This is a genomic window from Janthinobacterium sp. (assembly GCF_031995485.1).
Lineage (GTDB): Bacteria > Pseudomonadota > Gammaproteobacteria > Burkholderiales > Burkholderiaceae_D > Janthinobacterium.
Genome location: NZ_DAMAGB010000011.1, coordinates 1 through 83,088 on the forward strand (window position 1 = coordinate 1; position 83,088 = coordinate 83,088).

The 83,088-nt window shown below is 63.6% G+C and carries 80 protein-coding genes; 39 read left to right on the forward strand and 41 right to left on the reverse strand.

Going from position 1 to position 83,088, the window contains the following annotated elements; translation table 11 throughout:
* Positions 1 to 45 precede the first annotated feature (45 nt).
* Positions 46 to 2,133 carry a 3-hydroxyacyl-CoA dehydrogenase NAD-binding domain-containing protein gene (locus tag RTQ46_RS09410; RefSeq protein ID WP_312436109.1) on the reverse strand — a complete coding sequence of 696 codons (2,088 nt, stop codon included), beginning with the start codon at positions 2,131 to 2,133 and terminating at the stop codon, positions 46 to 48.
* A gap of 565 nt (positions 2,134 to 2,698) precedes the next feature.
* On the opposite strand from RTQ46_RS09410, the gene RTQ46_RS09415 reads away from it, so the two are divergent.
* Genes RTQ46_RS09415 through RTQ46_RS09430 form a run of 4 tightly spaced genes read left to right on the forward strand, consistent with a single transcriptional unit; the run spans position 2,699 to position 7,284 of the window.
* A complete protein-coding gene (locus RTQ46_RS09415) occupies positions 2,699 to 4,396 on the forward strand; it encodes a PAS domain-containing methyl-accepting chemotaxis protein (RefSeq protein ID WP_312436111.1) in 1,698 nt (565 codons plus the stop codon).
* Positions 4,397 to 4,409: 13 nt separating this feature from the next.
* Complete coding sequence (locus RTQ46_RS09420; protein WP_312436246.1) at positions 4,410 to 5,234, forward strand: protein-glutamate O-methyltransferase CheR; 825 nt, start codon at positions 4,410 to 4,412, stop codon at positions 5,232 to 5,234.
* The gene (locus RTQ46_RS09425) at positions 5,235 to 5,795 is read left to right on the forward strand and encodes a chemotaxis protein CheD (protein ID WP_312436112.1); all 561 of its coding nucleotides are present in this window, start codon (positions 5,235 to 5,237) and stop codon (positions 5,793 to 5,795) included.
* On the forward strand, positions 5,782 to 7,284 hold the full coding sequence (locus tag RTQ46_RS09430) for a chemotaxis protein CheW (RefSeq protein WP_312436114.1): 1,503 nt from the start codon (positions 5,782 to 5,784) through the stop codon (positions 7,282 to 7,284). The genes RTQ46_RS09425 and RTQ46_RS09430 overlap by 14 nt, the downstream gene beginning before the upstream one ends.
* Positions 7,285 to 7,410: 126 nt before the next feature.
* Here the strand turns inward: RTQ46_RS09430 and RTQ46_RS09435 are convergent, their stop codons facing one another.
* On the reverse strand, positions 7,411 to 9,057 hold the full coding sequence (locus RTQ46_RS09435) for a 3-(methylthio)propionyl-CoA ligase (RefSeq protein WP_312436116.1): 1,647 nt from the start codon (positions 9,055 to 9,057) through the stop codon (positions 7,411 to 7,413).
* A gap of 228 nt (positions 9,058 to 9,285) precedes the next feature.
* Between RTQ46_RS09435 and RTQ46_RS09440 the strand changes: the two genes are divergently transcribed.
* From RTQ46_RS09440 to RTQ46_RS09465, 6 genes are all read left to right on the forward strand, one after another.
* Positions 9,286 to 10,734, forward strand: coding sequence for a protein adenylyltransferase SelO family protein (locus RTQ46_RS09440; RefSeq protein ID WP_312436247.1), 1,449 nt, complete (start codon positions 9,286 to 9,288; stop codon positions 10,732 to 10,734).
* Positions 10,735 to 10,743: 9 nt separating this feature from the next.
* The gene (msrB, locus tag RTQ46_RS09445; RefSeq protein WP_312436117.1) at positions 10,744 to 11,145 is read left to right on the forward strand and encodes a peptide-methionine (R)-S-oxide reductase MsrB; all 402 of its coding nucleotides are present in this window, start codon (positions 10,744 to 10,746) and stop codon (positions 11,143 to 11,145) included.
* Between the two features lie 69 nt (positions 11,146 to 11,214).
* Positions 11,215 to 11,844, forward strand: coding sequence for a septation protein A (locus RTQ46_RS09450; protein WP_312436119.1), 630 nt, complete (start codon positions 11,215 to 11,217; stop codon positions 11,842 to 11,844).
* 44 nt (positions 11,845 to 11,888) lie between these two features.
* A complete protein-coding gene (locus RTQ46_RS09455) occupies positions 11,889 to 12,146 on the forward strand; it encodes a BolA family protein (protein ID WP_312436248.1) in 258 nt (85 codons plus the stop codon).
* 110 nt (positions 12,147 to 12,256) lie between these two features.
* Complete coding sequence (locus RTQ46_RS09460; RefSeq protein ID WP_312436121.1) at positions 12,257 to 13,036, forward strand: peptidyl-prolyl cis-trans isomerase; 780 nt, start codon at positions 12,257 to 12,259, stop codon at positions 13,034 to 13,036.
* Positions 13,037 to 13,125: 89 nt separating this feature from the next.
* The gene (locus RTQ46_RS09465) at positions 13,126 to 13,902 is read left to right on the forward strand and encodes a peptidyl-prolyl cis-trans isomerase (protein ID WP_312436122.1); all 777 of its coding nucleotides are present in this window, start codon (positions 13,126 to 13,128) and stop codon (positions 13,900 to 13,902) included.
* A gap of 278 nt (positions 13,903 to 14,180) precedes the next feature.
* Here the strand turns inward: RTQ46_RS09465 and RTQ46_RS09470 are convergent, their stop codons facing one another.
* The gene (locus RTQ46_RS09470) at positions 14,181 to 14,528 is read right to left on the reverse strand and encodes a nuclear transport factor 2 family protein (RefSeq protein ID WP_312436123.1); all 348 of its coding nucleotides are present in this window, start codon (positions 14,526 to 14,528) and stop codon (positions 14,181 to 14,183) included.
* Between the two features lie 101 nt (positions 14,529 to 14,629).
* Between RTQ46_RS09470 and RTQ46_RS09475 the strand changes: the two genes are divergently transcribed.
* Together RTQ46_RS09475 and RTQ46_RS09480 are read left to right on the forward strand one after the other, a co-directional pair.
* Complete coding sequence (locus RTQ46_RS09475; protein WP_312436124.1) at positions 14,630 to 17,152, forward strand: excinuclease ABC subunit UvrA; 2,523 nt, start codon at positions 14,630 to 14,632, stop codon at positions 17,150 to 17,152.
* Between the two features lie 112 nt (positions 17,153 to 17,264).
* The gene (locus RTQ46_RS09480; protein WP_312436125.1) at positions 17,265 to 18,155 is read left to right on the forward strand and encodes a neutral zinc metallopeptidase; all 891 of its coding nucleotides are present in this window, start codon (positions 17,265 to 17,267) and stop codon (positions 18,153 to 18,155) included.
* 12 nt (positions 18,156 to 18,167) lie between these two features.
* Here RTQ46_RS09480 and RTQ46_RS09485 read toward each other — a convergent pair whose 3' ends face one another.
* The 4 genes from RTQ46_RS09485 to RTQ46_RS09500 all read right to left on the reverse strand — a co-directional run bounded on the left by RTQ46_RS09485 (position 18,168) and on the right by RTQ46_RS09500 (position 22,682).
* Positions 18,168 to 18,944: a transporter substrate-binding domain-containing protein gene (locus tag RTQ46_RS09485; RefSeq protein WP_312436127.1), complete on the reverse strand. Its 777-nt coding sequence runs from the start codon at positions 18,942 to 18,944 to the stop codon at positions 18,168 to 18,170.
* Positions 18,944 to 19,810, reverse strand: coding sequence for a carboxylating nicotinate-nucleotide diphosphorylase (gene nadC, locus RTQ46_RS09490; RefSeq protein ID WP_312436128.1), 867 nt, complete (start codon positions 19,808 to 19,810; stop codon positions 18,944 to 18,946). Before nadC ends, RTQ46_RS09485 begins: the two co-directional genes overlap by 1 nt.
* A complete protein-coding gene (gene nadA / locus RTQ46_RS09495; protein ID WP_312436130.1) occupies positions 19,807 to 20,940 on the reverse strand; it encodes a quinolinate synthase NadA in 1,134 nt (377 codons plus the stop codon). Before nadA ends, nadC begins: the two co-directional genes overlap by 4 nt.
* Before the next feature lie 143 nt (positions 20,941 to 21,083).
* Positions 21,084 to 22,682 carry an ABC-F family ATPase gene (locus RTQ46_RS09500; RefSeq protein ID WP_312436132.1) on the reverse strand — a complete coding sequence of 533 codons (1,599 nt, stop codon included), beginning with the start codon at positions 22,680 to 22,682 and terminating at the stop codon, positions 21,084 to 21,086.
* A gap of 235 nt (positions 22,683 to 22,917) precedes the next feature.
* On the opposite strand from RTQ46_RS09500, the gene RTQ46_RS09505 reads away from it, so the two are divergent.
* Positions 22,918 to 23,481 (forward strand): DUF2939 domain-containing protein, encoded by a 564-nt coding sequence (locus tag RTQ46_RS09505; protein ID WP_312436133.1) that lies wholly within the window; start codon positions 22,918 to 22,920, stop codon positions 23,479 to 23,481.
* Between the two features lie 31 nt (positions 23,482 to 23,512).
* Here RTQ46_RS09505 and RTQ46_RS09510 read toward each other — a convergent pair whose 3' ends face one another.
* Complete coding sequence (locus tag RTQ46_RS09510) at positions 23,513 to 24,205, reverse strand: DUF3334 family protein (protein ID WP_312436135.1); 693 nt, start codon at positions 24,203 to 24,205, stop codon at positions 23,513 to 23,515.
* Between the two features lie 255 nt (positions 24,206 to 24,460).
* Here RTQ46_RS09510 and RTQ46_RS09515 point away from each other — a divergent pair, with 255 nt between their 5' ends.
* Positions 24,461 to 26,116, forward strand: a complete 1,656-nt coding sequence (locus tag RTQ46_RS09515; RefSeq protein WP_312436136.1) for a DUF6138 family protein — start codon at positions 24,461 to 24,463, stop codon at positions 26,114 to 26,116.
* Positions 26,117 to 26,125: 9 nt separating this feature from the next.
* Here the strand turns inward: RTQ46_RS09515 and RTQ46_RS09520 are convergent, their stop codons facing one another.
* Positions 26,126 to 26,500, reverse strand: a complete 375-nt coding sequence (locus RTQ46_RS09520; protein ID WP_312436138.1) for a response regulator — start codon at positions 26,498 to 26,500, stop codon at positions 26,126 to 26,128.
* A gap of 285 nt (positions 26,501 to 26,785) precedes the next feature.
* Complete coding sequence (locus tag RTQ46_RS09525; RefSeq protein WP_312436139.1) at positions 26,786 to 28,405, reverse strand: methyl-accepting chemotaxis protein; 1,620 nt, start codon at positions 28,403 to 28,405, stop codon at positions 26,786 to 26,788.
* A 139-nt stretch (positions 28,406 to 28,544) separates the two neighbouring features.
* Here RTQ46_RS09525 and RTQ46_RS09530 point away from each other — a divergent pair, with 139 nt between their 5' ends.
* Positions 28,545 to 29,372, forward strand: coding sequence for an AraC family transcriptional regulator (locus tag RTQ46_RS09530; protein WP_312436141.1), 828 nt, complete (start codon positions 28,545 to 28,547; stop codon positions 29,370 to 29,372).
* Here the strand turns inward: RTQ46_RS09530 and RTQ46_RS09535 are convergent.
* Positions 29,369 to 29,638 (reverse strand): DUF1488 family protein, encoded by a 270-nt coding sequence (locus RTQ46_RS09535; protein ID WP_312436143.1) that lies wholly within the window; start codon positions 29,636 to 29,638, stop codon positions 29,369 to 29,371. The two genes, RTQ46_RS09530 and RTQ46_RS09535, sit on opposite strands and share 4 nt — an antisense overlap.
* Before the next feature lie 243 nt (positions 29,639 to 29,881).
* On the opposite strand from RTQ46_RS09535, the gene RTQ46_RS09540 reads away from it, so the two are divergent.
* The 8 genes from RTQ46_RS09540 (at position 29,882) to RTQ46_RS09575 (ending at position 33,917) form a co-directional block, all read left to right on the forward strand.
* Positions 29,882 to 30,199 (forward strand): hypothetical protein, encoded by a 318-nt coding sequence (locus tag RTQ46_RS09540; RefSeq protein WP_312436144.1) that lies wholly within the window; start codon positions 29,882 to 29,884, stop codon positions 30,197 to 30,199.
* A gap of 6 nt (positions 30,200 to 30,205) precedes the next feature.
* Positions 30,206 to 30,523: a hypothetical protein gene (locus tag RTQ46_RS09545; protein ID WP_312436145.1), complete on the forward strand. Its 318-nt coding sequence runs from the start codon at positions 30,206 to 30,208 to the stop codon at positions 30,521 to 30,523.
* Positions 30,524 to 30,588: 65 nt separating this feature from the next.
* Positions 30,589 to 31,437, forward strand: coding sequence for an alpha/beta hydrolase-fold protein (locus tag RTQ46_RS09550; protein ID WP_312436146.1), 849 nt, complete (start codon positions 30,589 to 30,591; stop codon positions 31,435 to 31,437).
* A 67-nt stretch (positions 31,438 to 31,504) separates the two neighbouring features.
* Positions 31,505 to 32,350, forward strand: coding sequence for an undecaprenyl-diphosphate phosphatase (locus RTQ46_RS09555; protein ID WP_312436147.1), 846 nt, complete (start codon positions 31,505 to 31,507; stop codon positions 32,348 to 32,350).
* A 56-nt stretch (positions 32,351 to 32,406) separates the two neighbouring features.
* On the forward strand, positions 32,407 to 32,985 hold the full coding sequence (mntP, locus tag RTQ46_RS09560; protein ID WP_312436149.1) for a manganese efflux pump MntP: 579 nt from the start codon (positions 32,407 to 32,409) through the stop codon (positions 32,983 to 32,985).
* Positions 32,986 to 33,078: 93 nt separating this feature from the next.
* Positions 33,079 to 33,297, forward strand: a complete 219-nt coding sequence (locus RTQ46_RS09565) for a DUF2158 domain-containing protein (RefSeq protein WP_312436150.1) — start codon at positions 33,079 to 33,081, stop codon at positions 33,295 to 33,297.
* A gap of 106 nt (positions 33,298 to 33,403) precedes the next feature.
* Positions 33,404 to 33,610 carry a hypothetical protein gene (locus RTQ46_RS09570; protein WP_312436151.1) on the forward strand — a complete coding sequence of 69 codons (207 nt, stop codon included), beginning with the start codon at positions 33,404 to 33,406 and terminating at the stop codon, positions 33,608 to 33,610.
* A 55-nt stretch (positions 33,611 to 33,665) separates the two neighbouring features.
* On the forward strand, positions 33,666 to 33,917 hold the full coding sequence (locus tag RTQ46_RS09575; RefSeq protein ID WP_312436152.1) for a hypothetical protein: 252 nt from the start codon (positions 33,666 to 33,668) through the stop codon (positions 33,915 to 33,917).
* A gap of 12 nt (positions 33,918 to 33,929) precedes the next feature.
* On the opposite strand, the gene RTQ46_RS09580 is transcribed toward RTQ46_RS09575, so the two are convergent.
* Positions 33,930 to 34,154, reverse strand: coding sequence for a hypothetical protein (locus tag RTQ46_RS09580; protein ID WP_312436153.1), 225 nt, complete (start codon positions 34,152 to 34,154; stop codon positions 33,930 to 33,932).
* Between the two features lie 167 nt (positions 34,155 to 34,321).
* Between RTQ46_RS09580 and RTQ46_RS09585 the strand changes: the two genes are divergently transcribed.
* On the forward strand, positions 34,322 to 35,041 hold the full coding sequence (locus RTQ46_RS09585) for an SOS response-associated peptidase family protein (protein ID WP_312436155.1): 720 nt from the start codon (positions 34,322 to 34,324) through the stop codon (positions 35,039 to 35,041).
* A gap of 4 nt (positions 35,042 to 35,045) precedes the next feature.
* Here RTQ46_RS09585 and RTQ46_RS09590 read toward each other — a convergent pair whose 3' ends face one another.
* The 8 genes from RTQ46_RS09590 to queE form a co-directional block, all read right to left on the reverse strand.
* Positions 35,046 to 36,218: a DUF418 domain-containing protein gene (locus tag RTQ46_RS09590; protein WP_312436156.1), complete on the reverse strand. Its 1,173-nt coding sequence runs from the start codon at positions 36,216 to 36,218 to the stop codon at positions 35,046 to 35,048.
* Positions 36,219 to 36,221: 3 nt separating this feature from the next.
* On the reverse strand, positions 36,222 to 37,136 hold the full coding sequence (gene ldcA / locus RTQ46_RS09595; protein WP_312436158.1) for a muramoyltetrapeptide carboxypeptidase: 915 nt from the start codon (positions 37,134 to 37,136) through the stop codon (positions 36,222 to 36,224).
* Positions 37,137 to 37,273: 137 nt separating this feature from the next.
* Positions 37,274 to 38,191, reverse strand: coding sequence for an alpha/beta hydrolase (locus tag RTQ46_RS09600; RefSeq protein WP_312436159.1), 918 nt, complete (start codon positions 38,189 to 38,191; stop codon positions 37,274 to 37,276).
* 80 nt (positions 38,192 to 38,271) lie between these two features.
* A complete protein-coding gene (locus RTQ46_RS09605) occupies positions 38,272 to 39,447 on the reverse strand; it encodes a ChuX/HutX family heme-like substrate-binding protein (RefSeq protein ID WP_312436160.1) in 1,176 nt (391 codons plus the stop codon).
* Between the two features lie 66 nt (positions 39,448 to 39,513).
* A complete protein-coding gene (locus tag RTQ46_RS09610) occupies positions 39,514 to 41,892 on the reverse strand; it encodes a TonB-dependent receptor domain-containing protein (protein WP_312436161.1) in 2,379 nt (792 codons plus the stop codon).
* Positions 41,893 to 42,093: 201 nt separating this feature from the next.
* Positions 42,094 to 42,606 carry a tRNA adenosine(34) deaminase TadA gene (gene tadA, locus RTQ46_RS09615; RefSeq protein ID WP_312436162.1) on the reverse strand — a complete coding sequence of 171 codons (513 nt, stop codon included), beginning with the start codon at positions 42,604 to 42,606 and terminating at the stop codon, positions 42,094 to 42,096.
* Complete coding sequence (gene queD, locus RTQ46_RS09620) at positions 42,599 to 43,045, reverse strand: 6-carboxytetrahydropterin synthase QueD (protein ID WP_035819191.1); 447 nt, start codon at positions 43,043 to 43,045, stop codon at positions 42,599 to 42,601. Before queD ends, tadA begins: the two co-directional genes overlap by 8 nt.
* 10 nt (positions 43,046 to 43,055) lie before the next feature.
* Entirely contained in the window at positions 43,056 to 43,691 is a 636-nt protein-coding gene (queE, locus tag RTQ46_RS09625) for a 7-carboxy-7-deazaguanine synthase (protein WP_312436176.1), read from the reverse strand.
* Positions 43,692 to 44,009: 318 nt separating this feature from the next.
* On the opposite strand from queE, the gene RTQ46_RS09630 reads away from it, so the two are divergent.
* The 3 genes from RTQ46_RS09630 to RTQ46_RS09640 all read left to right on the forward strand — a co-directional run bounded on the left by RTQ46_RS09630 (position 44,010) and on the right by RTQ46_RS09640 (position 49,045).
* Positions 44,010 to 44,828, forward strand: a complete 819-nt coding sequence (locus RTQ46_RS09630; RefSeq protein ID WP_312436178.1) for a sensor histidine kinase — start codon at positions 44,010 to 44,012, stop codon at positions 44,826 to 44,828.
* A 104-nt stretch (positions 44,829 to 44,932) separates the two neighbouring features.
* On the forward strand, positions 44,933 to 45,937 hold the full coding sequence (locus RTQ46_RS09635) for a diguanylate cyclase (protein ID WP_312436179.1): 1,005 nt from the start codon (positions 44,933 to 44,935) through the stop codon (positions 45,935 to 45,937).
* Positions 45,938 to 46,210: 273 nt separating this feature from the next.
* Positions 46,211 to 49,045 (forward strand): M16 family metallopeptidase, encoded by a 2,835-nt coding sequence (locus RTQ46_RS09640; RefSeq protein WP_312436181.1) that lies wholly within the window; start codon positions 46,211 to 46,213, stop codon positions 49,043 to 49,045.
* A gap of 188 nt (positions 49,046 to 49,233) precedes the next feature.
* Here RTQ46_RS09640 and RTQ46_RS09645 read toward each other — a convergent pair whose 3' ends face one another.
* From RTQ46_RS09645 to RTQ46_RS09655, 3 genes are all read right to left on the reverse strand, one after another.
* Positions 49,234 to 51,438 carry an OsmC domain/YcaO domain-containing protein gene (locus RTQ46_RS09645; protein ID WP_312436183.1) on the reverse strand — a complete coding sequence of 735 codons (2,205 nt, stop codon included), beginning with the start codon at positions 51,436 to 51,438 and terminating at the stop codon, positions 49,234 to 49,236.
* 29 nt (positions 51,439 to 51,467) lie between these two features.
* Positions 51,468 to 52,694 carry an MFS transporter gene (locus tag RTQ46_RS09650; protein ID WP_312436184.1) on the reverse strand — a complete coding sequence of 409 codons (1,227 nt, stop codon included), beginning with the start codon at positions 52,692 to 52,694 and terminating at the stop codon, positions 51,468 to 51,470.
* 228 nt (positions 52,695 to 52,922) lie between these two features.
* Positions 52,923 to 53,597: a TetR/AcrR family transcriptional regulator gene (locus RTQ46_RS09655; RefSeq protein WP_312436186.1), complete on the reverse strand. Its 675-nt coding sequence runs from the start codon at positions 53,595 to 53,597 to the stop codon at positions 52,923 to 52,925.
* 80 nt (positions 53,598 to 53,677) lie between these two features.
* Here RTQ46_RS09655 and RTQ46_RS09660 point away from each other — a divergent pair, with 80 nt between their 5' ends.
* Complete coding sequence (locus RTQ46_RS09660; RefSeq protein ID WP_312436187.1) at positions 53,678 to 54,802, forward strand: NAD(P)/FAD-dependent oxidoreductase; 1,125 nt, start codon at positions 53,678 to 53,680, stop codon at positions 54,800 to 54,802.
* 18 nt (positions 54,803 to 54,820) lie between these two features.
* Positions 54,821 to 55,213, forward strand: coding sequence for a hypothetical protein (locus RTQ46_RS09665; protein ID WP_312436188.1), 393 nt, complete (start codon positions 54,821 to 54,823; stop codon positions 55,211 to 55,213).
* On the opposite strand, the gene RTQ46_RS09670 is transcribed toward RTQ46_RS09665, so the two are convergent.
* The 3 genes from RTQ46_RS09670 to RTQ46_RS09680 form a co-directional block, all read right to left on the reverse strand.
* On the reverse strand, positions 55,210 to 55,458 hold the full coding sequence (locus RTQ46_RS09670) for a hypothetical protein (protein ID WP_312436189.1): 249 nt from the start codon (positions 55,456 to 55,458) through the stop codon (positions 55,210 to 55,212). The genes RTQ46_RS09665 and RTQ46_RS09670 overlap by 4 nt on opposite strands.
* A gap of 95 nt (positions 55,459 to 55,553) precedes the next feature.
* Positions 55,554 to 55,808, reverse strand: a complete 255-nt coding sequence (locus RTQ46_RS09675; RefSeq protein WP_312436191.1) for a hypothetical protein — start codon at positions 55,806 to 55,808, stop codon at positions 55,554 to 55,556.
* A gap of 18 nt (positions 55,809 to 55,826) precedes the next feature.
* Positions 55,827 to 56,612 carry a DNA/RNA non-specific endonuclease gene (locus RTQ46_RS09680; RefSeq protein WP_312436193.1) on the reverse strand — a complete coding sequence of 262 codons (786 nt, stop codon included), beginning with the start codon at positions 56,610 to 56,612 and terminating at the stop codon, positions 55,827 to 55,829.
* A 139-nt stretch (positions 56,613 to 56,751) separates the two neighbouring features.
* Between RTQ46_RS09680 and RTQ46_RS09685 the strand changes: the two genes are divergently transcribed.
* Complete coding sequence (locus RTQ46_RS09685; protein WP_312436194.1) at positions 56,752 to 57,279, forward strand: SRPBCC family protein; 528 nt, start codon at positions 56,752 to 56,754, stop codon at positions 57,277 to 57,279.
* A gap of 72 nt (positions 57,280 to 57,351) precedes the next feature.
* Here the strand turns inward: RTQ46_RS09685 and RTQ46_RS09690 are convergent, their stop codons facing one another.
* From RTQ46_RS09690 to RTQ46_RS09715, 6 genes are all read right to left on the reverse strand, one after another.
* Positions 57,352 to 58,365 carry a response regulator gene (locus RTQ46_RS09690; RefSeq protein ID WP_312436196.1) on the reverse strand — a complete coding sequence of 338 codons (1,014 nt, stop codon included), beginning with the start codon at positions 58,363 to 58,365 and terminating at the stop codon, positions 57,352 to 57,354.
* On the reverse strand, positions 58,358 to 59,470 hold the full coding sequence (locus tag RTQ46_RS09695; protein WP_312436197.1) for a response regulator: 1,113 nt from the start codon (positions 59,468 to 59,470) through the stop codon (positions 58,358 to 58,360). The genes RTQ46_RS09690 and RTQ46_RS09695 overlap by 8 nt, the downstream gene beginning before the upstream one ends.
* A complete protein-coding gene (locus RTQ46_RS09700; protein ID WP_312436199.1) occupies positions 59,470 to 60,813 on the reverse strand; it encodes a HAMP domain-containing sensor histidine kinase in 1,344 nt (447 codons plus the stop codon). The genes RTQ46_RS09695 and RTQ46_RS09700 overlap by 1 nt, the downstream gene beginning before the upstream one ends.
* Positions 60,814 to 60,826: 13 nt before the next feature.
* Complete coding sequence (locus tag RTQ46_RS09705) at positions 60,827 to 62,221, reverse strand: class I SAM-dependent methyltransferase (RefSeq protein ID WP_312436201.1); 1,395 nt, start codon at positions 62,219 to 62,221, stop codon at positions 60,827 to 60,829.
* Between the two features lie 154 nt (positions 62,222 to 62,375).
* Entirely contained in the window at positions 62,376 to 63,401 is a 1,026-nt protein-coding gene (locus RTQ46_RS09710; RefSeq protein ID WP_312436202.1) for an AraC family transcriptional regulator ligand-binding domain-containing protein, read from the reverse strand.
* 8 nt (positions 63,402 to 63,409) lie between these two features.
* A complete protein-coding gene (locus RTQ46_RS09715; protein ID WP_312436203.1) occupies positions 63,410 to 64,297 on the reverse strand; it encodes a GGDEF domain-containing protein in 888 nt (295 codons plus the stop codon).
* Positions 64,298 to 64,578: 281 nt separating this feature from the next.
* Here RTQ46_RS09715 and RTQ46_RS09720 point away from each other — a divergent pair, with 281 nt between their 5' ends.
* Positions 64,579 to 67,110: a TonB-dependent receptor gene (locus RTQ46_RS09720; RefSeq protein WP_312436205.1), complete on the forward strand. Its 2,532-nt coding sequence runs from the start codon at positions 64,579 to 64,581 to the stop codon at positions 67,108 to 67,110.
* 8 nt (positions 67,111 to 67,118) lie between these two features.
* Positions 67,119 to 68,966: a phytase gene (locus tag RTQ46_RS09725; RefSeq protein ID WP_312436206.1), complete on the forward strand. Its 1,848-nt coding sequence runs from the start codon at positions 67,119 to 67,121 to the stop codon at positions 68,964 to 68,966.
* 33 nt (positions 68,967 to 68,999) lie between these two features.
* Here RTQ46_RS09725 and RTQ46_RS09730 read toward each other — a convergent pair whose 3' ends face one another.
* The 3 genes from RTQ46_RS09730 to RTQ46_RS09740 form a co-directional block, all read right to left on the reverse strand.
* Positions 69,000 to 69,791 (reverse strand): hypothetical protein, encoded by a 792-nt coding sequence (locus RTQ46_RS09730; RefSeq protein WP_312436208.1) that lies wholly within the window; start codon positions 69,789 to 69,791, stop codon positions 69,000 to 69,002.
* Between the two features lie 313 nt (positions 69,792 to 70,104).
* Positions 70,105 to 71,226, reverse strand: a complete 1,122-nt coding sequence (locus tag RTQ46_RS09735) for a Gfo/Idh/MocA family oxidoreductase (RefSeq protein ID WP_312436209.1) — start codon at positions 71,224 to 71,226, stop codon at positions 70,105 to 70,107.
* Between the two features lie 29 nt (positions 71,227 to 71,255).
* Positions 71,256 to 72,449 (reverse strand): phytanoyl-CoA dioxygenase family protein, encoded by a 1,194-nt coding sequence (locus RTQ46_RS09740; RefSeq protein WP_312436210.1) that lies wholly within the window; start codon positions 72,447 to 72,449, stop codon positions 71,256 to 71,258.
* A 90-nt stretch (positions 72,450 to 72,539) separates the two neighbouring features.
* Here RTQ46_RS09740 and RTQ46_RS09745 point away from each other — a divergent pair, with 90 nt between their 5' ends.
* The gene (locus RTQ46_RS09745) at positions 72,540 to 73,580 is read left to right on the forward strand and encodes a LacI family DNA-binding transcriptional regulator (RefSeq protein ID WP_312436212.1); all 1,041 of its coding nucleotides are present in this window, start codon (positions 72,540 to 72,542) and stop codon (positions 73,578 to 73,580) included.
* Positions 73,581 to 73,658: 78 nt separating this feature from the next.
* Here RTQ46_RS09745 and RTQ46_RS09750 read toward each other — a convergent pair whose 3' ends face one another.
* Complete coding sequence (locus RTQ46_RS09750; RefSeq protein ID WP_312436213.1) at positions 73,659 to 74,030, reverse strand: VOC family protein; 372 nt, start codon at positions 74,028 to 74,030, stop codon at positions 73,659 to 73,661.
* A 119-nt stretch (positions 74,031 to 74,149) separates the two neighbouring features.
* Between RTQ46_RS09750 and RTQ46_RS09755 the strand changes: the two genes are divergently transcribed.
* Positions 74,150 to 75,025, forward strand: coding sequence for an EamA family transporter (locus RTQ46_RS09755; RefSeq protein WP_312436215.1), 876 nt, complete (start codon positions 74,150 to 74,152; stop codon positions 75,023 to 75,025).
* 182 nt (positions 75,026 to 75,207) lie between these two features.
* The gene (locus RTQ46_RS09760) at positions 75,208 to 75,612 is read left to right on the forward strand and encodes a cytochrome c family protein (protein ID WP_312436217.1); all 405 of its coding nucleotides are present in this window, start codon (positions 75,208 to 75,210) and stop codon (positions 75,610 to 75,612) included.
* Here RTQ46_RS09760 and RTQ46_RS09765 read toward each other — a convergent pair whose 3' ends face one another.
* Positions 75,613 to 76,146, reverse strand: a complete 534-nt coding sequence (locus tag RTQ46_RS09765; protein ID WP_312436218.1) for a GNAT family N-acetyltransferase — start codon at positions 76,144 to 76,146, stop codon at positions 75,613 to 75,615. It abuts the gene before it with no gap.
* A gap of 7 nt (positions 76,147 to 76,153) precedes the next feature.
* The gene (locus RTQ46_RS09770; RefSeq protein WP_312436220.1) at positions 76,154 to 76,726 is read right to left on the reverse strand and encodes a helix-turn-helix domain-containing protein; all 573 of its coding nucleotides are present in this window, start codon (positions 76,724 to 76,726) and stop codon (positions 76,154 to 76,156) included.
* A 121-nt stretch (positions 76,727 to 76,847) separates the two neighbouring features.
* On the opposite strand from RTQ46_RS09770, the gene RTQ46_RS09775 reads away from it, so the two are divergent.
* The 3 genes from RTQ46_RS09775 to RTQ46_RS09785 all read left to right on the forward strand — a co-directional run bounded on the left by RTQ46_RS09775 (position 76,848) and on the right by RTQ46_RS09785 (position 79,563).
* Entirely contained in the window at positions 76,848 to 77,936 is a 1,089-nt protein-coding gene (locus tag RTQ46_RS09775) for a flavodoxin family protein (protein ID WP_312436221.1), read from the forward strand.
* Between the two features lie 72 nt (positions 77,937 to 78,008).
* Entirely contained in the window at positions 78,009 to 78,842 is an 834-nt protein-coding gene (locus tag RTQ46_RS09780) for a MerR family transcriptional regulator (RefSeq protein ID WP_312436223.1), read from the forward strand.
* A 73-nt stretch (positions 78,843 to 78,915) separates the two neighbouring features.
* The gene (locus tag RTQ46_RS09785; RefSeq protein WP_312436224.1) at positions 78,916 to 79,563 is read left to right on the forward strand and encodes a LysE family transporter; all 648 of its coding nucleotides are present in this window, start codon (positions 78,916 to 78,918) and stop codon (positions 79,561 to 79,563) included.
* Here the strand turns inward: RTQ46_RS09785 and RTQ46_RS09790 are convergent.
* Complete coding sequence (locus tag RTQ46_RS09790; RefSeq protein WP_312436225.1) at positions 79,560 to 80,321, reverse strand: alpha/beta hydrolase; 762 nt, start codon at positions 80,319 to 80,321, stop codon at positions 79,560 to 79,562. The genes RTQ46_RS09785 and RTQ46_RS09790 overlap by 4 nt on opposite strands.
* A 91-nt stretch (positions 80,322 to 80,412) precedes the next feature.
* Here RTQ46_RS09790 and RTQ46_RS09795 point away from each other — a divergent pair, with 91 nt between their 5' ends.
* Positions 80,413 to 81,171, forward strand: a complete 759-nt coding sequence (locus tag RTQ46_RS09795; protein ID WP_312436226.1) for a helix-turn-helix transcriptional regulator — start codon at positions 80,413 to 80,415, stop codon at positions 81,169 to 81,171.
* Here the strand turns inward: RTQ46_RS09795 and RTQ46_RS09800 are convergent.
* Complete coding sequence (locus RTQ46_RS09800) at positions 81,162 to 81,806, reverse strand: CatA-like O-acetyltransferase (protein WP_312436227.1); 645 nt, start codon at positions 81,804 to 81,806, stop codon at positions 81,162 to 81,164. The two genes, RTQ46_RS09795 and RTQ46_RS09800, sit on opposite strands and share 10 nt — an antisense overlap.
* Positions 81,807 to 81,851: 45 nt before the next feature.
* Positions 81,852 to 83,066, reverse strand: coding sequence for an MFS transporter (locus RTQ46_RS09805; protein ID WP_409518313.1), 1,215 nt, complete (start codon positions 83,064 to 83,066; stop codon positions 81,852 to 81,854).
* Positions 83,067 to 83,088 lie beyond the last annotated feature (22 nt).

Here is an 83,088-nt window from a genome sequence, read left to right on the forward strand (position 1 = left end):
GTCGGACCCTGAGGGTCCGACCCCAGTTTCTGCCGTTGGGTTTTATCAGCTATTGAAGCCCTTGCCTTCGCCCGCCAATTTCACCAGCAGCGGCGCCGGCGTCCATGCCTCGCCATGGCGCGCCCTGGCATAGCCTTCGATCGCCTCGAGCACGTTCGGCAGGCCCACCGTATCGGCGTAGAACATCGGTCCGCCCCGGAACAGCGGGAAGCCATAGCCGGTCAAATACACCATGTCGATATCGGAGGCGCGCAGCGCGATGCCCTCTGCCAGGATGCGCGCGCCTTCGTTGACCAGCGCATACACCAGGCGCTCGACGATTTCCTGGTCGCTGATCTTGCGCCGCTCGACGCCGATAGCCTGTGAATGCTCGATGATCATGGCATTGACCTGCTCGGACGGATAAGCCTTGCGGTCGCCCGCCTTGTAGTCATACCAGCCGGCGCCCGTCTTCTGGCCATAGCGTCCCAGCTCGCACAGCAGGTCGGCCGTTTTCGAATACGTCACGTCCGGCTTCTGCACGTAGCGGCGCTTGCGGATGGCCCAGCCGATATCGTTGCCGGCCAGGTCGCCCATGCGGAACGGCCCCATGGCAAAGCCGAATTTTTCCACCGCCTTGTCGACCTGCTCCGGCAGGCAGCCTTCTTCCAGCAGGAAACCGGCCTGGCGGCTGTACTGCTCGATCATGCGGTTGCCGATAAAACCGTCGCACACGCCCGAGACGACGCCGGTCTTTTTCAATTTTTTCGACAGCGCCAGCGCGCTGGCCAGCACGTCCTTGCCGGTTTCCTTGCCGCGCACGATTTCCAGCAGCTTCATCACGTTGGCCGGGCTGAAGAAGTGCGTGCCGATCACGTCCTGCGGGCGCCCGGTGAAACTGGCGATCTGGTCCAGGTCCAGGGTCGAGGTGTTCGACGCCAGGATGGCGCCCGGTTTCATCACCGCATCGAGCTGCCTGAACACCGCTTCCTTGACACCCATCTCCTCGAACACGGCCTCGACCACGATATCGGCCTGCGCCACGTCTTCGTATCGGAGCGTGCCGGTGACCAGCGCAATGCGCTGTTCGGCTTTTTCCTGCGTCAGCTTGCCGTTCTTGACGGTGTTCTCGTAGTTCTTGCGGATGGTGGCCAGGCCCTTGTCCAGCGCTTCCTGCTTCGTTTCCAGCAGGATCACGGGGATGCCGGCGTTGGCAAAATTCATGGCGATGCCGCCGCCCATGGTGCCGGCGCCCACAATTGCGGCCGAGGCGATCGCGCGCACCGGCGTGTCGGCCGGCACGTCCGGCACCTTGCTGGCCACGCGCTCGGCGAAAAAGGCGTGGCGCAAGGCTTTCGATTCAGGCGACTGCACCAGCTGCATGAACAGCTCGCGCTCGAATTTCAATCCGTCGTCGAATTTCATCGTCACGGCAGCGGCGACTGCTTCCACGCATTTCAGTGGCGCCGGGAACGGGCCGGACATGGCTTTCACGGTATTGCGTGAAAACTGCAGGAACGCTTCATGGTTCGGATAATCGACCTTGCGGTCGCGCACTTTCGGCAGCGGACGCGCATCGCCGATTCTTTCGGCAAATGCCACGGCGGCGGCCAGCAGGTCGGCGCCGGGCTGTGTGACTTCATCGAACAGCGCCGTGCCGGCCAGTTTTTCGGACGCCACCGGCGTGCCCGAGACGATCATGTTCAACGCCATTTCCAGGCCCAGCACGCGCGGCAGGCGCTGCGTGCCGCCGGCGCCGGGCAGGATGCCCAGTTTGACTTCCGGCAAGGCCATCTGCGCGCCAGGCGCGGCGACGCGGTAATTGCAGCCCAGCGCCAGCTCCAGCCCGCCGCCCATGCACACGCTATGGATGGCGGCAATCACCGGCTTGGTCGAGCTTTCCACCACATTGATCAGGGTGTGCAAAGTCGGCTCCGTGAGGGCCTTGGGGGAATTGAATTCCTTGATGTCGGCGCCGCCTGAAAAGGCCTTGCCGGCGCCCGTGATGACGATGGCCTTGATGGCGTCGTCCGCCAGCGCCTGGCGGATGCCGGCCACGGCGGCGGTACGGGTGGCCAGGCCCAGTCCGTTGACGGGTGGATTGGCGAGGGTAATCACAGCTACGGAACCGTTGACTTGATAGTCGGCGCTCATTGTCTCTTCCTTGTTGGTTTGGTGAATTCAGTTGGCGTATCTTCAGTTGGCATATCAACTTGCCAGTGCTGAAGCTTGACTATACCGCACAAAAGAACGCTCGTATTATTTTTGTCCGCCCCCTGCGCGCGGTACTGCCCGGCGTCATGGTACCCGATCGCCGCGGATGGCGGCTGCCAAGCGCCACAAAAGCAATCGGCGACTATCGAACGGATATTCATAATATTGCACGAAATACAAATATTAATACATGAGTCTGTTATTCGAAAGTATTTATCTTTGAATGAAAAATACGGGAATAGCGCCACTTTTTCCATTATTTATTGACCTTTTCTGTTTTTCTGCAGGCAACAAGGAATCATAAATTTAGTGATGAAAATCAATACACTACCGGCCATCTCATATATGGCACACTGGCTGTCATGTAATGCGGCATGCGTTTCGACATTCTCACCAATTATCACGCCATATAAGACGCGGCATATTCTCACGCTTTGTCACAATTAATGCATTAATGATGCTTTTTGATTTTCAATTAACGCCGACTCATATTGAAGGAAATATTATGGACGCAGCCAGCCATGTCAGCCATTCCCAGGATCTGGACTTACAAGCGATCAATACTGCCATCAACCGGGTGCAGGCGGTGATCGAATTCGAGCTCGACGGTACCATCCTGCACGCGAATGACAATTTTCTCCGTGTTGTCGGCTATACGCTGGACGAGGTGCAAGGCCACCATCACGCCATGTTCTGCGACCCCGACTATGTGAAGTCGCCGCAATACCGCGAATTCTGGGCCAGGCTGGCGCGCGGCGAATTCGACCAGGGCGAGTACAAGCGCATCGCCAAGGATGGCCACGAGGTATGGATCAGTGCCTCGTACAACCCGATCTTCGACGCCGACGGCAAGCCCTATAAGGTCATCAAGTTCGCCACCGATGTGACCTCCAGCAAGATGCGCAATGCCGAATACGAAGGCAAGGTCAGCGCGATCGGCAAGGCGCAGGCGGTGGTGGAATTCGACGTCAACGGCAATGTGCTCGACGCCAATCCGAATTTCCTCGAAGTGATGGGTTATGAACTGGCCGATATCAAGGGCGAACATCACCGCATCTTCTGCGAGGCGGACTATGCCAACAGTCTCGACTATAAAAAATTCTGGCAAAAGCTCAATCGCGGCGAATTCGACAGCGGCCGCTACAAACGCATCGGCAACGATGGCAAGGTGGTGTGGATACAGGCAACCTACAATCCCATCCTCGACCTGAATGGCAAGCCGTACAAGGTGGTCAAGTTTGCCATCGACATTACCGACCAGGTGAAACTGGAAGCGAGCATCCACGACAAATCGCGGGACGAAAGCCGCAAGGTCAAGACCCTGCTCGAATCGGTGGCGCGCGCGGCGCAGGGTGACCTGACCTGCACCATCGTGCAGGAAGGCGACGAGCCGATCGACCTGCTGGCGGGCGGCATCGGCAAGATGATCGTCGACCTGCGCGGCGTGATCGCCAATGTGGTCACCGCCGCCGGCGGCTTTGCCGATTCCTCGCACGCGATCGCCGAACGGGCTACCGGCGTGGCGGTCGGCACGCAGGCGCTGGGCGCCACCGTCGAGCAGATGAACGCCTCGATCGACGGCCTGACGTATTCCATCAATTCGATCGCCGAAAACGTGTCCAGCGCCGACTACCTGGCGCGCACCACGCAGCAGGAAGCCGAAGCGGGCGCGCGCGCGGTGGCGAAATCGATCGAGGCGATGGACCTGATCAACCGCTCGTCGGAAGATATCGGCGAGATCGTCAAGGTCATCAGCGAGATCGCCAACCAGACCAATATGCTGGCCTTTAACGCGGCCATCGAGGCGGCGCGCGCCGGCGAACATGGACTGGGCTTCTCGGTGGTGGCCGACGAAGTGCGCAAACTGGCCGAGCGCTCGTCGCAGGCCACCAAGGAAATCTCCAAGCTGATCAACGAGTCGGTCAAGCGCGTGACCACCGGCAGCGAGATTTCGCGCCAGGCCAGCGATGCCTTCGACAAGATTGTCTCGGGCGTAGGCAAGACCACCCTGGCCATCTCGGACATCTCGAAGGCGGCCAACGAACAGCTGCTGACGGCGCGCGAAGTGTCGACCGCGATCCAGTACATTGCCGAGGAAACGGAAAAGTCGGCGGCCAATGTCGACAGCATCGCCCGTTCGACCGACGCGCTGAACGACCGCGCCGGCAACCTGAACCAGACCGTCTCCGGTTTCGTGGTCTAGGAGCAGCTTGACGATGAGCCATGCCGCCACCCTGACGCCCGAAGTCCTTGCCAGCCTGATCGCCATGGTGCGCGAGCATACGGGCATCGCCATGACGCCGCGCAAGAGCATCCTGCTCGAACGGCGTCTGCAGCCGCGCCTGCAGGCACTGTCGCTGCACAGCTACCAGGCCTACCTGGACCGCGTCAGCAGCGACCGCTCGGAAGTGGCGCATTTCATCGACCTGGTGACTACCAACGACACGCTGTTCTTCCGCACGCCACAGGTGTGGGCGTATTTCCGCGAGCGCTACCTGCCCGGCTGGGCGCGCCAGCATCCGGGCGCCTGCCTGAAAGTCTGGTCGGCGGCGGCGGCCAGCGGCGAGGAGCTGTATTCGATCGCCATGGTGTGCGAGGAATTCAGGGTGCTGCAGCCGTCCTTCCGCTACCAGATCTTTGCCAGCGATATTTCGCAGCAGATCTTGAACGCGGCGCGCGCCGGCCAGTACAGCGGCCGTTCGGTCGAACGCATCGGCCTGTCGCACCCGGAATTGCTGCGCAAGTATTTTTCGCCGTCGCCGCAGGGCGTGCAGGTCAATGACATCCTGCGGCAGAACGTCAGCTTCGCGCTGCACAACCTGCTCGAACCGCTGCGCCCGGCCCAGCAGTTCGATCTGGTGTTCCTGCGCAATGTGCTGATTTATTTCGATGCCGAGCACCAGGAAACGGTACTGCGCCAGGCGCGCCACAGCCTCAAGGACGAAGGCCGGCTGATCCTGGGCGAATCGGAAACGATTGCCCGCCTCGGTACCGGCTATCAATTCGAGTTCCCCATGATTTACAAGACAGGCGAGGCGTAAATGAATGCAACGATGGCTGCAACGCTGCACACGGAATTGTGGGACACGCCCCTGAAACAGGTAGGCATGGGCCAGCTGCGCGTGGGTGCGCATGACGACCAGCTGCAGGCCCTGCTCGGCTCGTGCATCGGCATCGGCTTTATCTGGAAAAAGGGCGACCGCTGCGGCCTCGCGCATTGCCTGCTGCCGGAGGCGCCGGGACCGGACGCCAGCATGGGAGCGCGCTATGTGAGCCAGGCCGTGCCGGCGCTGCTGCGGCTGATGGGCGCGCGCGTGGCCGACTATCCCGACATCGACGTGGTGCTGGCGGGCGGCGCCAGCATGTTTGGCGGGCGCAGCACCCGCCTGCAGGTGGGCCGGCAGAATGTCGAGGCGGCACGCAAATACCTGGAGCGCTGCGGCCTGCATGTGAGCTTTTGCGCGCTGGGCGGCAGCAACGGCCGCCAGTTGTTGATCGATTGCGCCGACCACAGCTTTGCCATCACCGACGTGGCCGCCTCCGGCAACCGGCCGGGCCGGGCCGTCAATCCCTATGCCGGAGTCCAGCATGCACATGCATGAAGCCAGTGCCGTGGCCAGTGAGCCGGCAAGTGCACCTGAACTGTTCGGCTCGTTCTATCTGGGCGGCGACGAGTTCGCCCTGCCCGCCAGCTGCATCCGCGAGGTGGTCAACTATCCGGCGAAGATGACGGTATTGCCGCTGTCGCCCGCCTATCTGGAAGGCATGTTTACCTTGCGCGGCAGCGTGATTCCGGTGGTCAACCTGGGCCGGCTGTTCCGCCCCGGGGCGCCCGCCGCCGCTGCCACCGACAAGGTCGCCATTCTCGACTTCCAGCAGGTGCTGGTCGGCATCGTGTTCCAGGACACGGGCGAGATCATGCGCGTGCAGCCGTCGCAGCGTTCGAGCCTGCAATACGCGGCCGGCGACGCGCATGCCGTGATTGCCGGCACCATCTTGCAGGACGACGGCGCGCGCCTGCTGCAGATCCTCGATCCGCACGCCCTGGTCCGCATCGAAAACGTACCGCACGTGCTGGCGCGCCAGGCCGCCACCGGCAAGCACAGCGCGCGGCTGCTGGCGCAGGGCGAGCGGCGCCAGTGCGTGAGCTTTCACGCGGCCGGTTCCGCGTTTGCGTTCGACATGGCCGCGATCCAGGAAATCATCCGCGTGCCCGAGCTGCACAGCTCGATCCTGAATAGCGAACTGTGCCTGGGCCGCATGCATTTTCGCGGCAGCCAGGTGGCGGTGGTCGATTTTGCCGCCCTGCTGCAGGCGCCGGGCCGTGCTGCGGGCAGCTCGCCGGACCAGCGCGTGATCGTGGTGCGCCTCGACGACGCCACCGTGGGCTTCCTGGTCGACTCGGTCGACAGCATCGTCCATTATTTTGCCGACGAAGTGCTGCCGATCCCGCTGTTGAGCCGTGCGCGCGCGGCCATGTTTGCAGGCTGCATCACGAAGGACGGCGTGGGCGACGTGATCGTGCTCGACCACCGCGAAATCCTGTCGAACGCGGAAATCGTCGAGATGCAGCAGGGCCATGCCCGCTTGTATCCGGCCGAGGAAGCGGCCAAGGCAGCGGTGCGCAAGGCGCAGCGCCAGGTGTATATCACGTTTACGGTGGAAAACCCGTTTGCGGTCGAAATCAAACAGGTGCGCGAAATCATCGACATGGGCGGCGCGATCACCAGGCCGCCGGGCATGCCAAGCTACCTGCGCGGCATACTGAATCTGCGCCAGCAGATGATCAGCATCGTCGACCTGCGCCAGCTGTACGCGATGCCGCCGCTGGCGGACGAAAGCAATGCCAGGATCCTGATCATCGAGCGGGGCGAGGAGCGCTACGGCTTCCTGGTCGATGCGGTCAACAATATCATGACGATTTCCGACAGCCAGCGCTTTTCCGCGCCGCAGCTGATCCGCACCGGCAGCCACAACGACCTGCGCAGCGAGATGGAAGAGATGATCGATATCGGCACCAGCGAAAAACGGCAGACGCTGAGCGTGTTCCGCTGCGACCGGTTGCTGGATAAATTGGGGCAGGCGGCTTGATGGCATGGCCAACAATGTTGTCGGATTACGGGCGTTCGCGCCTCGGCGGCCCGCTAATCCGACCTGCCCGGCACGTCGGCGACACGCAGGTCGGGTTAGCCCGCAGGGCGTAACCCGACACCGCCACTACCCAAGCGTGTGCCCCTTGAACTGCTCCCGCAGCTTGTTCTTCTGGATCTTGCCGGTCGCCCCCATCGGCAGCGCATCGACAAACAGGACGTCGTCCGGCGTCCACCATTTGGCGATCTTGCCGTCAAAGAACTGCAGCAACTCGGCGCGCGTCACCGTCATGCCGGGCCGCTGCACCACCACCAGCACCGGGCGCTCGTCCCATTTCGGGTGGAACAGGCCGATGCAGGCCGCCTGCAACACGGCCGGGTGCGCCATGGCCAGGTTTTCCAGGTCAATGGTGCCGATCCACTCGCCGCCCGACTTGATCACGTCCTTGCTGCGGTCGGTGATCTGCATGTAGCCGTCCGCGTCGATGGTGGCCACGTCGCCGGTCGGAAACCAGCCGTCCTGCAAGATATCGCCGCCCTCGTTCTTGTAATACGAGGCAATGATCCACGGCCCCTTGACCAGCAGGTGGCCGTAGCTGCTGCCATCCCATGGCAGCTCCTTGCCGTCGTCGTCGACGATCTTCATGTCCACGCCGTAGATCGCATGGCCCTGCTTTTGCAGGATCTTGCGCTGCGCCTCCTTCGGCAAGTCGAGGTGTCTGGCCTGCAGGCCGCCGGTAGTGCCCAACGGCGACATTTCCGTCATGCCCCAGGCATGGATCACTTCCACGCCGAACCGGTCGATCAGGGTATCCATCATGGCCGGCGGGCAGGCCGCGCCGCCGATCACCGTGCGGCGGAAGGTGGAAAATAGCAGATTATTCTGCAGTACATGGTTGAGCAGTCCCAGCCAGACGGTCGGCACGCCGGCCGAAAACGTCACTTTTTCCGCCTCGAACAGCTCGTACAGCGACTTGCCGTCGAGCGCCGCGCCAGGAAACACCATCTTCGCGCCCGACAGCGGCACGGAATACGGCAGGCCCCAGGCATTCACATGGAACATCGGCACGACCGGCAGCACCGTGTCCGAGGCACGCACGTTCAGCCCGCTCGGCATGGCAGAGGCATACGCATGCAGCACGGTCGAGCGGTGCGAATACAGCGCGCCCTTCGGGTTGCCGGTGGTGCCCGAGGTGTAGCACAGGGTGGCGGCCGCGTTTTCGTCGAACAGCGGCCACTCATACTGGTCGGAATGGCTGTCGATCAGGTCTTCGTAGCACAGCAGGCCGGGAATCGTGCTGCACGCCGGCATGCGGTCGCGGTCGCACATCAGCACGAAATGGCGCACGAAGGTGCAGGCGGCGGCGATTTTCTCCACCACCGGCAAGAACGTCAGGTCGAACAGCAGCACCTGGTCTTGCGCATGGTTCGAGATATACGCGATCTGGTCGGGGAACAGGCGCGGATTGATGGTATGCAGCACGGCGCCCGAGCCGGACACGGCGTAATACGCTTCCAGGTGGCGGTAGCCGTTCCACGCCAGCGTGGCCACGCGGTCGCCCATGCCCACTCCCAGGCCGTGCAGCGCATTGGCCAGCCGGCGCGCGCGCTGGTGGCAGTCGCGGTAGGTGTAGCGGTGCATGTCGCCTTCCACGCGCCGCGAGACGATCTCGCTGGCCGCAAAATGACGCGCCGCAAATTCGATAATGGTGGAAATAAGCAGGGGCTGATTCATCATCTGGCCCATTACCGGACTGACCTGGAATACCGACATCGTCTCTCCTTGTTGTTGAATTTGCCATGAATTTTCACTAACTCGGCTTAGTTTCGACCGACCGTGCTATTCCGGTCAACGCATTTCGATATTGCGCTGCAGCATGGAACCGGCGGTTCCGTTTTCTGCCCGGACGCACGCAAGCGCGCCCTGCGGTAAAATCGCGGTTCCCGACCTACTAAAGGCCGGCCAGCAAACCTGGCCGGAACTGCCATCAGCGCCTCTACCCTGCCCCTAGCCAATACTTTTGCGGCGCTGCCGCCCGCGTTTTATACCCGCCTGATGCCGACCCCGCTGCCGGCACCGTATTTTGTCGCCGCCAGCGCGCCGGCGGCCAGGCTGATCGGCCTCGATCCTGCGCTGCTGGCGCAGCCCGACTATGTAGAACTGCTGAGCGGAAACAGCGTCGCCGAGCGCTCCCTGCCACTGGCCGCCGTGTATTCCGGCCACCAGTTCGGCGTCTGGGCCGGCCAGCTCGGCGACGGCCGCGCCATTTTGCTGGGCGATATCGCCACGGCCAGCGGTCCGATGGAGCTGCAACTGAAAGGCGCCGGCGCCACGCCGTATTCGCGCATGGGCGACGGGCGCGCCGTGCTGCGCTCGTCGATCCGCGAATTTTTGTGTTCGGAAGCGATGGCGGCGCTCGGCATTCCCACCTCGCGCGCGCTGGCCATCATGGGCTCGAACCAGGGCATCGTGCGCGAAACGGTCGAGACGGCCGCTGTCGTCACGCGCATGGCGCCCAGCTTCGTGCGCTTCGGCTCGTTCGAGCACTGGTATGCGCGCAAGAAACCGGCGGAACTGAAAATCCTCGCCGACTATGTGATCGACAGCTTTTATCCGCAGCTGCGCGACAGCGCCAATCCGTACGCGTCGCTGCTGCAGGAAGTGTGCACGCGCACGGCGCACATGATCGCGCACTGGCAGGCGGTCGGCTTCATGCATGGCGTGATGAATACCGATAATATGTCGATCCTGGGCCTGACGCTCGACTACGGCCCGTTCGGCTTCATGGAAGCGTTCGACGCCGAACATATCTGCAACCATACCGACAGCCAAGGCCGCTATTCGTATGCGAACCAGCCGCAGGTCGGCCACAGGAACTGCCATGCGCTGGGCCAGGCACTGCTGCCGCTGATCGGCGAAGTGCCGCTGGCGCAAGCTGCGCTCGACAGCTATGAACCGGCGTTTGCCGCCAAAATGAACGAATTGCTGCGCGCCAAGCTGGGTTTGCGCACGGAGCAAGGCGACGATACGCGGCTGTTCGACGCCATGTTTGCCGTGATGCAGGCCAATCACGTCGACTTCACGAACTTTTTCCGCGCGCTGGGCAATCTGCAATTGCACGCGCCGGACAGCGATGCGCCGTTGCGCGACATGTTCATCGACCGCCCCGCCTTCGACGCCTGGGCCGTGCAATACCGCGCACGCCTGCTGGCCGAGCACAGCGTGGATGCCGCACGCAAGCTTGCAATGGACCAGGTCAACCCCAAGTATGTGCTTCGCAACTATCTGGCCCAGGTCGCCATCGACAAGGCGCAGCAGCAGGACTACGCGGAAGTGGCGCAATTGCTGGCGGTTTTGCAAAAGCCATTTGACGAACAGCCCGAACACCAGCACTATGCGGCCCTGCCGCCCGACTGGGCCAGCCATCTTGAAGTAAGCTGCTCATCCTAAGGAGTCCACATGACCACCAATAAAGTACAAAAAACCGACGCCGAATGGCGCGCCATGCTCGACACCATGGAATACCAGGTGACGCGCCATGCGGCCACGGAACGGGCCTTCACGGGCAAGTTCTGGGATCACCACGAGCACGGCATCTATACCTGCGTGTGCTGCAATACGCCGCTGTTCGCGTCCGACACCAAGTTCGACTCGGGCTGCGGCTGGCCCAGCTACTTCCAGGCGCTGGACCCGGCCAACGTCAAGGAAATCGTCGACCGCAGCCACGGCATGGTGCGCACCGAGATCATCTGCGCCGTGTGCGACGCCCACCTGGGCCACGTGTTCCCGGACGGCCCGCCGCCGACCGGCCTGCGCTATTGCATCAATTCGGCGTCCCTGCGCTTCGATCCACAGCCGTAAACACAAGGCGCCCGGATGGCCTAAGCCATTCCTAAGGCGCTTTTTAGTTGACCATAGTAAAGTCTCGCCATGAAATTTCTCTTTGACCTCTTTCCGCTGATCGCTTTTTTTGCCGCCTTTAAACTGGGCGGCATCTACGAGACGGCAACTCACGACTTCGTGCAGCAATACCTGTCCGGCATCGTCTCGGGCGGCGTGATCAAGGCCGACCAGGCGCCATGGATCGTGGCCACGCTGGTCGGCATCCTGGCCACCGCCGGCATGGTTACCTATCTGCTGGCGCGCGGACGCAAGGTCGACGGCATGCTGTGGCTGTCGCTGTTCATCTTCGTGGTGTTCGGCGGCGCCAGCATCTATCTGCACGACGACTTCTTCCTGAAATGGAAGCCGACCCTGATCTACTGGCTGTCGGGCCTGGCGCTGCTGATCGCGCATCTGGGCTTCAAGAAAAACCTGATCCGCAAGACCATGGAGGCGCAGATCCAGCTGCCCGATCCGGTCTGGAACCAGCTGCTGGCCGCCTGGATCATTTTCTTCGGTTTCCTCGGCGCGGTGAACCTGTTCGTGGCCTTCGTGCTGTACAAGGGCGACATGGCGTCCTGGGTCAGCTTCAAGGCATTCGGCGCGACCGGCATCTTCTTCGCCTTTATCGTCGTGCAAACCCTGTTCCTGTCCAAACATATCAAGGAAGACGCGTGAGCAACGAACTCCATACCCCGCAAGATACTTCGCCGGCAACGCGCATGGAGCGCATCCGCGCCCGCCTGGAAGCGGCGCTTACTCCTGTGGAATGCGTGCTCGAGGACGACTCGGCAAGCCATCGCGGCCATGCCGGCGCCGCCTCCGGCGGGGGCCATTACAATGTCCGGATCATTTCCAGCAAATTTGAAGGGCTCAGGCTCGTCATGCGCCATCGTCTGGTGTATGATTCCGTGCACGATATGATGCATAATGAGATACATGCATTGGCCATAGTCGCATTGGCGCCGTCCGAAGCATGATATGGATGGCGTTTTTGGCGTAGGCCGGCTCGCCGGCATGACGCTGCAGTAAACGCGATAAATCATCGTTTATGCGTTTTTTACGAAACTTTCCCTAACAGGATTTAATAATGACTTTTAAGCCAGCCCGCTTGCTGATCGCACTACTCGCTGTAGCCGCTGTACCTGTTTTTGCGCAAAATGTTGCTGTTGTGAATGGCAAGGCTATCCCTTCGTCGCGCGTTGAGGCAGTCGTCAAGCAAGTCGTCGCCCAAGGCCAGCAACCGGATTCGCCGCAGCTGCGCGAAGCCATCAAGAAAGATCTGATCGGCCGCGAAGTGCTGATGCAGGAAGCGGAAAACAAAGGTTTCGGTAAAGATGCAGCTGTCAAACAGCAGATCGAAAACGCACGCCAGGCCATCGTCATCAACGCGCTGGTTGGCGACTACCTGAAGAAAAATCCGGTCAGCGACGCTGATATCAAGGCTGAGTACGATCGTTTCGTGGCCCAGACCGGCGACAAGGAATACCACGTACGCCATATCCTGGTCGGCACGGAAGCCGAAGCGAAAGACATCATCGCCAAGCTCAAGGGCGGCGCCAAGTTCGAAGACCTGGCCAAGCAATCGAAAGATGCGGGTTCGGCCGACAATGGCGGCGACCTGGACTGGGCAGCGCCTTCGTCGTTCCCGAAAGTGTTCTCGGACGCCTTCGTGAAACTGCAAAAAGGCCAGGTCACCGACACTCCGGTGCAAACGCCTAACGGTTTCCACGTGATCAAGCTGGACGACACCCGCGCTGCAAAACTGCCGACGCTGGAAGAAGTCAAGCCACAAATCTCCGAAGCATTGCAGCAGAAAAAACTGCAGGCATATCAGGAAGACATGATCAAAAAAGCGAAAGTTCAATAAGAACTGACCTCCCCGGCGCCCCTTTCGGCGCCGGTCGTGTATTCTGCGTTTGAATAAACTATCGTCATTGTATTTTTATAGGAATAAACATGATTTTGAAGCCAGCCCGTCTGATCTTAGCCCTGGTAGCCGTTGCGGCCGCACCTGCTTTTGCGCAAAACGTCGCCACCGTCAATGGCAAGGCCATTCCGGCATCGCGCGTCGACCAGGTCGTCAAGCAAGTGGTTGCTCAAGGTAAGCAAGCTGATTCGCCGCAACTGCGCGAAGCGATCAAGAAAGACCTGATCGGCCGCGAAGTGCTGATCCAGGAAGCCGACAAGCAAGGCTATGGCACCCGTCCTGAAGTCAAGGCGCAGCTCGACAACGCCCGTCAAAGCATCATCATCAACGCCCTGCTGGCCGACTACATCAAGAAAAACCCGGTCAAGGATGCTGAAATCAAGGCCGAGTACGACAAGTTCAAGGCGCAAGCCGGCGACAAGGAATACCACGCACGCCACATCCTGGTCGCCACCGAAGCCGAAGCGAAAGACATCATCGCCAAGCTCAAGGGCGGCGCCAAGTTCGAAGAACTGGCCAAGGTATCGAAAGACGGTTCCGCAGCCAATGGCGGCGACCTGGACTGGGCCAGCCCGACCTCGTACGTGAAGCCGTTCGCCGACGCCATGGTTGCATTGAAACCAGGCCAGGTCACGCAAACGCCGGTGCAGTCGCAATTCGGTTTCCACGTGATCAAACTGGAAGAAACCCGTCCGACCAAGCTGCCGGCACTGGAAGAAGTCAAGGGCCAGGTGGCCGAATCGCTGCAACAGAAGAAACTCGCCGCTTACCGCGACGAACTGATGAAAAAAGCCAAAGTGCAGTAATCTGCCTTTGCCAGCAAAAAAGCGCTCTTCGGAGCGCTTTTTTTTGGCCAACAATGTTGTCGGGTTACGCTGCGCTAACCCGACCTACGGTTGCGACACCCTCACCGCCCACGCTGACCATGTTGTCGGGTTACGCTGCGCTAACCCGACCTACGGTTGCGACGCCCTCACTTCCCACACCGACCATGATGTCGGGTTCCGAAACGCCGTTTCACGCGTAGGTCGGATTAGCCCGCAGGGCGTAATCCGACACCATAGTTGATGCGAGCTATCGCCCATCACGCAAAGGCGAACCACGCCCGCGCGATGCGGCCGTCGACCACTTCATAGGTGGCCACCAGCTCCTGTTCGGTCGTGCCTGCATCCGTTACGCTGGTGACGATCTCATGGTCGATCACCAGTTTGCCGCAGGCAATGCGATTGAGCAGGCGCGCCTGCGGGCGGCTGGCGGCAAAGCGGGCCGTGAAACGCGCGGCGATCTGCGCGCTGCCTTCGGCCAGCAGCACATCGGGATGCTGGAACTGCTGGACGTGGTCGGCATAGATGGCGGCCAGTGCGGACACATCGTGGGCGTTGTAAGCGTCGAGCTGGGCCTGGACGACGTCGGTGGGGGTAGGCATGTGCATGGATCTCCTTTAAAGAATGGCACTCTACAATGTGCGCGGTGCAACGGACAAGCCCGCAGTCCACTGCCAGACTGCTCTTTTACCATGACGAGGCCCGTTTCATGTCGCGAACTCCTGTTACCAATGCTCCCCTGCCCGGCCACGTCAGCGTGCGCGGCGCGCGCGAACACAATCTGAAAAATGTCGACGTCGATATTCCGCGCGATGCGCTGGTGGTATTTACGGGCGTATCGGGCTCCGGCAAGTCCTCGCTGGCCTTTGGCACGCTGTATGCGGAAGCGCAGCGGCGCTACCTGGAATCGGTTTCGCCGTATGCGCGGCGCCTGTTTCACCAGATGGCGGTGCCGGAAGTCGACAGCATCGACGGCCTGCCGCCGGCCGTGGCCCTGCAGCAGCAGCGCGGCGCGCCCACCACGCGTTCGTCGGTGGGCAGCGTCACCACGGTGGCCAACCTGCTGCGCATGCTGTATTCGCGCGCCGGCGACTATCCGCAGGACCAGCCGCTGCTGTACGCGGAATCGTTTTCGCCCAATACCGCAGAAGGCGCCTGCCCCGAATGCCACGGCCTGGGCCGCGTCTACTCCGTCACGGAAGCGTCGATGGTGCCGGACGACAGCCTCACCATCCGCGAGCGCGCGATCGCCGCCTGGCCGACGGCCTGGCATGGCCAGAACCTGCGCGATATCCTGACCACGCTGGGCCACGACGTCGATACGCCGTGGCGAGACCTGCCGAAGAAGGTGCGCGACTGGATACTGTTTACCGACGAGCAGCCGGAGGTTCCCGTGTATGCGGGGCTGGATCCGCAGGAAACAAAGGCGGCGCTGAAGGCGAAGATGCCGCCGAGCTATATGGGCACGTTTACGGGCGCGCGCAAATACGTGCTGCAGACCTTTGCCAACAGCCCCAGCGCGCAGATGAAAAAGCGCGTGGCGCAATACATGCTTGGCGCCGACTGCCCCGTGTGCGAAGGCAAGCGGTTGCGGCGCGAATCGCTGTCGGTGCAGTTTGCCGGCCTCGATATTGCCGAGATGTCGCGCCTGAGCCTGGCGAAACTGGCGGCACTGTTCGCGCCGTATGTGACTGGCAAGGCGAAAATACGTGACAGCCGCGCGCATCCCGAAAAAGCCATCGTCACCCAGCGCATCGCGCAGGACCTGGCAGGCAGGCTCGAAGTGCTGCTGGACCTGGGTCTCGGCTACCTGAGCCTGGACCGCGGCACGCCCACCCTGTCGCCGGGCGAGCTGCAGCGGCTGCGCCTGGCCACGCAGGTGCGCTCGAACCTGTTTGGCGTGGTGTATGTGCTCGACGAGCCGTCGGCCGGCCTGCATCCGGCCGACACCGAAGCGCTGCTGCGCGCGCTCGACCGCCTGAAGGCGTCGGGCAATTCGCTGTTCGTGGTCGAGCATGATCTCGACGTGGTCAGGCAGGCGGACTGGATCGTCGATGTGGGGCCGCACGCGGGCGAGCATGGCGGACAGATCCTCTACAGCGGTCCACCAGACGGGCTGCGCAAGGTCGCACTGTCGCAGACGCGGCGCTATCTGTTCGAGCAGGACAAGGCAGGTCCGCGCAGCCCACGCGAACCATCGGGCTGGCTGACGGTGGCAGGCGTGACGCGCAACAACCTGCATGGCCTCGACGCGCGGTTTCCGCTCGGCGTGCTGTGCAGCGTGTCGGGCGTGTCCGGCTCGGGCAAGTCGACGCTGGTCAGCCAGGCGCTGGTGGAACTGGTGTCCAGCCAGCTGGGCCAGGCGGTGGCGCCGGAGGCCGAGGATGACAGCCCGCTGGCGCCGGCCGCCATGCCGACGGGCGGGCGCATTACCGGTGGCCTGGAACAGCTGCGGCGGCTGGTGACGGTCGACCAGAGGCCGATCGGCCGCACGCCGCGCTCGAACCTGGCCACGTATACGGGACTGTTCGACCATGTGCGCAAGCTGTTTGCGGCCACGCCGGCGGCCAGGAAGCGGCATTTCGATGCGGGCCGCTTTTCGTTCAATGTCAGCAAGGGCCGCTGCGCCACCTGCGAAGGCGAAGGCCAGGTGATGGTCGAATTGCTGTTCCTGCCCAGCGTGTATGCGCCGTGCCCCGTCTGCCATGGCGCGCGCTATAACGCGGAAACATTGAAGGTCGATTACCGCGGCAAGGATATCGCCCAGGTGCTGCGCCTGACGGTCGATGATGCGCTGGCGTTTTTCGAGGGCGAAGCGGCGCTCGAACGGCCGCTGTCGGTACTGAAAGAGGTAGGCCTGGGCTATTTGCGCCTGGGCCAGTCGGCCACCGAACTGTCGGGTGGCGAAGCCCAGCGTGTCAAGCTGGCGACCGAACTGCAGCGTGCGCAGCGCGGCGACACCCTGTACATCCTGGACGAGCCGACCACCGGGTTGCACCCGGCCGATATCGACCGGCTGGTGGCCCAGCTCGACACCCTGGTGGCAGCCGGCAATACCGTGATCGCCGTCGAACACGATATGCGCGTGCTGGCGGCCAGCGACTGGGTGATCGATATCGGCCCCGGCGCGGGCGAAGACGGCGGCGTGGTGGTGGCCAGCGGACCGCCAATGGAGGTGGCAAGAACCAGGGGCAGCCGTACGGCCCCCTACCTGAAAAAGGCACTGGCCTGAGCGGAACACTGCTCACCAGGATTTACGTGGATAATATCAACTTGTAACCATAAATCGTGCCGCTGCATTGTGCGCGGCATCAATAATTATTAACGCAGCAGGAGTAACGATCATGAAATGGGAAGGCAACCGCGAAAGCGATAATGTGGAAGACCGCCGCGGAGAAGGCGGCGGCGGCGGTGGCGGCGGCTTTGGTTTTGGCGGACGCACGATCGGCATCGGCACCATCGTCGTCGCCCTGGTGGGCGGCTGGGTGCTGGGCGTCAATCCGCTGACCATCCTCAGCATGCTCAGCGGTGGTGGTGGCGGCAGCCAGGTCAGCACGCAGCCCCAGTCGCCGGCACAGCAGCCGCCGGCCGATGACGAGATGGCGCGCTTCGTGAAAACCGTGCTGGCCGATACGGAAGACACCTGGACCAATCTGTTCAAGGCCGAAGGCGGCAGCTATGTGAAGCCGAAGCTGGTCTTGTTCGAGGGCAGCACGCCGACCGCCTGCGGCACGGGCCAGAGCGCCACCGGACCGTTCTACTGCCCCGGCGACCAGCAGGTCTACCTGGACCTCGATTTTTTCAACCTGATGCAGCAGCGCTTCAAGGTATCGGGGGAATTTGCCCAGGCCTATGTAATCGCGCATGAGGTGGGCCACCATGTGCAGAACCTGATGGGCCTGTCCGAAAAAGTCGACAATGCGCGCCGCACGGCCAGCGAGCGCCAGGCCAACGCCATGTCGGTACGCCTGGAACTGCAGGCCGACTGCTTTGCCGGCGTATGGGCGTATCACGCGAATGCCGAGCGCAAGATCCTGGAGCAAGGCGATGTGGAAGCGGCATTGAAGGCGGCCACGGCGATTGGCGACGATGCGCTGCAGCGCCAGGCGCAAGGCCATGTGGTGCCCGATTCCTTTACCCACGGCACCTCGGAACAACGCGTGCGCTGGTTTACCAAAGGGATTGAATCAGGCCAGATTGCCCAGTGCAATACGTTTGAAGCGAAACAGCTGTAACAGCCGTGGCGGCTAGGGAGTGGTGACCTCGAAGCGCCTGCCCAGCCGCTTCAGCTCGCCGCTCTCGACCAGGGTATTGAACTCCTGGTCGAACTGCAGCCGCAGGCGGTCGAACTCCGGCGAACGGGGAAACGCAAAATAGCCGTTCTGCACTTCCAGCACGCGTGGCAGGACTTTCACCTGCCGCTGCAGACCCAGCCGCGCCACCACCGGTTCGGTATTGCGGCGGTTGGTAACGAACAGGTCGACGTGGCCATGCACCAGCATCTTCAGACCGTTTTCCACGTTATTGGCCACGCTGACCTGCAGGCTGGAGCGCAGGCGTTCCATGTCCGAACCGTAGGCCCAGCCATTGAGCATCACCAGCCGCCGGTTCTTCAGGTTGGCATAGTCGCCGTCCCAGCTGAAGCCAGGTTCCTGGCGCACATAAAACACGATCTGGTCCTGGTAGAAAGGCTTGTCGGCAAACGCCATGCTGGCAAAGCGCTCGGGCGCCTTGTACGGGCCGATCAGAATATCGGCCTGGCCCTGCGCCAGCATGGCTTGCGCACGCGCCCACGGCACCATGCGAAAGCGCACGGTATTACCCGTGCGTGCCGCCAGGATGCGTACCAGCTCGGCGCCCAGCCCCACATATTCGCCGCTGGGCTGGTAGTCGAAGACGCGTTCGAACTGTGCGCCGACGGCCAGCAGTTCACGCGCCTGCGCCTGCCAGGGCGCGAACAGGACCGGCAACAAGGCCAGTCCAAGCAGGCGCCGGCGCCAGCGGCGCTGCCCTGCCCCGCTCATCAGCCGACGATGCGCAAAGAGTAATCGGTGGCCTTGATATCCTTGGTCAGGCTGCCGATCGAGATGCGGTCCACGCCCGTCTCGGCAATCGCGCGCACGGTGTCGAAGTTGATGCCGCCCGACGCTTCCAGCAAGGCGCGCCCGGCGGTCAGCGCCACCGCCTCGCGCATCATGCCGTTGCTGAAGTTATCGAGCAGTACCGACACGGCGCCCGCGGCCAGCGCTTCCTGCAGTTGCGCCAGCGTTTCCACCTCGATCTGCACCGGCACGCCGGCGTCCAGCGTGCGCGCATTGTCCAGCGCCTGGCGGATGCCGCCGGCGGCCGCGATATGGTTCTCCTTGATCAGGATGCCGTCATACAGCGCCAGGCGCTGGTTCTGGCCGCCGCCCACGCGCACCGCGTACTTCTGCGCCAGGCGCAGGCCGGGCAAGGTCTTGCGCGTGTCGAGGATGGCGGCTTTGGTGCCGGCCACCACATCCACGTACTGGCGCGTGGCGGTGGCCACCGCCGACAGCAGCTGCATGAAGTTCAGCGCGCTGCGCTCGGCCGTCAGCAAGGCGCGCGCCGGCGCCTCGATGGTGCACACCACGCTGTCGGCGGCCATCAGGTCGCCTTCGGCGTAATGCCAGTCGATGATCATGTTGCGGTCCAGGCTGGTCATAATCCCTTGGAACCATGGCGCGCCGCACAGCACGGCCGCTTCGCGCACGATCACGCGCGCCGTGACGATCTCGTCCGGCGGCACCAGCTCGCCAGTCAGGTCGCACTGGCCCACGTCTTCCATCAGCGCGGCCAGCAGGTTCGCTTCAAATGCGCGCGCCAGGGCGGGATCGAACGGGGCGAAAGAATTGACGAGAGTACTCATGCTGGACCGATTCCCTGAAACAGTGTGGCTTCTTGCGCCAGGTCGGGGCCTGGCTGGATGCCCGCCTTTTTGGCGGCGGCAAAGTCGAGCATGCGGTTGATGGAACGCACGGCCAATTGACCGACGGCCGGGTCGACATGGATTTCATTGTGCATGTTTTCCAGTGTCTCGGCCAGGTTGCGCAGGCCGTTCATCGCCATCCACGGGCAATGCGCGCAGCTCTTGCAGGTGGCGCTGTTGCCGGCGGTCGGCGCTTCGATAAAGCGCTTGCCGGGGGCGGCGGCGCGCATCTTGTGCAGGATGCCGTTGTCGGTGGCGACGATAAAGGTGTCGGTATCCATCGTCTGCGCGGCAGCGATCATCTGCGAGGTCGAGCCGACCATGTCGGCCAGCGCCACCACATTGGCCGGCGACTCCGGGTGCACCAGCACCTTGGAGTGCGGATACTCTTCCTTGAGCAGGTCGAGTTCGATGCCCTTGAATTCGTCATGCACCAGGCACGAACCCTGCCACAGCAGCATGTCGGCGCCGGTTTCCTTCTGGATATAGGAGCCCAGGTGCTTGTCCGGCGCCCACAGGATTTTCTTGCCCTGGGCGTGCAGGTGGGCCACGATATCGAGGCCGATCGAGGACGTCACCATCCAGTCGGCGCGCGCTTTCACGGCCGCGCTGGTGTTGGCGTACACGACCACGGTGCGGTCCGGGTGCTGGTCGCAGAAGGCCGTGAACTCGTCGGCCGGGCAGCCGAGATCGAGCGAACAGGTGGCATCGAGGTCGGGCATCAGCACGGTTTTTTCCGGGCTGAGGATTTTCGCCGTCTCGCCCATGAAGCGCACGCCCGCCACCACCAGCGTCCTGGCCGGATGGTCGCGCCCGAAGCGCGCCATTTCCAGCGAATCGGAAACGCAGCCGCCGGTCGCTTCGGCCAGGTCCTGCAGGTCGGCGTCGACATAATAGTGCGCAACGAGCACGGCTTCGCGCTCGACCAGCAGGCGCTTGATGCGTGCGATCAGTTCGGTTTTTTCGGATGGGGACGGCGTCGCCGGCGTACGCGCCCAGGCGTGGGCGGTGCAGCTGGCGCCGTCTTGCGGGTGTTCGTACTCGACGGATTTGATGGCTAGAGTTTGCATGGCTGTGTCAGACAAATCGGGATGGGCGGGAACAATAGCGAGTGGGTGGTGTCGGATTGCGCTGCGCTAATCCGACCTGCGATAAGGCCGACGTAGGTCGGATTAGCGCGCAGCGCGTAATCCGACAACCACCACAAAACCAATTAATCGATACCCTGGCTCTTCAGGTATTCCTCGTAATTGCCGCTGTAATCGACAATGCCGTCTTCCTTGATCTCGATGATGCGGTTCGCCAGCGAGGACACGAATTCGCGGTCGTGCGAAACGAAGATCAGGGTGCCGGCGTATTTTTCCAGCGCGATGTTCAGCGACTCGATCGACTCCATGTCCATGTGGTTGGTTGGCTCGTCGAGCAGCAGCACGTTGTGGCGGCCCAGCATCAGCTTGCCGTACATCATGCGGCCCTTCTCGCCACCGGACAGCACCTTGACGGCCTTTTTCACGTCGTCGCCGCCGAACAGCAGGCGGCCCAGGATCGAGCGCACGGCCTGGTCGTCGTCGCCTTCCTTGGTCCACTGGCCGATCCAGTCGGTCAGGTTGGTGTCCTTGGCGAAGTCTTCGGTCGGGTCCTGCGGCATATAGCCGACGTTGGCGTTCTCGGCCCACTTGACGCGGCCCTGGTCAGGCTGCAGGCCGGCCAGGTCGCCCGCGATACAGCGCAGCATGGTGGTCTTGCCGGCGCCGTTGGCGCCGATAATGGCGATGCGCTCGCCCGCTTCGACCATGATGGAGAAATTCTTGAACAGCTGGCGGTCAAACGCTTTCGAGATGTTCTCGACTTCCACCGCCAGGCGGTGCAGCTTTTTCTCGCCGTCGAAACGCACGAACGGATAGGCGCGCGACGATGGCTTGATGTCGTCGACCTTGATCTTCTCGATCTGCTTGGCGCGCGAGGTGGCCTGGCGCGCTTTCGACTTGTTGGCGGCGAAGCGGCGCACGAATTCCTGCAGCTCGGCGACCTTGTCTTTCGCTTTTGCGTTGTTGGCCAGCTGCTGGTTGCGCGCCTGCGTCGAGGCGAACATGTATTCGTCGTAGTTGCCCGGGTAGATCTTCAGCGTGCCGTAGTCCATGTCGGCCACGTGGGTGCAGACCTGGTTCAGGAAATGGCGATCGTGCGAAATGATGATCATGGTGGAGTTGCGCTCGTTGAGCACGTCTTCCAGCCAGCGAATCGTGTTGATGTCCAGATTGTTGGTCGGCTCGTCGAGCAGCAGGATGTCCGGGTTCGAGAACAGCGCCTGCGCCAGCAACACGCGCAGCTTCCAGCCCGGCGAGACATTGCTCATCGGGCCGTGGTGCAGGTCGATCGCCACGCCGGCGCCCAGCAGCAGTTCGCCGGCGCGCGATTCGGCCGTATAGCCGTCGTACTCCGACACTTTGCCTTCCAGCTCGGCCGCCTTCATGTAGTCTTCGTCGGTCGCTTCGAGGTTCGCATAGATCGCATCGCGTTCCTGCATCGCGGCCCACATCTCGGTATGGCCCATCATCACCACGTCGAGCACGCGCATGTCTTCGAATGCGAACTGGTCCTGGCGCAATTTGCCGAGGCGCTCGTTGGTGTCGAGCATGACGTTGCCGCCCGACGGTTCCAGGTCGCCGCCCAGGATCTTCATGAAGGTCGACTTGCCGCAGCCGTTCGCGCCGATCAGGCCGTAGCGGTTGCCGTCGCCAAACTTGACGGAAATATTCTCAAACAATGGCTTGGCGCCAAATTGCATCGTGATGTTAGCTGTACTGAGCATGTGGTATCGGGTCTTTATCCAGTGAAAACAGGGTGTTGAATACTTTTCCACCATTATACAGCAGCTGCCGGTGGCTGCTGTAAAGGCACATGGAAACAAGGACTTACAGCCGGCAAGTGAGCTTAGTGCAAATGCATGCTTACCAGAACGGCAATCGCATGGGAAAATGCGGGGCGCCACACATGCGGCCCCGCTTTCGCCGCGCCCATTTCAACCTTGCCCTGACGAGTACCTCTTGAAGAAAATTACCATCGCCGCCACCGTCGCCGTCCTCGCCTTGGGTGCCGCCACCTGGGCTTCGCCCTACTATGCCCTGCACCAGATGAAAACCGCCGTGGCCGGGCGCGACGCCGCCGCGCTGGCCGGGCAGGTCGACTTCCCTGCCCTGCGCAGCAATGTCAAGGACCAGCTGGCGGCGACCATGTCGCACAGCATCAGCGCGGTGGCCGGCGCGGACAATCCGTTCGCCGCGATGGGCGCGGCACTGGGCAATGCAATGCTGGGAAAAATGGTGGACGCGATGGTGTCGCCGGCCGGCGTCGAGGCGCTGGTCAGCAAGAGCGCGCTGAACAGCCACCCGCAGACGGATGGGGACGACAGCATGCAGGCGAGCGCGCCAGCCGGCCAGGACAAGGCCGGGCCGAAGTACGCCGCATCGTATGCAGGATGGGACCGCTTCGTGATCCGGCCGGCCCAGCGCCATGACGATGCCGGCGCGCTGGTGCTGCGCCGGCACGGCTTGTGGAGCTGGAAACTGAGCGAAATCGAACTGTCGAAAGCGATGGCGGCCGCCAGGTAATCCTGGCCGCCAGGGCCATCGCTGGCAATTCTTACATGCCCAGAGACTTGAGCAGGTCTTCGTTGTCGTCGTCGGCAGGCGCGGCCGCCGGCGCGGGTTCCGCGTCGCGTGTCTGGTTGGCGTACTCGGTATCCATCAGGGCATCGGTATCGACTTCGCGCGAATCGAAGTCATGCAGCTTGATGAATTCGGTGCGGTCGATCGCCAGTTCCAGGTAGAAAATATTGTTCTTTTCCGTGTAGAAGGTGACGCGGCGCATTTCCGGGCGGTCCAGCGGCGTATCGACGCTCAGCATCACCTGCTTGTTGAGCACCAGCATTTTCGGCTGGCTCTGGGTGATATTGGTCTGCAGTTCGCGCCGCACCTTGCCGGTAAAGTCGCCGACGATCTGGTTCATCAGCTCGCCCATGATGTTCGACACCTCATCGGACGTATAGAAGCTGGCCAGTTCCGACTTCGGCATGCCCATGTGCAGCATGTAGCGCTCGTAGATTTCCATCGCCGTATCGGCCGCGAAATTGAGCACCACCAGGCCCGTGAAGCCGCCGTCGAACATGACGAAGCAGCCGATATCGGGTTTCAGGCCGGTCTTGGTGATGCGCTGCACCATGCCGGAATAATTGACCCTGCTTTGCGTTGCGACGTTCAGCACCCGGACGACCGAGTTGCATAAACTCATCAACAAATCTTCTGTACCGTACACAACATCCTTTTCTGAGCTCATGGCTACCTCTCGTGCTTTTTATATTGATATTTCTGTGTAGAAATATGTATCAGATGGGCAGAATACCGGGGCGCGCCATCTCCGTCCAGCCATACCTGTGTTTACTTGACGATCTGTGACGAAATCGCCATCCACATAGCGCAGGCGCCATGCAAGCTGGCCTGCCGCGCCGTAGAAAGTGGCTGAAAAACAACTTTATGGCATGATGCGGGTCTCCGGTCTCCATGGCCGGCATCAGACCCAAGAAAGCAGAGCATGAGCACATTGCAGCAGCAGATACTGGAAGAAATGCGTACCGAACTCGAGGACTGGTTCGATACGCAAAGCCGGCGCGACGATCTGGCGTCGATCAAGCAGCGCACCACCCTGCAGATGGGCGTGTTCAGCGAGATCACCGTCAAATACCAGCCTGGACGCACCACCATACTCGACCTCGATCTGGACTTTGACGAACCCATCTCGTCGCGGCGCATGGAGCTGCCGAGCCGTGAACAGATTCTCGGCGAGGTGCTGCCTGGCCTGGCCGCAGCTGCGCAGCAACGCCTGGATCAGCTGGCAGACACGCCCCTGATCGATTACCGCTTCCGCTTGCGTGCCAAGATACGCGCCATCGAAGGCATGCTGCAATTCGACGTGCTCGAATACGTGCATGCGAAAAAAAAGGCCCAGTTGCTCGACAATATCCACGCCTTTATCGCCACCAGGCTGCAAGCGGGGGTACAGCCCACCGATCCCCTTGAAACGATGTTCCTGAGCCGCCATCTGCTCGATCCGCATCTCTTTCCGGTGCTCGACGTCGGCTGGACCATTGCCCGCTTCGAGCAGATACAGCTTGTCAACAAGCCGGCGCCGGAATCGCTGGCCGAACATCGCGGCGACATGATCCACGCAGTGAAGGACTGGGCCGAGCGGCAATTTCTGCCCCGCTACTTCGATGTCAGGCATTCATCGTACGGTCCGAACGACTATGCGCTCAAGCCCGGCGCCGCGCTCGACGGGGAAGGCAGCGAACAGATCGACCTGCTGCTGTACGGCGCCGTGATGATACTGCGCCACGAACCGAGCTACAGCAAATCGACCGGCGTGACATTCATCAACCTGGCGAAACAGCTGGGCAGCAGCCGCGCGGCGCGCATGCTGAAAGAAGGCAGCGGCAGCATCGTGCCCGACGCGATTGCACTGGACAATCCCGAGCTGGCCTGCGCCGCCAATGACGTGTTCGCCACCGTGCACATCACCATCCGCCAGGAAGGCGCTGGCGCCTATGGCCAGGCGCTCGCCTTCCTGGTCCGGCTGCTGGGCCTGGGCTTTCCCAAGAGCTATCAGATCAAGCTCAAGTCGGGCGTCAAACAGTATCTGGCGGTCAAAGGCCTGGCGCGATCCGATACCCACCGCTTTTTCGCCAATGCATTGGCCTATCCTGAACTGCAGCCGCCGCTGGAACAGTATGCCCGTGCGGCCATCGAAGAGTTCGAAATGTATGCGGACACCGAAGGCGAAAAAAACTGCATGCCCGGCACCTATGCGACGTTCGGGCTGGCGCTGGCCAATACGCATTATTTCTCGCTGGTGCAGGACTACATGGCGGTGGTCGATGAGGAACACCAGTCGGTGCAGGATGGTTTCACTGCCGCCTTTGCCGCGCAATATGGGCTGACGGCCGCATCGGCGCCGGTACTGGTGGCCTGCCTGCGCCGCTGTACCGACCACCTGAAACTGAAACTGCTGCCGGAACTCGACGATGACGACAAGCTGGCCCTGCTGTGCGATGCCATGCGGGGACTGGACGACCATGAAGTCGAACGCGTTATTTATCCGGTGTGGGGCAAACTGGAAAAGCTGGGCGCCCTGGCGCGCAAGGCAAGCGGACGGCGCAAGCAATTATTGCTCGATATCCTGACCGCCAGCTAGGAATACAGCCTATGCGACCGACACCACGTTAAGGATGTCGTCCAGGGTGGCCGGCTTGACCAGGTGATGGTCAAAGCCGATGCCCTGGGTGCGCTCGCGCGTTTGCGGGTCGCCCCAGGCGGTCAGCGCCACCATGCGCGTATGCTTGAAGCGCGGCGCCTGGCGCAGGGTCGAGATCACGTCGAAGCCGGTAATATCGGGCATGCCGAGATCCAGCAGCACCACGTCGGGCTGGAAGGTATCGGCGGCCTGGATCGCGGCGGCGCCGCCATAGATCGGCAGCGTCTGGTGCCCGCACATTTCCAGGAACTCGGCGATCAGGTCGGCGGCATCGCGATTGTCATCGACGATCATCACGCGCAAGGGAGAAAGTTGGTTTGCCATTGTGTAGCCTGCTATCGGTGAGCACAACCCTGACGGGTCAGTGCCAGTATGCCAGCAGGTTCGAGGCGGCAATATTAAGTTCAGCCAGGAGTGGTGACTGAAAGGATGAGGTTGCTTTTCGGTAATTATACATAGTTTCTCTCCTACAAGTGACGGCACGCGCCAAGATCGTATGCATATTTTAACAATCTTTCTTTTCATCGCTGTAGGAGCAGACGCTGCGTTCGTGTAGCTGGAGCGGCCACCCCCGCTCCGGCCAGCTGGCAATTGCGCGTCAGCCGTGCATCAGCTGTGCGCCAGCAGTGCCTGCCGATGCACGGGCCTGGCCGGCGCCAGGCGCACGGCTGTCGCCGTATCTTGCAGGCGGAACACCTGCACCGAGGCCGACAATTGTGCGGCCTGCTCCTGCATCGCATTGGCGGCAGCGGCCGCTTCCTCGACCAGCGCCGCATTCTGCTGGGTTACCTGGTCCATCTGGTTGATCGCCTCGTTGACCTGCTCGATGCCCACGCGCTGCTCTTCGCTGGCGTCAGTGATCTCGCCGATGATGGTCGACAGGCGCTGTACGCTGTCGACCACCTGCTGCATGGTGGCGCCGGCCTGCTCGACCAGCTTGTTGCCGGCACCCACCTTGTCGACCGAATCATCGATCAGGCCCTTGATCTCCTTGGCCGCGCTGGCCGAACGCTGGGCCAGGTTGCGCACTTCAGTGGCCACCACGGCGAAGCCACGGCCCTGCTCGCCGGCGCGCGCCGCTTCCACGGCCGCATTCAGGGCCAGGATATTGGTCTGGAAGGCAATCCCGTCGATCACGCCAATAATGTCGGCAATCTTGCGCGAGGACTCATTGATCGAGCCCATGGTCTGCACCACGTCGGCCACCACGGCGCCGCCCTGCACCGCCACGCTGGAGGCGGACGCGGCCAGCGAGCGGGCCGCCTGCGCGTTATCGGCATTCTGCTTGACGGCCGAGGTCAGCTCTTCCATCGACGACGCCGTTTCTTCCAGCGAGCTGGCCTGCTGCTCGGTGCGCGAGGACAGGTCCATATTGCCGGCCGCGATCTGCGCCGAGGCGGTGGCTATCGTGTCGGTACCGCCGCGCACGTCGCCGACGATGGCCACCAGCGACGCGTTCATGTCGCGCAGCGCCGCCATCAGTTCGCCCGTCTCGTCTTTCGAACGGACCACGATATTGCTGCTGAGGTCGCCCTTGGCCACGCGCTGCGCCATTTCCACCGCCTCATGCAGCGGCCTGGTGATATTGCGGTTCAGCAGGAAGGCCAGCACGCAGGCCAGCACGGCGGCAATCGCACCGCCGCCGAGCAGCACCCAGGTGGTGCGCGTCTTCAGGGCGGCCGCCTCGCTGGCGCGCTGCACCAGCAAGACCCGTTCGGCCTTGCCGATTTCGCCCAGCAGGGCGCGCATGGCGTCCATGTCGGCCTTGCCCTTGCCTGCCTGCTCGGCCGCCACCACGGCGTCCAGATTGCCGTCGGCCATGGCGGCGCGGCGCAGCGCGATCACCGGCTCGACGGCTGTCGCCAGCCAGCGCTGCTGGGTCGCTTCCAGCGTGGCCAGCCTGGCCTGCTGGCTCGGGTTGTCGGAGGTGAGCGTGCGGATCTGCTGCAGATGTTCGGCAAAAATGCGCTTGCCATACAGCAGCGGCTCCAGCGAGGCGTCCTTGCCCGTCAGCGCAAAGCCGCGCTCGCCGGTTTCGATATCGACCAGGCCTTCGAGCAGGCCGCTGGCCTCGCCCAGCACCTCATAGGTATGCACGTTCCAGCCGTTGGCTTCGCTCAGGCTGGAAAAATTGCTCTGCGCCGAGGCGACCAGGATCGCCAGCAAGGCGATGACGGCGCCGAACGCCAGGTACAGGCGCGTACCGATTTTAAAGTTTGACAGGGTCATCTGTTTCTCCATTGATGATGCAAAATGCAACAAGATGTTGTGCAAGACAACGACAATGGCGCAGATCATAACGATAAAAATTGAAACATTAGTTGCCGTTAGTCTACAATTTATACCTTTTCGTCTCTATCTTCTCCGTATGGATGCCGTCTCCACATTACTGCTGCGCCTGGGCTTTTCGGCCGAGATTTTCTTCCAGGGCGGTTTTTGCGGCAGCAATCATTTTCCTGTCCAGCCCATGCGCGGCCATCTGCACCTGCTGCGCGCCGGCACGCTGACCCTGATCCAGGAAGACGGCACAGAACTGCCGCTGCACGGCCCGGCGGTGGCCTGGTATCCACGTCCGCATGCACACGGGCTGGGGACGGGCGCGGGCCAGGCCGAGCTGCTGTGCGCCAGCGTGCACCTGGCCGGCGACGATGCGATGGTCGACGCCCTGCCCGCCTGCCTGCATGCGAGCCTGGCGCAATTGCCGGCGCTGGCCGGCACGCTGGCCTTGCTGTTTGACGAGGCAGGCACGGCGGACCTGGGCCATGAACTGGTGTTGAACCGGCTGTGCGAGGTACTGATCGTCCAGCTGCTGCGCCATGCGCTGGACCGCAAGCTGATGTCGGCCACGGCCCTGGCGGGATCGTCCGACGCGGCGCTGGGCAAGGCGATGCACGCCATGCAGGCGCGTCCGGGTGGCAAGTGGACGGTGGAAAAGCTGGCGGCCCTGTGCGGCATGTCGCGCAGCCGCTTCGCGCGCCAGTTTCATGTGGTGGTGGGCTGCCCGCCCGCGCAATACCTGAACCAGCAGCGCATCGCCCGGGCGCAGGCGCTGCTGCGGCAAGGCAGGCTGGTGCAGGATGTGGCAATCGAAGTCGGCTACAGCAGCCAGCCGGCCTTTACGCGCGCGTTCCGGGCCGGCGCACGCCTGTCGCCACGCGACTGGCTGGCGCGGGATAATGGCGAACGGCAGCGCTAGAAGTCCAGCGCCCGCAGCACCACGCTGTTGCTCAGCAAATCGCGGCTCAGGTAGGCGAACGCGCGCTGCGCGATCAGCAGACGGTGGGCGTCGAAGATTTGCAAGGGATCATGGCCGTCACCGTCGCCGGGACTGCCTGACAGGCGCAGCAACGCTGTCGACGTCACCCGGCATATCTTGTCCGTGCCAAATGCGGCGAGGTGGAAGGTGATCGCGCCATCGAAGTGGTCGAACACGATGCTGTTGCGGATGATCTCATAAGGCATGGCGGCTCCCTGCCCGCCATGCAGAATGCGAGCCTGGAATACGGAGAGAGAGTTGTTTCATGCTGATACCTGCCTGCGGCGCTGAGTGACCATGGTGACCATGTCTGCAGGTTACTGAAGTTGCCCGCGCTGCACTGTATGTTACCGTACATAAAGACAATTTTTCGTAAAAATACGACAATGACGGCATGCGGAAAGCATGCTTGTGATATTGTCTTCAAACAAATATAGAAGGTGATCGCCATGTCCAATTTTCCCGTCAGCGTTTCGTTCCGCTACATCGATCCCAGGCAAAAAGAGCCTGGACCGACCCGGGAATTCGTCAACCAGCAAATTGCCGTGCCCGCCGGCTCGCACCTGCCGCGCACCGGCGAGGTGATCGAACTGCTGCACTGGGACCTGAACCGCGACCTGAAATCGGGCGTCTACAGCGTGCTGTTCGTGCATACGCGCATCGCCCTGTTCGACAGCAATCAGGTGCCATCGGGCTGGCATACTACCGTCACGGTCGGCCCGCTGGCCGACGACATCGATCCGCGCCTGCTGGCGCCGTCTACCTGAAAGCCAATGACAGACACTGCTCATACACCGGGACAGGCCCTGCTGCGATTGCTGGACCCGGATTACGTTGCCGGCGCCGTTGTGCGGGAGATCCTGGCGCAGGACCTGACGCGGCTGCACGCACGCCAGTTGCTCGCGCAGCTGCGCCGCCTGCGCGCCGCACAATCGAACCAGCTATATTATGCTGGCGCCAGTGCAGCCGAGGCGCTGCAGGAATTTGGTCCGGCAATAACCGCCGTCAAGACGGAACTGGCCAAGCGCCCGCATCTGCCGAACAAGGCCGAAACCAGAGCACGGCGCCAGGCGGCGGCAAAACGGCGCTGACTTCCTCGGCTTTTCACTGCTTTTTCCCTGACTTTTCTCCACGCTGTATTTGATTGCGACCCCATATGCACCGACTTCCCCTTTCCTGCCTGGCGTTCAGCATGCTGCTGTGCATCGCGGCACCAGCGCCTGCCATTGAAACAGTGCCGTTTGCCACCACTCCGCTGGTCATCGGCGAAAGCTTTGCCATCGCCTCGCATATCCTGAACGAAACGCGCCATATCAATGTCTACGCGGCGCGCGCCTGGGATACGCCGCCCGATGCGCGCTTGCCGGTGCTGTACATGCCGGACGGCGGCGTCGCCGAAGATTTCCTGCATGTCGCCGGTCTGCTGCAGGTGTCGGTGGCGAACGGCACCATGCGCCCGTTCATGCTGGTCGGCATCCAGAACACGCAGCGCCGGCGCGACCTGACAGGGTCCACCGACGACCCCAAGGATCGCGCCATTGCGCCGGTGGTCGGTGGCGCGGCCGCCTACCGCAGTTTTATCCGCGACGAGCTGATGCCGCAGGTGCGCCAGCGCTACCGCGTTACGCCGGAGACGGCCATCGTCGGCGAATCGCTGGCCGGACTGTTCGTGGTCGAAACCTTCCTGCTCGAACCGCAGCTGTTCGACCATTATTTTGCCTTCGATCCCAGCCTGTGGTGGAACCGCGGCGCGCTGCCCTCGCAGGCGGCCAGCCTGCTGGCAAAGCACGGCGGCGGACAGCACACGCTGTATCTGGCCAGCAGCAGCGAAGCAGGGATCGCCAGCGAAGTGCAGCGCCTGCAGCAGGTGCTGGCCAGCAGCGCACCGAAAGGCCTGGACTGGCACGTCGAGCGCATGCCGCAGGAAACCCACGGCACCATTTACCACCCGGCCGCCCTGAAAGCGTTTCGCGCCGTGCTGGCGCCGAAGATGGACAAACTGTAATCGTCCGCAGGCCTTGCGGCACGGGGTGCGCTTGTAGAATGCAGGCCCATCCCGAGCGAGGCCCGCCATGACTCTGTTGCAACTGTTTATACTCTCCATCGTCCAGGGCTTCGCCGAATTGCTGCCCGTATCCAGTTCCGCCCACGTGATCATGGCGGAAAAACTGATGGGGCTCGACCCCACTTCGCCGGAGCTGACCATGCTGCTGGTGATGCTGCATACCGGCACCATGTTTGCCGTCATTGTGTACTTCTGGTCTTCCTGGCGCGCCACGTATGTCAGTTCAACCAATGCATTGCGCAGCAACGTGCTGTTGCTGGCGGCCGCCACGCTGGCCACCGGCATCGTCGGCTTCGGCCTCCTGAAGCTGACCACCCATGTGGCAATGGCCAACACGCCTGGCTTTGAAATCGAACATCTGTTCGGCAATGCCAGGCTGATGGCGGCCGCGCTGGCCTGTGCCGGCGTGCTGATCATGGCGTCGTCGCGGCTGACCCCGCGCCAGGACGGCGCCCTGAACCTGCCGCGCGCCGTATTGATCGGCGCGGTACAGGGCCTGTGCCTGCCGTTTCGCGGTTTTTCGCGTTCGGGCGCCACCATTTCCACCGCAATCGCCGCCGGCGTGCCGCAGCGGCGCGCCGAAGAATTCAGCTTTGCGCTGGCGGTGGTGCTGACGCCGGCGGTGCTGGCCAAGGAAGGCTGGCGTTTTTACCAGGCCGTGTCCGCTGGCGCCGTCGGCCACGGCGCTTCCCTGATGCAACTGCTCGCGCCCAGCCTGCTGGGCATGTGCTTGTCGTTCGTGGCCGGGCTGCTGGCGCTGCGCTGGCTGTCGCGCTGGCTGGAACAGGGACGCTGGCATCTGTTTGGCGCTTATTGCCTGGCCGCCTCGGCGGTGGTGCTGTGGGTAGGGTAAAATCGCGGCCTGCCGACCCCAGCCTATATAGCCAGGCGCCACACTGAAAGTCCGCCATGAATTTTGCCGCCACCGCCGCCCTCTCGCTCGCCATGTCCACCGACGCCTTTGCCGCCGCCGTCGGCAAGGGCGCCGCGCTGCACAAGCCGCAATGGCGCGAGGCGCTGCGTACCGGCCTGATCTTCGGCGTGATCGAATCGGTCACGCCATTGATCGGCTGGGCCTTGGGCCGCGTGGCGGCGCCGTATGTGGCTGCCTGGGATCACTGGCTGGCCTTTACCCTGCTGGGCGTGATCGGCGCACTGATGATACGCAATGCCTTCGCCGATGGCGGTGACGAGGAAGACCAGGCACCAGCCCGCAGCCATTCGTTCTGGGTATTGGCCGTCACCGGCTTTGCCACCAGCATCGACGCGATGGTGGTGGGCGCTGGCCTGGCCTTGCTGGGCGCGAATATCATCGTGACAGCCGCCGCCATCGGCTTTTCCACTTTTGTGATGGTGACCATCGGGGTGATGCTGGGCCGCGTGCTGGGCACGGTAGCGGGCCGGCGCGCCGAACTGGTCGGCGGCGTGATCCTGATCGCGATCGGCAGCCTGATCCTGTACGAGCATCTCGGCCATCCGGCGGGCTAGAGCCGGCTCTGTGCGCCAACGCACTGATCAGGTATGATATGAAGCATGCCGCGACCGCTGGCATTACCTGTTCAATATGCCTGGAAAGCAAGCATGCATCAATTCAATGAAGGCGATATCGTGCGGGTCAAGTGTGGCGGCCCCGATATGACGGTGGTCTGCGTGGACGACAATTTTTTTGCGCGGGAAGAAGCCGCACTGGCCGTCTTCTGCGTCTATGAAAAAGACCATTTCCTGTTCGAACAGGCGTATCCCGAATATGCGCTCGATATCGTGCGCTACGAACGGCGGCGCTATACGCGCGAAGACTGACCGCCGGCCTGACCCAGCCTGCTTTTAAGTACGCAAACACACACAAGCATTGTTTCCCGCATGTTAAATTCGTGACATCAGCCTGCCAAGTCACGAGGAGAGCGTCATGGAAACACTGGAACTGCTGTTTGCATCCCTGGTCAGGGAAACCGCCGAATCGATCCGTGATCACCATATACCGTTTGCCGCCAGGCGCGACGAGCAGGTCTATTATGCATGGATTGACGCCCATCCGATTTCAGGCTATGTGCAGGAAGCGTATCGCGAAATCGAGGAAACGGCGCAGCAGATACGGGCCATCCGCGCAGGCTGACGGCACCTTAGCGGCAGGTATAATGTTGCCCCTTGCCGCTAGAAAATCTGAACCCATGGAATATGTGAATTTGCCGCTGGTGTTTCTGATCGGCTGTGCCCTGATTGCCTTGCTGGCCAGGAAGAACGGCCATTCCGGCTATCTGTTCTTTCTAGCGGCCATGTTGCCTACCGTACCGCTGTTACTGCTCCTGCCCCATGTGGTGGGCGCCAGCCAGGCCGCCAACCCGGTTATCAGGTTGCCGCTCGCGTTTCTGGCCCCGGCAATCTGCCTGCTGTGCGCATTGAAGCGCAAGCGCGGGGCCTGAGAACAGCACGTCTTAACGCATCGGTGCGCTGTCGGCCAGGCGCCAGCCGATGGACAAGGCCACTTGCTGTGCCTCTTTTTCGTTGCTGCAATCATCATAATCGCAGGTGTCCTCGTAGGCGCCGCAGGCATGGTTCTGGCTGACGAACGAGCCTACCCAGCGGCCGTCACGGCGTTGTGAAGCAGTTGCACTGATCGTGAATCCTTTGTGGATGGTGGGATTTTCCAACGACATCATAATTTCCTCCGCTTAAAAAGACGTCAGCCACCTGACTTGCTGCCAGTGTGCCGCATCGCAGCATTGTGGTCTGTACGGTCGCCCACATTCGCATGATTACCGTCGAGATACCCACGAGCGGCACGCACTGTGCGTGCGATTGCGCAGGCATCAGGTATGATTTCGCCATGTGTGGACGATTCGATCAAAATGACACGGCGCGGGTACTGGCGTCTTCCTTCGGCTGGACCGACGCGGTATTCGACAGCGAGGCCGAGCCGCACCTGAACGTGCCGCCGGGTACCTATCGTCCGGTGATGCATATCGAAGACGGCGTGCGCCGCGTCGACGATGTGTTCTGGGGCTACCGCCCTGCCTGGGCCGCAGCCGCCGTACCCGCGCCCGGCAAGAAGAAAATCCCTATCGCCATCAATGCGCGCCTGGACAAGCTGGCCGGCGCGTACTGGAAGCCGCTGCTGCGCAAGGGGCGCGGCATCGTCTGCGCCGATGGCTGGTATGAATGGACCGGCGAAAAGGGGTCGAAACAACCCTGGCATATCCACCGCAAGGACAAGGGTCCGCTCTTCCTGCTGGCGCTGGCGCATTTCGGTCCATTCAAGCTCAACCGCGAAGAATCGGGCTTCGTGCTGGTCACGGCCGACAGCCTGGGCGGCATGGTCGACATCCATGACCGGCGGCCAGTGGCCGTCAACCTGGAGGACGCGCACCGCTGGCTGGATCCGGAACTGACGCTTGAGGCCGCGCTGCACCTGGCGCGCACCTGCATGCTCGATGCGGAACTGTTCGAGTGGCATGCGGTGGACAATCCGCTGATCCCGAGCGCGCGCGCCAGAAAAACGCCGCAGCCGGTGCCCGCGCAAGTCGGCTTTGACTGGAACGGCGACTGACTTTTCAGCGCGCCAGCCGGCGCCACAACGCTTCCACCGGCCCTTGCCGGAAGTACGCGAGCCAGCAGCGGCTCAGCACGATCTGCCCCACCACGATCAGGCCGGCCAGGCCCAGCATCTCGATCGGACGCAAGACACCGCCCCAGCCCAGCCCCCAGCCCTGCAGCAGGAAGGTGCCGAGCACGGATTGCAGCAGGTAGTTGGAGAGCGCCATGCGCCCGACCGGCGCCAGCCACCGCGCCAGCGCCGCCATGGTGGACGGGCCCGCCAGCATCAGCGCCGCCACATAACCTGCCGCCAGCAGCGGGCCGCCCGCATACAGCAGCAGTTCCAGCAGCATGGCGTTCAGCTGCGTCTGGTACGGATCGACGGTCTGCCACAGGATCGCCGTGGCGGCCAGCAGGTTGAACGGCAGGCCGATACCGAAGCCGGCCGCGCAGACGCGGCGCCAGACATGACGGTGTCGCGCCGGCTGCGTCAGCCAGCCCAGGCGCACCGAAAGAATACCGAGCAGGAAGAAGATCATGATATGCGGCAGCATCACGATCACGAACAGCATCTGCATGCCGTAGTCGCGCGCGCGCAAAGCCGCAATCGCCAAGGCGCTGCCGTGCGTATAGACGGCATGGCGGCCGGCAAACTCGTGCAGCTCGCGCGCCGTGGCCGCCGGGTCGCTTGCCGGGTTCAGTGGATACAGCAGGCACATGAACAGCAGAAAGCCGCCAGCCAGCAGCCAGGCCAGGTTGCGGATTCGGCCGAGCCGGCTGGACGCCAGCGGCAGGATCAGCATGCCGGCAATCGCATATGAGCTGAGCACGTCGCCGCTCCATACCAGCACACCATGCAGCAGGCCGATCAACAGCAGCCAGCGCAGCCGCCGCGCATAGGCGGTTTGCGCAGCCGGCCAGCTGCCCAGTTGCCGGCGCAGCGAGCGCGTATGCAGCGCAAAGCCGGCGCCAAATAGAAATGCAAAGATGGGATAGAACTTGAATTCGGCCAGTGCCGCCACCGCAAAGATGGCGGCCTGGTCCAGCCACGGTGCGGGCGCCGGCAAGGTGCCGTAGCGCAGCGACAGGGTACCCCAGGCAAAGCCCCAGATATTGACCAGCAGGATGCCGAACACGGCGATGCCGCGCAGCACATCGAGTTGCGCCAGCCTGCCCGGTTTGCCGTGCATCGGTCAGCGCGCCAGGCTCGGGTAATCGCCCATCTGCAGCGTAAAACCGGCATCGTTCGACGTCAGGCGCGCCTGGCCGCCGAACGGCAGGGTGACGCGGCGGCGGATATGGCCGAATTCCAGCCCCGTCAGCACCGGCACCGGCAGGCGCTCGCGCGCATACGCCAGCATGGCGTCGAAATCATAGCCGTTTTCCAGCGGACCCAGTCTGTAGCCGGAAAAATCGCCCAGCACGATCGCCTGCTGGCGCTCGATCACGCCCGCGTGCAGCAATTGCAGCAGCATGCGCTCGACCCGGTACGGGTGTTCGCTGACGTCTTCCAGGAACAGGATGCCGCCATCGATGCGCGGGAAATACGGCGTGCCCAGCAAATGCACGATCATCGCCAGGTTGCCGCCCCACAGCGTGCCGTTGACCTCGACATGCGGATTGCCCTGGGCCACGCCGGTTACCGTATGAGTGGGGCCGGCCAGGCAGGACCACAGCTGGTCCAGCGTAAACTGCTCGGGCTCCTCGCGGATAAAATCATCGCAGACCATGGGGCCGGCAAAGCTGGCACGGCCCGTTTTTGCAAACAGGCCCATGTGGAAGGCCGTGAAGTCGCTGTAGCCGACAAACAATTTGCCGCTGTCGGCCATCGCCTGGAAGTCGATCCCGGGCAGGATGCGGCTGATGCCGTAACTGCCGCGCAAGGCCAGCACCACCTGTACCCCCGGATCGATGGCAGCGGCGTTCAGCTGTGCCAGCCGGCCTGCATCGGTGCCGCCAAAGCGCTGGAACTTGTGCGCCGGATCGTAGTAATTGTGGACAGTGGCGCCCTGCTGCCGCAGGCGGGCAATGCCGCGCGCCAGCACCGCTTCGTCGGGCGCGCAACCGCCGGGCGCCACGATGGCGATGCCGATATCAGGAGTGTTCAACAAAATGGTCCGGAGTAGAAAGATCGGTAAAGGAATTGTGCCATGGCTGCCTTGCCTTCCACCCCAAACGGCAACATGCCCGGGTCGGACTCAAGGGTCCGACCCCCGGTCCTTGCAATTGGGGAAAAGAAAAAACTTCAAGCCGGCTGGGAGCGCATATGAGGCGCCATCTTACCGTGCAGATGCACATCGATCAAGGCAAGCAGGCGTTCGATCAGCTGCGGCGGCAGGTCGTGCCCCATGCCCTCGATCACTTCCAGCCGTGCACCCGGTATCAGCGCCGCCGTATCGATGCCGCAGGCCACCGGTATCAGCGGGTCGGCTGCGCCATGGATGACCAGCGCCGGACAGCTAATCGCGGGCAAGAGCGCCGTGCGCTCGCCCGAAGCGGCGATCGCCACCATCTGGCGCGCCACGCCGTCGGGGCAGCTGGCGCGCGCCAGCGCGGTGGCGATGCGCTGCTGCAGCACTTTTTCGGACACCGGATAGGCAGGACTGCCGAGCACGCGTACGGTGGCCACCATATGCGCCACCAGCTCGGCCTGGCTGGCGCCCGCCTTCGGCCGGCGCATCAGCGCATTGCGGGCGGCCCGTGTGGGGCCGGGCAAGCCGCGCCGGCCACTGCTCGACATGATGGACACCAGGCTCAGCACACGTTCGGGCGCGCGCGCCGCCATCACCTGCGCGATCATGCCGCCCATCGAGGCGCCGATCACATGCGCCTGCGCGATGCCCAGGGCCGTCAGCAGGCCCAGCGCATCGTCGGCCATGTCATCGAGGGTGTAGGAGCTGTTGACACGCCAGCCGAACTTGCTTTTCAGATAGGCCAGCGGCAGGTTCGGCTTGCCGGCATGCGCCATCTTGCTCGACAGGCCCGCGTCGCGGTTGTCGAAGCGCAGCACATGAAAACCCTGCTCGACGATGCCATCGACAAACGCGTCCGGCCAGGCCACCAGCTGCATGCCCAGGCCCATCACCAGCAGCACGCAGGGGTCGCGCGGATCGCCGTGGCTTTCATAAGCGATAGTGAGGCCGTTGGCCTTGATGGTTGCCATGATGCCTTTCCCGTTCACTGGCCGCGAGCATCAGCGCCGCGGCCGTGACATCAGCATACCATTTTGTGGCCGGGACAGCGTTACTGCACGCGCGGCAGGCTGGCGGCCAGGTCGTTCCAGGCCTGCGGCTGCGGCTTGCCGCGTTCGCGCACGCCAAAGAAAGTCAGCACCTGCGTGCCCTCGTTATCGAAAAACTCGATCGAGGTCACGCCGCCCCGCTTGACGACCCAGCCGCTGCGCAGCGCCGTGTCGCGGATATGCAGGTTGAAATCGGGGTCGAGTACATTGTAAAAGCCGCCGGCCGCCATGGTTTTTTCAATCTTGCCGCTGTAGATCTGGGTCAGGCCCCCGTTGCCCAGGAAGACCATGATGGCCACCTTGTCCTTCGCCGCATTGTCGAGCAGCGTGCGCAGCGCCTGCGGCGTCACGCGTTCGACCATGCCGGCCGGCGCCAGGCGCAGCGCCTGTTCGCGCGTGAGGTGGAATTCGCGCAGGATCTGCGCAAACTGGTGTACGTCGGTCATCTCTTTCCAGGCCAGCTGGAATTCCTTGACGTCGATGCTGGCGTCCGGCTTTTCGGCTGCCTTCGGCGCGGCGGCAAGCACTTTCAGCTGCGTGCCTTGCTCGGGCGCACGGAACTTGTTAACCAGCTGGTCGAACACGGCCACGCCGGCGTCGCTGCGCACATACAGCTTGTGCACCGAATCGCCTTGGGCATCAAAAAACTGCAGGCTGCGCGAAAGCTTGCCGTCGCGGCCGGGCTGGGCCACGGCAAACGCATATTTCCAGTTTTCAAAGTGAAACCGCAGGTCGATCGCGCCGCCCAGGTAGCCGCCGGCGATATTGCGCTCGCGCGCTTCTTTCTCGGGATCAGGCCTGGCATCCTGTTTGACCTCGCCCTGCTCCGACTTGTCGCCGGCCTGCTTGAACTTGCTGGCGATGCCGGTGGTTTCGATCACGCCGTTTTCATTGCGCGTAATAGCCTGCACCAGCCCCAGGTCCAGCGCGCCGCGCATGATCTCGCGCGGCTGGTTGCCGTCAGCCTGCAGGCGCGTCACGCCATTGCCGATATCAGTCGCCAGCAATTGCGCTTCCGACACCCCCAGCGCGCGCGCCGCATCGCGGATCTGCAGCTTCGGCTGTTCGGCGCGCAAGGTCGACCAGCGTTGCGCCAGGTTGGCCGGGGCCTGTGCCGTCGCGGCGTTGGCGATCAGCAGGCTGCCCAGCAGGGAAAGAACGAGTTTGGATAAGGTCATGAATAGTCCATGTTGTTGAACAAGAAAAGAGCGGCACGGATAGTGCCGCTCCCGGTGAAAAACTGCCTAGTAATTAACGCTGAGGCTGGCGGCCACATTGCGGCCCGGCTTTGCATAGCGCTGGATCTCGCTCAGGTTGGCCGCCGTGGTGCCGGCCGCCAGGGTCCGCGACGCCGCGTAATCCCAGTATTTGTGGTCGGTCAGGTTGTACACGCCGACGATGATCTTCGCGTTCCTGTGCACGTTCCAGTAAGTGGACAGATCGAAGATGGTATACGCCGGCACCTTGTAGCGCGCCGTGGTGACGCCCGAGATCACGTCGTTCGGCGCCTGCTTGCCGTCCGCATGCAGCGCCGTCAGCGCCAGGCCGAACAGCTGGTTGCTGTGGTCGTAGCCGAAGGTCAAGGCCGTTTTGGCCGGCGCCACCGAAGCCAAGCCATCGCGCAGGCCGGTCTGGCTGTTGGTGGCGCGCCCCTTGGCCACGCCGGTGGCCAGTTCGAACCGGTAGCCTTGCAGGGCTGGCGCAAACGCGCCCAGTTGCGCGCGCAGCGCCAGTTCGCCGCCCCAGGTGCGGGCGTTGCCGATGTTTTCGGGGCGGAACAATCCCTGCACGATGGTCGGGTAGTTGACCGGGTCCGGGTCCTGCGCCACGTATTCGACCATGTCCCGGTAGTCGGTGCGGTAGGCGGACAAGTGCACGGCCAGGCCTTTCACGAGATCGCCTTTCAGGCCCAGTTCATACGCCTTGCTGGTTTCCTTGCGCAGGTTCGGGTTGCCCAGCACGCCATAGCCGGTGCCGGTGCCGGTATAGCTGAACGAGTCATAGGTGCCGGTGCGCTCGGCCGCCGTCGGCAAACGCGTGCCGCGCGTAAAGGTGGCGTAGGCGTCGATCTGCGGCAGCACTTCCACCGACAGGGCCAGGCTCGGCGTGAGCGTGGTATCGCTTTCCTTGCGGATTTCCTTTGCCGCCGCCGGCACCGCGATCACATAGTTCTGCAGGTTTTTCGGGTCCAGCGTGCGGCGCTCGACGCGCAGGCCGGGCGTCAGCACGGCTTGCTTGCCGCCCAGGCTGAAGCTATGGTCGTCGCGCGCATACAGCGCCAGCTTGCCGCTGTCCATGTCGGCCATGCGGTTCTTGCGCGTGATCTGGTGCACGCCGGTGGCCACCACGATGCGGTCTTCCAGCCATGGACGGCGCGCCTCGTTCTGTTCGAGCTGCAGGCCGTACACCAGCGCGTTGTCCGCATCGAGCTGCTTGAACGCTTCCGTGGTGAGGCCTGCCGTGTCGTTCCTGAAGCTGGTATCGATCGCGCGCTGGTACAGCACGCGCTGCGAGATATAGCGCGCGTCGGTATGGTCGTCGATCTTCGCATTCTGCCCATACACTTTCGAGGTCAAGCGGTCGAACAGGGCGAAATCCTTGAGCACCACCTCGTGGCCCAGGCTGATGCGCGTGCGGCGCGTGGTCGAGTCCTGGAAGATGCCGTCCGGATAGCTGGCGGCGGTGATCTTGTTGTTGACGTCGCGCTGGCTCTTGCGCTCGAACATGTCAATCGTCAGGTCCAGCTTCTGCTCGCCCGGCAAGGCCCACACCAGCTTGGACAGCAAGGCGTCCGAATGCCAGTCGTCCGGATTCTCCGGCGTGGTGCCGGCGCTGTCGGTGGCGTCGCCGTCGCGCCGCACGTATACGGCCAGGCCCTGCAGGCTGTCGCCGATTTTCGCCGCGCCGGTCAGCGTGTGGGCATTGCTGCGATTGGCGGTGGTGCGGCCATACTTGTAGCCGATATAGGTGTCCACCCCTGCGCCCAGGTAGTCTTCCGGCGACCTGGTAATAAAGCTGACGCCGCCGCCGAGGCCCGGATTGGCGCCGCTGACGGCCGTGCTGCCGGAATCGATGCGCACTTCGCGGAAGGTTTCCGGGTCAAAATAATCGCGGCCGGTGCCAAACGCGTTCAGGGTCGAGCCGTCCGGTTTCGGCGCCGCATCGGGCAGTGCAATGCCATCGACGTCGAGGCTGACGCGGTTGCCTTCCAGGCCGCGGATGTTGTAGCCCGTATTGCCGGCGCCGTCCCACACATTGCCGCCGCCGGAGGCCGCCACCGGCGCGCTGATCAAGGGCTGGTAGCGCACGATGCCGCCCATCTCCGTCACGTTCTGGCGTTCCAGGTCTTCGCTGCGGATGACGGTTCTGGTGCCGGCGCGGCGTTCGTATTCCTGGCGCGAGTTGACGACGATTTCCGGGAAGGTCGGCAGTTTCGACGGCTCCTGCGCTGCCGTGCCGGCATTCACGGCGACGGGCGTGGCGACTTGCGCATGGGCAGGCAGCAGGGGCGCGCCAAACAGGCCCAGCAAGGCGGCGCGCAGCACCAGGTTCGGGCGGCGCAAAGAATAGATGGTGGTGTATACGGCAGGCGCAGCGCGACGCTGCAGTGGCACGATAGTCATGATGGTCCGGTGTCAGAGTAAAGGCTGGCTCTGGTCCCGGCGCATCAGGGGTGCGCGGACAGTTTGCTGGCAAAAGGGAGCGCCACTGTAACACGAATCATTCGCATTTGAGAATGGCCATCGTGGCCACTCAGATGTTATTTCGCAACAGTTCTCAACGAATATGATTTGCAGAGTGACTACAGGTCACCCTGCCCGGATTCAAGCCAGCCTGGTATTGGCCAGCTTGCGCGCCTCGGCTTGCGCCCGGCGGCGCTCGACAAAGAATGCGCGCAGGAAGTCGCCGCATTCGGCAGCCATGACGCCACCGACGATGGCCGTCTGGTGATTGAGCGCCGGCTGTTCGAACAGATTGACGATGGAGCCGCAGGCGCCCGTTTTCGGATCGGACGCGCCGAACACCACGCGCGACAGCCGGGCGTGCAGCATCGCGCCCGAACACATCACGCACGGCTCCAGGGTCACGTACAGCTCGCAGCCGGGCAGCCGGTAGTTGCCCAGCTTTTCCGACGCGGCGCGCAGCGCCATGATTTCCGCATGCGCGGTGGGATCGTGCTTGCCGATCGGCTGGTTGTAGCCGACCGCAATCACCTCGCCGTCCTTGACGACGACCGCGCCGACCGGCACTTCGCCCAGGTCCCACGCATGCTGCGCCTGTTCCAGGGCCAGCTGCATGTAGTTCGCGTCAGTGCCCCGCACCGGCGTTTCAGTCATCGGTCACTTCTGCCCAGCAATTCGGGGTTTCATGCAGCACCAGTTTGTGCAGGTGCAGGCCGGTGCCGAAATGGTCGGTAAACGCCGCCTTCAGGATCTCGAAGGCGATGCGCGCCAGGTTTTCCACGGTGGGAATGCGGTCGATCACGACGGTTTTATGGTCCGGCAGGCTGGCCAGGAAATCGCGCACGGCCGTGTCTTTCTCATACACCAGGAAGGCGTGGTCCCACACGTCGACCAGGTGCTGCTTGGCCAGCGTCTTGACGTCGGAAAAGTCCATGATCATGCCGTTGTCGGAATTGCCTTCCGCTTCGATGACCTTGCCGACCAGCGTGATTTCCACCGTATAGCGGTGGCCGTGCAGGTTGCGGCACTGGCTTTTGTGGTCGGGAATGCGGTGGCCCGCGTCGAATTCGAGCTTGCGTGTAATAGTCAGCATAGTATTTTTATTAAGGTATTTGCAGGAGTTTGTGGGTTTGCAGGCTCAGCTTCCACTTCGGATTGCTTTTGCAGGTCTCGATCGCCAGCTTCATGTTCTGCGCCGCCAGCAGGCCGTCCATTGCCTGCACATAGAAGTTCTCGAAGTCGAGCCCTTCATAAGCGGCCAGGTCCTGCTGGAATTGCGGGATCACCACCTTGATTTCGTTACCCTTGCGCACCACCAGCGTGGAGCCCATCTTCGGGCTGACGCAGATCCAGTCCACGCCATCGGGAACCGGCAGGGTGCCGTTGGTTTCAATGGCGATCGTAAAGCCGACCGCGTGCATGGCGTCGATCAGCGCCGCATCCAGTTGCAGCAGCGGCTCGCCGCCCGTAAACACCACGTATTTGCTGGCCGTGTAGCTGGTGGGCCACAGGCTGTCGATCAGCGCGGCCAGTTCCTGCGGCGTCTTGAATTTTCCGCCCAGCTCGCCATCGGTGCCGACAAAGTCGGTGTCGCAGAACTGGCAGACGGCGCTGGCACGGTCGCTTTCGCGCCCGGTCCACAAATTGCAGCCGGAAAAGCGGCAGAACACGGCAGGCCGGCCCGCATGCGCGCCTTCGCCTTGCAGGGTGTAAAAAATCTCTTTGATGCTGTAAGTCACTGTAATCCCTAAGAGCTGGCTGGCGCCGTCGCGCATGGCGGGCGCATGGATGAACGCACAAGGCGTCGCGCACCCGTAAAAGCCGATTGACAACCCTCTATTATATGCTGGCGCGGCAGTTTGCGTGCGAAGCCGTGGCTGCCCCGCCCTGCCTCTCCCCACTTTCTGCTGCGACCGCAAACAAGGGCCGCGCCCAAATGGCCGGTTTTTAGCCAGGGTTTGCGTTAAAACAAGCCCCCTATGCCGCAAAAACTGTATTTTCAGACAATGATATTGCCCGTTGGAAAACAATTTCGTTTGGGGTTATGCGTGACGGCCATGCACACTGTGAATCTGCTAAGCGCCAGCTCAGTCCTGCTGGGGTTGATCGCCCTGCTGCTGCTGTGGCGCCAGCGCCATCTGGGCACGCGCATGCGCGACGAACGGCTGTTGCGGCAGCAGGCCGACCATGCGCTGCATGACGCGCGGCGGCGGCTGTGCCGCCTGGCCGGCCAGCTGCAGCAAGCCAGCGCGCAGGAACGCCGCCGCCTTGGACGCGACATCCACGACGACCTGGGCCAGCACCTGCTGACCCTGAAGATGGAAATCGCCTCGCTGCAGGCAAGCAGCGGTGGCGCCTCGCCGACGCTGGCTGGCCGGCTCGGCCTGATCGCGCGCCATCTCGACCTGAGCATCGCTTCCTTGCGCTGCGTAATCGACGGCTTGCGTCCGATTGCGCTGCAGCACGGCGCGCAGGATGCCATCAAATGCCTGCTGGCGGACTTTTCCCAGGCGAGCGGTATTGCTGTCGAGCACATATTTGAGCTTGCACCGCAGCACCATGCCGCGCTGGCGCGGCACGAAACCCTGCTGTACCGCGCGCTGCAGGAGGCGCTGGCCAATCTCGCCCGCCATGCACACGCCACCCGGGTGGTGGTGCGCCTGCGCTGCCAGGCCAGGCTGCTGCAATTGTCTGTCGCCGACAACGGCATCGGCATGGCAGATGTCGTCAGTCGCACTGGTCACGGCCTGGCCGGCCTGGAGGAGCGCCTGCTCGAGGCCGGCGGCAACTTGCATATAGCCAGCCGGCCTGGTGCGGGCACCACCTTGCAACTGTCGCTGCCGCTGGCCGCCCAGCAACAACCGGCACAGGCATGAGACCCGACCCGACATGATTTTATTGCTCATTATCAATAAATATTGCCTGTCGCGCTGCATCATGACGACTTGCCCCTTTTCCCCATCTTTGCAAGGAAGTACTCATGCCGGACACCCACGCAAGCATGCCCACGGCCGCCCTCCCGCATATCGAGCCACAGGGCTTTGCCGTCAAGATGATGGAATGGCTGGTCGTGCCGACCTTTGTGCTGGATGTGCACGGAAATATCATTATCTGGAATCGTACCTGCGAGCAGCTGACGGGGGTGGCCGCGAACGAAGTTCTCGGCGGCAACGACCACTGGCGCTGCTTTTATGCGCAGCAGCGCCCTACGCTGGCCGACCTGCTGCTGGCCGGGCGAACCGGCGACCTGCGGGCGCTGTATCAGCAGCAGCCCTGCCACAGCAGCGCCGGCAGCAGCCTGCGCGCGGAAAACTGGTGCGACATGCCACGCACGGGCCGGCGCCGCTACCTGGCCGTGGACGCCACCCCCATCCATGGCAACCATGGCGAGATTGTCGCCGTGGTCGAAACCATGCGCGACATGACCGATGAAAAGCGCGCCCAGGCGGCGCTCGAACGGCTGGCCAGGCACGACGGCCTGACGGGCCTGGCCAACCGCCGCTGCTTCGACGACACGCTGCGTGCCGAATGGGAACGCGCCCAGCGCCAGCACTTGCCGCTGTCGCTGCTGATGGTCGATGTCGACAATTTCAAGCAGTACAACGACAGCCATGGCCACATGAAAGGCGATGATTGCCTGCGCAAGGTAGCCGGCGCCGTGTCCGGCGAAATGCGTGCCAACGACCTGGTGGCGCGCTACGGTTGCGAAGAGTTCGCCGTGATCCTGCCGAACCAGCCGCTGAAGGGCGCGGCCATCGTGGCCGAACGCATCCGCCAGCGCGTGGAGCGGCTGCAACTGCCGCGCAGCAAGCACGAGGAACGGTGGGTGACGGTCAGCATCGGCGCCGCCACCGCCCTGCCCGGCGCCGGCACGGCACTGGCACAGCTGGTCCATACGGCCGACGGCGCGCTGTACCGCGCCAAGCACCTGGGGCGCAACCGTATCAGTTTGCCGGAGACAATGCCTTGCCAGGCATGCAACTAGCCGCCCGAGCATGCGCGGACCATAGCTGGTGCAGATTCAGTCCTGTGCCTGCTTCATTCCTGGACCATATTCTCCATATCCGCATATTCCTGCCAACCAGGCGCCAATTCATCGAGCTTCTCATCCTGTGCCCCGGTTTCTAAGGCTGCGCGGCTCCCCCTATGCACGACAGCAAGATTATTCTATGCTGCGGCGTTGCACTTTCAACTTACCCCGAAAGAAGGAGCCCCCGTGTCAAGAATGATTCCTGCATTTGCCCTGGCTTTGTCAGCCATGGCGTCCTCCGCCCTGGCCCAGACTGCCGCCACGGCGCCAGCCAGGCCGGCCAGCGCCAAAAGCGCAGCTGCCGCCAAGGCCGACCTGCTGCCGTTCAAGGCGACCGAAAAAACGCTGGCCAATGGCCTGAAGATCATCGTCGTGCCGACCGGCTTTCCGAATATCGTCTCGCTGCAGATTCCCGTGCAGACGGGGTCGCGCAATGAAGTCGAGCCTGGCAAGTCGGGCTTTGCGCACTTTTTCGAGCACATGATGTTTCGCGGCACCAAGGCCTATCCACCGGAGCAATACCAGGAAATCATCACCAAAGCGGGCGCGCGCCAGAACGCCTACACCAGCGACGACCTGACCAATTACCACACCACGTTTGCCAAGGACGACCTGGAAACCGTGCTGAAGGTGGAAGCGGACCGCTTCCAGCACCTCGACTATCCGGAAGACGCATTCAAGACCGAGTCGCGCGCCGTGCTGGGCGAATACAACAAGAACAGCGCCAATCCGGTCTCGAAACTGTTCGAAGTGATGCGCGACAGCGCCTACACCACGCATACCTACAAGCATACGACGATGGGCTTCATCAAGGACATCGAAGACATGCCGAACCAGTATGCCTATTCGAAGCTGTTCTTTGACCGCTGGTACCGCCCCGAGCGCACCACCATCATTATCGCCGGCGACGTCGAGCCGCAACAAGCCATCGCGCTGGTGGAAAAATACTGGAGCAAATGGCAGCGCGGCAAGCAGCAGGCGGCCGTGGCGGCGGAACCGGCGCCGCACGGCCCCGTCTACAGCCATGTGGCCTGGCCGACGCCGACGCTGCCCTGGGTAGCGGTCGGTTTCCATGCACCGGCGTTTTCCGTGCAGAACAAGGACCAGGCCGCGCTGGCTACCCTGCTGTCGCTGTCGTTCGGCCGCACTTCGCCGCTGTACCAGCGCCTGGTGCAGAACGAGCAGAAAGTCGACCAGCTGTTCGACATGACGCCGGAGCGGGTCGACCCGACCCTGGCCGTGCTGGGCGCGCGCGTGAAAAACATCGACGACGCCGTGTATGTGCGCGATGCGATCCTGAAAACCGTGGCGCAGCTGCGCACCACGCCGGTCAGCGAAAAAGACCTGGCGGACGCCAAGTCGGCCGAGAAATATGGGCTGATCCGCTCGCTCGACAATACCGAACAGATCGCCGGCACGCTGGCCTCGTTCGTGCATTTCGACCGCTCGTACGCCACCATCAACCAGTACTACCGCCTGATCGACTCGCTCACGCCCGCCGACCTGCAGGCGGCGGCGCAGAAATACCTGACCGACGAGCGCATGGTGGTCACCACCCTGTCGCACGCGGCGATGCCGGCGGCGATTGCCGACACGCCGGCACTGGCCAGCTACCTGCCGGCCGCGTCGAACGCGAAATTCGACGTGCTGGTACAGAAATCGGCCTTGCCGCAGATTCGCTACAAGCTGCTGTTCGCCGCCGGCTCGGCGCAGGATCCGCAGGGCAAGGAAGGCCTGGCCGCGCTGACGGCCGCGATGATGGCCTCGGGCGGATCGAGCGAGCGCAAGATCGACGAGATCAACCAGGCGCTGTTCCCGCTGGCCGGCAGTTTCAGCCAGCAGACCGACAAGGAAATGACCACGTTTACGGGCTCGATCCACAAGGACAGCTGGAACCAGTTCAGCCAGATCGCGCTGCCGCAGCTGCTGTCGCCGGGTTTTCGCGAAGACGACTTCCGCCGCCTGAAGGACGCGCAGAAGAACGCGCTGCTGCTGGACCTGAAAGACAATAACGAAGAAGAATTCGCCAAGGAACGGCTGCAGACCAATATCTATGCGGGCACGCCCTACGGCCACCCGGTACTGGGCACGCTGGCCGGCATCGAAGCGATCACGCTGGACGATGTGAAACAGTTCTGGAAAAGCGCGTATGCGCAGGGCGCCGTCAAGGTGGGCATTTCCGGCGACGTGTCGGACGCGATGACGGCCTCGCTGACGCAGGCGCTGGCGCAGTTGCCGGCCGGTCCGGGCTTGAACCCCACCGCCAAGCCTGTTGGCCGCAAGCCGCAGGGGCTGGAAGTGGAAATCATCGAGAAAAACACGCGCGCCACGGCCATCTCGTTCGGTTTGCCGATCGAAGTGACGCGCACGCATGCGGACTTTCCGGCCCTGTGGCTGGTGAAGACCTGGCTCGGCGAACACCGTGCCTCGAACTCCTATCTGTACCAGCGCATCCGCGAGATTCGCGGCATGAACTATGGCGACTACGCGTATATCGAAGCGTTCCCGCGCGGCATGTACCAGTTTTTCCCGAGCCCGAACCTGGGCCGCAAGGCGCAGCTGTTCGAGATCTGGATCCGCCCGGTCGCGCCGGAAAACGCCCACTTCGCGCTGCGCGTGGCGTTGACGGAATTGAACAAGCTGGTCGAGAACGGCCTGACGCAGGAGCAGTTCGAGACCACGCGCGGCTACCTGATGAAAAACGTGTTCGTGATGACCTCGACCCAGGACCAGCAGCTGGGCTATGCGCTGGACTCGCAATGGTACGGCACGCCGGAATTTACCAAGCTGATGCGTGACGGCCTGTCGACACTGACGGTGGCCGACGTCAACCGCGCCATCAAGCAGCACCTGTCGGCGCAGAACCTGTCGGTGGTGATGGTGGCCAAGGATGCGGCCGGCCTGAAAGACAAGCTGGTCAGCGACGCGTTTTCACCGATCAAGTACGACGGCAACAAGCCGCAGTCCCTGCTCGATGAAGACAAGGTGATCGGCGCGATGAAGCTGAACCTCAAGCCGGAAGCTGTCAAGGTCACGCCGGCGGCGCAGGCGTTTGCCAGGTAAATGGTGGTGTCGGATTACGGCGTTCCGCCTCGGCGGTCCCGCCTGCTCCGACCTGCTTTTGCTGTCCGGGTGACGTAGGTCGGATCAGGCCCGCAGGGCCGTAATCCGACAACATTGTTGGCTCTGGCCGTGGTGTTGTCGGATTACGCGCAAGCGCCAATCCGACCTGCCCGATGACCTGCCTGACCTCAGGGTGCGATCCCGGACGCTTTCGCCCGCGCCGCGTGCAGTTTCCTGAAACTGTCGACCAGGCGCTGGTGCCGCTCCAGCCCTTCCAGCTTCATGCTGGTTTCTGTCAAACCGAAGAAACGCACGCTGCCGTCCATCGAACCGAGCACCGCGTCCATGCGCGGGTTGCCGAACATGCGGCGGAAGTTGACCACGTAGTCGTCCAGTTGCAGTTGCTCGTCCAGCTCGACCTCCAGCACCACGTTCAGCGCCTGGTAGAACAGCTTGCGCTCGACCGTATTGTCGTTGTACTGCAAAAAGGCGCCCACCAGTTCATGCGCTTCTTCGTATTGCTGCAAGGCCAGGTTGATCAGCAGTTTAAGTTCCAGCACCGTCAGCTGGCCCCACACCGTGTTTTCGTCGAACTCGATGCCGATCAGGGTGGCGATATCGCCGTAGTCGTCGAGCTCGTTGTTTTCCAGGCGGTCGAGTAGCGCCTCCAGTTGCCCGTCATCCAGGCGATGCAGGTTCAGCACGTCTTCGCGGAACAGCAGCGCCTTGTTGGTGTTGTCCCAGACCAGGTCGTCGACCGGATACACTTCCGAATAGCCGGGCACCAGGATGCGGCAGGCGATCGCACCAAGCTGGTCGTACACGGCGGTATACGCTTCCTTGCCCATGCCGGCCAGGATGCCGAACAGGGCGGCCGCTTCTTCGGCATTCGAGTTTTCGCCCTGGCCCGAAAAATCCCATTCGACAAAATCGTAATCGGCCCTGGCGCTGAAAAAGCGCCACGAGACGATGCCGCTCGAATCGATAAAATGTTCGACGAAGTTGTTCGGTTCCGTCACGGCGTTGCTGGCAAAGGTCGGCTGCGGCAGGTCGTTCAGGCCTTCGAAACTGCGCCCCTGCAGCAGTTCGGTCAGGCTGCGCTCGAGCGCCACTTCCAGGCTCGGGTGTGCGCCGAACGAGGCGAATACGCCCCCGGTGCGCGGGTTCATCAGCGTCACGCACATCACCGGATACTGCCCGCCCAGCGAGGCATCCTTGACCAGCACCGGAAAGCCCTGCTCTTCCAGCGCGGCGATGCCGGCCACGATGCCCGGATATTTCGCCAGCACCTCTTGCGGCACGTCCGGCAAGGCGATTTCGCCTTCGATGATCTCGCGCTTGACGGCGCGCTCGAAAATCTCGGACAGGCACTGCACCTGCGCTTCCACCAGGGTGTTGCCGGCGCTCATGCCATTGCTGACGTACAAGTTCTCCACCAGATTGGACGGGAAATACACCACCTTGCCATCGGAATGGCGCACATACGGCAGCGAGCAGATGCCGCGCGCCGCGTTGCCGGAGTTGGTGTCGATCAGGTGCGAGCCGCGCAGCTCGCCGTCGGGATTGTAGATGTCCAGGCAGTACGGATCGAGGATGTCCTTCGGCAGCTTGTCGCCGCGCGCCGGCTGGAACCAGCGCTCGTCCGGGTAATGGACGAACGGCGCGTTGGCGATGTCCTCGCCCCAGAAGGCGCCGGCATAGAAATGGTTGTTGTTGAGCCGCTCGATATATTCGCCCAGCGCCGAGGCCAGCGCGCTTTCCTTGCTGGCGCCCTTGCCGTTGGTAAAGCACATCGGCGAATGCGCGTCGCGGATATGCAGCGACCACACGTTCGGCACGATATTGCGCCATGAGGCGATCTCGATCTTGATGCCCAGGTTGGCCAGCACGGCCGACATATTGGCAATCGTGTGCTCGAGCGGCAGGTCCTTGCCCAGGATATACGTGCTGGCCTCGGTCGATGGCTTGAGCAGCAGCAGGCCCTGCGCGTCGGCGTCGAGATTGTCGACTTCTTCGATCACGAACTCGGGACCGGCCTGCACCACTTTCTTCACGGTGCAGCGGTCGATCGAGCGCAGGATGCCCTGGCGGTCCTTGGCCGAGATATCGGCCGGCAGCTCGACCTGGATCTTGAAGATCTGCTGGTAGCGGTTTTCCGGATCGACAATATTATTCTGCGACAGGCGAATATTTTCTGTTGAAATATTGCGCGTATCACAATACAACTTCACGAAGTACGCCGCGCACAAGGCCGACGAGGCCAGGAAATAATCGAAGGGACCAGGCGCCGAGCCGTCGCCCTTGTAGCGGATCGGCTGGTCGGCGATGACGGTGAAGTCATCGAATTTGGCTTCGAGGCGCAGCTTGTCAAGGAAGTTGACTTTAATTTCCATGGGGTGATTCCAATGTATGCATAAATGAGTTAGGCGCCATTATCCGTGCTTTCCGCGATAGCGCCTAGTACGGCAGCGGCCAGCAGCACGATCAGGGCCGCCGCCGCATAGGGCGCACCCGCATGCAGCCCGTACAGCCAGGCGCCGGCCAGTGGGCCGCCCATGCGCGCAATCGACTGCTGCGCCTGGTTCGCGCCCTGCACCTCGCCCTGCCGTCCGCCTGGCGCCGCATCGGCGATCAGGGCGCTGACGGACGGCTGGAACAAGCCATCGCCAAAGGTAAACAGCGCGATGCCACACAGCAGCACGGGCAGCGCGGGAACGATGCTCAGCGAGGCCAGCAGCGCCAGGCCGCATGCATTGACCAGCAGGCCGGCGCGGGCCACGCGCCGCTCGCCGAAGCGCGGCAGCAAGCGGGTGGCCACCAGCCCCTGGCTGAGGATATCCATCACGCCGATGCCGGCCAGCACTAGGCCGATGCCGGCAGGATGGAACGCCAGCCGATCCCTGAGCAGTACCGCCAGGTTCGATTGCAGCAGCACGCTGCCGAGGGCAAAGCAGAACACCGCGCCAAACAGGCGGCGCAAGGGCCGCTGCCGCACTGCCTGTGCGATTTGCCCGATGGCATTGAACTGGCGCCACTGCAGGTGCACACCGCCCTTTTGGGGTGCATGGCTTTCCGGCAGACAGCGCTGGACCAGCACCGCATTTACCAGCGCCAGGGCAGCGGCGCCATACAGCGGCGCGGAGAGCGAGATTTGGCCCAGCAAGCCGCCCAGCACCGGTCCCAGCATGAAACCCAGGCCGCCGGCCACGCCCAGCATGCCGAACGCGGGCCCCCGTTCATGCGGGGCGTGGGTGTCGGCCACATACGCGTACAGCGCGGAAATGCTGCCGGCCGTCAGCCCTTCCAGCACACGGCCCAGTACCAGCACCCACAGCGCGCCGCCGATGCCGAACACGGCAAAGCCGATCGCCGAGCCGCATAGCGACAACAGCAGCACGGGACGCCGGCCATGGCGGTCGCTGAGCGCGCCCAGCACGGGCGCGGCGATAAAGCTGCACAGCGCAAAGACGGCCAGGATCAGCGCGACCCAGAAGGCCACCTCGGCAGGCGGAACATGGCGGGCCACCGAAAACGGCAGCACGGGAATAATCAGCGTAAAACCGGCGAAATTGAGAAACACCGACAGCAGCACGATGCTGGTGGGGGTGGCAAGACGGGCGGCCAGCGTGCCAGCCTGAAGTTGATGCATGAAGTGCTCCTGGTCTTGATCCGACCGGAACAGTTCATCAACATGAGAACCACACGGACGAACCATGGATGCCAACGGGCATCCAGAATTCGTCGAGGGGACTCATGCGCAAAGCAAGGAACAGAACTTTCATGGAGGACCATGAAAGGATTTGGGCTTACCTATGACCAAATCTGCCTTTTCCGACAGCGCTATTTTATTGCATGCGAAAAAAAATGGCCAGCACTGTCAGGTATCTGCGGATACACCCTGCAGTATCAGGTCGATGCCGAACAGAAAATCGGCACAGTCATCATGCGCGCGCATCTGTACCGCCACGCTGCGCACGAACGGGTATTGAGCGGCGTCGAGCGCGGACCAGGCACCGGCCACCGCAGCCAGCACATCGCCCCTGTCGGCGCCGCGCGCACGGGCCGCCTGGGCGTTGGCGGCATTCTGTCCGCCCACGCCGAGAATAAAATTGAGCAAGGCCGACACCGTGGCCCAGTGCTTTTCCGGCGGCACGCCCAGCGCGCGCAGCTGCTGGCCGATGCACTCGATGATGCGCACCATCGTCAACTGCCCTGCCGTCCAGCTGAGCGCGGAACCGATCCACGGATGGGCATCCATGGCGTCAAACAGGGCCAGCGCCACGGCGCGTATGGTCGCTTGCGGCGATGCGCCAGCCATGCCGGGCTCCACAGTACGCGACACTACTGCATCGCAGGCAGCCACCAGCAGATCGTGTTTGTCGGCGATATGGCCGTAGATGGCGCCAGGGCCGGTGGCGAGGCGCTCGGACAGCGCGCGGAAGGTCAGCGCGGCCTCGCCTCCGCTGTCGAGCAACTCGATCGAGGCGGCAATGATGCGCTCACGCGACAGCGCATCGTCGCGGCGGGGACGGCGTGGTGTTTTTTCAGTCATGCCGCATCTTGACACAAATGGAATTCCATTCCAATATATTGGAACAACGTTCCATTCATTGTTCAATCAAAGGAAATAACATGAAAACACCCGTCACCATTATCGGCGCAGGCCTGGGCGGCCTGGTGCTGGCCCGCGTGCTGCATCTGCATGGCATTGCCGCCACCGTCTACGAAGCGGAAGCCTGCGCTACTTCGCGCGCACAGGGCGGCATGCTCGACATTCACGACTACAACGGCCAGCTGGCCTTGCAGGCAGCCGGACTGATGGACGAGTTTCGCGGCCTGATTCTGGAAGGCCGGCAGGCGATGCGCGTGCTGGAGCGCGACGGCGCGGTGCTGTACAGCGAGCCTGACGGCGACGCGGGCGGCCGCCCGGAAGTGATGCGCGGCGAGCTGCGGCAGATGCTGCTCGATTCTTTACCGGCCGGTAGCGTGCAATGGAATCACAAGGTCAGCAAGGTGGAGGCGCTGGGCAATGGCCGTCACGCAGTCGCGTTTGCGCATGGCGCAACCATCGAGACGGCCGTGCTGGTGGGCGCCGACGGCGCATGGTCGCGGGTGCGGCCCCTGCTATCGGCAGCAACACCCGGCTACATCGGCACCTCGTATGTGGAAACGTGGCTGCACGATGCCACGGCGCGGCATCCGGCCAGCGCGCAACTCGTCGGCGGCGGGCAGATGTGCGCGCCGGCGCAGGGCAATTCGATCATGGCGCATCGCGAACGCGGCGAGACCTTGCATGCCTATGTCATGCTGGCCAGGCCGCTGGCATGGTTTGCCGATATCGATTTTACAAACCCGGCAGCGGCCGGCGCGCGTATTGCAAGGCAATTCGATGGCTGGGCGCCGGCATTGAAGGCCCTGATTACTGACAGCGACACCGCGCCGCTATGGCGCCCGCTGTACGCCCTGCCCGTCGAGCACCGCTGGCAGCGGGTGCCCGGCGTCACCCTGCTCGGCGACGCGGCCCACCTTTCCGCGCCGAATGGCGAGGGCGCCAACCTGGCGATGCTCGATGGCGCCGAGCTGGGCCTGGCCCTGGCCGCCCAGCCGGACGATATCGAGGCGGCGCTCGGCCGCTACGAACAGGCCATGTTCGCCCGCAGCACACAGGCAGCCATGGAGGGCGATAAAATGCACAGGCTGCTCACCGGTGAGCATGCGGCTGCGGAACTGATTGCCATGCTCCAGGAGCATGACTGATTTGATGGATAATGGGCCATGGATTACTCACACGCATTCCAACTCTGGAAAATTGAACCGCCGCCCTGGCTAGCACAACTGCTGGCCATTCCTGCCGACCAGGAACTGTGCCTGGGCGGCAGCCGGTTCGCCCTGCCCACGCCCTTCCTCACGCCGCAGGAAGTAGCGAATGCCCACGCCTTGCTGGCCGATTGGGAGATTGCCGGCAAGCTGATCCCGCTTGCCGGCGATTTTCACGATCTGCTGTGTCTCGACGCGGCAACCGCAGGCGCCGACCTCGTGCTGCTGAACGACGCACGCCAGGAGCTGGCGCGCTTTGATGGCTACGACGATCTGCGGCGCTGCCTGCGAACGGCGCAGCCCGGCCCGAATACGGATGGAATGGTCATATCGGCCTGGTTTGATTTCTAGCCAGGCGTTCCGCCGGAACCGGCATCGCCATGAAAACACTCCCACGCGGCGTCTTCGATATCCTCGATGACATTGCCGTCCTCGTCCGTCAGCGTGAACTGCTGCTGGCAGCTGCCCAGGCTGGCAGCGCCGTCCAGGGCCAGCAACAGCGTGTAGACGGTGTCGCGCACCGCCGTGTCAAGGATGGCTGTCAGTTGCCGGGTCTGCTCATGGTCCAGGTCCAGCGCGGCGATCCTGGTGGCCACTTCGCTGCCTGACGCGGGGTTCGTGAAATCCCTGACCAGCCCTGTCCTCAGTTCATCGCAGTGAGCCGCGAATCGTGCGCCATCCATCGCCGGCGTCACTCGAAGGGGTTATCGACCGTCTTGACCTCTGGCGGCGGCAGCTGCTTGGGCAAGTCCTGCTTTTCCAGTTCCGCCACCACGTCAGCCAGTAGTTTCTGCAGCTGCTTTGCCAGCGCCAGTCCTGCCTGGTCGAGGGTCAGGTCGAGGTCGCCGCTGAGACTGACGCGGTCGAGGCGGTTTTCCACGCTGAGCGTGCCGATATTGAGCACATCGCTTTCATTGGCGTACGGGACGAATTTTTTTGCGCACATGGGATGGCCTTATTTGACTTATTTGAACTTCTTGCTGTTAATCTTGGGCAAGCTGAGCATGCGCAGCTTTTGCTGGCGCGTCAGCGACGGTAACAGATTGATGCCGAGCTTGTCTTCCAGTTGGGCGATGCTCAGCACTTCATAGTCCTTGGTGTCGGTGTTGGCGATAAAGTAGGCGGCGCCGGCGCCCTGGCGCGGGCTGTAGACGGCCTTGTACAAATGGCTGGGAACGATCACCCGGCCCACCTTGCGCAAGTTGCCACCGATAAAGGCCGGCCCCGTGATCACATACAGCGCGCCCTCCTTCTTGGCCATCTTGCGCACGGCGCCTTCGATGCCGGCCCACACATAGCGGTTGTTGCGCGCGTCCTGCGGCACCATATTGGCCAGCGTAAAGCTGTCCTGCTGGCTGCGGCGGTCCGGCATGTCGCCGTTCGGCGCCATATGGCCGCGGTCGAAACCGCTGCGCGCATAGTCGGACAGTTCGGCGCGCTGGCTGGCCGGCAGCTGGCGTTCGGCATGGAAGGTGTTTTCGCGCGACAGGTCCTGCGCCGCCTCGATATGGCTGGCCGTCAGGTGCTCGGCCGACCACAAGGGCGTGCGCGTAACGCCGGAATGCATGACGCCAAACACGGTATAGCACAGCTCGGTGGTCGCGACATCGAGCTTGGGATTGGTGATTTCGGGTGGACGGCCGTCGACGTAATGGGCGGGACAGGCGGCGGCCCAGGCCGGGTTTGCGGCCAGCGCTGTCGCCAGCAGGCCGCACGCCAGGCCGAGCCTGGCGATGGTACGTTGCATCATGGTTACCTGATCTGAAATTATTGCAGTCCAGCATTCTAACGGACGCGCATCGCGCCCGACAAATGAGGCGTGCGCGCGCGTGCTTCTCTGCTAAGATTGATCCGATTTGTCCGGTTCACCATTCAGATTGGGAGAGCATATGATCAAGAAAACCTTGCTGCTGATCGCCATCTTCGTTGCCGGCGTACTCGGCTTTGCCACCACCAAGCCCGATACCTTCAGCGTGCAGCGCGAAGTGACCGTCAAGGCTGCGCCGGACAAGGTGGCGGCGCTGGTCACGGACTTCCAGAAATGGCAGCTGTGGTCGCCGTGGGAAAAGCTCGACCCGGACATGCAGCGCACCTACGGCGGCCCGGCCAGCGGCCTGGGCGCGAAATACGTCTGGCACGGCGATGACAAGGTGGGCGCCGGGCGCATGGAAATCATCGAAGCGGCCGCGCCGGAGCGCACCGTGATCCGGCTCGACTTCCTGAAGCCGTTCGAAAGCCACAACACCACCGTGTTTACCCTGACGCCGCAAGGCGACGGCACGAAAGTGAACTGGACCATGACCGGCCCCAGCCCTTATGTCAGCAAGGTAATGAACGTATTTGTCAGCATGGATACCATGATCGGCAAGGATTTCGACAAGGGGCTGGCGAATTTGAAGGAAGTGGCGGAGCAATGATCGGCGATGGTGGTGCCGGATTACGGGCTGCGGCCTAATCCGGCACCACCGTTGGCAACGACCGGCGCGGCGTCAAAACTGCTCGATCCACGCCGCCAGATGATCGGGGCTCAACGCCGGCTCCGCCTGCATCACCCTGCCCTGCAAGCCCTGCTCGCCGCTGGCCACTTGCAGCGACCAGCCGCGCCGCGCCAGCCACAGCAGGCTGGCCAGCCAGAATGCGTGGATATCGGACACCGGCATGCCGGTCGGTGTTTCCAGGAATTCCGTCAGTTGCCGGCTGTCGAGAAACAGCACGGTGCCGCCCACGCTGCGGATCGTTGCACCAAACACGGGCAGCAGCAGGTCGAGCGTCTGCTCCACGCCGCGGCCCGGATGGGCCAGTTCCAGCGCATCGAGATGGCGCCGCACATCGGCGCCGAACGCCGTGCTGCGAAACGCTTCCGAGGCGACCAGGTCGGCATGGTCCATCAGCAGCCAGTCCGGCTCGGGCGGCGTCACGCCTGCCGTCAGCGCGGCCGACAGATACGCCTCCACCGGCAACTGCTGCTCCGGCCCGGCCAGGCTGGCGCACAGGCTGTACAGGCTGCCGATGCGGTTGGCGACCGCCTGCCGCTGGCGCACCAGCAGTTTTTCGCGCAGCAGCTGGGCATGCTCATTTTGCAGCTGGGCCAGCGCCAGCGCCTGTTTCAGCTCCATGCGCAGCGCCGCGATATCCCACGGCTTCTGGATATAGCGGTGGATCTGGCCCTGGTTGACGGCCTCCACCGTATGCTCGATCTCGGAATAGGCGGTGGTCAGGATGCGCACGATATGCGGATGGCGGTCCCAGGCATATGACAGCAATTCATTGCCATACGCACCAGGCATGCGCTGGTCCGACACCAGCACGGCGATGGTGCCGGCGTGCGCGTCGAGAATGCGCTTGCCCTCCTCGACCGACATGGCGGTCAGCACCCGGGCCAGCGGCGAGATGGCGCGCTGGAAATACTTGAGGGCGTTGGCTTCATCATCGACGTACAGTATCGTCGGCAGCGGCTGGGCCGGCGCGCGGGGGACCGGCGCAGGCAGATGGGCGTCAATCATGCTCGTTCCTTCTATAAACTGGAAAATTCAGGTTGACGGTGGTGGTACTGCCATGGTCGGTGGTGATGGCTATGGTACCGCCGAATGACTGCATCATGCGCTTGCAGAAAATCAGGCTCCAGCCCTGGTCGTCCTGCCGTTCGGCAATGCCGGCACAGGCGTCGAGCGGATCGTGCAGCAGGCGATCCGCCAGTTCCGGCGCCAGGCCGCCATTGTTGCTGACACTGATGCGCCCCTCGCTGGCGCACAACACAATGGCCGGGTGTGCCTGCTGCCGCACCGCGCGCAAGGCATGGCCCAGCACCAACGACAGGATCAGCGAGACGCAATGGGGCGACTCGGCGATCACAAAATCCCCGTCGCCGTCCACGGTGATGCAGGCGCGCTGGCGCGCGGTCAGGGGATAACTGTCGAGCAGGCCCGCCAGCAGCCGGCGCGCGCTGCCGGCGCCGTGGCGCGCGCGCTGCAGGTCCGCGCCGTTCGAGGCCAGGCGCACCGTGTCGACAAAGCTGGCCAGCACCGCCAGGCAATAGCGGGCATTGTCGTGCATCAGCGCCGCCGCTTCGCCGATTTCGGCGGCGTTGCCTTCCAGGGACATGGTACGCTTTTCGATGCCGCGCGCAAAATTGGCGATCGCCGCCAGCGGCGTATTGAGTTCATGCGCCAGGAACGCCAGCGATTCGTCGATCGCCAGCAAGCCCTGGCGGCGCGCCGCGCGTTCGCGCCCGGCCTGCACCGCCAGGGCCAGGGCACGCAGCAGTTCTGCCGTATCGAGCGGTTTTTCCAACAGGCGGAACAGCGAGCCGGCGTTGATCAATTCCAGCAGCACCTGCTTGTCCGCGTACGCCGTGGCCAGCATGCAGACGATATGCGGATGGCGCTGCCCCGTTTCCTGCAGCAGTTCGCTGCCCAGCCTGCCCGGCATGCGGTAGTCGGTGACCAGTACATCGATCCGTTCGCCCGCCTCGTCGAGCAGGGCCAGCGCCGCATCGACGCCCGTACTGGTCAGCACATGGTAGCGCGCACCGGCCACATGGGCGAAATACTTGCACGCCAGTTCTTCATCGTCCACATACAGCACCGTGGCGCGGCCATCGCTGTCCATCAATGGCCCTCCCAATCCGAGCGCTGCAAATCGAAATTCATGCTGGCCCATGCGCCAAACACGCTCTCGGCCGACAGCGTGCCGCCATGACGCTTGATCACGCCATAGCTGATGCTCAGGCCCCGGCCCAGCCCCTGCCCCACTTCGCGCGTGGTAAAGAAGGGCTCGAACACGCGGGCCAGGTTTTCCGGTTCGATGCCGGGACCATTGTCGCGCACGCTGACATGCAGCCGGTCGTCCTGCCAGCGCGCTGCGACGCGGATCTCGAACGGTGGCGCGTTGCCTTTGCGCATGGACAGCACGGCATTGCCCAGCAAATTGATCAGCACGCCGACGATGGCGGCCTCGTCGCCGCGCACATAGCTGTGATCAGGCAAAGTCTGGCTGATATCGACGTTCTTGGTTTCATGGCCGACCAGCCGGATCGCCGATTCCAGCGCGCGCTGGAAGTTGAAGTGGCCCTGTTCCAGCTGGTCGCCACTCTTGCGGTAGGCAAACGTCTTCAGGTCCGACACGATGTGCTGCACGCGCAGCATGCCCTGCTTGGCGTCGGTCAGGCATTCGCTGATCATGGGGCTCTGGCGGGCGGCAGGCTCTTCCATGGCCACGTCGATTGCCATCATGCAGAAATTGACGGGGTTGTTCACTTCATGCAGCAGTCCGGCGGCCAGCGTGCCGATCGCCGCCATCTTTTCCTGCTGCAGCATCTGCCCCTTGATATCGGCCAGGTTCTTGTTGGTTTCTTCCAGCTGCAGGTTTTTCTGCGCCACTTCGGCCTTCAGCTGAAACAGCATGAAGCGCGCCCGTTCGTTAAAGTAGGTAAACACGGCGCTGATGCTGGCCGACATGATCAAAAACAGGCAGTTGACGACAAACGCCGGCGACAGCGCCGTGCCGCCGGCATGCCAGACGCAGGCGACCACGTACAGCAGGCACGAGATGACGCCGAACACCATGTTCTGCCACAGCCCGAAAGCGAGCGCAATGCCCGAGGAATAGATGGCCAGCGTCATGCCCACGTAATAGATCGAGGCCTCGCCTTCGGTCACCGCGATCATCCAGGCGATCATCAGCTGCGGCAGCAGCAGCCAGACAAAGGTGACCCAGGCGATGCGCTCCTGCGCCCAGCGCGTGCGCATGGCCAGCACCACGCAGAAAATCAGCACCGCCACCAGCACGCGCGCGCCTGCAAACGGCGCCTGCATGGCAGGATACAGGGCCGAATCCAGCGCCATGCCCAGCAGGATCAGCGCGATGCCGGTACAGGCGCCGCCACGGCTGAATTCGAGCCGGAAATCGCGCAGCACGGCCGCGTAGCCTGCATGCAGGCCCGGTTTGTCCATTAAAATTCATCCTTCAAAGCAAACTCACTTCCGCAAATACATTGACGCCGGTGGCGTCGAGATAGATATCGCGCGCGACGGCAAATTCGGGCAACAGGGCCGACAGGCTCGCTTCATTGCGGTAGATCAGATGCCATTCCAGCAAATGCTCCATGCCGAACTTGCCAGGATTGTTTTCATGCACATTGGTGACCAGCAAGCGTCCGCCCGGCCGCACGCGCGCAGCGAAGTGCAGCAGCAGGCGCGCGCAGACCTTGTCGGACAGGTAATCAAACAGGCCGGCGCAATACACCACGTCGAACTCGCCTCCCGCATGGGCGCGCCTTGCGCCATGGCGGCGCTTGAGCAGGTTGTGCACCGAATCCTGTACATAATCGATCTGCACGCTGCGATCGTTGCGCTGCATGATGCTGGAGAGGCGCGCGCGTGTCCAGTCCAGCGTTTCGCCGCTGAAGTCGAGCAGCTCGAACGCCAGCCACTGGGCGTCCGGGCAGGTTTCAAGAAAACGCTGCACCTCGATGGCCGGTCCGCAACCGACGTTCAGCACGCGGAACACGCGCCCGGCCGCGCGCGCCTCGGCTGCTTTCCGCACCAGGAACTGCGTCAGGATATCGATGCGGTTGCGGTGCGCCGTCGCGACTGCCGCCTGCAGGAATGCCGCGTTGACGATCTGGAAGTAGGTGCTGGGCCCCTGGCGCGGATCGTCGAGCAGCTGGTTGACCATCTGGTAGTCGCCGGCGTAGCCGAGCGGCTTGGTAAAGGTGCGAAACACGAAGGGCGCGCGCAGGATCAGGGGATGCAGCGCGGACTGGGCAAATGCGCGGTGCGCCGGTGCCTGCTCCTCGGCCACCTGCGAGGCCGCGCTTTCCAGCTGGCGCAAATAATGCTGGGTTTGCTCCATCAGCGGCTGCGCCAGTTCATCGAAAATATCGGCGCGCAGGCGGCCGTTTTCCTTGGGCAGCGTGTCCGACAGATCGACCTGCTCGACCCAGCGCGCCACCTCCGACAGAAAGGCGCGCATTTCATTGACCACGATCTGGTAGTCGCGGTCGATGCGAAAGCGCTCGCCCCAGCCGGCGACAAAGGCCGCCGCTTCCCGGCCGACGGCGCCCTTGATCACCACCACGTCGCTCAGTTCGCGCCATTCATCGATCAGGGTGGCCGAAACGATGGCGGTCAGGCCCGTGTTGACGCTGCTGATCACCACCGCCTTGCCGACATAGGCGTTCTTGGCGCCCATGCGCACGGTCAGCTCGGCGAGCACCTCGCTGACCTGGATGATCGAATACGGATTGTAGATTTCCATCACCAGCGAATTGCGCTGCAGATTGAAAATCGTGCCCCGGACCACTTCGCCCTGGGTATTGCGGAAACTGACGACTGGATCGATTTGCGATTGTGAATACACGGTTGAACAGTATCTGGTGGTTGGTTTCCGGGCGCCGCATGAGCGAACTGGCCTGCCGCATGCTCATCTCTGCAGGTGCTCTTGTCGAGTGTACACCGGATGCTGCCGGACGGGCAATTGTTCGCTATGGAACCTATTTATGCCGTGACAGACATCAGCCGGCCACGAACAGGCCCAGCGCCTGGCGCAGCAATTGCGGCGTCTGCCCGGTCCAGCGCTTGAACGAGCGGCGGAAGTTGGTGGCGTCGTGAAAACCCAGATAGTCGGCCACGGCGTCGTTGTCATAGCCATGCGCCTGGAACAGATAGATGGCCTTGTGCGCGCGTACCTGGTCGAGCTCGGCCTGGAAATGCGTGCCATGGCGCGCCAGGTGGCGCTTTAGGGTGGCCGGGCTGACGCCGAAATCGTGCGCCGTGCGTTCCAGCGTCGGCGCGCTGCGCAGTTCGCGCAGCAGGTAGTCGTACAGGCCGCCCAGCAGGCCCGGCGCCGGCGCCGCTTCCAGGCTGGCGGCGCGCTGCGCCAGCGCGGCGGCTGTCGCGTTGCCACGCGGCCAGGGCCGGTCCAGCCAGGCAATGTCGATCAGCATGGCGTCAAGCTGGCAGTCGAAGCGCAGGTCCTGCCCCAGATGCACCTCGTGCTGCTCCACATGGCGCGGCCGCGCACGGTTAAAGCAATAGCGCCACGGCAGGTGTGCGCCGGCCAGCCAGCGGCACATGGCGCTCAAGGCCGTCATGTGCATCTCGACCAGGAATGGCAGCTGGCTGGGCGCGCCGAACGCATCGGTCCAGTACAGCACGTGCAGTGCCCCCGCCTGGCGCAGGCGCGGCTGCAGCAATGGACACAGCCGCGTATGGCTGGTGCACAGCACCTCCAGTGCCTGGCGCAGGTTCTGCGCCTGCAGCAGCGCATGGCTGACGGCGCCATAATGACCGGGCAACAATTGCTGCCCAAGCATAAAGCTGGTGTCGGGACTGTCCAGGCTGCGCGCCACATTGGCCAGCAGCTGCAGGTATTGCGTGGCCGACAGCAGGCTGTCGTCAAACGGCCCGTCGGCGCTCTCCAGCCCTGTGCCGCGCAGCAATGGCGCGGCCGCTGCCTCGCGCGAGCGCGCATAGCCCAGCACCAGCGCCGGCTGATGCCGTGCCGCAATACTGGCGTCGCTGGCCTGGCTCAGCTTCACCGCGCAGCTCAAGCGGGCGCCGCGCCGTACGTGGCGGGCGTTTCCACCGCGCGGCTCAGTTCGGCCAGCACCACTTCGGGCACGCCGTCGGTCATCGAACATGCATGGCGCAAGCTCAGCCGAACTTCGCCATCCCTGGCGAAATGGCGCATCTGCCCGACCATGTAGCACAGGTGGCGCGCCACCGACACGGCATCGGCGCGCGCCACGCCCGGCATCAGCACGGCAAAGCGGTCGCCCGCATAGCGGCACAGCAGGTCGTCGTTGCGCAAGTTCAACAGCAGCATATGGCCGACCGCCTGCAGCACGCGGTCGCCCTCGGCATGGCCATGTTCGCGGTTAATCAGGTGGAATTTGTCGATATCGAGCAGCACCAGCGCGCAGTCGACGCCGGGCCGGCGCTCCTGTTCCAGCCGCAGCTGGGTGCGCAGATAGCTGGCGTCGGCCAGCTGCGTGATGCGGTCGAAGGCGCGGTGGTCGCGAAACAGCCGTTCGCGCTTTTGCAGGTGTTCGTTCAGGCGGAACTGCTCGTGGCGCCAGTAATACATGCCGGCAGTGACCAGCAGCATGCCGAACGGAATCAGCGCTTCGAGCCAGTTGTCCCACAGCTGCTGCTTGTCGACGGCAAAGAATTCATCGAGACAATCGGCCCACGAGCCCAGCATGATGGCGCACAGGCCGCCGGCCAGCAGGCGCGTGACCAGCCCGCGCGGGCGGCTGCTGAGGGTGAACAACAACCACACGCCGGCCATCACGGCAGTGCCGCCTTCGCAGACGATGTCCATCCACTTCCAGGCGTGCAGTGGCTTGGGCACGCCCAGGGTCGCATACAGCAGGAAGAAGACGGGCAGCGCCAGCGCGGCGGCGAGCAGACTGTTGCGGTGCAATTGCAGCATGGATAGACCTTTACAAAGAGTGCAGCCACAATACCGGCCGGCCATGACAGGGCGATGACATGGAGGTGGCATTGCCGGAGCAGGTGCAAACGGCTCACGGCGATCGTCATACACCTTGCAAAAGCACCATTCCTTTCGCGCAGCCCCGGCCGTGCCGGGTCATTTCGGCTCAAGCGAAGGCAAAACCGGCCAATTGCACGCGTGTGCGGCGGTGCCTGTCATGGATCGGTCATATTTGCTGCCTAGAATCCGCCCGGTTCCTTACTCCTGCCGAGCCTGCCATGACCAACAACAACGCCGTTACCCACTATTCTTCCCTGCGCCTGACCGCCCTGTCGCTGGCCGTGCTGGCCGCCTGCTCCAGCCAGGCCATTGCGCAAACCGAACTGCCCGACAATGCCAGCGTGGAAATCAAGGGCCAGCGCTCCAGCCTGCGCAATGCGATCGCCGCCCAGGAAAAAGCCGACAATATCGTCAGCGTCATCAGCAGCGACGATATCGGCGGCCTGCCCGACAAGAACGCGGCCGAAGCGCTGGCCCGGCTGCCCGGCGTGTCGGTGCAGCGCGACCAGGGCGAAGGCCGTTATATCACCGTGCGCGGCCTGGGTCCGGACCTGAACGCCGTCACCATCAATGGCGCACTGGTGCCGTCGCCGGAAGCGGGCCGGCGCGCGGTGGCGCTCGATATCCTTCCGGCCGGCCTGATCCGCACGCTGGAAGTCTCCAAAACCCTGCTGCCGGAAATGGATGCCAATTCGCTGGGCGCCACGATTGAAGTGAAATCGCTGTCGGCGTTTGACGTGCCGGGCACGGTGTTGTCGGCAAACGTCGCCGCCAGCCACGACGAAAAGACGGGCAAGACCAGCCCCAGCGGAGGCGCGCTGTGGGCACAGCGTTTTCTCGATGGCAAGCTTGGCGTGGCGGCCGGCGTCAGCGCGGAAAAACGCTCGTTCGGCTCGGACGACGTGGAAACGGGCGGCGCCTGGACCAACGGCCGCCTGAGCGGGCTGGAACTGCGCGACTACCTGCCGGTGAGAAAGCGCGGCGCGCTGGCGCTCAATCTCGATTACCGCCCCGAGGCCGGCAACAGCTGGTTTTTGCGCTCGTTCCTGAGCGAATTTTCCGACAATGAAGTGCGCGACCGCCTGACCATCAGCAATATCGCCGGCGGCAGCCTGGCCGAAGGCGAAACGGGCACCGCGCGCGCCGAACGCCGCATCCGCCAGCGCAAGTACACGCAGCAGGTGCGCTCGCTGGTACTGGGCACGCAGCAAACCTCGGGCGACTGGACGCTCGACCTCAAGGGCGGCGCCAGCCGCGCCACCGAAGACACGCCGGAGTCGCTGAACGACGGGCGCTTCCGCGGTACCGGCAATTTCACGGGCATCGGTTTTACGGATACAAAAGAGCCACTCCTGAGCGGCCCGGCCTCGCTGTACGATCCGGCCAGCTATGCGCTGAACGCGATTACGCTGCAGCAGCGCTACTCGAAAGACCATGAACACCACGCGCGCATTGATCTCACCCGCAAGTTCGATAGCGCCACCCTGAAATTCGGCGCCAAGGCCAGCCGCCGCGAGAAGACCAATGACACCAATCAGTGGGCCTACAACAGCAGCAAGGCGACCAGCGGCAACTACTGGGGCGCGGGCGCGACGTCCATGAGCGCTTTCGCACAGGCACGCAATCTCGACTACGACCTGGGTACGATCGGCGTGGCGCTCGACCCGGCCCTTATCCGCGCCCGCGTGGCGGGCCTGGACCGTGACAAGGCGCGCCTGGCCACCGAGTCCGTCATCAACGATTACCGCATGCACGAAGACATCAATTCCATGTACGTGCAGAACAGCTGGGATGTCGATGCCTGGCATGTGCTGGGCGGCGTGCGCGCCGAGCGCACCAGCTTCGAGGCTGCCGGCTCGCAGGTCGACAGCACGGGCGCGGCCACGCCGCTGGCGCGCGAGCGTTCGTACACCAACTGGCTGCCGAACCTGCAGACGCGCTACGACCTGGACGGCAAAACCAGCGTGCGCGCGGCCTGGACCCAGGCCGTGGTGCGCGCCAACTTCAGTCAATTGGCGCCCGGCGTGAGCCTGGCCAGCAATACGGAAGCGGTGATCGGCAATCCGGACCTGAAACCCTTGAAAGCCAATAACCTCGATCTCGGCATCGAGCGCGTGCTGGGCAACGACGGCGTGATGTCGGCCTACGGCTTCTACAAGGACATCAAGAACTTTACCTATACCACCAACCTGGCCGGCACCGGCCAGTGGGCCGGCTATACCAGCGCCACCTCGTATGCGAATGGCGACGCGGCCAAGGTGAAAGGCATCGAGCTGGCGTACATGCAGCCGCTACGCATGCTGCCCGCGCCGTTCAACCAGTTTTTGCTGGGTGTGAACGGCACCTTGACCACTTCGTCGGCGCAGATCGGCCGCTACGACAAGGCGGCCGGCCGCCAGCTCGGGCGCACGATACGCCTGCCGGGCCAGTCGAAACAGGTAATGAATATCATGCTCGGCTATGAAACGGGACCGCTCAGCGCGCGCCTGGCGCTCAACTACAAATCGCCTTACCTGCTGGAAATGGGCGGCGATATCCTGCAGCAAAGCCAGGACCATATTGTCGACAGCCAGAAGCAGCTTGATTTTTCGCTGTCGTACCAGCTGACCAAGCAGCTCCAGCTGACGTTCGAAGCGGCGAATCTGAACAACGAGAAATACTATGTCTACCAGGGCACGAAGCAATTCAACGTACAGAACGAACAATACGGCCGCACCTGGAAGCTGAGCCTGAAAGCGAGCGCATTTTAATGAACACGATGTTGAAAAAAACCGTTCTCAACGCCGCCTTGCTGGCAGCGTTTGCCCTGGGCGGCACGGCCCTGGCCGCTCCCCTGCCCGCCTTGACGCAGCACGCCGAGGAACTGGCGCGCTTGCCCGGCGGTGGCTGGCTGGCGCTCGACAAGCATGGGCTGGCGCTGTTCGACGCGAATGGCCGCGAACTGGATCGTATAAAGGTGCGCGCCAAGCAGCTCGATACGCGCCTGAGCGGCGACAGTCTGCTGGCCGTTTTTCTCGACGCCGACACCCAGCGCCCGCTGCCGGTCACGGTGGACCTGCAAGCTGGCAAGCTGACGCGGCTGGCGCCGTTCCCCGAGGCCACCTTTTCGGTGGAAGCATCGTGTTTGTACCGCGACGCCCAGCAACTCGATCATCTGTTCCTGGTCGGCAAGGATGGCCAGGCCGAGCAGTGGGTGATGCAGGGCCAGCAGCGCCGCCTGGTACGGAAACTGGCCCTGCCGCCCCATGTAAAACATTGCCGCGTCGACGATGGCGCGCAGCGCCTGCTGGTCAGCGAAGGCAATCTGGGCGTATGGGCGTATGACGCCAACCCGGAAGGCATGGCCACGCGCGAGGCGGTCGCCCTGCGCGGGCCTTACGGCACGCTCAATGGCGGCGCCGGCGCGCTGGCTGTCTTGCCGGGCGGCATAGCCGTGCTCGACGCCAAAGCCGAGCAACTGCATCTGCTGGCCCGCAAGAACGGCAAATGGACGGCGCAGGCGCCGCAAACCGTCGCGCTGGACGCGCGCAAGGGCGACAGCCAGCTGGTGTGGGACGCCGGCAAGCTGCTGCTGCGCGGCAAGGACGGCTGGCAATCGCGCGCGCTGGCCTGGCAAGGCAAGCCCGAGGTACAGCCGCCGGTGGCGATCATCGAGCCGCAGGCACAGACCGAGCCGATGGCGCGCCAGGGCGACGCGGCCGACGATCCGGCCATCTGGCTGGCCGGCAATCCTGCCGACGCGCGCATCCTGGGCACGAATAAAAAGCAGGGCCTGCTGGTCTACGACCTGCGGGGAAAGCAGACGCAATTGCTGGAAGTGGGCAGGCTGAACAATGTCGACGTGCGCCAGGCAATCAACCTGAGTGGCACGACAGTCGACCTGGCGATCGCCACCCGCCGCGACGACAACAGCATGATGCTGTTTACGATTGCCGCCGATGGCCAAGTGCGGGAAGCGGCCAGCTTTGCCACTGGCCTGAAGGAAATCTACGGCATGTGCCTGTACCAGCCGAAATCGGGTGGCGTGGAAGCATTCATCAACGACAAGGACGGCACCTTCCAGCAGTACAGCATCGGCAGGAACGGCGGCCAGTTCACGGCCAGCCTGCTGCGCAGCTTCAAGGTCGCCACGCAGCCGGAAGGCTGCGTGGCCGACGACGCCAGCGGCCGTCTGTTCCTCGGTGAAGAAACGCGCGGCGTGTGGAGCACCTCGGCCGACGCGGCCAGGCCGGACGCCTTGAGCATGGTGCTGCCGGTCGGCCCGCAACTGGCGGCCGACGTGGAAGGCATGGCCCTCTACCACGGCCGCAACGGCGCGCCCAGTTACCTGGTGGTGTCCAGCCAGGGCGACAGCAGCTACGTGGTGCTCGACGCGGCCGCTCCCTACAAGGTGCGCGGGCGCTTCAGGGTCGGCTTCAACCTGCCGGCCGGCATCGACGGCACGTCCGAGACCGATGGCCTGGAAGTGAGCTCCGCCAACCTCGGTGGCGCGTATGCGCAGGGCATGCTGGTGATCCAGGACGGCTACAAGCGCTTGCCGGACGGGCCGCAGAACTTCAAGTATGTGGCGTGGCGGGATGTGGCGAGGGCGCTGAAGCTGGATTAATGGCGGCTGGGCACGCCTCAGCGATGCATCGGACTAATCCGATGCATCGCCGACCAGCGCGTCCATCAGCGAAAAAGCGTGGCCACATTCGGCGCAGCGCGCGCTGCCAAACAGGAACGGCAGGCGAAATGCGACGTCATCGAGGCAGGGCAAAGCGGCCGTCTGCGCCTTCAGCCAGACAAAGGCGGCGAGCTGGGCCGAGCTGTCGACCGGGCCGGCAATCACCGGCGCCGTTTTCGCCGATGGCGTGAATACAGGGTCTGCGGTGGCGGCGGACAATCCTTCCGGCACCGGCCAGACATACAGCTCAACCCCGCAGCCAGGGCAAGCCAGGGAGAACTCCTCGTCGGCAAATCCGCTCAAGACCCGCGCCGCGCCGGCAAATCCGGCAAAGGCGGTGGCGGCTTTGAGCAGGTAGATGCCGCTCAGCCTGTCCTCGGTCCGTGCCAGGTCGGCGACCGCCATGGCAAGCGCGGCCGGCACTGCGGCATGAAAAGCGGCGTCATAAGGGGATGGCTGCAATGGCTCGTCCAGGCGCATGCTTTCATGAATCGAAGCCGCCAGCGACAGCACGCCCGCGCGCACGTCCGGCGACGCCACTGCCGCCGCCACCGACACCAGGTGCGGGAATGCGGCGACCGACGCCGGGTAAATCGTGCCCTGGTGACAAATATGGCCATATAAATCGTCCAGGGCCTCGGCGTCTCCCTGTCGCAGGCTTTGCAGCAGCGCGGGGATTTTTTCAGCGCCGCCGTAAGCATCGGCCAGGCTGGCCCATGCCGCAGAGTGCAGGTCAAGTGGCGTTGTGTCAGTCGGTTTTTCCATGGCGCCAACTTAAACCATGGGTGCCGGATTGTCCAGCGCCGCACTTGACGTCAGGGCTATCGCTGTTTCATCTGGAAGATGGTGCGCACGGATTTATAGGCAACCAGGCGTTGAAGCTTGATTGATGCCGCACCATCACCGGCAGTGCCAACAATCTTGTCGGATTACGCGCAAGCGCTAATCCGACCTACTGTCCGGTCAGCGGGCAATGTTGCCGGATTACGATGCGATGAGCGGGCACATCGCGCAGGTCGGGTTAGCCCGCAGGGCGTAACCCGACAACATGGTTGACAAGGCCAATGGCATGGCCGCATTACCCCACCTGCACCCATCCACCCTGCTCCACCGAGCGCAGCGCAGTTTCCACCACTTTATCCACTTCATGGCCGTCGCGAAACGTCGGCCAGGTGTTCTGGCCGCTGGCGATCGCCTGCAGGAAGTCGCGCGCTTCGATCACGATCTGGTCGTTGTAGCCGGTGCCATGGCCCGGCCCTTGCGAAAACGCCAGGTAGTCGGGATGTGCCGGGCCGAGCAGCAGGCGCTGGAAGCCCTGGCGCTGCGCAGGGCGGCCGGCATCGTACAGCCACAGTTCGTTCTGGTTTTCCTGGTCGAAGGCGATCGCGCCTTTGGTGCCCGTGATGCGGTAGGCATAGCCCATCTTGCGGCCAGCCGCCACGCGGCTGAAGGTCAGCGCACCGAGCGCGCCGCTGGCAAAGCGCACCAGCAGGTTGCCCTGGTCGTCGTTTTCCACCGCCTCGTTGCCTGTCGGGCCCGTGCGCTGCGCATGCACCACGTTCATGTCGGCCACCAGCCTGTCGATGGGGCCGGCCAGGCGCAGCACGGCGTTGATCAGGTGCGAGCCGACATCGGCCAGCGCGCCGGCCCGGGTGGCGGTGGCCGCGCGCGTGCGCCACGACGCCGGCGCGCGCGGGTCGTGCAGATAGTCTTCCACGTGTTCGGCCTGCACATGGATGATTTCGCCGATTTCGCCCCCGTTGATGATCTGGCGTGCCAGCTGGCTGGCGGGCGTGCGGATATAGTTGAAGCCCACCATATTGACCACGCCCGCAGCCTCCGCCGCCTCGGCCAGCGACAGCGATTCGGCGGCCGACATGCCCAGCGGCTTTTCGCAAAACACGGGTTTGCCCAGCGCCAGCGCGGCCAGCACCATTTCCCTGTGCGTGTGCGGCGGCGTGGCGATAATGATGGCGTCGACCAGCGGGTCGTTGACCAGCGTGCGCCAGTCGCCGGTCGAGCGGTTCCAGCCCAGCTCCTGCGCACAGCGCGCGGCGCCCTCTTCGCTGCTGGTGCAGAGGCATTCGCAGACGGGCGTCAGTTCGGTCCGGAAGATGGTGCGCACGGATTTGCAGGCAATCGTGTGGGCCTTGCCCATATAGCCCGAGCCGATCAGGCCGATGCGGATGGTGTTTGTCATGAAGGTTCTCCCGTATGGAAATCGTCGGCTCAGGCTTGCTGGCGCCAATATTTGTCGTCAAGTGCCGCCTGCAGGCGCGCCGCCGGCCATTGTTCTTCCAGCGCCTGCAGCAGGATCTGCTGCTGCGTCTGCGGCGCCATGCCGCCGATCGGCGGGTCGCGGTCCAGGTTGCACGGAAACGCATAGCCTTCGGCGCAGGCGGCAATGGCGTGTCCGGTGGCCTCGACCGATAGCTGCCCCCGTGCTCTTAACGACAGCAGCGCCGGATACAGCGCCGCGCTCATGGCTTTGCGGTCCAGCGTTTCCATCGCGCGGCCAAACGCGGACGATACCTGCAGCAGGTTGGCCATGCGCCGGATGTCGGTTGACCGGTTGTGCCCGGCCGCATGGAACAGCGCCGGGTTGAAGAACACGGCGTCGCCCTTTGCCAGAGGCAACTGCACCTTGTGCTGCTCGAAATAGTCGCGGAAAGCGGGATTGTGATACGCCAGGTAGCCGGCGCGATACCGCTGCGAATACGGCAGATACAGCGTCGGCCCCGATTCCAGGGGCATGTCGCAGTGGGCCACGGCCCCTTGCAGGGTCAGCGCCGCCGACATCAGGTGCACATGGGCCGGATAAGCGGCGCTGCCTGCGGCGCTCTTGAAACCCAGGTGATAGTCGCGGTGCGCCGACTGCGCCGCGCCGCCGGGATTGACGACATTGACCTGCGCCGTCATCTGGTAGCCCGGTCCCAGCCAGGCCTGGCTGACCCAGGCCAGCACCGGATTGCCGTAATAGCGGGCAAAGGCGATGGGATCGCGCAGGCAAAGTTTTTGTTGCGCATTCCAGATGCGGTCGTTGGCGCCGGGCCGCGCGAAATGGTCGCCACTGGCGCTGCCGCTGGCATGCTGATCGGCAATCAGGTCGCGAAATACCTGGCTCACGTGATCGAGGATGGCGAGATCGTTCACGGCCCGCTGCAGCACGATCACGCCGGGACCGCCGGCCAGCGCGCGGCCCCATTCGGCCTGCACGGCGCGCAGGGCTGCGGGATCGGCCGCCTGCCGCCGCACGGCGTCGCAGTCATAGACCGGCACATTCGAGGCCACGCCGGCGGCGAACGGATAGTCGGCCAGCCGGGTCTGCTGGCTGGCCAGGGCGATAAACTCGTCCAGATCGCAATCTGTTCCGGCCAGCCAGAATGGCTCCGGCAGCGGCACGTTGCCTTGTCGAGCATGCATGAAGGTCTCCTTTTTTTATTTGCTGTACTATCAGTATAAGCAGGAAAACCAGCATTTTTTCTCGGAAAACCCCTCAAAAACCCGTCAGTTATGACCCATCCGTTTCCCCTGAAAGTCGTCGCGCTGCAGGCAGGCGTGAGCCTGGCCACCGTCGAGCGCGTCGTCAGGGGACGCGGCGGCGTGCATGCCACCACCGTGCGCCGCGTCACCCAGGCGCTCGATGAACTGGCGCGGCAGAGCGAGCAGGTCGGGCTGGCGGGCCGGAAATTCATGATCGATGTGCTGATGGTGGCGCCGCAGCGTTTTACGGACTCGGTGCGCGCGGCGCTGGAGGCCGAGCTGCCGTCGCTGCAGCCGGCCGTGCTGCGCTCGCGCTTTCACCTGCACGAGACGCTCGACAGCGAGCGCATCGTCGACTTGCTGGAGCGCCTGCGCAAGAATGGCAGCCACGGCGTGCTGCTCAAGGCGCCCGACCTGCCGCCGGTCACCGCCGCCGTCGACCGGCTGGCGGCGGCCGGCATTCCCGTCGTGACCCTGGTGACCGATCTGCCCGGGTCGAAGCGCAGCACCTATGTCGGCATGGACAACCGCGCCGCCGGCGAGACGGCAGCGTATCTGATCGGCCAGTGGATGGGCCGCGAAGCCAGACAGCAGGTGCTGGTAACGCTCAGCAGCAACCGCTATCACGGCGAGGAGGAACGCGAACTTGGTTTCCGCCGCGCATTGCGCGAGCGGCACCGGAATTTAGCCATCGTGGAAGTGAGCGAAGGCCATGGCATCGACCATGCCACCGGGCCGCTGGTGCGCCAGGCGTTGTTGGAGCATGCCGGCATCGCCGCCGTGTATTCGATCGGCGGCGGCAATGCGGCCATTATCGAGGCGTTCAAGCAGGCAAATCGTTCTTGCCAGGTATTTGTCGGCCACGACCTCGACACGGATAACCTGGCGCTGTTGCGCAGCGGCGCGCTCCACGCCGTGCTGCATCACGACCTGGGCCAGGACATGCGGCGCGCCTGCCAGGATATCCTGCGCGCGCAGGGCGCGCTGCCGCCGCTGAAGCAGGCGGCGGCGCTGTCGGCGATCCAGGTGGTGACGCCCTGGAATTTGCCGGTGCTGGCCGGACGCGGCTAAGTTGAGCGTTCCAGCGTATTTTGCAGTTACCCGTAACGGCGCAATTGCGGGGCTCGGACCCCGGCCCTTGCGGTTGGGTTACATCTCGACTGGCGGCTGCCACAACTCCACCTTGTTGCCTTCGGGATCGAGCACCCAGCCGAACTTGCCGTATTCGGATGCCTCGCTGTTGCCCAGCACATTGCAGCCTTCGGCGCGCAGGGCGTCCAGCAGTGCGTCGAGATCGTCGACACGGTAATTGATCATGAACGGCGCCGTGCCCGGCGCGTATGGATCGTCGTTTTCCGGCGATACATTCCAGATGGTGCTGCCGCCTGTGTCCTGCCACTGGAACGCCGCGCCGCCCCAGGCCTGCACGTCGATGCCAAGATGGGTCTGGTACCAGGCGCGCAGCGCTCGCGCGTCCTTGGCCTTGAAGAAAATGCCGCCGATGCCGGTGACGCGTTTCATGGGATGCTCCCGGTAAAAGTGATGAAATGGACATTATCCGTCCTGCCATTTCACCATAAATGCGCTGGACAGTCACGCGCCGGCCACCATTGCGCGCCGGCATATTAAAATGTCGCCCCATGACCTCGCCCGCCACCGCCTCTCCCCTTCCTGACAGCATCCTGCTGCCATCCCTGGCCGTCCTCGGCGGCCAGATTTCCGTCAACCTGGGGGCGGCGATCGCCAAGAACCTGTTTCCCGTGATCGGCGTGGAAGGCATCACGGCTTACCGCGTGGGGTTTTCGGCGCTGATCCTGCTGGCGATTTTCCGGCCGTGGCGTTTTGCCGTGACGCGCAAGGATGTGCTCAACCTGCTGGTGTACGGCACGGTGCTGGGCATGATGAACCTGCTGATCTACCGCGCATTTGCCCTCATTCCGATCGGCATTGCGGTGGCGATCGAAGTGACGGGGCCGCTGGCGGTGGCCATGCTGTCGTCGCGCCGCCCGCGCGACCTGCTGGCAGTGGCCTGCGCCGTGTTCGGCCTGTATCTGCTGCTGCCGCTGCAGGGCAGCCCGGGCAGCCTGAATCCCGTCGGCGTGGCCTACGCGCTGGGCGCTGCCACCTGCTGGGCGCTGTATATTATCTTCGGCAAGCGCGCTTCCTCGATGCAGGGTGGACAGGCGGTAGGCTGGGGCATGACGGTGGCGGCGCTGCTGACGGTGCCGATCGGCGCCGCCTATGCGGGCACGGCGCTGCTGTCGCCATCGCTGGCCTTGACGGGGCTGGCGATTGCCATGCTGTCGAGCGCACTGCCCTACTCGCTGGAAATCTTTGCCCTGCGCCGGCTGCCGCAAGGCGTGTTCGGCATGTTCAGCAGCGCCGCGCCCGCCGTCAGCGCGCTGGCCGCCATGGCGGTGCTGGGCGAGCATCTGAGCCTGGTCCAGTGGCTGGCCATCGGCTGCATCGTGTGTGCGTCGGCAATGGCGGCGCTGGGGGCGCAGTCGGGCAAATAGTGTCAATCGTTCTGCTGGCTTACACCTCAAAGCAAGGGCCGGGGTCAGACCCGGCGGGACTCGGCGTCCCCGTCTGCCGCCAGTGTTCCGCTGCGTCCCGGAACAGCGTTCGCGGCATGTTACGTCAGCAAACCCGCCTCCCTGTAAAATGCGACATCGCATCCACGCAATATTGCCGGACCATGACTACCTTATTCCCGCGTCAGCTTGCCTGTCATCTTCTGCTCGTCCTGGGCGCACTGTTCGCTGCGCACTCTCATGCGGCGCCCGTCGCCGCCCTGAAAGGCGACCCCGTCGCCGGGAAACGAGCATTTTATCGCTGCGCCTCCTGCCACCAGGTGGGGCCATCGGCACGCGCCGGCTTCGGTCCGAAGCTGACGGGCATCATCGGCCGCAAGGCGGGCTCGACGACCGACTACCGCTATTCGGTCGCCATGAAGAACGCCAATATCGTCTGGACCGAACAGAACCTGGCCGGCTTCCTGACAGCACCCAGCGATTTTATTCCGGGCAATAACATGCGCTTCTGGGGCATCGGCAATGCGCAGCAGATGGCCGATCTGCTGGCATATCTGCGCACGCAATAATCACGTGGCAGCCAACTGCCTGTACATGATGGTGGTGGCGTCCAGCCTGCCGCCTTCCGGCTCCAGCGCGTAGCCTGGTATCACCCCCGCCACCCGGTAGCCCAGTGACAGATACAGCGGTTCGGCATGGTCGTCGGTGCGCGTGTCCAGGGTCAGCAGGTTGCGCGGCAGCGCCCGCGCCCGCGCTTCCACGGCCAGCATCAGCTGGCGCGCAATGCCGCGCCGGCGAAACTGCGGGTGCACCAGCAGCTTGCGCACTTCGGCCCGGTGCGCCTGATTGGCCGGCGTGTCCCAGTCGAGCTGGACGGCGCCGGCAATCTCCCCATCGAGTTCCGCCACCAGCAGCAATCGCACGCCGCGCGCCACGGCCGGCAGCACATTGCCGGTCCAGAACGCCTGGCTGTCTGCCGGCCCGAACGGCAGGATAAAACCGATGCTGGCGCCGTCGTGCACGCAGGCATGCAGCAATTCGCTCAGTTGCGGCAGGCGCGCCGTGATGGCGGCGGGGTCCAGCGTGGCGATACACACAGTCATGGCAGGCTCACACGATAAAAAGAAAATAGCGGGCGCCGCTGTCTGGCGGCGTGTCGAAGGCGCTGGGGCCGGACAGCTGGTAACGCAGGCAGTCGCCGGCAAGCAAGGCATGGGCCTGGCCATCGACGGCGACGGTCAGCTTGCCTTCCTGCAGCAGCAGATGGTGTTCCAGGCCGGGCCGCGGCGAAGCGGCATAGGCGATATGGGCGCCAGCGTCGAGTTCGCATTCGAGCGCTTCGCCGGCCAGCGCCTGCGACGGCGGCGACACGGAACGGCGCCGGAAACCCGTCTGCGGATCGCTCCAGACCGGTTGCTCGGCGCGCCGCAATAAAGGCGCAAACTCGTCTTCCACCATGCGCAGCAGGCGCGACATCGGCATGCCGTACACGGCGCACAGCCGGCCCAGCACGCTGGTGGTCGGACTGACTTCGGCGTTCTCCAGCCGGGACAGGGTGGCACGGCTGACCTGGCTTTGCGTGGCCAGCTGGTCCAGCGACCAGCCCTGCTCCATGCGCAGCTGACGCAGGCGCTGGGCCAGGCGCAGTTCGGTGCTGTCTGCTTGTGTCATCATGTTTTCCATATACGGGAATTTATTCCATAAATGGAAAATCGGCAAGCGCTGCCGATTACCGTTGCGCAACGCACAGACTCATCTGGCGCGCGCTGCGAGCATGGATCATCGATCTTTACTGGAGCCAGCCATGTCCGACACGCCAGCCATTCCCCAGCCACGCCAGGGCCAGGCGCCCGCCAAATTGCAGCGCGACGAATTCCATCTGCAATTCATCCGCTCGTTTGCCGACCCCACGTTCGACAGCGTGCGCGAGGCGCTGCGGCAAGTCGAGGACGTCGCCTGGAACAATTACAAGGACAGCCGCAAGGCGCCCGTCACGCAAAAAGCGGGACCGGGCTTTGCCGATCCCGACTACGATCTGTCCGTGGAATGGAAAGACACGCGCGACCGCCTGCTGGCCGCCGAAGCGCAGCAAAAAGATCCTGCCACGCGTTCGCGCGTGCTGCTGATCTGCGCCTCGGCGCGCAATGACGGCACCTGCCCCGGAGAAATCTCGAAGACCTGGCGCATGGCGCAGTGGGCGCGCGAGATCCTGGAAGCCGATGGCATCGAGGTGGACCTGCTCGACCTGAGCCTGCTGACGTCTTCCTACGACCTGCATATCCACCCGTGCAAGGGCTGCGCCTCGACCGCCATGCCGCTGTGCCATTGGCCCTGCAGCTGCTATCCGAATCATGGCGAACGCCAGGTCAACGACTGGATGGCCAGCATCTACGAGCAATGGGTGGCCGCGCATGGCGTGATCATCATGACGCCCGTCTACTGGTACCAGACGCCAGGCGTGCTGAAACAGATGATCGACCGGCTGGTGTGCGCCGACGGCGGCAATCCCGACCCCACCTCCACGCACGGCAAGAAGGCGGTCGAGGCGAAGGAACTGGAACTGAAAGGCTGGGACTATCCCAAGCACCTGGCCGGGCGCGCCTACGGCCTGGTGGTGCACGGCGACGTGGCCGGCATCGAGGGCGTGCGGCGCGGCCTGTCGGACTGGCTCGACTGGATGGGCCTGGTTGCGGCCGGCGCCAAGGCGCGCCTGGACCGCTTTATCGGCTACTACGAAAGCTATGCCGCCAGCCACGAGACGCTGGACCGCGACCTGGAAATGCAGGAAGAGGTGCGCAACGTGGCGCGCGCCGTGGCCGAGGCCGTCAAGCGGCAGCGCGCCGGTACGCTGGCGCCGCCCGATGCGCAGCTCACGCCACCACGGCCCAAGTAAGGCAAGCAAACACCGCTTGCGCCAAAACCAGGCAGGACTACAATGAATATGACATCATCCGCGCGAGGGCCTATGCCGATATTGCTGAATGCTTCCCAAGAAGACGCCTCGTTCAGGAGCGGTCCGGGCAGTCATGCAGGCTTGTCCACCAGCAGCCTGCCCCTTTCCGCCCGGCCGCTGCGCGTGGCGCTGGTCGGCGCCAGCCTGCCGATGCGTTTGTCGAGTGACCTGCGCGGCAGCAGCACGATGCCTGCCTGCGACGTGGTGCGCGTGTCGGACAGCGTGGCCGACGCGGCGCGCAGCCTGCGCCAGGCCGCCATCGATATCGTGCTGATCGAAATCGGCGAGGTCGACGACAGTGTGCTGCCGCATGTCGACGCCATCCGGCGGGTGGCCGCGGACGGCGCCATGCTGGTGGTGCTGTACCACTTCGGCGCCAGCACCACGCTGGAACAGCTGCGCATGCACGACTGCCTGCTGGCGCGCGAACCGGCCTCGCCCGCCGATATCCTGCGCCTGTGCGCCACCTCGATGAGAAAGGCCGAGCGCCCTGCGGCGCCCGAGCTGTCATCGCTGCTGCCTGCGCCGACCACGCCCGAGCCCGGCTACACACCGGTGCCGCCTTCGCGTTTCGACCACGCCGCGCTGCGCGCCATCAGCGACGCGGCCAGCGCCGTACAATGCGAATGCCCGCGCCACCTGGCCGATATCCTGGCCATGCTGGGCAGTTTCGAGCGTTACAGCCAGCAATGCGTAGGGCGCAATCCGCAAGACTCGCTGCTGCACCGGGAACTGGCCCATGCGGCAGGCCGGGCACGCGCTATCCTGGAGCAGGCCCTGGTCAAGCTGGCCCGCTCCGAAGGCTTGCCCCTTCCCGGCGAGGAGGCACCCGAACGCCCTGCCTGAGCCGATCATTGCGGGACAACCGGCCGTATACTTCGTACAATGAGGGTCCGTCGAACATATCCCGGATACTCTCATGCATTTCTCTAACTGGCTGCTGTTTTGCGGCGTTGCCCTGCTTGTCACGTTTTCGCCCGGCCCGGCCGTGCTGCTCGCCATTTCCAATGCGATTGCCGTCGGCCCGCGCCGCGCCATGATCAGCAGCCTGGGCAATGGCGTCGGCCTGTTTATTATTTCCGGCGTGGCCATGGCCGGCATGGGCGTGGTGCTGGCCACCTCGGCTACCGCCTTCATGTTGCTGAAACTGGCCGGTGCGCTGTATCTGGTGTACCTGGGCATCAAGCAGTGGCGCAGCAAGACCAGCATCGTGGCCGCGCCGAGCGCGGCACCGCAGGCGCGCGCAGCGGACCCGAATTCCAACGCAAGACTGTTCCGCCAGGGGTTGACGGTAGCGCTGACCAACCCGAAAGCGATCCTGTTCTTCTCGGCGCTGTTCCCGCAGTTTATCGCCCCCGGCGAGCCGGTGGGGATCCAGTTTGCCGTGCTGACCACCTCGTTCGTCGCCTGCGCCATGCTGGCCCATCTGGTCTACGCCAACCTGGCGCGCCTGCTGAAAAGCCAGCTCGCCAGCCCCGGCCGCGCCAGGTTGTTCAATCGCATCTCGGGCGGCGCCTTCGTGCTGCTGGGATTGAGCTTGCTGCGCCTGCGCAGCAAGGCCGCTTAAGCGCGCAGGAACGCCTCGATGCTGGCCGCCAAAGCCAGCGGCGTTTCATTCATCGGATAGTGTCCCGAATTGGCCAGCACCTCCAGCCTGGCATGCGGATACCACGCCAGGGTCGTGCGCCGCATCAGGGCCGCATCGAAGCGCGGATCGTGCTCGCCCGTCAGCACCAGCAGCGGCACCTGAAATGCGGCCGCTTTCACATCAGCACTGAAATCCATGCCGGCCCACGCCAGGAAACTGGCGGCAAACGCGGCCTGGTCGGAATGCTCCCAGGAATATCGCGCCTTCCAGTCCAGCCACGCGGGCGGCAGGCGGCCGCCTGTGCTGCGGTCGATAATCGCGCGCCGCGCCGCCACGCTGCCGGCGGCGGCGAGAAACTGCGCCCTGGCGGTGGCGTCGAGCGGCACGCCGCCACTGGGCACGGGCGCCACGGCCACCAGCTTGCGCACGCGCCCGGGCGCCAGCAGGGCCAGCTGTTCCATCGCCATGCCGCCCATCGAGTGGCCGATCACGCTGAAGGTGTCCAGGCCCAGGCTATCTGCCAGCACCAGCGCATCGCGCGCCGTTTCCGCCATCGTATGGCTGCCCGCCACACCGCGCATGCGGCCATAGCCGCGGCTGTCCATGAAGATATAGCTGAAGGCATTGCCGTCCAGGCCCGCTTCCATCGGCGCGAACGCGCGCGCGTCGCCGAACCAGCCATGCTGCACGAGGACGCCATGCGCGCCGTTGCCATGACGATGATAGGTGTTGATCATGTGTGCCCTTGCAGATAAAAAAGGGCTGATGGTAAGCGCGGTGGCGCTGGCCCGCTTCCGGCAGCGGGTCAAATACTGTAGAGTTCGGGCCATGCCCGACTTTTATACCGAGGTGCCACGCGCGCTGATCGCCACCGCGCGAGACTATGCCGCCGGCACGCAGTTCCCCAGCCACCGCCATGCGCGCGGCCAGTTTGCGTATGCGTCCTGCGGCGCCATCAGTGTCCATACGCCGCAAGGCAACTGGCTGGTGCCGCCACAGCGCGCCTGCTGGCTGCCGCCAGGCATGGCACACGGCATGCGCATGCACGGCGCGGTGACCATGCTCAATATTTTTATCGACAGCGAAGCGGGCCGCGCGGCCGGCCTGCCGGCGCATTGCCAGGTGCTCGACGCCACGCCGCTGCTGCGCCAGTTGCTGGGCGAAGCGGTCAGGATCGACGCCCTGTATGCGCACGAGTCGCGCGCCGGGCGCCTGATGGCCTTGCTGCTCGATGAAATCGCCGCCATGCCGGCGCTGCCCCTGAACGCGCCCCTGCCACAGGATGCGCGGCTGGCGCGGCTATGCACCAGCCTGTTCCATGAACCGCAACGGCAGGGCGATCTCGATGCCGCGGCGGCCCAGGCCGGCATGAGCCGGCGCACCTTTACGCGGCTGTTCCGCGCCCAGACCGGGCTCGGCTTCGCACAGTGGCGCCAGCAGGCGCGTCTGCTGGCGGCCGTGGCGCGGCTGGCCGACGGACAGCCCGTCACGCGCGTGGCACTGGACCTGGGCTATGCCAGCCCCAGCGCCTTTACGGCCGCGTTCCGGCGCGTGCTGGGCGAGGTGCCCAGCGCCTATCAGCCTTGAGCCATGACCGTGCTGATCCGCTGCGCAATGGCCTGCGCCAGCTGCCCGATATGGTAGCCATCGACAAAACCGTGATGCGCCTGCACCGAAAACGGTAGCGCCATGCGCCCGTCCCTGGCGGGTCCGAACTTGCCCCAGCTGATGCAGGGAATATCGGCGTCCGCATGGCGGTAGACCGGATGTTCGATCGACGTCAGGTCCAGCCACGGCAGGCTGGTGATAAAGATATTGTTGCGCTGCTCGCGCACGCTCTCCCCTTCGCCCGTATTGATCAGCATTGAACTGGCTTCGGCAATGCGCTTGGCGGCCAGGCTGCGTTCGACGAACAGCTCCAGCTCATCCGTCATTTCGAAACGCGTGTAGTTCAGGTTGTTATCGTCATTGATCACCGTGTAGGACGCGGGAAAATCATCGATCCTGATCACTTCCCCTTCATGAATGCGGTACATGAAGTTATCGCTTTCCTTCACCGTGTTGAGCACGCAATACAGGAAAAAGTGAAACACGGGGATCTGGCGCGCCCGGCACCAGGGGCGGAAGTCCGGCACGTCGAGCTGGAAACAGAGATTGACGAGTGGATTGTCAAACGAGCGGAACAGCTCATAGCGGTCGCGCCGCTTTTCAAAATTTTTCATGCGGCGAGTGTAGACGATCGCCATGCCGGCGAGCAAGTATCATCGTCAAGCCTGCAAGCTCCGTTGCACGCGCCAGGCCAGCGGCAAGGTCAGCAGCAGCAAGGCGGCCAGCATCAGCAGCGCCGCCGGCACGCCGATGACGTCGCCCAGCGCCCCGAACAGCACCGGCGCGACCGCGCCACCGCCTATGCTGCCGGTATAGAACAACGCAAACGCCTGCTCGCGCCTGCCGGGCGCAGCCAGTTCCGGCACCATGCCGTACAGCACCGACGAAGTGCCATTCAGCGCCAGTCCCAGCAAAGGCAGCATGGCCATGATGGCGGCCAGCGGCAGCCACAGAGCCAGCACGATCAGCACAGACGTCATCGATTCGGTCAGCCAGACGGTTTTCATCATGCTGATGCGTGCCCCCAGATAGCCGCACAGCAGCTTGCCGAAGGCGCCGCCGACGAACAGCAGCGACAGGGCCAAGCCGATACCGGCCGTGCCGGCGCCCTTGCTTTTCAACAGGAATGGCAGAAAGGTGAGAAAGCCCATGCGCACCGCGCTGTCGAGCGTGCCGGTGGCCAGCAGCGCATGAAAGCCGCCTGCCGATCCGTTCCGCGTGCTCGGCTTGAGCACTGTTGCCTGGCTGGCTGGCACCTCGCCCGGCCTGGGCAGCAGCCGCCACAGCAAGGCGGCGGCGGCCAGGCCCAGCAGCCCCAGCAGCCCGACGCTGGCCTGCCAGCTGCATGCCAGCAGCAGCAGGCCCACCAGCGCGGGAATCAGGGTCTTGCCGATATCGCCGGCAAAATTGTAGTGCGACAGCGCCTCCTTCACGCCGCCGCCCGCTTCGTGCGTATCGGTGACGATCGACGAGGCCAGTGGATGCTGCACGCTGGCACCGAGGCCGCCCAGCAGCAGCGCCATCAGCAATACCGACAGACCGCCTGCCAGCCCGGCCAGCAGATAGGCCAGGCCCGCCAGCGCCGTGCCGGCCACCAGCATGCGTTCGCGCCCCCAGCGCCTGGCCATGCGGCTGGCCAATAATTGAAAACCGGCCATCATGCCCGAATACGATGCGCGCAACAGCCCCACCATGGCATAGCTGAGGGCAAACTGAGTCTGCCAGATCGGCAGCAGGACATAGATCGCGTCCGTCAGGCCGTCATGGACGGCGTGGGCGCCGCAAGCGGCGAACAGCGAGCGGCGGCGCATCGATCGATCGTCGCCGGACATGGCAGGTACGGAAACAGGCGTTGCGGCGGGCGCGTCGGTCATGGCGAGACAGGGGCGGGCTAGG

Excerpts from the sequence above, each read along its gene's own strand:
- mntP (WP_312436149.1), top strand. The coding sequence starts at position 32,407 with ATGAATTTTGCCGCCACCGCCGCCCTCTCGCTCGCCATGTCCACCGAC.
- RTQ46_RS09425 (WP_312436112.1), top strand. The coding sequence starts at position 5,235 with ATGAATGCAACGATGGCTGCAACGCTGCACACGGAATTGTGGGACACG.
- msrB (WP_312436117.1), top strand. The coding sequence starts at position 10,744 with ATGACCACCAATAAAGTACAAAAAACCGACGCCGAATGGCGCGCCATG.
- RTQ46_RS09540 (WP_312436144.1), top strand. The coding sequence starts at position 29,882 with ATGTCCAATTTTCCCGTCAGCGTTTCGTTCCGCTACATCGATCCCAGG.
- RTQ46_RS09700 (WP_312436199.1), bottom strand. The coding sequence starts at position 60,813 with ATGGACAAACCGGGCCTGCATGCAGGCTACGCGGCCGTGCTGCGCGAT.
- RTQ46_RS09435 (WP_312436116.1), bottom strand. The coding sequence starts at position 9,057 with ATGTCGGTATTCCAGGTCAGTCCGGTAATGGGCCAGATGATGAATCAG.
- RTQ46_RS09785 (WP_312436224.1), top strand. The coding sequence starts at position 78,916 with ATGCATTTCTCTAACTGGCTGCTGTTTTGCGGCGTTGCCCTGCTTGTC.
- RTQ46_RS09790 (WP_312436225.1), bottom strand. The coding sequence starts at position 80,321 with ATGATCAACACCTATCATCGTCATGGCAACGGCGCGCATGGCGTCCTC.
- RTQ46_RS09605 (WP_312436160.1), bottom strand. The coding sequence starts at position 39,447 with ATGACCTTATCCAAACTCGTTCTTTCCCTGCTGGGCAGCCTGCTGATC.
- RTQ46_RS09430 (WP_312436114.1), top strand. The coding sequence starts at position 5,782 with ATGCACATGCATGAAGCCAGTGCCGTGGCCAGTGAGCCGGCAAGTGCA.
- RTQ46_RS09415 (WP_312436111.1), top strand. The coding sequence starts at position 2,699 with ATGGACGCAGCCAGCCATGTCAGCCATTCCCAGGATCTGGACTTACAA.
- RTQ46_RS09665 (WP_312436188.1), top strand. The coding sequence starts at position 54,821 with ATGGATTACTCACACGCATTCCAACTCTGGAAAATTGAACCGCCGCCC.
- nadC (WP_312436128.1), bottom strand. The coding sequence starts at position 19,810 with ATGAGTACTCTCGTCAATTCTTTCGCCCCGTTCGATCCCGCCCTGGCG.
- RTQ46_RS09680 (WP_312436193.1), bottom strand. The coding sequence starts at position 56,612 with ATGATGCAACGTACCATCGCCAGGCTCGGCCTGGCGTGCGGCCTGCTG.
- RTQ46_RS09610 (WP_312436161.1), bottom strand. The coding sequence starts at position 41,892 with ATGACTATCGTGCCACTGCAGCGTCGCGCTGCGCCTGCCGTATACACC.
- RTQ46_RS09800 (WP_312436227.1), bottom strand. The coding sequence starts at position 81,806 with ATGAAAAATTTTGAAAAGCGGCGCGACCGCTATGAGCTGTTCCGCTCG.
- RTQ46_RS09470 (WP_312436123.1), bottom strand. The coding sequence starts at position 14,528 with ATGCACATGCCTACCCCCACCGACGTCGTCCAGGCCCAGCTCGACGCT.
- RTQ46_RS09775 (WP_312436221.1), top strand. The coding sequence starts at position 76,848 with ATGTCCGACACGCCAGCCATTCCCCAGCCACGCCAGGGCCAGGCGCCC.
- RTQ46_RS09545 (WP_312436145.1), top strand. The coding sequence starts at position 30,206 with ATGACAGACACTGCTCATACACCGGGACAGGCCCTGCTGCGATTGCTG.
- RTQ46_RS09555 (WP_312436147.1), top strand. The coding sequence starts at position 31,505 with ATGACTCTGTTGCAACTGTTTATACTCTCCATCGTCCAGGGCTTCGCC.
- RTQ46_RS09500 (WP_312436132.1), bottom strand. The coding sequence starts at position 22,682 with ATGCTCAGTACAGCTAACATCACGATGCAATTTGGCGCCAAGCCATTG.
- RTQ46_RS09730 (WP_312436208.1), bottom strand. The coding sequence starts at position 69,791 with ATGGAAAAACCGACTGACACAACGCCACTTGACCTGCACTCTGCGGCA.
- RTQ46_RS09760 (WP_312436217.1), top strand. The coding sequence starts at position 75,208 with ATGACTACCTTATTCCCGCGTCAGCTTGCCTGTCATCTTCTGCTCGTC.
- RTQ46_RS09575 (WP_312436152.1), top strand. The coding sequence starts at position 33,666 with ATGGAATATGTGAATTTGCCGCTGGTGTTTCTGATCGGCTGTGCCCTG.
- RTQ46_RS09675 (WP_312436191.1), bottom strand. The coding sequence starts at position 55,808 with ATGTGCGCAAAAAAATTCGTCCCGTACGCCAATGAAAGCGATGTGCTC.
- RTQ46_RS09525 (WP_312436139.1), bottom strand. The coding sequence starts at position 28,405 with ATGACCCTGTCAAACTTTAAAATCGGTACGCGCCTGTACCTGGCGTTC.
- RTQ46_RS09535 (WP_312436143.1), bottom strand. The coding sequence starts at position 29,638 with ATGCCTTATGAGATCATCCGCAACAGCATCGTGTTCGACCACTTCGAT.
- RTQ46_RS09745 (WP_312436212.1), top strand. The coding sequence starts at position 72,540 with ATGACCCATCCGTTTCCCCTGAAAGTCGTCGCGCTGCAGGCAGGCGTG.
- RTQ46_RS09765 (WP_312436218.1), bottom strand. The coding sequence starts at position 76,146 with ATGACTGTGTGTATCGCCACGCTGGACCCCGCCGCCATCACGGCGCGC.
- RTQ46_RS09740 (WP_312436210.1), bottom strand. The coding sequence starts at position 72,449 with ATGCATGCTCGACAAGGCAACGTGCCGCTGCCGGAGCCATTCTGGCTG.
- RTQ46_RS09530 (WP_312436141.1), top strand. The coding sequence starts at position 28,545 with ATGGATGCCGTCTCCACATTACTGCTGCGCCTGGGCTTTTCGGCCGAG.
- RTQ46_RS09725 (WP_312436206.1), top strand. The coding sequence starts at position 67,119 with ATGTTGAAAAAAACCGTTCTCAACGCCGCCTTGCTGGCAGCGTTTGCC.
- RTQ46_RS09550 (WP_312436146.1), top strand. The coding sequence starts at position 30,589 with ATGCACCGACTTCCCCTTTCCTGCCTGGCGTTCAGCATGCTGCTGTGC.
- RTQ46_RS09600 (WP_312436159.1), bottom strand. The coding sequence starts at position 38,191 with ATGGCAACCATCAAGGCCAACGGCCTCACTATCGCTTATGAAAGCCAC.
- RTQ46_RS09685 (WP_312436194.1), top strand. The coding sequence starts at position 56,752 with ATGATCAAGAAAACCTTGCTGCTGATCGCCATCTTCGTTGCCGGCGTA.
- RTQ46_RS09580 (WP_312436153.1), bottom strand. The coding sequence starts at position 34,154 with ATGATGTCGTTGGAAAATCCCACCATCCACAAAGGATTCACGATCAGT.
- RTQ46_RS09465 (WP_312436122.1), top strand. The coding sequence starts at position 13,126 with ATGATTTTGAAGCCAGCCCGTCTGATCTTAGCCCTGGTAGCCGTTGCG.
- tadA (WP_312436162.1), bottom strand. The coding sequence starts at position 42,606 with ATGACTGAAACGCCGGTGCGGGGCACTGACGCGAACTACATGCAGCTG.
- RTQ46_RS09485 (WP_312436127.1), bottom strand. The coding sequence starts at position 18,944 with ATGAGCGGGGCAGGGCAGCGCCGCTGGCGCCGGCGCCTGCTTGGACTG.
- queD (WP_035819191.1), bottom strand. The coding sequence starts at position 43,045 with ATGCTGACTATTACACGCAAGCTCGAATTCGACGCGGGCCACCGCATT.
- RTQ46_RS09735 (WP_312436209.1), bottom strand. The coding sequence starts at position 71,226 with ATGACAAACACCATCCGCATCGGCCTGATCGGCTCGGGCTATATGGGC.
- RTQ46_RS09460 (WP_312436121.1), top strand. The coding sequence starts at position 12,257 with ATGACTTTTAAGCCAGCCCGCTTGCTGATCGCACTACTCGCTGTAGCC.
- RTQ46_RS09570 (WP_312436151.1), top strand. The coding sequence starts at position 33,404 with ATGGAAACACTGGAACTGCTGTTTGCATCCCTGGTCAGGGAAACCGCC.
- RTQ46_RS09635 (WP_312436179.1), top strand. The coding sequence starts at position 44,933 with ATGCCGGACACCCACGCAAGCATGCCCACGGCCGCCCTCCCGCATATC.
- RTQ46_RS09640 (WP_312436181.1), top strand. The coding sequence starts at position 46,211 with ATGGCGTCCTCCGCCCTGGCCCAGACTGCCGCCACGGCGCCAGCCAGG.
- RTQ46_RS09455 (WP_312436248.1), top strand. The coding sequence starts at position 11,889 with ATGGAGCGCATCCGCGCCCGCCTGGAAGCGGCGCTTACTCCTGTGGAA.
- RTQ46_RS09695 (WP_312436197.1), bottom strand. The coding sequence starts at position 59,470 with ATGGACAGCGATGGCCGCGCCACGGTGCTGTATGTGGACGATGAAGAA.
- RTQ46_RS09410 (WP_312436109.1), bottom strand. The coding sequence starts at position 2,133 with ATGAGCGCCGACTATCAAGTCAACGGTTCCGTAGCTGTGATTACCCTC.
- RTQ46_RS09520 (WP_312436138.1), bottom strand. The coding sequence starts at position 26,500 with ATGGCAAACCAACTTTCTCCCTTGCGCGTGATGATCGTCGATGACAAT.
- RTQ46_RS09690 (WP_312436196.1), bottom strand. The coding sequence starts at position 58,365 with ATGATTGACGCCCATCTGCCTGCGCCGGTCCCCCGCGCGCCGGCCCAG.
- RTQ46_RS09755 (WP_312436215.1), top strand. The coding sequence starts at position 74,150 with ATGACCTCGCCCGCCACCGCCTCTCCCCTTCCTGACAGCATCCTGCTG.
- RTQ46_RS09645 (WP_312436183.1), bottom strand. The coding sequence starts at position 51,438 with ATGGAAATTAAAGTCAACTTCCTTGACAAGCTGCGCCTCGAAGCCAAA.
- RTQ46_RS09780 (WP_312436223.1), top strand. The coding sequence starts at position 78,009 with ATGCCGATATTGCTGAATGCTTCCCAAGAAGACGCCTCGTTCAGGAGC.
- RTQ46_RS09565 (WP_312436150.1), top strand. The coding sequence starts at position 33,079 with ATGCATCAATTCAATGAAGGCGATATCGTGCGGGTCAAGTGTGGCGGC.
- RTQ46_RS09805 (WP_409518313.1), bottom strand. The coding sequence starts at position 83,066 with ATGACCGACGCGCCCGCCGCAACGCCTGTTTCCGTACCTGCCATGTCC.
- RTQ46_RS09630 (WP_312436178.1), top strand. The coding sequence starts at position 44,010 with ATGCACACTGTGAATCTGCTAAGCGCCAGCTCAGTCCTGCTGGGGTTG.
- RTQ46_RS09475 (WP_312436124.1), top strand. The coding sequence starts at position 14,630 with ATGTCGCGAACTCCTGTTACCAATGCTCCCCTGCCCGGCCACGTCAGC.
- RTQ46_RS09650 (WP_312436184.1), bottom strand. The coding sequence starts at position 52,694 with ATGCATCAACTTCAGGCTGGCACGCTGGCCGCCCGTCTTGCCACCCCC.
- RTQ46_RS09720 (WP_312436205.1), top strand. The coding sequence starts at position 64,579 with ATGACCAACAACAACGCCGTTACCCACTATTCTTCCCTGCGCCTGACC.
- nadA (WP_312436130.1), bottom strand. The coding sequence starts at position 20,940 with ATGCAAACTCTAGCCATCAAATCCGTCGAGTACGAACACCCGCAAGAC.
- RTQ46_RS09515 (WP_312436136.1), top strand. The coding sequence starts at position 24,461 with ATGAGCACATTGCAGCAGCAGATACTGGAAGAAATGCGTACCGAACTC.
- RTQ46_RS09660 (WP_312436187.1), top strand. The coding sequence starts at position 53,678 with ATGAAAACACCCGTCACCATTATCGGCGCAGGCCTGGGCGGCCTGGTG.
- RTQ46_RS09590 (WP_312436156.1), bottom strand. The coding sequence starts at position 36,218 with ATGCACGGCAAACCGGGCAGGCTGGCGCAACTCGATGTGCTGCGCGGC.
- RTQ46_RS09655 (WP_312436186.1), bottom strand. The coding sequence starts at position 53,597 with ATGACTGAAAAAACACCACGCCGTCCCCGCCGCGACGATGCGCTGTCG.
- RTQ46_RS09510 (WP_312436135.1), bottom strand. The coding sequence starts at position 24,205 with ATGAGCTCAGAAAAGGATGTTGTGTACGGTACAGAAGATTTGTTGATG.
- RTQ46_RS09750 (WP_312436213.1), bottom strand. The coding sequence starts at position 74,030 with ATGAAACGCGTCACCGGCATCGGCGGCATTTTCTTCAAGGCCAAGGAC.
- RTQ46_RS09770 (WP_312436220.1), bottom strand. The coding sequence starts at position 76,726 with ATGGAAAACATGATGACACAAGCAGACAGCACCGAACTGCGCCTGGCC.
- RTQ46_RS09715 (WP_312436203.1), bottom strand. The coding sequence starts at position 64,297 with ATGCTGCAATTGCACCGCAACAGTCTGCTCGCCGCCGCGCTGGCGCTG.
- RTQ46_RS09480 (WP_312436125.1), top strand. The coding sequence starts at position 17,265 with ATGAAATGGGAAGGCAACCGCGAAAGCGATAATGTGGAAGACCGCCGC.
- RTQ46_RS09420 (WP_312436246.1), top strand. The coding sequence starts at position 4,410 with ATGAGCCATGCCGCCACCCTGACGCCCGAAGTCCTTGCCAGCCTGATC.
- RTQ46_RS09795 (WP_312436226.1), top strand. The coding sequence starts at position 80,413 with ATGCCCGACTTTTATACCGAGGTGCCACGCGCGCTGATCGCCACCGCG.
- RTQ46_RS09450 (WP_312436119.1), top strand. The coding sequence starts at position 11,215 with ATGAAATTTCTCTTTGACCTCTTTCCGCTGATCGCTTTTTTTGCCGCC.
- RTQ46_RS09585 (WP_312436155.1), top strand. The coding sequence starts at position 34,322 with ATGTGTGGACGATTCGATCAAAATGACACGGCGCGGGTACTGGCGTCT.